Origin of the sequence: Pseudomonas sp. NGC7 (genome assembly GCF_047159675.1) — a bacterium.
Classification (GTDB): domain Bacteria; phylum Pseudomonadota; class Gammaproteobacteria; order Pseudomonadales; family Pseudomonadaceae; genus Aquipseudomonas; species Aquipseudomonas kermanshahensis.
In genome coordinates, this window is the sequence record NZ_BAAFZY010000001.1 from 3,869,563 (window position 1) to 3,983,663 (window position 114,101).

The 114,101-nt window shown below is 63.5% G+C and carries 101 protein-coding genes and 2 pseudogenes (1 of these 103 running past the window's edge); 50 read left to right on the plus strand and 53 right to left on the minus strand.

From position 1 onward, the window contains the following. From mnxG to mdcA, 10 genes are all read right to left on the minus strand, one after another. Positions 1-2,012: the 5' portion of a manganese-oxidizing multicopper oxidase MnxG gene (mnxG, locus tag ACMCNM_RS17280; protein WP_412765025.1), read on the minus strand. Its footprint begins 3,856 nt before the window's first position; only the first 2,012 of its 5,868 coding nucleotides appear in the window; it begins with the start codon at positions 2,010-2,012; the stop codon falls past the left edge of the window. 271 nt (positions 2,013-2,283) lie between these two features. Then, positions 2,284-3,048: a malonate transporter subunit MadM gene (gene madM / locus ACMCNM_RS17285; protein WP_412765026.1), complete on the minus strand. Its 765-nt coding sequence runs from the start codon at positions 3,046-3,048 to the stop codon at positions 2,284-2,286. Between the two features lie 2 nt (positions 3,049-3,050). After that, positions 3,051-3,473 (minus strand): malonate transporter subunit MadL, encoded by a 423-nt coding sequence (madL, locus tag ACMCNM_RS17290; RefSeq protein ID WP_186678009.1) that lies wholly within the window; start codon positions 3,471-3,473, stop codon positions 3,051-3,053. Positions 3,474-3,535: 62 nt separating this feature from the next. Continuing rightward, entirely contained in the window at positions 3,536-4,456 is a 921-nt protein-coding gene (gene mdcH / locus ACMCNM_RS17295) for a malonate decarboxylase subunit epsilon (protein WP_186703796.1), read from the minus strand. Continuing rightward, positions 4,453-5,067, minus strand: a complete 615-nt coding sequence (locus tag ACMCNM_RS17300) for a malonate decarboxylase holo-ACP synthase (protein WP_412765027.1) — start codon at positions 5,065-5,067, stop codon at positions 4,453-4,455. Before ACMCNM_RS17300 ends, mdcH begins: the two co-directional genes overlap by 4 nt. Position 5,068: 1 nt before the next feature. After that, positions 5,069-5,860, minus strand: a complete 792-nt coding sequence (gene mdcE / locus ACMCNM_RS17305; RefSeq protein WP_027593482.1) for a biotin-independent malonate decarboxylase subunit gamma — start codon at positions 5,858-5,860, stop codon at positions 5,069-5,071. Next, positions 5,857-6,705 (minus strand): biotin-independent malonate decarboxylase subunit beta, encoded by an 849-nt coding sequence (locus ACMCNM_RS17310; protein WP_412765028.1) that lies wholly within the window; start codon positions 6,703-6,705, stop codon positions 5,857-5,859. The genes mdcE and ACMCNM_RS17310 overlap by 4 nt, the downstream gene beginning before the upstream one ends. After that, on the minus strand, positions 6,698-6,997 hold the full coding sequence (locus ACMCNM_RS17315; RefSeq protein ID WP_085272968.1) for a malonate decarboxylase subunit delta: 300 nt from the start codon (positions 6,995-6,997) through the stop codon (positions 6,698-6,700). The genes ACMCNM_RS17310 and ACMCNM_RS17315 overlap by 8 nt, the downstream gene beginning before the upstream one ends. A 1-nt stretch (position 6,998) precedes the next feature. Then, complete coding sequence (locus ACMCNM_RS17320) at positions 6,999-7,955, minus strand: triphosphoribosyl-dephospho-CoA synthase (RefSeq protein WP_412765029.1); 957 nt, start codon at positions 7,953-7,955, stop codon at positions 6,999-7,001. Next, on the minus strand, positions 7,955-9,616 hold the full coding sequence (gene mdcA, locus ACMCNM_RS17325) for a malonate decarboxylase subunit alpha (RefSeq protein WP_027593486.1): 1,662 nt from the start codon (positions 9,614-9,616) through the stop codon (positions 7,955-7,957). Before mdcA ends, ACMCNM_RS17320 begins: the two co-directional genes overlap by 1 nt. 344 nt (positions 9,617-9,960) lie before the next feature. Between mdcA and ACMCNM_RS17330 the strand changes: the two genes are divergently transcribed. Beyond that, a complete protein-coding gene (locus tag ACMCNM_RS17330; RefSeq protein ID WP_412765030.1) occupies positions 9,961-11,031 on the plus strand; it encodes an enoyl-CoA hydratase/isomerase family protein in 1,071 nt (356 codons plus the stop codon). 16 nt (positions 11,032-11,047) lie between these two features. Beyond that, positions 11,048-12,199 (plus strand): acyl-CoA dehydrogenase family protein, encoded by a 1,152-nt coding sequence (locus tag ACMCNM_RS17335; RefSeq protein WP_099429168.1) that lies wholly within the window; start codon positions 11,048-11,050, stop codon positions 12,197-12,199. Positions 12,200-12,263: 64 nt separating this feature from the next. Here ACMCNM_RS17335 and ACMCNM_RS17340 read toward each other — a convergent pair whose 3' ends face one another. After that, positions 12,264-13,196, minus strand: a complete 933-nt coding sequence (locus ACMCNM_RS17340; protein WP_027593489.1) for a LysR family transcriptional regulator — start codon at positions 13,194-13,196, stop codon at positions 12,264-12,266. A 125-nt stretch (positions 13,197-13,321) separates the two neighbouring features. Between ACMCNM_RS17340 and ACMCNM_RS17345 the strand changes: the two genes are divergently transcribed. Next, positions 13,322-13,585 carry a DUF2790 domain-containing protein gene (locus tag ACMCNM_RS17345; RefSeq protein ID WP_186680092.1) on the plus strand — a complete coding sequence of 88 codons (264 nt, stop codon included), beginning with the start codon at positions 13,322-13,324 and terminating at the stop codon, positions 13,583-13,585. 1 nt (position 13,586) lies between these two features. Here the strand turns inward: ACMCNM_RS17345 and ACMCNM_RS17350 are convergent, their stop codons facing one another. From ACMCNM_RS17350 to mqo, 3 genes are all read right to left on the minus strand, one after another. Further along, entirely contained in the window at positions 13,587-14,282 is a 696-nt protein-coding gene (locus tag ACMCNM_RS17350) for a tRNA (adenine(22)-N(1))-methyltransferase (protein ID WP_412765031.1), read from the minus strand. A gap of 100 nt (positions 14,283-14,382) precedes the next feature. Beyond that, the gene (locus tag ACMCNM_RS17355; protein WP_027593492.1) at positions 14,383-15,429 is read right to left on the minus strand and encodes a class I SAM-dependent methyltransferase; all 1,047 of its coding nucleotides are present in this window, start codon (positions 15,427-15,429) and stop codon (positions 14,383-14,385) included. Between the two features lie 276 nt (positions 15,430-15,705). Next, a complete protein-coding gene (mqo, locus tag ACMCNM_RS17360) occupies positions 15,706-17,286 on the minus strand; it encodes a malate dehydrogenase (quinone) (protein ID WP_412765032.1) in 1,581 nt (526 codons plus the stop codon). 156 nt (positions 17,287-17,442) lie between these two features. Between mqo and ACMCNM_RS17365 the strand changes: the two genes are divergently transcribed. Next, positions 17,443-18,663, plus strand: coding sequence for a putative DNA modification/repair radical SAM protein (locus tag ACMCNM_RS17365; protein ID WP_412765033.1), 1,221 nt, complete (start codon positions 17,443-17,445; stop codon positions 18,661-18,663). Then, on the plus strand, positions 18,654-19,520 hold the full coding sequence (locus ACMCNM_RS17370; RefSeq protein ID WP_412765034.1) for a TIGR03915 family putative DNA repair protein: 867 nt from the start codon (positions 18,654-18,656) through the stop codon (positions 19,518-19,520). The genes ACMCNM_RS17365 and ACMCNM_RS17370 overlap by 10 nt, the downstream gene beginning before the upstream one ends. A 27-nt stretch (positions 19,521-19,547) precedes the next feature. Here ACMCNM_RS17370 and ACMCNM_RS17375 read toward each other — a convergent pair whose 3' ends face one another. From ACMCNM_RS17375 to ACMCNM_RS17385, 3 genes are all read right to left on the minus strand, one after another. Continuing rightward, complete coding sequence (locus ACMCNM_RS17375) at positions 19,548-20,519, minus strand: biotin-dependent carboxyltransferase family protein (protein ID WP_412765035.1); 972 nt, start codon at positions 20,517-20,519, stop codon at positions 19,548-19,550. After that, entirely contained in the window at positions 20,516-21,403 is an 888-nt protein-coding gene (locus tag ACMCNM_RS17380; protein ID WP_027593497.1) for a 5-oxoprolinase subunit B family protein, read from the minus strand. Before ACMCNM_RS17380 ends, ACMCNM_RS17375 begins: the two co-directional genes overlap by 4 nt. Positions 21,404-21,496: 93 nt before the next feature. Beyond that, a complete protein-coding gene (locus tag ACMCNM_RS17385; protein WP_412765934.1) occupies positions 21,497-22,255 on the minus strand; it encodes a 5-oxoprolinase subunit PxpA in 759 nt (252 codons plus the stop codon). 120 nt (positions 22,256-22,375) lie between these two features. Between ACMCNM_RS17385 and ACMCNM_RS17390 the strand changes: the two genes are divergently transcribed. From ACMCNM_RS17390 to ACMCNM_RS17405, 4 genes are all read left to right on the plus strand, one after another. Next, positions 22,376-23,293: a LysR family transcriptional regulator gene (locus tag ACMCNM_RS17390; RefSeq protein ID WP_027593499.1), complete on the plus strand. Its 918-nt coding sequence runs from the start codon at positions 22,376-22,378 to the stop codon at positions 23,291-23,293. A gap of 395 nt (positions 23,294-23,688) precedes the next feature. Continuing rightward, positions 23,689-25,755, plus strand: coding sequence for a maltose alpha-D-glucosyltransferase (gene treS, locus ACMCNM_RS17395; protein ID WP_412765036.1), 2,067 nt, complete (start codon positions 23,689-23,691; stop codon positions 25,753-25,755). Positions 25,756-25,838: 83 nt separating this feature from the next. Continuing rightward, positions 25,839-26,468 (plus strand): riboflavin synthase subunit alpha, encoded by a 630-nt coding sequence (locus tag ACMCNM_RS17400; protein WP_186680111.1) that lies wholly within the window; start codon positions 25,839-25,841, stop codon positions 26,466-26,468. 2 nt (positions 26,469-26,470) lie between these two features. Then, the gene (locus tag ACMCNM_RS17405) at positions 26,471-27,172 is read left to right on the plus strand and encodes a YoaK family protein (RefSeq protein ID WP_186680112.1); all 702 of its coding nucleotides are present in this window, start codon (positions 26,471-26,473) and stop codon (positions 27,170-27,172) included. Positions 27,173-27,214: 42 nt separating this feature from the next. On the opposite strand, the gene proP is transcribed toward ACMCNM_RS17405, so the two are convergent. The 6 genes from proP to glaH all read right to left on the minus strand — a co-directional run bounded on the left by proP (position 27,215) and on the right by glaH (position 34,865). Continuing rightward, complete coding sequence (proP, locus tag ACMCNM_RS17410; protein ID WP_027593503.1) at positions 27,215-28,717, minus strand: glycine betaine/L-proline transporter ProP; 1,503 nt, start codon at positions 28,715-28,717, stop codon at positions 27,215-27,217. Between the two features lie 142 nt (positions 28,718-28,859). Continuing rightward, complete coding sequence (hemB, locus tag ACMCNM_RS17415; RefSeq protein WP_027593504.1) at positions 28,860-29,834, minus strand: porphobilinogen synthase; 975 nt, start codon at positions 29,832-29,834, stop codon at positions 28,860-28,862. Between the two features lie 217 nt (positions 29,835-30,051). After that, positions 30,052-30,945: a PA4780 family RIO1-like protein kinase gene (locus ACMCNM_RS17420; protein WP_027593505.1), complete on the minus strand. Its 894-nt coding sequence runs from the start codon at positions 30,943-30,945 to the stop codon at positions 30,052-30,054. 119 nt (positions 30,946-31,064) lie between these two features. Then, positions 31,065-32,456 carry a GABA permease gene (gene gabP, locus ACMCNM_RS17425; protein WP_027593506.1) on the minus strand — a complete coding sequence of 464 codons (1,392 nt, stop codon included), beginning with the start codon at positions 32,454-32,456 and terminating at the stop codon, positions 31,065-31,067. Positions 32,457-32,614: 158 nt separating this feature from the next. After that, a complete protein-coding gene (gene lhgO / locus ACMCNM_RS17430; protein ID WP_099429153.1) occupies positions 32,615-33,865 on the minus strand; it encodes an L-2-hydroxyglutarate oxidase in 1,251 nt (416 codons plus the stop codon). Between the two features lie 22 nt (positions 33,866-33,887). Next, positions 33,888-34,865 (minus strand): glutarate dioxygenase GlaH, encoded by a 978-nt coding sequence (glaH, locus tag ACMCNM_RS17435; RefSeq protein WP_050580735.1) that lies wholly within the window; start codon positions 34,863-34,865, stop codon positions 33,888-33,890. 196 nt (positions 34,866-35,061) lie between these two features. On the opposite strand from glaH, the gene csiR reads away from it, so the two are divergent. Beyond that, on the plus strand, positions 35,062-35,760 hold the full coding sequence (gene csiR, locus ACMCNM_RS17440; protein WP_027593509.1) for a DNA-binding transcriptional regulator CsiR: 699 nt from the start codon (positions 35,062-35,064) through the stop codon (positions 35,758-35,760). A gap of 4 nt (positions 35,761-35,764) precedes the next feature. On the opposite strand, the gene ACMCNM_RS17445 is transcribed toward csiR, so the two are convergent. Next, positions 35,765-36,196: a multidrug/biocide efflux PACE transporter gene (locus tag ACMCNM_RS17445; RefSeq protein ID WP_027593510.1), complete on the minus strand. Its 432-nt coding sequence runs from the start codon at positions 36,194-36,196 to the stop codon at positions 35,765-35,767. Positions 36,197-36,289: 93 nt separating this feature from the next. On the opposite strand from ACMCNM_RS17445, the gene ACMCNM_RS17450 reads away from it, so the two are divergent. The 4 genes from ACMCNM_RS17450 (at position 36,290) to ACMCNM_RS17465 (ending at position 42,400) form a co-directional block, all read left to right on the plus strand. Continuing rightward, positions 36,290-37,144 (plus strand): LysR family transcriptional regulator, encoded by an 855-nt coding sequence (locus tag ACMCNM_RS17450; RefSeq protein WP_412765037.1) that lies wholly within the window; start codon positions 36,290-36,292, stop codon positions 37,142-37,144. Between the two features lie 306 nt (positions 37,145-37,450). After that, positions 37,451-39,196: a hydantoinase B/oxoprolinase family protein gene (locus tag ACMCNM_RS17455; RefSeq protein ID WP_412765038.1), complete on the plus strand. Its 1,746-nt coding sequence runs from the start codon at positions 37,451-37,453 to the stop codon at positions 39,194-39,196. Positions 39,197-39,209: 13 nt separating this feature from the next. Continuing rightward, positions 39,210-41,294, plus strand: coding sequence for a hydantoinase/oxoprolinase family protein (locus ACMCNM_RS17460; RefSeq protein ID WP_412765039.1), 2,085 nt, complete (start codon positions 39,210-39,212; stop codon positions 41,292-41,294). Positions 41,295-41,443: 149 nt separating this feature from the next. Then, on the plus strand, positions 41,444-42,400 hold the full coding sequence (locus ACMCNM_RS17465; RefSeq protein WP_099454359.1) for a helix-turn-helix domain-containing protein: 957 nt from the start codon (positions 41,444-41,446) through the stop codon (positions 42,398-42,400). A 27-nt stretch (positions 42,401-42,427) separates the two neighbouring features. Here ACMCNM_RS17465 and ACMCNM_RS17470 read toward each other — a convergent pair whose 3' ends face one another. Both ACMCNM_RS17470 and ACMCNM_RS17475 read right to left on the minus strand, forming a co-directional pair. After that, positions 42,428-43,321 (minus strand): DUF2950 domain-containing protein, encoded by an 894-nt coding sequence (locus ACMCNM_RS17470; protein ID WP_186680124.1) that lies wholly within the window; start codon positions 43,319-43,321, stop codon positions 42,428-42,430. Continuing rightward, entirely contained in the window at positions 43,318-44,784 is a 1,467-nt protein-coding gene (locus tag ACMCNM_RS17475) for a DUF3300 domain-containing protein (RefSeq protein ID WP_412765040.1), read from the minus strand. The genes ACMCNM_RS17470 and ACMCNM_RS17475 overlap by 4 nt, the downstream gene beginning before the upstream one ends. 204 nt (positions 44,785-44,988) lie before the next feature. On the opposite strand from ACMCNM_RS17475, the gene ACMCNM_RS17480 reads away from it, so the two are divergent. Continuing rightward, a complete protein-coding gene (locus ACMCNM_RS17480; RefSeq protein WP_412765041.1) occupies positions 44,989-45,240 on the plus strand; it encodes a hypothetical protein in 252 nt (83 codons plus the stop codon). Positions 45,241-45,321: 81 nt separating this feature from the next. After that, positions 45,322-46,041 carry a TorF family putative porin gene (locus ACMCNM_RS17485; RefSeq protein WP_238213421.1) on the plus strand — a complete coding sequence of 240 codons (720 nt, stop codon included), beginning with the start codon at positions 45,322-45,324 and terminating at the stop codon, positions 46,039-46,041. Here ACMCNM_RS17485 and ACMCNM_RS17490 read toward each other — a convergent pair. Both ACMCNM_RS17490 and ACMCNM_RS17495 read right to left on the minus strand, forming a co-directional pair. After that, positions 46,038-46,910 carry a DMT family transporter gene (locus ACMCNM_RS17490; RefSeq protein WP_339549629.1) on the minus strand — a complete coding sequence of 291 codons (873 nt, stop codon included), beginning with the start codon at positions 46,908-46,910 and terminating at the stop codon, positions 46,038-46,040. The genes ACMCNM_RS17485 and ACMCNM_RS17490 overlap by 4 nt on opposite strands. 100 nt (positions 46,911-47,010) lie before the next feature. After that, positions 47,011-47,421, minus strand: a complete 411-nt coding sequence (locus tag ACMCNM_RS17495) for a RidA family protein (RefSeq protein ID WP_412765042.1) — start codon at positions 47,419-47,421, stop codon at positions 47,011-47,013. 189 nt (positions 47,422-47,610) lie between these two features. Here ACMCNM_RS17495 and ACMCNM_RS17500 point away from each other — a divergent pair, with 189 nt between their 5' ends. Beyond that, entirely contained in the window at positions 47,611-47,928 is a 318-nt protein-coding gene (locus ACMCNM_RS17500; protein ID WP_412765043.1) for a hypothetical protein, read from the plus strand. A 50-nt stretch (positions 47,929-47,978) separates the two neighbouring features. Here the strand turns inward: ACMCNM_RS17500 and ACMCNM_RS17505 are convergent, their stop codons facing one another. Beyond that, positions 47,979-48,191 carry a PLDc N-terminal domain-containing protein gene (locus ACMCNM_RS17505; protein ID WP_027593522.1) on the minus strand — a complete coding sequence of 71 codons (213 nt, stop codon included), beginning with the start codon at positions 48,189-48,191 and terminating at the stop codon, positions 47,979-47,981. 98 nt (positions 48,192-48,289) lie between these two features. Then, complete coding sequence (locus tag ACMCNM_RS17510) at positions 48,290-48,760, minus strand: FAD/FMN-containing dehydrogenase (RefSeq protein WP_099454365.1); 471 nt, start codon at positions 48,758-48,760, stop codon at positions 48,290-48,292. A gap of 138 nt (positions 48,761-48,898) precedes the next feature. Between ACMCNM_RS17510 and ACMCNM_RS17515 the strand changes: the two genes are divergently transcribed. Further along, entirely contained in the window at positions 48,899-49,906 is a 1,008-nt protein-coding gene (locus tag ACMCNM_RS17515; RefSeq protein WP_027593523.1) for a GlxA family transcriptional regulator, read from the plus strand. 6 nt (positions 49,907-49,912) lie between these two features. On the opposite strand, the gene ACMCNM_RS17520 is transcribed toward ACMCNM_RS17515, so the two are convergent. After that, positions 49,913-50,584 carry a TetR/AcrR family transcriptional regulator gene (locus tag ACMCNM_RS17520; protein ID WP_027593524.1) on the minus strand — a complete coding sequence of 224 codons (672 nt, stop codon included), beginning with the start codon at positions 50,582-50,584 and terminating at the stop codon, positions 49,913-49,915. A gap of 180 nt (positions 50,585-50,764) precedes the next feature. On the opposite strand from ACMCNM_RS17520, the gene ACMCNM_RS17525 reads away from it, so the two are divergent. Next, a complete protein-coding gene (locus tag ACMCNM_RS17525) occupies positions 50,765-51,649 on the plus strand; it encodes a DMT family transporter (RefSeq protein ID WP_412765044.1) in 885 nt (294 codons plus the stop codon). Between the two features lie 8 nt (positions 51,650-51,657). On the opposite strand, the gene ACMCNM_RS17530 is transcribed toward ACMCNM_RS17525, so the two are convergent. After that, a complete protein-coding gene (locus ACMCNM_RS17530) occupies positions 51,658-52,542 on the minus strand; it encodes a hypothetical protein (protein ID WP_412765045.1) in 885 nt (294 codons plus the stop codon). Between the two features lie 217 nt (positions 52,543-52,759). Here ACMCNM_RS17530 and ACMCNM_RS17535 point away from each other — a divergent pair, with 217 nt between their 5' ends. The 5 genes from ACMCNM_RS17535 (at position 52,760) to ACMCNM_RS17555 (ending at position 57,812) form a co-directional block, all read left to right on the plus strand. Further along, entirely contained in the window at positions 52,760-53,740 is a 981-nt protein-coding gene (locus ACMCNM_RS17535; RefSeq protein WP_186703554.1) for an aliphatic sulfonate ABC transporter substrate-binding protein, read from the plus strand. A 16-nt stretch (positions 53,741-53,756) separates the two neighbouring features. Beyond that, complete coding sequence (locus ACMCNM_RS17540) at positions 53,757-55,148, plus strand: LLM class flavin-dependent oxidoreductase (RefSeq protein ID WP_099429139.1); 1,392 nt, start codon at positions 53,757-53,759, stop codon at positions 55,146-55,148. A gap of 106 nt (positions 55,149-55,254) precedes the next feature. Beyond that, positions 55,255-56,091 carry a bifunctional allantoicase/(S)-ureidoglycine aminohydrolase gene (locus ACMCNM_RS17545; RefSeq protein ID WP_186680176.1) on the plus strand — a complete coding sequence of 279 codons (837 nt, stop codon included), beginning with the start codon at positions 55,255-55,257 and terminating at the stop codon, positions 56,089-56,091. Positions 56,092-56,192: 101 nt separating this feature from the next. Then, positions 56,193-56,798, plus strand: coding sequence for an START domain-containing protein (locus ACMCNM_RS17550; protein WP_412765046.1), 606 nt, complete (start codon positions 56,193-56,195; stop codon positions 56,796-56,798). A gap of 90 nt (positions 56,799-56,888) precedes the next feature. Next, positions 56,889-57,812, plus strand: a complete 924-nt coding sequence (locus ACMCNM_RS17555) for a LysR substrate-binding domain-containing protein (protein WP_186680182.1) — start codon at positions 56,889-56,891, stop codon at positions 57,810-57,812. A 48-nt stretch (positions 57,813-57,860) separates the two neighbouring features. On the opposite strand, the gene ACMCNM_RS17560 is transcribed toward ACMCNM_RS17555, so the two are convergent. Both ACMCNM_RS17560 and ACMCNM_RS17565 read right to left on the minus strand, forming a co-directional pair. After that, positions 57,861-59,279, minus strand: coding sequence for an amino acid permease (locus ACMCNM_RS17560; RefSeq protein WP_186680185.1), 1,419 nt, complete (start codon positions 59,277-59,279; stop codon positions 57,861-57,863). Between the two features lie 379 nt (positions 59,280-59,658). Then, on the minus strand, positions 59,659-60,081 hold the full coding sequence (locus tag ACMCNM_RS17565) for an Lrp/AsnC family transcriptional regulator (RefSeq protein ID WP_027593533.1): 423 nt from the start codon (positions 60,079-60,081) through the stop codon (positions 59,659-59,661). Positions 60,082-60,272: 191 nt separating this feature from the next. Here ACMCNM_RS17565 and ACMCNM_RS17570 point away from each other — a divergent pair, with 191 nt between their 5' ends. Both ACMCNM_RS17570 and ctlX read left to right on the plus strand, forming a co-directional pair. Further along, entirely contained in the window at positions 60,273-61,325 is a 1,053-nt protein-coding gene (locus ACMCNM_RS17570; RefSeq protein ID WP_186680187.1) for an ornithine cyclodeaminase, read from the plus strand. A 33-nt stretch (positions 61,326-61,358) separates the two neighbouring features. Then, positions 61,359-62,318, plus strand: coding sequence for a citrulline utilization hydrolase CtlX (gene ctlX, locus ACMCNM_RS17575; protein ID WP_412765047.1), 960 nt, complete (start codon positions 61,359-61,361; stop codon positions 62,316-62,318). Between the two features lie 111 nt (positions 62,319-62,429). Here the strand turns inward: ctlX and sodC are convergent, their stop codons facing one another. The 6 genes from sodC to pobA all read right to left on the minus strand — a co-directional run bounded on the left by sodC (position 62,430) and on the right by pobA (position 68,803). Then, on the minus strand, positions 62,430-62,945 hold the full coding sequence (sodC, locus tag ACMCNM_RS17580; protein WP_412765048.1) for a superoxide dismutase [Cu-Zn] SodC: 516 nt from the start codon (positions 62,943-62,945) through the stop codon (positions 62,430-62,432). A gap of 120 nt (positions 62,946-63,065) precedes the next feature. Further along, positions 63,066-64,013: a FecR domain-containing protein gene (locus ACMCNM_RS17585; RefSeq protein WP_412765049.1), complete on the minus strand. Its 948-nt coding sequence runs from the start codon at positions 64,011-64,013 to the stop codon at positions 63,066-63,068. Beyond that, positions 64,010-64,525 carry a sigma-70 family RNA polymerase sigma factor gene (locus tag ACMCNM_RS17590; protein WP_186680196.1) on the minus strand — a complete coding sequence of 172 codons (516 nt, stop codon included), beginning with the start codon at positions 64,523-64,525 and terminating at the stop codon, positions 64,010-64,012. Before ACMCNM_RS17590 ends, ACMCNM_RS17585 begins: the two co-directional genes overlap by 4 nt. 53 nt (positions 64,526-64,578) lie before the next feature. After that, entirely contained in the window at positions 64,579-65,460 is an 882-nt protein-coding gene (locus ACMCNM_RS17595) for a LysR substrate-binding domain-containing protein (RefSeq protein WP_085274280.1), read from the minus strand. Positions 65,461-65,530: 70 nt separating this feature from the next. Beyond that, positions 65,531-67,336 (minus strand): gamma-glutamyltransferase, encoded by a 1,806-nt coding sequence (gene ggt / locus ACMCNM_RS17600; protein ID WP_412765050.1) that lies wholly within the window; start codon positions 67,334-67,336, stop codon positions 65,531-65,533. A 279-nt stretch (positions 67,337-67,615) separates the two neighbouring features. Beyond that, complete coding sequence (pobA, locus tag ACMCNM_RS17605) at positions 67,616-68,803, minus strand: 4-hydroxybenzoate 3-monooxygenase (RefSeq protein WP_186680200.1); 1,188 nt, start codon at positions 68,801-68,803, stop codon at positions 67,616-67,618. Between the two features lie 172 nt (positions 68,804-68,975). Here pobA and ACMCNM_RS17610 point away from each other — a divergent pair, with 172 nt between their 5' ends. From ACMCNM_RS17610 to ACMCNM_RS17620, 3 genes are all read left to right on the plus strand, one after another. Further along, a complete protein-coding gene (locus ACMCNM_RS17610) occupies positions 68,976-69,854 on the plus strand; it encodes a helix-turn-helix domain-containing protein (RefSeq protein ID WP_027593542.1) in 879 nt (292 codons plus the stop codon). Positions 69,855-69,921: 67 nt separating this feature from the next. Next, positions 69,922-70,320 (plus strand): MerR family transcriptional regulator, encoded by a 399-nt coding sequence (locus ACMCNM_RS17615; protein ID WP_027593543.1) that lies wholly within the window; start codon positions 69,922-69,924, stop codon positions 70,318-70,320. Between the two features lie 20 nt (positions 70,321-70,340). Further along, entirely contained in the window at positions 70,341-71,240 is a 900-nt protein-coding gene (locus ACMCNM_RS17620) for a hydroxymethylglutaryl-CoA lyase (protein WP_412765051.1), read from the plus strand. A gap of 529 nt (positions 71,241-71,769) precedes the next feature. Here the strand turns inward: ACMCNM_RS17620 and ACMCNM_RS17625 are convergent. Then, the gene (locus ACMCNM_RS17625; RefSeq protein ID WP_186703560.1) at positions 71,770-72,300 is read right to left on the minus strand and encodes an MgtC/SapB family protein; all 531 of its coding nucleotides are present in this window, start codon (positions 72,298-72,300) and stop codon (positions 71,770-71,772) included. Positions 72,301-72,454: 154 nt separating this feature from the next. On the opposite strand from ACMCNM_RS17625, the gene ACMCNM_RS17630 reads away from it, so the two are divergent. The 6 genes from ACMCNM_RS17630 (at position 72,455) to ACMCNM_RS17655 (ending at position 81,281) form a co-directional block, all read left to right on the plus strand. After that, positions 72,455-72,694: a DUF3203 family protein gene (locus tag ACMCNM_RS17630; protein ID WP_027593546.1), complete on the plus strand. Its 240-nt coding sequence runs from the start codon at positions 72,455-72,457 to the stop codon at positions 72,692-72,694. 121 nt (positions 72,695-72,815) lie between these two features. Then, complete coding sequence (ccoG, locus tag ACMCNM_RS17635) at positions 72,816-74,219, plus strand: cytochrome c oxidase accessory protein CcoG (RefSeq protein WP_186703561.1); 1,404 nt, start codon at positions 72,816-72,818, stop codon at positions 74,217-74,219. Positions 74,220-74,271: 52 nt separating this feature from the next. Then, positions 74,272-75,681, plus strand: coding sequence for a GntR family transcriptional regulator MpaR (mapR, locus tag ACMCNM_RS17640; RefSeq protein WP_027593548.1), 1,410 nt, complete (start codon positions 74,272-74,274; stop codon positions 75,679-75,681). A gap of 57 nt (positions 75,682-75,738) precedes the next feature. After that, positions 75,739-77,394, plus strand: coding sequence for an ATP-binding protein (locus ACMCNM_RS17645; RefSeq protein ID WP_412765052.1), 1,656 nt, complete (start codon positions 75,739-75,741; stop codon positions 77,392-77,394). 64 nt (positions 77,395-77,458) lie between these two features. Further along, positions 77,459-79,528: a PAS domain-containing protein gene (locus tag ACMCNM_RS17650; RefSeq protein ID WP_412765053.1), complete on the plus strand. Its 2,070-nt coding sequence runs from the start codon at positions 77,459-77,461 to the stop codon at positions 79,526-79,528. A 46-nt stretch (positions 79,529-79,574) separates the two neighbouring features. Then, entirely contained in the window at positions 79,575-81,281 is a 1,707-nt protein-coding gene (locus ACMCNM_RS17655) for an ATP-binding protein (protein WP_412765054.1), read from the plus strand. A 6-nt stretch (positions 81,282-81,287) separates the two neighbouring features. Here ACMCNM_RS17655 and ACMCNM_RS17660 read toward each other — a convergent pair whose 3' ends face one another. The 6 genes from ACMCNM_RS17660 to ACMCNM_RS17685 all read right to left on the minus strand — a co-directional run bounded on the left by ACMCNM_RS17660 (position 81,288) and on the right by ACMCNM_RS17685 (position 87,765). Next, positions 81,288-82,034, minus strand: coding sequence for an SDR family oxidoreductase (locus tag ACMCNM_RS17660; RefSeq protein ID WP_027593552.1), 747 nt, complete (start codon positions 82,032-82,034; stop codon positions 81,288-81,290). A 343-nt stretch (positions 82,035-82,377) separates the two neighbouring features. Then, positions 82,378-83,913, minus strand: a complete 1,536-nt coding sequence (locus tag ACMCNM_RS17665; protein WP_085274261.1) for a DHA2 family efflux MFS transporter permease subunit — start codon at positions 83,911-83,913, stop codon at positions 82,378-82,380. Beyond that, a complete protein-coding gene (locus tag ACMCNM_RS17670; protein ID WP_099429126.1) occupies positions 83,910-85,103 on the minus strand; it encodes an HlyD family efflux transporter periplasmic adaptor subunit in 1,194 nt (397 codons plus the stop codon). Before ACMCNM_RS17670 ends, ACMCNM_RS17665 begins: the two co-directional genes overlap by 4 nt. A gap of 30 nt (positions 85,104-85,133) precedes the next feature. Further along, complete coding sequence (locus ACMCNM_RS17675; RefSeq protein WP_099429125.1) at positions 85,134-85,607, minus strand: MarR family winged helix-turn-helix transcriptional regulator; 474 nt, start codon at positions 85,605-85,607, stop codon at positions 85,134-85,136. A gap of 121 nt (positions 85,608-85,728) precedes the next feature. Beyond that, entirely contained in the window at positions 85,729-86,346 is a 618-nt protein-coding gene (locus ACMCNM_RS17680) for a response regulator transcription factor (RefSeq protein WP_099454384.1), read from the minus strand. A gap of 12 nt (positions 86,347-86,358) precedes the next feature. Continuing rightward, positions 86,359-87,765, minus strand: a complete 1,407-nt coding sequence (locus tag ACMCNM_RS17685) for a sensor histidine kinase (RefSeq protein WP_339549656.1) — start codon at positions 87,763-87,765, stop codon at positions 86,359-86,361. Positions 87,766-87,960: 195 nt separating this feature from the next. Here ACMCNM_RS17685 and ACMCNM_RS17690 point away from each other — a divergent pair, with 195 nt between their 5' ends. The 3 genes from ACMCNM_RS17690 (at position 87,961) to ACMCNM_RS17700 (ending at position 92,672) form a co-directional block, all read left to right on the plus strand. Beyond that, complete coding sequence (locus tag ACMCNM_RS17690; RefSeq protein WP_085274263.1) at positions 87,961-89,583, plus strand: acyl-CoA synthetase; 1,623 nt, start codon at positions 87,961-87,963, stop codon at positions 89,581-89,583. Between the two features lie 141 nt (positions 89,584-89,724). After that, positions 89,725-91,494, plus strand: coding sequence for an acyl-CoA dehydrogenase C-terminal domain-containing protein (locus ACMCNM_RS17695; RefSeq protein ID WP_412765055.1), 1,770 nt, complete (start codon positions 89,725-89,727; stop codon positions 91,492-91,494). 170 nt (positions 91,495-91,664) lie between these two features. Then, positions 91,665-92,672: a FecR family protein gene (locus ACMCNM_RS17700; RefSeq protein ID WP_412765056.1), complete on the plus strand. Its 1,008-nt coding sequence runs from the start codon at positions 91,665-91,667 to the stop codon at positions 92,670-92,672. Between the two features lie 13 nt (positions 92,673-92,685). On the opposite strand, the gene ACMCNM_RS17705 is transcribed toward ACMCNM_RS17700, so the two are convergent. Then, the gene (locus ACMCNM_RS17705) at positions 92,686-94,005 is read right to left on the minus strand and encodes a Na+/H+ antiporter family protein (RefSeq protein ID WP_027593561.1); all 1,320 of its coding nucleotides are present in this window, start codon (positions 94,003-94,005) and stop codon (positions 92,686-92,688) included. A gap of 508 nt (positions 94,006-94,513) precedes the next feature. Between ACMCNM_RS17705 and ACMCNM_RS17710 the strand changes: the two are divergent. After that, positions 94,514-95,479, plus strand: a pseudogene (locus ACMCNM_RS17710) (HAMP domain-containing protein); the annotation flags it as partial. Between the two features lie 102 nt (positions 95,480-95,581). Then, positions 95,582-96,337 carry a methyl-accepting chemotaxis protein gene (locus tag ACMCNM_RS17715; protein ID WP_371097434.1) on the plus strand — a complete coding sequence of 252 codons (756 nt, stop codon included), beginning with the start codon at positions 95,582-95,584 and terminating at the stop codon, positions 96,335-96,337. A 32-nt stretch (positions 96,338-96,369) separates the two neighbouring features. On the opposite strand, the gene ACMCNM_RS17720 is transcribed toward ACMCNM_RS17715, so the two are convergent. Beyond that, entirely contained in the window at positions 96,370-98,073 is a 1,704-nt protein-coding gene (locus tag ACMCNM_RS17720; RefSeq protein ID WP_412765057.1) for a S8 family serine peptidase, read from the minus strand. A gap of 387 nt (positions 98,074-98,460) precedes the next feature. Here ACMCNM_RS17720 and ACMCNM_RS17725 point away from each other — a divergent pair, with 387 nt between their 5' ends. The 6 genes and pseudogenes from ACMCNM_RS17725 to ACMCNM_RS17750 form a co-directional block, all read left to right on the plus strand. Further along, positions 98,461-99,477, plus strand: coding sequence for an ABC transporter substrate-binding protein (locus ACMCNM_RS17725; protein WP_412765058.1), 1,017 nt, complete (start codon positions 98,461-98,463; stop codon positions 99,475-99,477). Continuing rightward, positions 99,474-100,322, plus strand: a complete 849-nt coding sequence (locus ACMCNM_RS17730; protein ID WP_412765059.1) for an ABC transporter permease — start codon at positions 99,474-99,476, stop codon at positions 100,320-100,322. The genes ACMCNM_RS17725 and ACMCNM_RS17730 overlap by 4 nt, the downstream gene beginning before the upstream one ends. Before the next feature lie 81 nt (positions 100,323-100,403). Next, a complete protein-coding gene (locus tag ACMCNM_RS17735; RefSeq protein WP_085274271.1) occupies positions 100,404-101,267 on the plus strand; it encodes a LysR family transcriptional regulator in 864 nt (287 codons plus the stop codon). Positions 101,268-101,376: 109 nt separating this feature from the next. Further along, positions 101,377-102,294: an AEC family transporter gene (locus tag ACMCNM_RS17740; RefSeq protein WP_085274272.1), complete on the plus strand. Its 918-nt coding sequence runs from the start codon at positions 101,377-101,379 to the stop codon at positions 102,292-102,294. A gap of 34 nt (positions 102,295-102,328) precedes the next feature. After that, entirely contained in the window at positions 102,329-102,940 is a 612-nt protein-coding gene (locus ACMCNM_RS17745) for a cell wall hydrolase (protein ID WP_099429114.1), read from the plus strand. A gap of 153 nt (positions 102,941-103,093) precedes the next feature. Beyond that, positions 103,094-103,513: pseudogene (locus ACMCNM_RS17750) on the plus strand (ABC transporter permease); the annotation flags it as partial. Positions 103,514-103,676: 163 nt separating this feature from the next. Here the strand turns inward: ACMCNM_RS17750 and ACMCNM_RS17755 are convergent. After that, positions 103,677-105,842: a TonB-dependent receptor gene (locus ACMCNM_RS17755; protein WP_238213284.1), complete on the minus strand. Its 2,166-nt coding sequence runs from the start codon at positions 105,840-105,842 to the stop codon at positions 103,677-103,679. A gap of 269 nt (positions 105,843-106,111) precedes the next feature. Between ACMCNM_RS17755 and ACMCNM_RS17760 the strand changes: the two genes are divergently transcribed. Beyond that, positions 106,112-106,963 carry a CAP domain-containing protein gene (locus ACMCNM_RS17760; protein WP_412765060.1) on the plus strand — a complete coding sequence of 284 codons (852 nt, stop codon included), beginning with the start codon at positions 106,112-106,114 and terminating at the stop codon, positions 106,961-106,963. Between the two features lie 34 nt (positions 106,964-106,997). Here ACMCNM_RS17760 and ACMCNM_RS17765 read toward each other — a convergent pair whose 3' ends face one another. Continuing rightward, positions 106,998-107,972, minus strand: coding sequence for a GlxA family transcriptional regulator (locus ACMCNM_RS17765; RefSeq protein ID WP_412765061.1), 975 nt, complete (start codon positions 107,970-107,972; stop codon positions 106,998-107,000). A 102-nt stretch (positions 107,973-108,074) separates the two neighbouring features. Between ACMCNM_RS17765 and ACMCNM_RS17770 the strand changes: the two genes are divergently transcribed. Next, complete coding sequence (locus tag ACMCNM_RS17770) at positions 108,075-108,686, plus strand: LysE family translocator (RefSeq protein WP_085274275.1); 612 nt, start codon at positions 108,075-108,077, stop codon at positions 108,684-108,686. Between the two features lie 6 nt (positions 108,687-108,692). Here the strand turns inward: ACMCNM_RS17770 and ACMCNM_RS17775 are convergent, their stop codons facing one another. Both ACMCNM_RS17775 and ACMCNM_RS17780 read right to left on the minus strand, forming a co-directional pair. Further along, on the minus strand, positions 108,693-109,892 hold the full coding sequence (locus tag ACMCNM_RS17775; protein ID WP_412765062.1) for an MFS transporter: 1,200 nt from the start codon (positions 109,890-109,892) through the stop codon (positions 108,693-108,695). 113 nt (positions 109,893-110,005) lie between these two features. After that, complete coding sequence (locus ACMCNM_RS17780) at positions 110,006-110,905, minus strand: LysR family transcriptional regulator (RefSeq protein WP_027593574.1); 900 nt, start codon at positions 110,903-110,905, stop codon at positions 110,006-110,008. A gap of 117 nt (positions 110,906-111,022) precedes the next feature. Between ACMCNM_RS17780 and ACMCNM_RS17785 the strand changes: the two genes are divergently transcribed. Next, positions 111,023-111,373, plus strand: coding sequence for a cupin domain-containing protein (locus ACMCNM_RS17785; protein ID WP_027593575.1), 351 nt, complete (start codon positions 111,023-111,025; stop codon positions 111,371-111,373). Between the two features lie 268 nt (positions 111,374-111,641). After that, on the plus strand, positions 111,642-114,059 hold the full coding sequence (locus ACMCNM_RS17790) for a glucose/quinate/shikimate family membrane-bound PQQ-dependent dehydrogenase (RefSeq protein ID WP_412765063.1): 2,418 nt from the start codon (positions 111,642-111,644) through the stop codon (positions 114,057-114,059). The last annotated feature ends 42 nt before the right edge of the window (positions 114,060-114,101 follow it).

Here is a 114,101-nt window from a genome sequence, read left to right on the forward strand (position 1 = left end):
TCGACCAGGGCCAAGGAGCCGACAGCCTTGGGCGCAGCTGCCCCGTGGCCATGGTCATCGTCGCCCTCTTCTTCCTCTTCATCATCGTCCTGCTCGTTTGTGGCCACCCACTGCTCTGCAAGCTTAGGCACCACGACCACTTTGCCCGGCATCGGCGCCATGGCTTTGCCCGGCAGCGGGACGATGGCGGGGATCGGCGTACCGGCAATGATTTCACCGTCCGGCAATGCCCGTGCGCCGACGGCTGGCTTGCCACTGCGCAGGGCAAACGGCGTGCCGTGGAAGCCGTTTGCATCCTGGCCACTGACCTCCAGCCGGGTACCTTCCTCGAACACGTCGTGCACCCGCCACATGGCCCACATGCCTTGGGCGAAGTGCGGGTAGAAATGGCAGTGATAGATGGCATCGCCGGCTACGCGGTTACGGTTGCCAGAGCCGCCGTTGGCGATCTCGTAGGTGTATCCGATGCCCGGGCCGATGCCTTGGGCGTCCACATAGTCGGAGTTGTCGTCGTTGGGGTTGAATAGCCACTGGTGGCCGTGCAAGTGGAAGATGTGCTGCTCATGTCCATTGTGCGTATTACGGAACTTGGTGAAGTCGCCAATGTAGCTGTGGTGGACGTTGGCCGGCTCCGACGGGTACAGGGCCATGCTGGCCTTGACGCCCACGGCATTAGCCGGTGGGGTTTCGCCGGGGCGGATGTTCTCCAGGCCTACGTTGGCTGGCACGTCCACCAGCGTGCCGATATCGCCCACGGTGTGCGCACTGAGGAAGAACTCCTCGTAGGCGCATGACAGGCAGTCATGCATCGGGCCCACGCCCAGGCGGTTGGCCACCACCTCGGCGCCCATGCCGCCCGAGCCGTAGTTGATCATGAATGAATCGCGCGTCGGCTCCAGCACGTGGCCCATGATCGGGTCGGCCCAGTAGCCGGGGAAGGCCTGGGTGCCGGCCACTTCGTCGGCGAACTGCGAGGCGAAATCACGGAACGCATCCAGCCGGTTGGGCAGCGCCGGGTTGCGCTTGTTGACGCTCTCCAGTGGGTAGGTCGAGCGGGGGAAGCTGCCGTCTGGGTTGGGGCCCATGACGATGGCATCGGTCTCGCTGTTGAGAATCTCGTTGCCATCGACCATAGCGATGATCGGCTTGCCGGCCTTGCCTTCGGTGATCCACGGCTCTGCCTGCGGGTAACGGGCCTGGTAATCGATGACAGGTTGGCCTGTGGGGGTGTGGCCGGTGGTGGCCAGGCGCATTTCTTCTTCGGTCAGGGTGTTGCGGAAGGTGCGCCCGCCTTTGGGCACCACCACCACCTGGCCGAACAAGCCGTTGGCAACGTTACCGGCACCGCCCTGGCCGCCGAAGGTCGCACCTTGGCTGGTTGCGGCGAAGGCCCCTTCGCGTTCGGCATACAGGGTGTAACTGCGGGTGTTGCCCGGCGACACCAGGAAGTTGCCGTTGCGGCCGGTGTTGGCGGCGATGTCGCCAATGCTGTTGACGGCTTGCATGCCGTTGACCTGGAAACCTACGTGGCGGTCGCTGACTTGTTCATCCGCAACGAAGTGCTCACCGCCTTCATTCTCGAACTCGGTTTCCGGCCCTTCTTCTTCCTCACCTTCGGCCTCGTTCTCTTCGTGGTCGATACCGTGCTTGTTGGGGTTGGCCTGGTAGGCCAGCAGGTTGGTCAGGTTGACGGTCAGGCAGTCACCGGCAGCGACCCGCAAGACGATTGGCCGTGGGCGTTTGTCCGGGCGCAAGGTGACTTTGCCAGGCACTGCGGCTCCGCCTTTGCCAAGCGGGACCTGATGCTCGTCCACGACATCTTCGCGCAGGGCGAACATCATGCCATTGGCGTTTTGCGCGCCAAGGCGGTTGAACATCAGCGGCTGGTCCAGTGCGACCACATTGGCAACCAGGGTGCGCTGGCACTGCACAGCTGCCTCGCTGGTCGCTTCCCAGCCGAGCAGGGCCAGGACAAGGGATGACAGGACGGGGCCTTTGAGCGGGGTCGACATGCTGCACCTCCGGAACACAGGGTCTCTGCGTGGAGGTTGAGCAAGGTATATGCCAGATGAGAATTGTTATATTTTTTGGTGAGTTACAGGGCTAACCGAAACAGATTGGGGAGGATTCCCCAGCGCTTTTCCCCGATTCGGGGGATGGGGCTGCAGATAGCAGCAGCCTTGTGCTGCGAAGAGGCCGGTGACAACAGCGTTGATATTCGCCGCTAGTACGGGCCTCTTCGCAGCGCAAGGCTGCTCCTACACAGAGGGGGTGAAGGGTGGGTCAGCCGATCAAGCCGCGCACGCAGAAATACAGGATCGAAGGGCCCATCAAGCAGCCCAAGCCGGTATGGAAGGTCGCGGTCAGCGCGCCGTACGGCACCAGCCGCCGGTCCGTGGCCGCCAAGCCTGCGGTCACCCCCGACACCGTCCCTGCCAAGCCACCGAACACCATGGCCGAACGCGGGTTGTCCAGGCCCAGCAGGCGGGCCGACACCGGGGTGAACACCATCACCAGGATGGCCTTGATCAACCCGGTGGCTATCGACAAGGCCATCACGTCCGAGCTCGCACCCAGCGCCGCCCCAGTCACCGGCCCGACGATATAGGTCACCGCGCCCGCGCCAATGGTGGTCATGCTTACGGCATCGCGATAGCCGAAGGCATAGGCCACCGCCGCACCGACGATAAACGGCAGCACCGTGCCCAGCAGCAACGCAACGGCGCCAATCATCCCGGCCTTGCGCGCCTCGGTGGCCTGCACTTCGAAGGCCGTGGCGACGATGGCGAAGTCGCGCAGCATCGCCCCACCCATCAGGCCGATGCCAGAGAACAGTGCCATGTCCGCCAGGCCCTTTTGCCCGCCGGTCACGGTACCGCCAACCCAGGCCAGCACCAGCCCAATGACGATGGCAATCGCCGAGCCGTGCACCCGGCCGAACGTCAGGTATTTGGACATCAGTACCGACAACCACATGATCGCCCCGACAACCGCGAACGCGGTGATCAGGCCGTTGTGTTCCAAGGCATTGTCAACGATCGGCCACATGATCAGCGCCCTCCTGCAGGGGCAACCTGCCCAGGTGTTTCGGGTGTGGGCTCCAGTGCGGGCAAGGGTTCACCGCGGTGGCTGCGGCTGATCAGCGCGATGGTCGCGCCACACACCAGTACCGCGCCGACGGCCGCCAGCAGCGCCACCGGCCCGCCGTGCAGGGCCGTGACCACGTTCTGCTGGGCCGCCATGGCCACCACCACCGGAATGTACATCGCGCCCCAGAAGCCGACGCCGAATTCGCACTCCTTGCTCATGCCGCCGTGGCGGTGCATGTACAGCCGCGCACAGATCAGCAGGATCATGGCGATACCGACCCCGCCCACGTTGGATTTGACGCCCAGCAGCACGCCCAGGAAGTCGCCGACGATAACGCCGGCAAGCGTGCACACTGCCAGCAGAGCCACACCATAAATAATCATTGTTGTTGTCCTCAGGTGTTGTCGAAGTTGCTTGTTGTTGTCCTTCGCGTTGCACAGCACGGTCATCGGTTGCCGGCCACCTCCTGACGCATTAAGGCGTCGACGCTGTCCAGCCGAGTGGACTCGATGGCTACCACGCGGCCATTGGCGAACACCTGGCGGGCCAGGCCGCTGAGCACACTGCCCGGTGGTATTTCCAAGTGCAGGCGCACCCCGCGTTCATAGGCGTTGCGCAACGTGGCACGCCAGTCCACCACCCGCGCCATGTTGCCGGCCAGGTCGTCGCGCAAGCGTTGCGGGTCGTGGATCGGCCGTGCACTGCTGCCGCTCAGGTAGGTGATGATGGGCCTTCGCAGTTCGACCGCAGCAAAGGCCTCGGCCAGTTCCGCAGCCGGGGCGTCGAGCAGTGGGCAATGGGACGGCACGCTGACCGCCAGGCGCCGCGCGACGCCCTGGCCCAGGCTGCGCGCGCGTTGGGCCACCGCAGCCATGGCCGCCTCGCTGCCGGCAATGACGATCTGGTTTTCGCTGTTGAGGTTGGCGATGTAGACCTCACCGCCCGCCTCCACCAGCAAGCGCTCGACACTGGCCAGGTCCAGGCCACTCAGCGCGGTCATGCCATACCCCTGCGGATAGGCGCGCTGCATCAACTCACCGCGCAGGGCAACCAGGCGCACGGCATCGGCGAACGCCAGCGCACCGGCCGTGACAGCAGCGGGATACGCCCCTATCGACAGCCCTGCCACATAGTCGGGGGCGGGACTTTGCTGCAGCAGTCGGCGCGCCCAGGCCACCCCGGTCAGCAACAGGCACAGCTGCACGGCCCGGGTGCTCTGCAATGCCTGCTCGCTGTCCAGGCCCAGCACCTGATGGCCCAGCGTATCGCTGGCCTCCTCCAACAGTGGGCCGGCCCCCTCGGGCAAGCGGTGCAACATGCCTACCTGCTGGGCACCCTGGCCGGGGAACGCGAACAAGCTGCTCATGCCGCACACCCCCAGGCAGCCCAGGGGTCAGCCACCAAGCGCGCGCCATGGGGCGACTTGAGTAGTACGCGGCGGGCAACACCGGCCCACTCACGCAGGGCCACGGCACCTGCCGGTGTTTCCAATTGCACATCGATACGGCATGGCGCGCAGTCCAGTATGTCCAGCAGTTCCCGTGCTTTTGTGCGTGCCAGGGGGTGTGGCGTGCGCACGACCACGTCCAGATCACTGGCCAGGTGCAACACGCCAGTCTCGGTGGCGAGTTGGTACCCCACCCCACCTGTCGGCCCCCAGGCCAGCCCGGTGGTATCGAGCACCGGGGCCACCGAGGCCAACGCCTGCAATGCAGGCCACGGGCTCGGTGTTTGCCAGCGCAGGGCCTCAGGGCTTTGCAGGCGTTGGATATCGGCCAGGCGCATCTGTGTGCCCAGCCGCTGATCCCGGCTCAGGCCGCGCAGGCCCACCGCCACCCAGCCGTCAGCGCAGGCGGCGCGGCGCACCACCACCGGCTGACCGCTTGCCACCACCTGATGCGCCCACTGCGGGGCATCTTCAGGCAGCGCGCAAAGGGGCAACCCCCACAGCAGGTCGTGCGCGCGTGGGCTATTCATCTCAGGCCCCCTGCCACTGACGGCGCAAGTGTTCGCGCACCTCGCGGGAGGCACGCCGGTTTTCGCCCGCCAGCCGAGATGACAGGTCGGTCGAGTTGCCGATATCGCGCACCGCTTCGGCCAGGCAGGTACGTACCTTGGCCAGGTCGGCCGCACTTGGCGTCTCGGCGTTGTCCACGCCAAGACGTCGCCACAGCAAGCCCAGCGAGGCATAGCTGTCGAGGTCATAGGCCATCGGCGGTACTTCGGCGGCCAGGGCCTCCAGTGCTTCGACGCTGCGCAATGTAATGCGCGCGGCAGCGGCCTTGCCCATGGCGTGCACCATCACCCCAGCGTCGTCCAACGCGATCAGGCGCTGGGCTTGATAGCCATGCGCGAGGAAGGCGCCAGACATCGCCTTGCCGACCAGCAGCCCAATCACCGGGTGCCCGGCCAAGCGCGCCTCGGCATACGCCTGCACCGCACCGGCCAGCGCCTGGTGAATGCCCAGCGCCTCTTCGCGGCGGCCATAGGCCTGGCTGGGCACATCGATGACGGCGACGATGGCCCGCTTCTCGCCGTCGCGGTCTGCCGCGACCGCTTCGCTCACCGCCTTGGCCAGCCCCCAGCCTTCCAGCAAGCCGACCTCGCCCGCACGCGCCCGGGGGAACGGGTTGTGCGCATCGGGCACCACGGCAATGAAGCGTGCCAGGCGGTTGTCCAGTTCGCCGTCGATCACCTGCAGCGACGCGGGGTAACCCGGCAGCACTTGCCCGCCGGCCAGGCCCGGCAGCCAGTTCATGGCTCGGTTCATTTGGCTTCTCCTTGGTAGAGGCTGCATACGGCGGCGGCATTCAGTTGCGGGCAGTCATCGCCGAGGCGCGACAGCCGCTCGAGGTACCAGGCGTGGCGGCGAGCACGGTCTGCGGCGGGGGTGTCGAGCAGGTGCACAAGCTGCTGGCGTATTGCATCTGCATCATCGGCCACGTAGCCGTCGACCAGCCCACTGGCATGGCGCTGCTCGCCACCGGTCAGGCTCCAGATAAAGGGGCGGTCCTTGGCGTCGTATTCGGCGATGCCCGCTTCCTGCTCGATGACCTGCGGGCCATTGAGGCCCAGGCGCGCCTCACGGGTGACCAGCAGGTGGCTGCACAGGCCGGCAGCGATGGACATACCGCCGAAGCAGCCGACCGAGCCTGCGATCAGGCCGATCACCGGCTGGTAGCTGCGCAGCTCGACGATCGCGGCCTGGATCTCGGCGATTGCCGCCAGGCCCAGGTTGGCTTCCTGCAGGCGCACGCCACCGGTTTCCAGCAGCAGCACGGCGCAGGTCGGGGTGCCGTTACGGTTGTCTTCGATGGCCAGTTCCAGTGCACCGGCGATCTTCGCCCCGCCCACCTCCCCCATGCTGCCGCCCTGGAAGCCACCCTCGATAGCGGCGACCACCGTGTTGCGGCCATTCAGCCGGCCTTTGGCGATGACCACGCCATCATCGGCCTGGGGCACGATGCCCTGGCGCGGCAGCCAAGGTGACATGAGCCGGTCGAAGGGGCCCAGCAGCTCGCGGAACGTGCCCGGGTCAAGCAGTGCCCGGGCGCGCTGGCGGGCGCCCATTTCGACGAGGCTGCGGCTGTGCAGCAAACGCTCGGTGTCAGTCATGGGCGATCTCCTCGAAACCTTGCTCCAGGCGCAGGCGCACCACGCCTGGGGTGGCGCCAAAATCATGGATGTCGATGTTCACCGCTGGCCATTGGCGGCCTTCGAACAGGCGCTGGAACAGTTGCGTCCAGCGCGCGCCGCTGCCGTTGACCGACGTCACGACCTGGATCTGCAGGCTGCCGGCGATGCCGGGTTCGATCAGCACTTCCAGGTCGCCGGAGCTGACGCAGCCGACCACGGTGCGCCCGCGCCCCGGTTCGGCGGCGGGAAATTGAAAGGTCAGGGTTTCCATGTCACAGGCTCCCGGCTTTGTCGAGGAACAGGCAGGCCGCCAACAGATCGGCAGCGCCACCCGGAGAGGCATTCAGTTGCAGCAAGTGTTCATCCAAAAGGCGCAGTTGCCGCCGCCCGTCCAGCGTGGCGCTGCCACCGGCGTCGAGGACGGCGCGGGCACCCTGCTGGACCGTGGCCAGCCCTTGTGGCCCGGCGCGCCAAAGCACACAGGTGTCGGCCAGCGCCGCCATGATCGCCAGCAAGGCATCGAGCCGCGCGTGGGTTTCGCTGGCACCTAAGGCACGGCTGCGCTGGAGCTGTGGCAGGCCATGCGCGATAACCGCTGGGAAACCCAATTGCGCCTGTTCACGGGCTCCGCCGCTGCCATAACGGCGCCTTACGTGGGCACCATGGCTGTCTTCCGATGCTGCGCCCGGGTCGTCGATCAGCGCGATGCGCCCGGCGCGGGCCGCCACTGCGCACGGGTCAGCGTGGGGACCCAGGGCACAGGCCGCCACCAGCAGCCCCAGAGCCCAGATCGCGCCTCGGTGGGTATTCACCCCGCCGGTGGTCGCCAGCATCGCGGCCTCGCCTTCGCGGCCAATGCGGCCTAGCGCAGTGCGCAAGGGCTGGCCGACGCCGCCAATGGCCTCGGCCGCTTCGGCCATCTGCCGCAGGCACGGCCACAGGGCCAGCGCAGACGCATGCATCAACGCTAGCGTCATGTCGGTGTGCGCACCGTTGCTGCGGCGGTCTACCAGGCCCGGTTTGGGCGACAGATCGACTTCGTCGATCAGGGCTTCTACTGCCAAATCCGCCAGGTGATCGGCCAGAGGGATTTCGGTTGTCTGTTCAGCCCTCTTCGCGGGCAAGCCCGCTCCCACAGAGCCCCCACTGGCTTTAAGGCCCGTTACATACCGGTAGGAGCGAGCTTGCTCGCGAAGCAGCCCATGCGATTGCAGGTCGAGTACTTTCATCACCAGCTCCTGAACCGTGCGGGTGGGTTGTACAGGCCACCGGACCATTCCACCAGGTCGGCGATGCTGCGCGCAGCCAGCAGCTCACGGCTGGCATCGGTACGGCGAATGCCCAAGTCCTCGGGCAACGCCACCAGGCCCTGCTGGCGCAGGCGCTGGGTGTCTTTGGGGTCATGCCGCAGGCCAATGGCGGTGACACCGGCCACGGCTGCAATCATCTGCTGGCGCTCCTCAAGGCTGCGCGCCTTGTACAGGTAAGCAATGCCTTCTTCGGTGAGTAAGTGGGTAACGTCGTCGCCGTAGATCATCACCGGTGCCAGCGGCATGCCGGCTTTTTTCGCCACTTCGACCGCATCGAGGGTTTCGACGAAGGTGGGCTTGCCGCCCTCCTGGTAGGTCTCGACCATCTGCACCACCAGCTTGCGGCCGCGCTCGAGCATCGTTTCGGGCACGGTCATGTCGAGCCAGGCCGGTGTCGCGTGGCGGCGCCCACGGGGGTCGTGGCCCATGTTCGGCGCACCGCCAAAGCCCGCCAGTCGGCCGCGGGTCACGGTCGAAGAATGGCCGTCGCCATCCACCTGCAACGTGGCACCAATAAACAGGTCGACGGCGTACTGCCCCGCCAACTGGCACATCATGCGGTTGGAGCGCAGCGAGCCGTCGCGGCCGGTGAAAAACACGTCCGGGCGCTGGGCGATGTAGTCTTCCATGCCCAGTTCAGTACCAAAACAATGCACGCTCTCGACCCAACCCGTTTCGATAGCGGGAATCAGCGTGGGGTGAGGGTTGAGCGTCCAGTTGCGGCAAATTTTGCCTTTTAGGCCAAGGGATTCGCCATAGGTCGGCAAGATCAGCTCGATGGCTGCGGTATTGAACCCAATGCCGTGGTTCAGCGACTGCACCTGGTGTTTTTCATAGATGCCACGGATCGCCATCATCGCCATCAGCACATGCACGGGCTTGATGTGGCGTGGGTCGCGGGTGAACAGCGGCTCGATGTAGAACGGCTGGTCGGCGACCACCACGAAGTCGACCCAGGACGCGGGGATATCGACGCGCGGCAGGTCGTCGACCCGCTCCACCAATTGGTTGACCTGGGCAATGACGATGCCGTCACTGAAGGCGGCGGGTTCGACCAGGGCCGGTGTGTCTTCGGTGCTGGGGCCGGTATAGAGGTTGCCATCCCGGTCGGCCATGAAGCCCGCGACCAGGGTCACGTTGGGGATGAGGTCGACCAGCAGCCGGGAGTACAGCTCGATGTAGGTATGGATGGCGCCGACTTCGAGCAGGCCATCTTCCAGCAGTTGCCCGATACGCAGGCTCTGTGGCCCGGCGAACGAGAAGTCGAGCTTGCGGGCGATGCCCCGCTCGAACAGGTCGAGGTGCTCGGCACGGCTGACGCTGGGCATGATCATGTGCAAATCGTGCAGCCGCGCCGGGTCGACCTTGGCCAGTGAGCGGGAGAGAAAATCGGCCTGCTTCTGGTTGTTGCCTTCCAGCACCACCCGGTCGCCGGGGGCGAGTAACAGTTCCAGTGCCTCGACGATATGCGCGGTGGGCAGCACCACGCCGTCGGCAAGGTGGCGGACCCGGTCGAGGCGGCGCTGCTTCTCGGCGCGCCGCCGCGACCATTGCGGCGGTGGATTCTTGGTTGTTGTCATGGTGACTCCACGGGTTCGCTGTCGTGGAGCCACCTTAGGGCGAGGCGTGAGGGTGCATCAATCAAGCTGGTTGGGTGATCGTTACGCTCAGGTTAATGAATTGAGGGTGGAGTGGGCTTGGGGTGTATGGCGTGATATTAGTGGGGGGCGCAGTTCGAGCGCCGCGCGGGCGGCGCTCGATCTCCCAGGCGCTGCAAGGCTTAACCTGAACACAAGGCAAAAATGCAGAACACCCCTGCAGATTTGCCGATTGTGCACGACAAATTCGCATGACAGGATCCAGTGATCCTCCAGCGAACTCCAGACTTCACTTGGAAAATCAATAACAAAGCAGGGAGAACGCGATGACCGCGCATGCTTACACTTCGGCAACGGATCATGTCTTGGCTGAAGTCCGCAACCAGATTGGCCACCTGACCCTGAACCGCCCCGCCGGCCTCAATGCCTTGACCCTGGATATGGTGCGCAGCCTGCGCCAGCACTTCGACCAATGGGCAGACGACCCGCAGGTGCGCGCAGTGGTACTGCGTGGTGCGGGCCCTAAAGGGTTTTGCGCCGGTGGCGACATCCGCTCGCTGCACGACAGCTACAAAAACGCAGAACGCCTGCATGAAGACTTTTTCGTCGAGGAATACGCGCTCGACCTGTGCATCCATCATTACCGCAAACCGGTGATGGTGCTGATGGACGGCTTCACCCTGGGCGGCGGCATGGGCCTGGCCCAAGGCTGTGACCTGCGGGTGGTGACCGAGCGCAGCCGGCTGGGCATGCCGGAAGTCGGCATCGGCTATTTCCCGGATGTGGGCGGCAGCTATTTCCTCTCACGCCTCCCTGGCGAGCTGGGCACTTACCTCGGTGTCACTGGCACCCAGATCCAGGCCGCCGACGCCCTGTATTGCGGGCTCGCCGACTGGCATGTGCCCTGCGATAAACTCACCGCACTCGACCAGGGCCTGGACCGCCTGACCTTTGGCGACCACCCGCTCAAGGACCTGCAAGGCCTGCTGGCCAAGCTCGGCACTCAGGTGCTGGATGACGCGCCGCTGGAGAAGCTGCGCCCGGTCATCGACCATTTCTTTGCCCTCCCCGACTTGCCAGCGATCATCGAGCAACTGCGCACCGTCAGCATCGGCGACAGCCACCCATGGGCCCTGGCCACCGCCGACCAGCTGGAAAGCCGCTCGCCACTGGCCATGGCGGTTACGCTGGAAATGCTGCGCCGCGGTCGCCACCTGGCACTTGAGGCGTGCTTTGCCATGGAGCTGCACCTGGACCGCCAGTGGTTCCAGTACGGCGACATCATCGAGGGCGTGCGTGCCCTGATCATCGACAAGGACAAGCAGCCACGCTGGAACCCGCCCACCCTGGCCGAGCTCGAGCGCCAGCGGGTCGACCAATTCTTCGAAGGCCTGTGAGCCCGGGAGTACACAGATGCAAGACCTGGAACTGAGCGAAGAGCAGATCATGATCCGCGACATGGCCCGGGACTTTTCCCGTGGCGAAATCGCGCCCCATGCCCAGGCCTGGGAAAAAGCCGGCTGGATCGATGATGGCGTGGTCCGCAAGATGGGCGAGCTGGGGCTGCTCGGCATGGTGGTGCCTGAAGCCTTCGGCGGCAGCTACACCGATTACGTCGCCTACGCTCTGGCCGTGGAAGAAATCGCCGCTGGCTGCGGCGCCACCGGGGCGATGATGAGCATCCACAACTCGGTGGGCTGCGGCCCGTTGCTGGCTTATGGCACAGCCGAACAGCAACAGGCTTGGTTGCCACGCCTGGCCACGGGCGAGGTAATTGGCTGCTTCTGCCTGACCGAACCCCAGGCCGGCTCCGAGGCGCACAACCTGCGCACCCGTGCCGAACGCGTGGAGGGCGAATGGGTAATCAACGGGTCCAAGCAGTTCGTCAGCAATGCCCGCCGAGCAGGCCTGGCGATCGTCTTCGCGGTGACCGACCCGGAACTGGGCAAGAAAGGCCTGTCGGCCTTCCTGGTACCCACTGACAACCCTGGCTTCAAGGTTGACCGCAGCGAGCACAAGATGGGCATCCGCGCCTCTGATACCTGCGCGGTGACCTTCGACAACTGCCGCATCCCGGCTGCCAATATGCTCGGTGAGCGCGGCAAGGGCCTGGCCATCGCCTTGTCCAACCTCGAAGGTGGGCGTATCGGCATCGCCGCGCAGGCATTGGGTATCGCCCGCGCCGCGTTCGAAGCCGCGCTGGTCTACTCCCGTGATCGGGTGCAGTTCGGCAAGCCGATCAACGAACACCAGAGCATCGCCAACCTGCTGGCTGACATGCAGGTACAGGTGAATGCCGCACGCCTGCTGATCCTGCATGCAGCCCGCTTGCGCAGTGCCGGTAAGCCGTGCCTGTCGGAGGCTTCGCAGGCCAAGCTGTTCGCGTCGGAAATGGCCGAGCGGGTATGTTCCATGGCCATCCAGGTGCATGGTGGCTATGGCTACCTGGAGGATTACCCGGTGGAACGCTATTACCGCGACGCACGAATCACGCAGATCTACGAAGGCTCGAGCGAGATCCAGCGGATGCTGATTGCACGGGAGCTCAAGCACTATCCGCTGTAGCGAGTCGCCAAACCTGTGGGCGCCGGCAAGCCAGCCCCACAGGTTCCAGCTAAATCAGCCCGTTTCAGCGCCAATACCGCTCATCATCCACTATCCGCGCATGGGCCTCGAACAGCGCGGGTAGCTGTTCCTTGAGGTAGTCGATCCAGGTGCGCACCTTGGCATCCAAGTAGTGCCGCGACGGGTAGATCGCGTACAACGCACACTCGCGCAGGCGATACGGGGCCAGCAGCCGGCGCAAACGCCCCTGCTCGATGGCCTGGCTGGCGGTGTAGAACGGCAACAGCCCGATGCCCATGCCCAACTCGCTGGCCAGCAGCATGGCGTCGGCTACGTTGGTCAGGAAGCTGTCTCGCGGCGCGATCACGCACTGATCGACGCCTTGCGGGAATACCCAGTCGCCTTCATACATCGGATACGCCATGCGCAGGCAACGATGATCATGCAGGTCTTCCGGCCGCTCAGGCACCCCAAAGGTCTCCAGGTAGCTGGGCGCGGCACAGGGGATGCTGAAGATGTCGCCCAAGGGCACTGCGATCAATTGCGAGTCCGGCAAGGCCCCGTCCACGGTGATCACCACGTCATGCCCTTCAGCCAGCGGGTCGGGGTTGCGTTGGGACAGGGTCAATTCGACCACCACCTCAGGGCACAGCGCGTTGTAGCCCGCCACCAGCGGCATCAGCAGCAGGCCCAGGCCATGCGGGCAATGCAGGCGCAAGCGGCCACGGGGCGTGAGGTGCGCGCCGCGCGCTTCGCCCACGGCTTCTTCGGTCAATAACATGATTTGCCGGGCGCGCTCAAGAAAACGCTCGCCCGCCTCGCTCATGCGCAAACGGCGCGTAGTGCGGTGCAACAGACGGGTCTGTAGCTGATTCTCAAGCTCGGCAACGATGCGCGACACCTGCGCCGCTGAAATATCCAGGGCATTGGCAGCCGCCGCAAAGCTGCCGCACTCCACCACCCGGGTGAAGGTACGCATGGCATGCAGCATGTCCATGAGGGATGGGCTCCTTGTTCAATCTTATTCTTACGTTCAAGGCAGGAATCTATCACGGGTTAGCCCATTTATTGTGGATCACCAATGAATACATCATTGGTAAAACATTGAAAAAGGAACCTGCCATGAAACGTTCGATCGCTGTGCTTGCCGTTACCGCTGCCCTCGCCTCGTTCGGCGCCTTGGCTGACGCGGGCACTGACCAGCCTGTTGCCAGCAGCAACTACGAATACGGCATGCCGCTGGATGTGGCCAAAGTCATCTCCATCACCCCAGCCAGCAATGCAGCCGATTGCCAGGTTGGCACCGCGCACATGGTCTATGTCGACCATCAAGGCCACACCCGCGAAATCAACTACCGGGAAATGGGCAACTGCTCGCAGCAGTAAGTCAGGCCAATACCTGGTTGATCCAGGTGATTTGCCGGGCGAAATCGTCGCGCTTTTCCTGTGGGATTGCATCCCGGGCGCGTTCGAAGTTGGCCAACGTCTGCTGCTTCTGACGCAACATGCGCTGCCATTTGGTCATGAACGCTGGGCTTTTCTCGCGCATCAACAGTGGGCCGAAGTACAGTTCTTCGGCGGTATACGCCACTGCCTCACACGGTTCGGCGACGATGATTTCGTAGTCGAAGCGGTTCTCCCGCAGCAACTCTTCGCTGACGATGCGATAGCCATTGGTCATTAGCCAGCCCCGCAGCGCGCACTCGCCGCCATTGGGTTGCAGGATCAGGCGCTCGGTGCGGTTCAAGCGATGCTTGCCGCGTTCCAGAATTTCGCACAGGGTGTCGCCGCCCATGCCGCAGAGGCTGACGGCAGAGATCCGGTCATTTATTTCGATCGCCTCTAGCCCATCGGCCAAGCGAATGGTGATGCGTGCTTCCAAGCCATTGCGGCGCACATTGCGCTGAGCGGAGGCAAAGGGCGTCTGCGCCACTTCACCGGCCACGCCCGCTTCGATAGTGCCGCGCAGCATCAACGCTACCGGCAAGTAACCGTGGTCCGAGCCGATATCGGCCAGGCGCGCGCCGTGTGGCACATGCGCCGCCACGCGCTCCAGGCGCATGGAGAGTGTCTGTTCGTTCAACGTAAGCCCCTTGCTCGACAACCGGGCGCGATTCTGACGATCAGGGCGCGGCATTACAATGCGTAAAAGCCGAATGGCCCGGTTGCGGCAAGGGCAGCGGCTATTTACGCGCCTCCAGGATCAGGTTGAACGGTGTCTGCGTCGCACGCCGGAACCGGGTGAACCCCGCCTCTTCGAACACCGCCCGCAGCCGCGCCTCCCCGGCCTGGGCACCCAACCCCAACCCCACCTCCTGAGACAGCGAGTTCGGCGTGCAGATAAACGTCGACGCTGCGTAGAACAAGCGCCCTACCGGCGTCAGGTTGCCCTCCAGCGAGTCTTCGGCGTACGGTTCCACCAGCATCACCGTGCCGTCAGCCTTCAAGGCACGGTAGGCATGACGCGCCGCGCCCACCGGGTCACCCATGTCGTGCAGGCAATCGAAGAAACACACCAGGTCATGGTCGTGGCCGGGGTAGTCCTTAGCGGTGGCCTGCTGGAAATGCACCCGCGCGCCCAACCCCGCCTCTTCGGCGCGCTGGTTGGCGGTGGCGATGGATGGCCCGTGATAGTCGTAGCCAACAAAGGTCGATGCAGGAAACGCCTGGGCCATGACTAACGTCGAGGCGCCATGGCCACAGCCCACATCGGCCACCTTGGCGCCCGCTTGCAGTTTCGCCACTACCCCGTCCAGCGCCGGCAGCCACTCGGCCACCAGGAACGTCCGATAACCCGGCCGGAAGAACCGCTCGGTGCCGCTGAACATGCACGGGTGATGGTCGCCCCACGCCAGCCCGCCGTCGCCACGCATGGCCGCGACCAGCTTGTCTTTGTCGTGAAACAGCGCCGCCACCACTGCGGCGCCACCGGCCATGTAGGCCGGCGAGTCCTCCAGCGCCAGGGCCATGGCCTGTTCTTCGGGCAGCACGAAACTGCCCTTGTCATGCACCATGTAGCCCGACGCCGCCTGGGCATTGAGCCATTCGCGCACCAGGCGCGGGTGGCAACCGGTCTTGGCCGCGAGCGCGTCGGGGGTGGTCGGCAGGCTGTCGGCCATCGCCCGGTACAGCCCGAGCTCGTCGCCCAGAATGACATTGGCCAGGGTCGCCGCAGCGCCCATGTCACCCACCAGCTTGCCCATGAATTCGTGAAGCCGTGCCTCGTCCATGACCTGCCCTCCTCTGCAAGAAGGCCACCGTCGACGAGGGAAGTCCGGGTCCGAGGGGGCGGTGGTCCGGTGATTAATTCGCTCACCACGACATTCGCCGTGATGTGCTGTGTAAGTGTAGATGGACAACATTCAGCCAAGCGCAGCCTGCAGAGTGCGCGCGTTTTTGTAGGAGCAGCCTTGTGCTGCGAAGAGGCCTGTGCGGCAACAACATCCTCAATAGCCAGACCGGCCCTTTCGCAGCACAAGGCTGCTCCTACAGCGCATTCGGCCTGTTTACGGTACTGACGGTGGATTCAGCTGCAGCACCTCATTGGTATACGTCCACTCCTGCTGCACCCTGTCCGGGTGCTCGTTCAGGCGAATGCCGTAAGACGGCACGATCTGCTTGATCTTCGCTTGCCACTGCGGCGAGGCCACCTTGTCCTTGAACACCTTGTTCAACACATCGAGCATGATCGGCGGCGCGGTCGAGGCACCCGGTGAGGCCCCAAGCAGGCCGGCGATGCTGCCGTCCTTGGACGTGACCACTTCGGTACCCAGCTTGAGCACCCCACCCTGGGCCTCGTCCTTCTTGATGATCTGCACCCGCTGGCCGGCTTGCCACAGGCGCCAGTCTTCTTTCTTGGCCTCGGGGAAGTAGGTGCGCAGCGCTTCGAAGCGGTCATCGTCCGACTGCAAGACCTGTCCGACCAGGTACTGCACCAGATCGAACTCACGTACCCCTACCCTCACCATCGGCCAGGCGTTGTGAACACTGGCGCTGGCGAACAGGTCGAGCAACGAGCCCTGCTTGAGGAACTTGGTCGAGAAGGTAGCAAACGGCCCGAACAGGATCATGCGCTTGCCATCGAGGACACGGGTGTCCAGGTGCGGTACCGACATCGGCGGCGCGCCGGTTGCCGCAATGCCATAGGCCTTGGCCATGTGGCGCTGGGCAATGGCCGGGTTATCGGTGACCAGGAACGAACCACCGACCGGGAAGCCGGCATAGTCCTTGGCTTCATCGATGCCCGACTTCTGCAACAGGGGCAGCGCCGCGCCGCCGGCGCCGATGAACAGGAACTTGGCATCGGTGGCCGCCTGGCTGCCATCTTTCAGGTTCTTGTACTCGACATGCCATGAGCCGTCGTCGTTGCGGGTGATGTCCTGTACCTCGCTCGACAGCTTGAGGCCGAAGTTAGGCCGAGTCTGCAGGTAACCCACATACTGCCGAGTGATCTCGCCAAAGTTGACGTCGGTACCGATCGGCGTCCAGGTCACGGCCAGTTTCTGATTGGGGTCGCGGCCCTCCATCATCAAGGGCACCCATTTGCGGATCTGTTCGTGGTCTTCGGAATACTGCATGGGCTTGAACAGCGGGCTGGCTTGCAACGCCTCATAACGCTTCTTCAGGAAGCGAATGTTGTCGTCGCCCCAGACGAAGCTCATGTGCGGTGTGGTGTTGATAAAGGAATGGGGGTTCTTCAACACGCCCTGCTTGACCTGCCAAGCAAGGAATTGGCGGGTGATCTGGAATGACTCGTTGATCTCCACGGCCTTGCTGATGTCGATCTTGCCATCTTTTTCTGGCGTGTAGTTCAGCTCGGCCAAGGCCGAGTGGCCGGTACCGGCGTTGTTCCAGCCGTTGGAGCTTTCTTCGGCCACCTTGTCCAGGCGCTCGACCATCTCCATCGACCAGCCGGGCTCCAGCTCGTTGAGCCAGATAGCCAGGGTCGAACTCATGATGCCGCCGCCCACCAGCAGTACATCGACCTTTTTGGTTTCAGCGGCCTGGGCGTTGAGCATGACTGCGCCCAACCCCATGGCCAGCGCCAGGCCGGCCAGCGCCCGCTTCGCTTCGATCGTGATTGTCATGTCCTCTCCCGCGCGCCTCGTTGCTGTCCGTAAGTCCAGCACAAGCTTAGCTGACGGATTTACTCGGGCATTGATCCACCGCCTTCATCGATTGGGCTTGCAATCAGGGTATTCTCAAAATACTGTATGAATATTCAGTATTTCGAGTCAGCCGCCATGCAACTCATCGCCAAACTCGGCATTCTTGCCGACGCCGCCAAGTACGATGCTTCTTGCGCCAGCAGCGGTGCGCCCAAGCGTAGTTCGCGCGGCAGCGAAGGCCTGGGTGCCACCGATGGCATGGGCATTTGCCACAGCTATACCCCGGACGGGCGCTGCGTATCGCTGCTCAAGGTGTTGCTGACCAACTTCTGCCTCTACGATTGCCAGTACTGCGTCAACCGGCGCTCCAGCAACGTGCCGCGGGCGCGCTTTACCCCAGAAGAGGTGGTGCGCCTGACCCTCGACTTCTACCGGCGCAACTGCATCAGCGGCCTGTTTCTCAGTTCGGGCATCATCCGCTCGGCCGACTACACCATGGAGCAATTGATCCGCGTGGCACGCCTGCTGCGCGAGGAGCACAACTTCCGCGGCTACATCCACCTCAAGACCATCCCCGATGCCGACCCGCTGCTGATCGAAGAAGCCGGGCGCCTGGCAGACCGCCTGAGCGTCAACATCGAGTTACCGACCGACGCCAGCCTCAAGCGTCTGGCCCCTGAGAAACACGCGCACACCATCCGCCAGGCCATGGCGGTCATCCACCACGGCCAGCAAGCCGTGGCCAACGAACCCAAGGCGCCGCGCTTTACCCCGGCCGGGCAAAGCACCCAGGTCATCGTCGGCGCAGACGCCACCGACGACAGCACCCTGCTGCGCAATGCCGAGTCCTTGTACCAGGGCTACGGCCTCAAGCGCGTGTACTACTCGGCTTTCAGCCCGATCCCCGACAGCCCCGACAGTGTGCCCCTGGCAGCGCCGCCGCTGCTGCGGGAACACCGCCTGTACCAAGCCGACTTCCTGCTGCGTGGCTATGGCTACAAGGCCGGCGAACTGCTGGCGCAAAGCGGCAACCTGGCACTGGACATCGACCCGAAGCTTGCGTGGGCGCTGGCCAACCGTGAGGTCTTCCCGCTGGATGTGAACCGCGCCGAGCCAGCCCTGCTGGCACGCATCCCGGGCATCGGCCTGCGCAGCGTGCAGCGTTTGGTAGCGCTGCGACGAGAGCGGCGCGTCCGCTACGACGACCTGATTCAACTGCGCTGCGTGCTGGACAAAGCGCGCCCATTCATCGTCACCAGTGACTACCGCCCGGCCCAGGCCGAGCTGCGCAGCGGCCTGCTGCGCGAACGCCTGCGCGAACCCCAGGCACCGGTGCAAATGGGGTTATGGGGATGATCGCGCTCGACTGCGATGACAGCTTCGCCACCTGGCGTGACCAAGCCCGAACGCTGCTCGGCCATGGCATTGACCCAGCCGACGTCACCTGGTCACAAGGCCCGATCGATGATCTGCTGGCCATCCCTGCACCGCTGCCCCAAGGCCCCGGCCCGTTTCGCGGCAAAGTGCCGGCAGCGCTACTGAGCCAGCTGGAGCAGGCAGCCTGCTACCGCGGCGAGCAACGCTGGAACCTGCTGTACGAAGTGCTCTGGCGCGTGGCCCATGGTGACCGCACCGCGATGCTGGCCGGCGATCGCCTGGGCAGCGAATTGCACCGGCGCATCAAACAGGTCAGCCGTGAAGCCCATCACCTGCATGCCTTTGTACGCTTCGTGCCGCTACCCGAAGCGTTGGCGCAGCAGCTGCAACTGGACCTGGTCGCCTACTACGAACCCGCCCACGACATCCTGCACAGTGCCAGTGCGCATTTCGCCGACCGCCTGGGCCGGCAACGCTGGTTGATCGCCACCCCCGCCGACGCTATCCGCTTCGACGGCCAGGCCTTCGACTACCGGCGCACCTGCCCTGACGAGTGGCGGCAATGGGCACGCAATGCCGACGACCCCGGCGCCGAGCTGTGGCGCACCTACTATCGCCACACCTTCAACCCCGCCCGCCTCAACCCGGACGCGCTGCGCCTGCACATGCCGGGGCGGTTCTGGCGGCATTTGCCGGAAGGGATGCTGATACCCCAGCTCGAAGGCCTGGCACGCCAGGGTAAGCAGCGGGATGGGCAGGCGCTGGAGGTGGCTGCGCAGCGGGGAAAGCAAATAAACGAGAACGGCCAGAGAATACCGAAATCCTCTGACCGATAACGGGAAAGCAAGATCCGGCCCCAGCACTCAGCCAAACAGCCTGGCAACACACCCCAGCTTCTTCTTGTACGACCGCCGTGCCTCCAACGCCTGCTCCAGGCTCACCGGCAAAAACCGCGCCTGCTGATTAGGCTGCATCTGTCCGACCAGATCCAGGTCGGCACTGATCACGGTGCCGATCATGGCGTACCCGCCTCCGGACACCGCATCGCGGTGCAGAATGATCGGCTCCAGCCCCGCCGGCACCTGGATCGAGCCGATCGGGTAGCAGCTGTCGACGATGTTCGAGGGGTCCGAGCCGGCGCCAAACGGCTGCTCACGCTGCTGGAAACTCAATGGGCTACCGCCTTTGTAGCGGTAGCCGATTCGGTCTGCCTCGGAGCCGACGGTCCATGCCTCGGTAAAGAAGCGCTGCGCCGCTGCATCGGTCAGGCGATGGAAATACAAGCCTGGGACCACCCGCAACACCACCTCGCCACCCAGCGACTGTCGCAACGCCATCGGCAGGCTAGCGCCGGCGCGGGTCTTGCCGCTGGGCACACCGACCGGCAGCACATCGCCTGCCAGCAACTTTCGCCCATGGTGCCCACCCAAGGCCCCCAGCGCGTAAGTCGATCGGCTGCCGAGCACCTCGGGCACATCGATACCTCCGGCGACAGCCAGGTACGCCCGGGCACCTGCTGTGGGGAACCCGAAGCGCAACACCTGCCCTGCCCTGACCGCGAACGCGGTGTCAGGGCGCTGCTCACGGCCGTCGAGCAATGCCGGCATCTGCGCGCCGCACACCGCCACCAGCGCATCCTGCTGGAACTCAAGTTCTGGGCCCACCAGCGCGCATTCAAGCCCCGCAGCGCCTGCCGGGTTGCCGACCAGATGGTTGGCTGCGCTCAAAGCGTACTGGTCAAGCGCCCCGGAAGGCGGAATGCCCAGGTGGTAATAGCCCTCGCGACCGAGGTCCTGTACCGAGGTGGCCAGGCCGGGTTTGAGTACCTTGATCATGCCAGCACCTCCTGCAGCGTCTTGGGGTAGCCGACCGGGTCGGCGAGGAAGGCATCCAGGGAGAACGCCACCGGACGAATGCGCAGGTTGAAGCAACCGTCTTCCACATCCGCCACCGCCTGGTCATAGGCGCGGCGGTCGATCGGCTTGAACTGCACGATGTCACCCGGGCGGAAGAACACCATGTGCGCCTTGAGGTAGGCCAGTGTCTGCTGCGGGTCGTAGATCGGTGCCGGGGTGACGCCAAACATCTGGTAGCCTCCCGCCCCGCGCACCGAGTAGATGCAACCGAAGCACCCGCCATGGCCAAGGGTCAGCTTGGGCGTGTCGGTACGTGGGCGCAGGTACTTGGGCACCTGCAGTTGCCGCTCGCGCTCGACCATCTGGAACATGAACGGCAGGCCGGCGACGAAGCCAACCATCGACACGAACCAGGGTGCGCCGCTGTGGGCGGCGATGAACGCCTCGACATCGGCCAGGCCGTTGACGCGCGCCGCATACTCAAGGTCGGTGCTGCTCGGGTCCTGGTGGCGATCGCGAAAACGCATCAGGGTTTCGTGGGTCCAGGGGTCGTTGTACAGCACCGGGATTTCGATGATGCGGGTGTGCAGCGAGCGCTCGGCCACCGCCTCTGCCTCGGCGCCGCGTACGGCTTCGAGCAGGGCCTCGGGGGCAATACGGTCAGGGTCGAAGCGGATCTGGAACGACGCGTTGGCCAGGCACACGTCGAGGACGCCCTCCAGGCCAAGCCGCTCCACCGCGCGGGTGACGGCCATGCCTTTGAAAAAGGCCTCCAGCGACATGCTGTCACTGACTTCGGCAAACAGGTGCTCGTCGGCACCGAAGCTGTAGCGGATCGGGGTAGAAGCAACCGGCTCGGCCATGACTGTTCCTTTTCTTGGAATCTTTATAGAAAGGCAGGCGAAATCAAATCGATGCAGCGGCCCCGGCCTAGGTGCGCCAGGTGCCGGTAAAACTCAGCGTGGTGCACGCACCTCGATACCGGCCTGATCCAGCGCCTTGCGCGTTGCCTCGACCAGGTCGAGTGCGCCGGGGGTATCGCTGTGCAGGCAGATGGAATCGAACTTGATGGCCAGGTCCTGCCCCTCGACCGTGCGCACCAGGCCTTGCTGGCAAGCGCGCAGCACGCGCTCGGCGACGGCCTCGGGTTGGTAGCCGCGCACGTTGCGGGTGAACACGATGGAGCCGCTCATATCGTACTCGCGGTCGGCATAGAACTCGCGCACCACCGGCTGGCCCAGTTCTTCGGCAATACGGCAGATCACCGAGCCTGGCATGCAGTACAACAACAATTGCGGCTCGACCACGCGCAGGTTCTGCACCAGCAGCCGGGCCGCCACCTCATCGCGCGCCAGGTGCATGTACAACGCGCCGTGGGGCTTGATGTGCTGCAAGGTCACACCTTGCGCACGGGCGATTTCACGCAGCGCACCCAGTTGATACAGGATGTCGTCGACCAGCTCCTGGGCGGTGGCATTAATGTGCCGGCGGCCGAAACCGACCAGGTCACGAAAGCCTGGGTGTGCACCGACGCCCACGCCCAGCGCCTTAGCCCGCTCGACAGTGCGGCGCATGGTGCCGGGGTCGCCGGCATGGAAGCCGGTGGCGATGTTGGCCGAGCTGATAAAAGCCATCAGCTCGTTGTCGACGCCATCACCGATGGTCCACGGGCCGAAGCCCTCACCCATGTCCGAATTGAAATCCACCACCTGCATGAACGTATCTCCTGGCACTTGTGACTGCATGCAAGCCACGTTAGATTTTCCACACCCCCTTGGGAAGATCTATAAACAGATAGGGTGTCTTCTGAAAATCAGATACACCGGGAGCCAACCGTGTCATTGACCCTGCGCCAGGTCCGCTACTTCGTCGCCACTGCCGAGATCGGCCAGATTTCGCAGGCGGCGATCCACCTGAACATTTCCCAGTCGGCGGTGACCACCGCAATCAAGGAACTCGAAGCGATGCTCGGCGTGCTGCTGTTCCAGCGCTCGGCCCAGGGCATGAGCCTGACCGAGGCGGGCCGGCACTTTCTGAACCGCGCCTACGTGATTTTGCGCAGCGTCGACGATGCGCTGAACAGCCCGCTGCCAGACGTGCGCGCCAGCGGCCTGCTGCGCCTGGCGGCGAGCTATACGGTGATTGGCTACTTCTTGCCACACCACCTGCAACGCCTCGAACACTGGCACCCGGACGTGACCCTGGAAGTGCATGAGCAGGAGCGCAGCGCGATCGAGCAAGGGCTGCTGGAGGGGCGCTTCGACATGGCCGTGGTGCTCACCGCCAACCTCACCCACCCGGATATCGTCTCGGAAACCCTGTTCAACTCCGAGCGCCGGCTGTGGCTGCCCGGCCACCACCCGCTGTGCGAGCGCTCGGCGGTGAGCCTGGCCGATGTGGCCAGCGAACCGTTCATTCTGCTGACCGTGGACGAAGCCGAACAAAGTGCCATGCGTTACTGGGAGCAGGCCGGGCAGCGGCCCAGCGTGCGCGTGCGGACCAGCTCGGTGGAGGCCGTGCGCAGCATGGTTGCCAATGGCAGCGGCGTGGCGATCCTCTCCGACCTGGTGCACAGGCCATGGTCGCTGGAAGGCAAGCGGATCGAGACGGTGACCATCAGCGACCCGGTCACGCCGATGAGCGTGGGCCTGGCCTGGCATCGCGAGCGGGCGTTCAGCCCGGCGATGCAGGCGTTGCGCAACTACTTTCATGGTGCATTTCTGGCACCGCAGCAGTTGTCGGCGCGGCGTTGAACCGCTGGGTTGCCGACCTCACGGAATGCGCATCCCTGGGGCTGCTTCGCAGCCCTTTCGCGACGCAAGGCCGCTCCTACACACAAAACGCGCAGGAGGCGAAAACTTGATCCAAACGGCCGGTGCCGACACGCAGCGCGGCGGTGAACCGCTGGGTTGCCGACCTCACGGAATACGCGTCCCCTGTAGGAGCGGCCTTGCGTCGCGAAAGGGCCGCAACGCGGCCCCAACAATATGTGCGGCGACGCCAAAGTCGGGGGCTGCTTCGCAACCCTTTCGCGACGCAAGGCCGCTCCTACACACAAAACGTGCAGGAGACGTAGACCTGATCCGAACGTTCCGCCTGCAACGTCGTCATAACTGTGGCCGGTGCCGACACGCAGAGAGGACGCGAGATGACCCAACCCGACCCGTCATACATCAAGTGGCTCGAGGACCGTTCCATGCTCAAGGCCTCCCAGGAACGGGCTCGCCTGTATTCGGGGCAATCGCGCCTGTGGCAGAACCCCTACGCCGAAGCCCAGCCCCGCCGCGCCACTGAAATCGCCTCGGTGTGGCTCACGGTCTACCCCGACGCCATCATTGCCCCGGAGGGCGGCTCGGTGCTGGCGGCCTTGGCCCACGAGGCGCTGTGGAAGCGTTTGTCGGAAATTGGCATACAAGGCGTGCACACTGGCCCGATCAAACAGTCCGGCGGCGTGCGTGGCCGCGAGTTCACCCCCAGCGTGGACGGTAACTTCGACCGCATCAGCTTCGACATCGACCCGCTCTACGGCAGCGAGCAGGACTTGATCCAGATGAGCCGCATGGCCGCTGCGCACAACGCTGTGACCATCGATGACCTGATCCCTTCGCACACCGGCAAAGGTGCCGACTTCCGCCTGGCTGAGCTGGCACACGGGGCCTACCCTGGGCTCTACCACATGGTCGAAGTGCGCGAGGAAGACTGGCCGCTGCTGCCCGAGGTGCCGGCAGGCCGTGATGCGGTCAACCTGTTGCCGGCTGTGTGCGACGAGCTCAAGGCCCGCCACTACATCGTCGGCCAGTTGCAGCGGGTGATCTTCTTCGAGCCTGGGGTCAAGGAGACCGACTGGAGCGTCACCCCGCCCATCACCGGCGTCGATGGCAAGACCCGGCGCTGGGTGTACCTGCACTACTTCAAGGAAGGGCAGCCGTCGCTCAACTGGCTCGACCCAACCTTCGCCGCCCAACAGATGATCATCGGGGATGCCCTGCATGCGCTGGACTGCCTGGGCGCGCGTGGCCTGCGCCTGGATGCCAATGGTTTTCTCGGGGTGGAAACGCGGCTCCAGGGCACCGCTTGGTCCGAAAGCCACCCGCTGTCGATCGTCGGCAACCAGTTGATTGGCGGCATGATTCGCAAGGCGGGCGGGTTCAGCTTTCAGGAGCTTAACCTGACAATCGACGACATTGCCCAGATGTCCACGGGCGGCGCCGATCTGTCCTATGACTTCATCACCCGCCCCGCCTACCAGCATGCACTGCTGACCGGCGACACCGAGTTCCTGCGCCTGATGCTCAAGGAAATGCACGCGTTTGGGATCGACCCGGCGTCCTTGATCCACGCCCTGCAAAACCATGACGAGCTGACCGTCGAACTGGTGCACTTCTGGACCCTGCATGCCCACGACATGTACCTGTTCAAGGGCCAAACCTTGCCTGGCAATATCTTGCGCGAGCACATTCGCGAAGAAATCTATGAGCGTTTGTCTGGCGAACATGCCCCCTACAACTTGCGCTTCGTCACCAATGGCATCAGTTGCACCACCGCCAGCCTGATCACCGCCGCGCTGGGTATCCGCGACCTTGCGCAGATCGACGCAGCGGATATCGAGCGAATCCAGAAAATCCACCTGCTGCTGGTGATGTACAACGCCATGCAGCCCGGTGTGGTCGCACTGTCCGGCTGGGACCTGGTCGGCGCCCTGCCCTTGCCTGCCGAGGCGGTGGCCGAACGGATGCTCGATGGCGACACCCGCTGGATCCACCGTGGCGGCTACGACCTGGCCGGGCTCGCCCCCGACGCCGAGGCGTCGGTGCGCGGCATGCCCCGGGCGCGGGCGCTCTACGGCAGCCTCGACAGCCAGCTCGAGAACAGCGACTCGTTCGCCAGCAAGGTGAAAAAACTACTGGCCGTGCGCCAGGCCTACGGCATCGCCACCAGCCGCCAGGTGCTGGTGCCCGAGGTCAGTAGCCCTGGGTTGCTGGTGATGGTGCACGAGCTGCCAGCGGGGCGCGGCATCCAGATCAGCGCACTGAACTTTGGCCAGACGGTCATTGCCGAGGAGCTGCTCTTGACCGGTTTCACACCGGGAACGGTGGTGGACATGATCAACGAGACGGTCGAGGGGGATTTGACCGAAGATGGGCGCTTGATGGTCAACTTGGAGCCGTACGAGGCGCTGTGCCTGCGCATCGTGAGCAGCAGCGGGCATGTGTGAGGGGCGGCGGCCGCCTTGCTTTTACCGCTTCAGAGGCATAGCTTCCGGGGGACTTCATTTTCCCGTGCCCAGGAGCAATTTCCATGTACACCGGCATCGTCCAGGCCGTTCGCCCGCTGCTTGCTGTGACCCCTTACCCAGGCCACCGGCAGTTCACCGTCGACCTCACCCCTGAACTGCTCGACGACCTCAAGATCGGCGCCAGCGTCAGTGTCGAGGGCACGTGCCTGTCCGTCACCGAGATCGACGGCACCCAGGTGAAGTTCGACGCCATGAATGCCACCCTCGAACGCACCAACCTGCGCTGCCTGACGGCCGGCCAAAGCGTGAACATCGAGCGCTCGGCGAAGATGAACGCGGAGGTTGGCGGCCACCTGATGGCTGGGCACATCGCCACCACCGCCGAGATCGTCGAACAGGTGATCGAAGAGACCGGTGCGTTCATCCGTTTCCGCATGCCAGCGCAATGGGCCAAGTACGTATTCCCCCGCGGCTTCCTGGGGGTCAACGGTTGCAGCCTGACCGTCGCCGATGTCGATGACAATGTCATCACCATCAACCTGATCCCCGAGACCTTGCGCCAGACCACGTTCGCCCACTACAAGGCTGGCGAGCTGCTCAACATCGAAGTGGACCACCAGACCATGGTGCTGGTCGATGTGGTCGAGCGAACGCTCAAGGGCACGCTGGCCCGCGAAACACTGCTGCGCTGAGCATGCTGCCCAACGCACTGCCCGCCCGCAACGCACGACGGCTGAAGCTGCAGGCCCTGCGCGGTCGCGTGGGCCTGGGGCTGGTAGCCGCGCTGTCGGTACTGGCCGGCATGACCGATGCCATCGGCCTGCTGGCGCTGGGTGATTTCGTGTCGTTCATGAGTGGCAACACTACCCGTCTGGCAGTGGCCATCAGCGAGGCGGACCTGGCCATGGTGCTGCGCCTGAGTGGTGCGGTGCTCGGCTTTGTAGCAGGCAATGCGCTGGGCGTGATACTGGCCCGGGCCTGCCGACGCCGCGCCTGGCCGGTGCTGCTGGTGGTCGCCGTACTGCTTGGCATGGCGGCGGCCTGGCCCCTGCAAGCCACCTTTCCGGCGCTGCTGGCAGCGACGCTGGCGATGGGCATGATCAATGCCGTGGTCGAACAGGTGAATGGCCTGCCGATCGGCCTGACCTATGTCACCGGCGCCCTGTCCCGCTTCGGCCGCGGCTTGGGGCGCTGGTTGCTGGGCGAGCGGCGCAACGGCTGGCGGGTACAGCTGGTGCCTTGGGCTGGCATGCTGCTGGGCGCCGCACTGGGCGCCTGGCTTGAGCACCAACTGGGCCTGCAGGCGCTGGCAGGCAGTTGCGCGCTGGCGTGCCTGCTGGCCCTGGTGACTCGGTTCATTCCGCGCTCATGGCAACGCGGCTACATGCCGCGTTAATCAAACGCTGCGGGTAGCGCCGAAGAACCCTCGGCCCGTCCCTTAATCGATGCGCGGGTGTTGCTGCACCAGCAGTTTGCGCTTGGCCTCAAGCTCGGCGATCTGCGTGTCGATGTCCTCGATCTTCTGCTCGATATTGTCGTGGTGCTCCTGCAGCAGCTCGCGCGCTTCATCGATGTCCGATGCGGCAGGTGCTGCGCCGCGCAGCGGCTTGTTGGCGGTCTCTTTCATGGTCAGGCCAGTGATCAGGCCGATGGCCGCGATCACCATCAGGTAATACGCCGGCATGTACAGGTTGCCCGTGCTTTCCACCAGCCAGGCCGCCAAGGTCGGGGTAAGCCCCGCGATCAGCACCGAGATATTGAAGGCACTGGCCAACGCGCTGTAGCGGATATGCGTGGGGAACATCGCCGGCAACGTCGACGCCATCACGCCGATAAAGAAGTTCAGCAGCACGGCAATGATCAACAGCCCGGCAAAGATCAGCCCGAGCGCACCGCTGTTGATCAGCATGAAGGCCGGAATGGCCAGCGCGAACAGCCCGACACTGCCGACCATGATGAAAGGCCGGCGGCCGAACTTGTCGCTGAGCAGGCCGATGATCGGTTGCACGAACAGCATGCCGACCATGATCGCAATGATGATCAGCACCCCGTGGTCTTCGCTGTAATGCAGGTTGTGCGACAGGTAGCTGGGCATGTAGGTGAGCAGCATGTAGTAGGTGACGTTGGTGGCGATCACCACGCCAATGCAAGTCACCAGGCTGCGCCAGTGTTGGGTGGCGACTTCCTTGAACGACACCTTGGGGCCGGAGGCCAGGCCTTCGCGGTCGCCCTGCTCAAGCTTCTCGACGTGTTGCTGGAACGCAGGTGTTTCTTCCAGCGCATGGCGCAGGTACAGACCAATGATGCCCAGCGGCAGGGCCAGGAAGAACGGCAGGCGCCAGCCCCACTCAAGGAACTTCTCCTCGCCCAGCACGGTGGAAATCAACACCACCACACCTGCGCCGAGTACAAAGCCTGCGATCGAGCCGAAATCCAGCCAGCTGCCGAGGAAGCCGCGTTTGCGGTCGGGTGCGTACTCGGCGACGAAAATCGACGCCCCGGTGTATTCACCGCCCACCGAAAAGCCCTGGGCCATCTTGGCCAGCAACAGCAGGATGGGCGCCCAGATGCCGATGGTGGCGTAAGACGGTATCAGGCCGATGGCAAAGGTGCTCAACGACATGATCACGATGGTCGCGGCGAGAATCTTCTGCCGGCCGAACTTGTCGCCCAGGGCGCCGAAGAACAACCCGCCCAGCGGGCGAATCAGAAACGGTACCGAGAACGTCGCCAGGGCGGCGATCATTTGCACACTGGGATCGGCGTTGGGGAAGAACACCTTGCCGAGCGCGTAGGCAACGAAGCCATAAACGCCGAAGTCGAACCACTCCATGGCGTTGCCCAGTGCGGCAGCGGTGATCGCTTTGCGCATCTTGGCGTCGTCGACGATGGTGATATCTTTCAAGCCAATTGGCTTGACGCTTTTCTTGCGAGATTTCATGCCCATTTCCTTGTCACTGAATGCTCTATGGCATCAGAGACAAAGGGACACAAAATAATTCAGCGCTTAGTAAATTTTTTGTGGCTAGAGGCCATCTTCGGGTAATCGCGGCCCTTGGAGGGCCGCGAATACCTTCTACTGATCAGATGCCTTCGCGGGCCAGGTCCATGGCGAAGTAGGTCAGGATCAGGTCGGCGCCGGCGCGCTTGATGGCACCGATGCTCTCACGCACCACGCGCCCTTCGTCGATGGCACCGGCGAGGCCGCCGAACTTGATCATCGCGTACTCGCCACTGACCTGATACGCCGCCAGCGGCAGGCGCGAGGCCGCGCGGATGTCGGCGATCACGTCCAGGTAGGCACCGGCCGGCTTGACCATCAGCACATCGGCCCCTTCCTGCTCGTCGAGCAACGATTCGCGCACGGCTTCGCGGCGGTTCATCGGGTTCATCTGGTAGCTCTTGCGGTCGCCTTTGAGCGCAGTGCCGCCCGCTTCGCGGAAGGGGCCATAGAGCGACGAGGCGAACTTGGTCGAGTAAGCCATGATGGCAGTGTCATGGAAGCCTGCGGCATCCAGGGCGCCGCGAATTGCCTGGACCTGACCGTCCATCGCCGCCGATGGCGCGATGAAGTCGGCACCGGCTGCGGCCGCGACCACGGCCTGCTTGCCCAGGTTGGCCAGGGTGGCGTCGTTGTCCACGCCGTGGTCGTGCACCACGCCGCAATGGCCATGGCTGGTGTATTCGCAGAAGCAGGTGTCGGACATCACGATCATTTCCGGCACGGTGTCCTTGCAGATCCGCGCCATGCGCGCCACCAGGCCGTTTTCGTTCCAGGTGTCACTGCCAACCTCATCCAGATGGTGCGAGACACCAAAGGTCATCACCGACTTGATGCCGGCGCGGGCGTAGCGCTCGATTTCCTGCGCCAGCAGCTTTTCAGGGATGCGGTTGACGCCGGGCATGCTGGTGATCGGCACGAAATCGTCAATGCCTTCTTCGACGAAGATCGGCAGGATCAGGTCTTCAAGGCGAAACTCGGTTTCCTGGAAGATCGAGCGCAGGGATTCGTTCTGGCGCAGACGGCGCGGACGAACGGAGGGGAAACGGTTGGACATGACAGCTCCAGGGAATATGGACGGCGTACACCATATGCCTGTTGAGCTTCAGTGAAAAGGCTGAATGACGAGATTGTGTCTTGCGGTGGGAGTAATAGCGGAGATTTGCAGCGCATGTGCCGGCCCCTTCGCGGGTACACCCGCTCCCACAGGGGTGGGGGCGCCCATCAGGTACAACGCTTTGGGTAAAAGCGGCGCTGTACCTGTGGGTGACTGTTTACTGCAACCAGGGCGGTGGCGGTTCTTCGCCCTTGACCGGGCCGCGCTCGGCATCGGCCAGCGCCGCTCGGCGGCGGGCGTCGTCGAGCCGTGCGGCGTCGATTTCGCGCAGCACGCCATCCACGTCGGCAGCCTCGTCATCCTCCTCGTACTCGCCGGTCAGCGGGCTGTCCGGTTTCAGCTCGCCGGCCTCGTACAACGCCCACATTTCCTGCGCGTAACGGGTGCTCTTGAGCTCGGGGGCGAAGCGGCCGAAGTACAGCGCCATGTTGCCCACATCACGTTGCAACATGCTGAACGCATGGTTGTTACCGGCCGCATCCACCGCCTGCGGCAAGTCGATGATCACCGGGCCTTCAGGGCCAAGCAACACGTTGAACTCGGACAAGTCACCATGCACCAGCCCCGCGCACAGCATCAACACGATCTGGCGGACGACGAATGCATGGAACTCGCGGGCCTCGTCGGCTTCCAGGTGCACGTCGTTAAGGCGTGGCGCGGCATCGCCATCGGCGTCCGTCACCAGCTCCATCAACAGTACGCCATCCTGGAAATCATAAGGCTTGGGCACCCGGACACCGGCACTGGCCAGGCGGAACAGAGCCGCCACTTCGGCGTTCTGCCAGGCGTCCTCGGCCTCTTTGCGGCCGTATTTGGAGCCTTTGGCCATGGCCCGGGCCTGGCGGCTGTTGCGGACCTTGCGGCCTTCCTGGTACTCGGCGGCCTGGCGAAAGCTACGTTTGTTGGCTTCTTTGTAGACCTTGGCGCAGCGCACTTGGGTACCGCAACGCACCACGTAGACGGCTGCTTCCTTGCCGCTCATCAAAGGTCGCAGTACTTCGTCGACCAGGCCGTCTTCGATCAGGGGTTCGATTCTTTTTGGAGTCTTCATCAGGCTTGAGTTCTGGGGTCCTGTGGCCGAGCCGTGGAGGTGGCGGTCATCCTCTCACAGCCTGATGGATCTTGCTCGTCTGTGATGCAACGTTCGTCTGTTCAGGGTGTTTCGGGCGCCTAGGCGCCCTGCCCCACAGCACTGCCTTGCGCCACCCGCGCCCGTCGGCGGGTGATCAACAACCCCGAGCACACCACGAACACCGCCAGCACCATTGTCGAAACCACTTCAAGGCGATGATCCGGGCGGAACAGCATCAGCACCAGCACGCTGCTGATGAACAGGATCACGCCCCAGGTCAGCCACGGGAACAGCCACATGCGGTAGCTCAGCGTCTTGCCCTGGGCGGTCAGGCGCTTGCGCAGGCGCAGCTGGGAAATGGCGATAACCAGATAAACCAGCAAGGCAATGGCGCCGGAGCTGGCCATCAGGAAGCCGAACACCTTGGCCGGCACCAGGTAGTTGGCGATCACCGCCAGGAACGCCGCCCCGGTAGACAACAGCACCGCGACAATCGGCGTACCGCTGCGGCTGGTCACCTGGGCACAGGCCGGCGCGTCACCCCGGCGGCTCAACGAATAGACCATGCGTGAGGCGGTGTACAACGACGAGTTCAGGCAGCTGGTCACCGAAGTCAGCACGACGAAGTCGATGATGGCCTTGGCATGCGGCACGCCGAGCGTATCCAGCACCGTGACATACGAGCCTTCAGTGGCCAGCCGTGGGTCGGTCCAGGGCACCAGCGCGATGACGATGAAGATCGACAGGATGTAGAACAGCGTGATCCGCCAGATCACCGAGTTGGTGGCCTTGGAGATGTGCTTGCCCGCCTCGTCGGACTCTGCAGCGGCAATGGTCACCACCTCGGCCCCAAGGAACGAGAACATGGTGATCAGCATGGCGCTGAGCACCGCGCCGAAGCCGTTGGGCATGAACCCACCGGTATCCCACAGGCGCGAAACACCGCTGACACCGGAGCTGGGCAGCAGGCCGAAAATGGCACAGGCACCCAGAATGATGAAGGCGACAATGGCAATGACCTTCACCAGCGCCAGCCAGAACTCGAATTCACCGTAGTTTTTCACGCTGAACAGGTTGGTGGCGGTCAGCAGCAGCGTGATCACCAACGACAATACCCAGATCTCCATCTGCGGCACGTAGGTGTTGATGATGGTGGCGGCAATGTTGGCTTCGATGGGGATGATCAGCACCCAGAACCACCAGTACAGCCAACCGATGGTGTAGCCGGCCCACTTGCCGATGGCAAGGTCGGCATAGGTGGAGAACGAGCCGGTGTCGGGCGAGGCGACTGCCATTTCCGCCAGCATGCGCATCACCAGCACCACCAACCCGCCGGCCAGGATATAGGCCAGGATGGTTGCAGGCCCGGCTTCGGCGATGGCCCGCCCAGAGCCAACGAACAGGCCGGCGCCGATCACCCCGGCAATGGACAGCATGGTGACATGCCGCGATTTCAATCCATGACTCAAATTGTTTTTGTCTGTTTGCATGGTCTTACCTTCTTATTCTTGTCATGCCCGCGCTAGGCCGTCAGCACGCATGTCTAGCGAACGCGGGCGCGAAAAAGCCCGCCCTGCCCTAAATGGTGAGTAGGGCAAGGACGGGTTGAGTAAAACGAAACGCAGATCCGCCGGGGTTAGCTGCCACCTCAGCCGGCAGCGCGCTGCTTGCCCGCCAAGTCAGGCTTGAGCGAGCCGCCCCCTTGGCGGCTGACTTGTTCGCAGACCTTCTCGACGATGTAGGCGCCGATCGGAATGGCAGAGGTGGCGGCAGGCGACGGCGCATTGCACACGTTCACGCTGCGCGCGGAGTTGACGAAGAGGAAGTCGTCGATGAGCTTGCCATCGCGTGACACCGCCTGTGCCCGCACACCCGCCGGGTATGGCGTGAGGTCGTCCTTGGTGATGCTCGGGCAGTACTTCTGCACCTGCTTGAGGTAGCCGCCCTTGAACAGCGAGTTTTTCATCTCGATCAGGCCCGGCCGCAGGTTCTTGGCGAGCACCTTGAGGATGCCGGGTGTAGTCAGGGTCTGGAACATGTCGCCAAGGCTGACGTCGGACTTGCGATAACCTTCGCGCTTCATCGCCAGTACCGCGTTTGGCCCGACGGTCACGGTACCGTCGATCATCCGAGTCAGGTGCACGCCCAGAAACGGCATGGACGGGTCCGGAATCGGGTAGATCAGGTGGTTGACGATCTGGTTGTGCTGCTTGGGCAGCAAGTAGTACTCACCGCGGAACGGGCAAATCACGAAATTGGTCTGGATGCCCAGCATGCTCACCACGCGGTCAGCCATCAGCCCCGAGCAGGTGACCAGGAAGCGGCTGTGGAACTCGTCGCTGCGGGTACGCACGATCACCTCACTGGCGCGCTCTTCCAGGCCAATCACCTCGGCGCTGTAGCGGATCTCGCCACCGGCACGCTGGAACTGACGGCCCATGGCCGCCGTGACCTCGGCGTAATTGACGATGCCGCTGGAGGGGACAAAGATCCCGCCCAGGCCGACGATGTTGGGCTCGCGCTCATGCAACTCGGCAGCAGACAGCCATTCACGCTCCAGGCCATTGGCCGCAGTGCGCTCCCACAACGCCTTCATGCGTTGCATTTCCAGGTCGTTGGTGGCCACCAGCAGCTTGCCACACTCATCGAAGGCGATGCCGTGCTCGGTGCAAAAGGCCTTGGTCGCCTTGTTGCCTTCCAGGCAGAAGCGCGCCTTGAGGCTGCCAGGGGTGTAGTACACCCCGGCATGGATCACGCCGCTGTTGTGCCCGGTCTGGTGGCGGGCCGGGCCGGACTCTTTCTCCAACAGGAGAATCTTGGCGTCCGGGTACACCTTGATCAGGTGCATGGCAGTGGACATGCCCACAATGCCACCGCCGATGATGATGAAGTCGTACACAGTGTTACCTCCCGCGCCGTGTTTACTGGCCGCGCTGGTACAGCGGCTTGGGGAAGGCGACATAGCCGCGTTGGCGCATCAGCTCGCGGCGCAAGCCGTCGTGCGGGGTAAAGCGGTCGCGGCCGTGGAGCCAGAACAGATTATTGATCAAGACGAAGCTGCCCACCGCCACCGGAACGGAAAGTTTCTTGTCGCTGCCCTCCAGCGACTCGGACAAGGCGTTCAGCCAGATACCTTCCTCGAAGTTTTCCGGCTGCACGAACTGGTCGATGTAGCGCATGGTCGGCCGGCCTTCGGTATCGGTATCGAACACCGAATGGAACACATCCTCGGCCACTTTCTTGCTCGGTGGCGCGGTCCAGCGCATCTCACGGCGCGCCATCGGGTGGCGGAAGAATGCGTCGCAGTCCTCCCAGTCGTCCAGGTGCAGCAGCAGCGAGTTACCACCTTCCATGTTCTTTTCGTCGATCTTCAGCATCAGCACGTAGTCGGTGATCTGGTTCACGAAGGTGCCGTCGTTGTGCAGCTCCATGACGCGGTGTGGCTGGCGCAGGTAGCTGTCGGAGTTGTCGCTGTTCACGACCACGAAGCGGGCGTAGTACTGGCCGCTCATGGCGTCGTAGTTGGAGCGACCGATCAGGTGGGCGCAGGCGGTGGTGAACTTGACCATGTCCTCGGCCTGGCTCACGTCATCCAGCCCGACCGGGGTGATCAGCATGCCGCCGCTGGCGCGGTCGAGGATGGTGTTGAGCAATACCGGGCGCAGCGTGCCTTCGCACAGATCATCAAGGATTTCGCCCACCCGGAAACGCAGGAACGACTTGTACTCCAACGCCTGCACCGGCCACTCGGCCACGGCCTTGACGAACGCCTCCACGGTCTCGCGGGCAAAGGTCAGTTCAAGCAGGCGCGGCGACTGCTTCGAAGGGGCGATGGTGTAACCCCGCGGTTCGAGTGGCAACGGCATGACAAGTTCGTCGATCTGCGTAAAAGCGTTCATGGCTAGGTCCTGGCAGAAAAAGTGAGTGGCGCCGCCCAGTGTGTGATCTGGATCAGTGCAGGCGAAGCAAAAATATCGCCACTCAACAAAAATGTCTACATTTTTATAAAACGAAGACAAACATCGAGTATGTCCATTGTTTTTCGTCCGCCAGTGGTTTCGGTATGATCGGCAAAACGTTTTGAGGAACAGGACCTTGGAAGCGCTCGCGCCCCGACAAAATTCAGCATTCAGCGGGTATGAGAGGCTCAAGAAAGACATCATCCGTGGCGTGTTCAAGCCGGGGGAAAAGCTCTTGATGAGCACCCTCAAAGACCGCTATGAACTGGGTGTAGGGCCTCTGCGCGAGGCGCTCTCGCAGTTGGTGGCCGAGCACCTGGTGAATGCCATCAGCCAGAAGGGCTACCGTGTCGCCCCCATGTCACTGGCGGAGATGAACGACATCTACGATGCCCGTGCCAACCTGGAAGCCATGATCATCAGCCTGGCCATCGAACGCGGCGACGACGCCTGGGAGGCCTCGGTGCTGGCCTGTTCGCATACCTTGGCCAAAGTGGTGGAAGTGAAAACCCGCGAGCAGCGCCTGGACGTTTGGGACGAGCGGCACAAGGCGTTTCACACCGCCATCGCCTCCGGCTGCGGCTCCAAGCACTTACTGCAGGCACGCACCTACCTGTTCGACCAGGCCGAGCGTTATCGGCATCTGTGGCTGACGCAGACGGTGTTTTCCGAGCAGGCCCTTGAACTCAAGCGCCAGGAGCACGCGGCGTTGGTGGAGGCGATTCTGGCCCGCGACGCCAAGCGCGCCAGCGCCATGATGCACTCGCACCTGATGACCCCCGTGCCAATCATCGCGCAGATCATGCATGCCGAGGGCATCGGGCGCGGGGAGTAGGCCGTCAGGCGGCGGCCTGGCGCTGGACCACATAGTGCCGGGCTTTGTCGAACGCCCAGTTGTACACCACGGTGTAGGGCAGGATGATCACGAAGAAGCCCAACTCGACCATGAACGCCTGAAGCAGCGAAATATCCAGCATCCAGGCCGCCACGGGCAGGCACCACACCACCAGGCCTGCCTCGAAGCCCAGGCCATGGGCGACACGCGCCCAAGGCTTCCAGGCAACCCGTTCGGTCTGCACGACGCGGTCGATCAGTGCGTTATAGGCCACGTTCCAGGCCATGGCGATCACTGACAGGGTCACCGCCAGCCCCCCGGCCGTTGCCAACGACTTGCCCAGCACCCAGGACAACAGCGGTGCGCACAACAGCACAGCGAATACTTCATAACCTACGGCATGGACCATGCGTTCGGTGAAAGAGACCTTTTTCATCTTGAATTCCATCATTTGCTTGAGACGTGCTTCCTATTTTCTTTGATGGAACAGATACTCGCGATATAGCTCCTATCGGTTTTATCAATACCTATGCGCTACTCACCTGAAGCTTTGCTTGCCTTTGTCGAAGCCGCCGCGCTGGGCTCGTTCTCTGCGGCGGCCCGCAAACTGAAGAAAAGCCAGTCCACCGTGAGCATTGCGATAGCCAATTTCGAGGCGGATATCGGCTGCCCCCTGTTCGACCGCGGCGGGCGCCACCCTACGCTCAATGCTGCCGGGCGCCAGGTATTGCCCCATGTCGAAGCGATCCTCGACGCCAGTGCCGGGCTCGACGCCCTGTCACTGAGGCTGGCTGAGCACGTTGAAGCGTTGGTCTCGGTGGTGATGTCGGACAGCTATAGCGTTACCTTCCAAACGGCGGTCATGACCGGCTTCGCACACAGCTACCCGCATACCGAGCTGCGCTGTGGGCCCTCGGAAGACGCTGACGTGATCGAGTTGGTGCAGCAGGACATGGCCCAGATTGGCATTCTTGCCGCGCAGCGCCAGTACCCCGCCGATGTCGCCGTGGCGCGCCTGCCTGAGCAGGCGGAGTTTTGTGTGTACGTGAGCGCCGAGCACCCGCTGGCAGCGCTGCGCACGGTGCAGCGCCAGCACCTGGAGACCGTACGCCAGCTGTACATCAAGACCTACGCCCCCAGCCTGCACCACGACCGCGGCCAGGCCTGGTCGGCGCCCGACTATTTGACCTTGCTGGAGTTCGCCGCCCGTGGCTTTGGCTGGGCAGAACTGCCCAAGGCCCTGGTCACGCGCTTTGGCAGCGGCCTGGTGGAATTGCAGGTGGCCGGTTATCCGCGCCGCGTCGACATGGACATCGCCTGGTCCCGCCGCCGAGCCCTCGGCCCAGCCGGGCAATGGCTGGTGCAGCGGTTGCTGGGCGTATAGGAAATCGACCAGACAACAGTGAACATTGTGGGAGCGGGCTTGCCCCGCGAATGGGGCTACGCGGTGCATGGCACCGGCTTCGCCGGTGTTCGCGGGGCAAGCCCGCTCCCACGTCAATTTTTAGAAGTGGCGCAAGACAGTTGCTCCCACAGGATGATGGGCTAAAGCCGCCCAAACAGTGCACCCAAGCGCAACAAGCAGTACACCCACCGACAAGTCAGCCACCCCGCTCGCCCCGTAGCCTGTCACCACGCGCCGATCACTGCGGCACGCACCCAAAAGCACAAGAACAAACGTTGGTGACCTATGAAAACAGTAGATCCGATCACCCTTGCGGTGGTCCGGGGTGCGCTGGAAACAGCGCAGCGCGAAATGACCTTGACGTTGGAAAAGACCGGCCGCTCCAGTGTGTTCAACCTGGCCCATGATTACTCGAACTCGTTATTCGACCACCTCCCCGAAATGATCCTGCAAGGCCAGGACATCCCCATCCACCTGGGTTCACTGATCCCCGCCATGAAGTGCGTGGCCGAGTTTTTCGGTGACGATATCGCCGAAGGTGACGTGATCTACCACAACGACCCGGCGTACAAGGGCAGCCATATCCTCGACTGCTGCATGTACAAGCCCGTGTACTACCAGGGCGAGCTGGTGTTCTGGACTGTATGCAAAGGCCACCTCACCGACATCGGCGGCCCGGTACCGGCCGGCTACAACCCGGACGCCAAGGAAATCTACGCCGAAGGCCTGCGCATCCCGCCCGTGAAGCTGTGGGAAAAGGGCAAACGCCGCGAAGACGTGATCAACTTCATGCTCACCAACATGCGCGCCCGCCCCTATCAGGAGGGCGACCTCAACGCCCAGTACGGCGCCTGCAAAGTCGGTGAGCGGCACCTGCTCGACCTGCTCGACAAGTACGGCGTGGAGCAGGTGCGTGCCTGCATCGCCGAGCTGAAGAACATGGCCGACCGCCACATGCGCGCCTTGCTGCATGACGTACCAGACGGCCACTACAGCGGCACCGCCGTGCTCGAAGACGCCGGCCACGGCCTGGGTGAACTGGCCATCACCGCGCATGTCGAGATACGCGGCGAGCAAGCCCATGTGCGTATCGAAAGCCCGCCGCAGGTGCCCTACTTCATCAACTCCTACGAGGGCAACTCGGTGTCGGGTGTGTACCTTGGCCTGATGATGTTCGCCCAGGTCGCACCGCCCTACAACGAAGGCCTGTATCGCTGCGTCACAGTCGATGTCGGCGCCAAGGGCACGCTGTGCAACGCCCAGGAACCGGCGCCCCACGTCAACTGCACCACGACTCCGATGGAAACCTTGGCCGATGCCGTGCGCACGGCACTGGAGCAAGCCTCGCCGCAGCGGGTCACGGCCTCCTGGGGCCATACCAGCGGCATCAACATCGCCGGCCACGACCCACGTAACGGCAACAGCGAGTACGTGACCATGGTCCTGGCCTCGATCATTGCCGGCGCGGGGGCCAACAAAGTCATGGATGGCTGGCATGCCTGTGGGCCGCTGTGCTGCTTCGGCGCCTTGATGAGCGGTGACATCGAGCTGCTGGAGCACGCCTACCCGATACTCATCCACCGCTACAGCCTGATGGCCGACAGTGGCGGCGCCGGTGAATTTCGCGGCGGCTCCGGCACCCGCCTGGAGATCGAGCCCCTGCAACACGCGATGACCGTGGTCGGCTTCGGCGAAGGCCGCCAACTGCCCACCGCCGGCGCCGCCGGGGCCCGCAATGCCCTGCTGGAGCCCAAACTCGGCCGCCTGATCCACCGGCACGCCGATGGCTCGGAAGACCACTACACCCAGAACCCCATGCTCACCCTCCAGCCCGGCGAGCGGATCATCAACATCAACCCAGGGGGCGGCGGGTATGGCGACCCCCTGCGCCGCCCGGTAGCCGCCGTGCTGCAAGACCTGCGCAACGGACTGGTCTCGCCCCAGGGCGCCGCGCTGGAATACGGCGTGGTCGTCGATGCTGGCGGCCACCTCGACGAAACCGCCACCCGCCTTGCCCGCGACCTGCACTGACCGGAGACCCATCATGCGCAATCAATATCGCCTGGGCATCGACGCCGGCGGCACCTTCACCGATTTCATCCTGGCTGACCGCGATGGCGGCGTGCAGCTGTTCAAAGCCCCTTCCACGCCGCAGGACGGCACCCTGGCCATCCGCGCTGGCCTGGCGCAAATCGCCGACGCCACCGGCCGCACGCCGGCCGAGATCATCGCCAACTGCGACCTGTGCATCAACGGCACCACGGTCGCCCTCAACGCCCTGATCGAACGCACCGGGGTCAAGGTCGGCCTGCTGTGCACCGAGGGCCACGAGGACAGCCTGGAAATCCGCCTGGGCCACAAGGAAGAGGGCCACCGCTATGACGCCCACTACCCGCCCGCGCACATGCTCGCCCCGCGTCACCTGCGGCGCCCGATCGGCGGCCGCATCCTCGGCGATGGCCGCGAGCACAGCCCGCTGGACGAGCGCGCGGTGCATGAGGCTATCGACTACTTCCGCGCCGAAGGCGTGGAAGCGGTGGCCATTTCCTTCCTCTGGTCGGTGCGCAACCCCAGCCATGAGCAGCGTGCCGCCGAACTGGTCAGGGCAGCGCTGCCCGGGGTGTTCGTTTGCACAGGCGTTGAAGTGTTCCCGCAAATCCGCGAATACACCCGCACCTCTACCACCGTGGTCAACGCCTACCTGAGCCCGGTGATGGCGCGCTACGTGGCGCGTATCGACAGCCTGTTCGAGGAGCTCGGCGCCCAGCAACCGGTGCGCTACTTCCAGTCCAACGGTGGCCTGGCGCCCGGCCACCTGATGCGTGAGCGCGCGGTCAATGCCATCAACTCCGGCCCGGCTTCGGCGCCCCAGGCGGGGCTTTCGGTCGCCCGCCCGTTTGGCATCGACAACGTCATCACCGTGGACATGGGAGGCACCTCGTTCGACATCACCCTGACCAATGCCGGGCGCACCAACTTCAGCAAGGATGTGGACTTCCTGCGCCAGCGCATCGGCGTGCCGATGATCCAGGTGGAGACACTGGGTGCCGGCGGTGGCTCCATCGCGCACCTCGACGAGTTCGGCATGCTGCAGGTCGGGCCCCGTAGTGCGGGCGCCAAGCCTGGCCCGGTTTGCTACGGCAAAGGCGGCAGTGAACCCACCGTGACCGACGCCAACCTGGCCCTGGGCTACCTGCCAGACCGTGCGTTGCTGGGCGGCAGTATTACGCTCAATCGCCAGGCTGCGCTGGAGGCCATCCGCAGCAAGATCGCCGAACCGCTGGGCATCAGTGTTGAGCGCGCCGCGTTTGGCGTTACCACCCTGGTCAACCTGAACATGGTCAACGGCATCCGCCGTGTCTCCATCGAACGCGGCCACGACCCGCGCGACTTCGCCCTGATTGGCGCGGGTGGCGCAGCGGGTATGCACGTGGTGCGCCTGGCCGAAGAAATTGGCATGCACACCGTGTTGATCCCCAAGGTGGCCTCTGGCTTGTGCGCCTTCGGCCAGATCCTTTCGGATGTGCGCTACGACCAGCTCACCAGCCTGTCGATGCGACTGGACGCCGAACACGCCGACCTCGCGCAGCTCAACCAGGCCCTGGCCGAACTGCGCCAGCAAGGCTTGGCGAACCTACGCGAAGACGGCTTCGGCGACCAGGCCAGCAGCTGCCACTACACCCTGGAAATGCGCTACAGCGGGCAGATCCATGAGTGCAGCGTGGAACTGGAGCGCCACAGCCTGGACAGTGACGGGCTGGCAGCGTTGATCGAGTCCTTCCACGCTCGCCACCAGACGCTGTACTCGTACAGCGAACCCGACAGCCCGGTAGAACTGGTCAACCTGGAGTGCTCGGTGATCGGTCACCTGCCGCGCCCACCGCAGCCAGAACTGCAGGGGTCGGCCCAGCCACCTGCTGCAGTCCCGGTGGGCGAGCGCCCGATGCTGTTCAGTGCCGACGGCGAGTGGCAGCACACCCCGGTGTTCAACGGTAACCACCTGCTGCCCGGGCAAACGGTGCAAGGCCCCTGTGTGGTCGAGGAGGACACCACCAACATCGTCGTGCCGCCAGGCTGGCAGGCCTGCCTGGAACCTTCGGCCACGTACCGGGTGACACGCGGGGCTTGATCAAAGGGTCGGCACGCGCCGATCATGGGCGTGACACCCGCCCGGCAGCGTTGCGCTGCCGGGCGTTTTTGCACAATAACAAGAGCTGCTTGAGTAGCTTGCCTGCAGTTCCTTTTTTCAATGCTGCCCTCTTTGAAAAAGGACAACCCATGCCCACAGAACTGTCGACCCATGGCTGGCCGCAACCCGAACGCCAGGCGCGCTGGGCCGAAGCCATCAGCGACACCTACTTCCCCTTGAGCTTGGAATTTGCCGCCGAGCAACCCTTCAATGGCCACCTGCAGCGCTGGAGCACCCCCAGCACGCCGCTGAGCCTGTCACGCCTGCGCTCCAGCCAGCTTGGCTATTCCCGCAGCAAGGCGCACATCGGCCAGGACACTGACGCGTTCTACCTGGTCACCGTGCCCAGCCGCAGCGAGGTGCACTTCGAACAGGATGGCCACCCCTTGAGCTGCCGCCCGGGCGGTTTCATCGTCGAGCGCGGCGACGCGCCTTACCGTTTCCATTACCGGGCCGAAAACGACCTGTGGGTGCTGAAACTGCCTGAACGCGCGCTCAAGGCCAACTTGCTCGGGCACAAGCGCTACACCCGCCACTGCTTCGACGCCAGCCAAGGCCTTGGGCGCATCTTTGTCGAGCAACTGGACCTCTGCGCGCGCCACTTCGACGCCAGCCCCGCAGCCGCCCGCCACCTGCTGCTGGAGCAGGCCAGTGCGACCCTGCTGCTGGCCTTGCAGCAGGACGAACGGGTGCTGGGCAGTGAAGGCTCCAACCTCAGCACGTTGCACCTGACCCGTGTCGAGCACTACGTGCTGCAAAACCTCGGCGACCCCGACCTGTCACCGCAAGCCGTCGCCACGGCCTGCGGCCTGTCATTGCGCTACCTGCACAAGCTCTTCTCGATCACGCCCTATACCCTCGGCGAATGGGTGCGCCAACAGCGCCTGGAGGCAGTGCATCGACAGCTGTGCGACCCGCACTGCCATCTGTCTATCGGCCAACTGGCGTTTCGCTGGGGTTTTGCCGACCAGGCGCAGTTCACCCGGGCCTTTCGCCAGCGCTATGGGTGTACCGCCCGCGAGGTGCGCGCGGCGCGCGCGCACTGAAGGCGGCGGCGCAGGGATGCGCCGTGCTCACTCGATCGCCGTGGTATCGACCTCTTTCCAGCTGTCATCCGGGTCGAAGCGTTTCATCTCCTTGGCCAGCCTGTCCCCGTGTGGCCCGAGGTCTTTCTCGAAGACCTGGCCGTCATGGCTGATCATGAAGCTCATCACCCCTGTGTCGTCATACTTCGCTGGCCAGGCGATCAGGGCAAAGCCGCGGCTCATCTGGTTGCCAATCAGGTAGCTGTAAGCGCCACCGGGAGCCGACGGGCCTTGCGCATCGAGGATGCGGAAGTGATAGCCATACCAGTCGTCACCCACCACATCCTGGCCGAACAGCGGCCCCAGCGGGCTGACCTGCCCATCACCTTCATCGTCCCAGTACAGGCCGTCATGCTTGCCAGGCTCGCTGAAAATCTTCTGCGCGTATTCCAGCGCACCATTGCCGTTGCGGTCTTGTGAGGCGTAGTCCATCTGCGCGTCGTGGTACGCCAGCATCGACTGCAGGGCGCCCAGTTCGTTGCGGCCAATGCGCCGGGCGCGGATTTCGGCACTGCCGGCCTTGAGGTCGAAACGCCAGCCCTGGCTGCTTTTGCTCAGGGGTATAGGCAACGTCCAGTGATCACTGCCCACCGCCAGTATGGCCTTGCCCTGGGCCGTCATGTCGATGCTGTGCTGCGCGCGATACTGCTCCAGGAAGGTGTCCACATCGCTGCGTTGCACACCCCCACGCGGGATGTAGGTACGCCAGTCATCGCCCAGCAGTTGGGCCAGGCGGGCTTCATCCGCCTTCTCTTGGCCCAGCGCCGCGACGAAGGCCTCCACGGCCTTCTCCGGTGTCGGAAAAGCGTCTTGCGCTGCGGCCAGGGATGACCAGGCCAGGCCTGCAGTGAGCAGCAATGCCCCGAGTAATGGACGGTTCATCGACGGCCACCTCCCCCGCGGCGTGCAGGCGCACTGGGCCGGGAGATCGGGTGCCCGGCGGCACGCGATGCGTTCGGCCGCTGGGCGAACGACTGGCTGGTGCGGCCGCGGCTGGCCTGCGCGCTGGTGCGCGACGGCGAGCGCACGCCATCAAAGGCATTGTTACGCGCCCGGCCTGCGGTATTGGCGGGGCGGTTCTGCGCCCCTGGCCGCGCCTGGCCTTCACCTTGTCTGCGTGAGTTCACCTGGTTGTTCTGCTGCCGGCCTTGGGTATTACGTGTGTCCTGTCGGCGGTCGGCTGGCCGTGCCGCGTCGTTACGCGATTGCATGCGATTGCCGACCGAATTGCCCGCCTGCGCCTCGCGCACCTGCTGGCGGGCCTGGCGGTTGCTGGTGGCCGGCCGCTCGATGCCAGCCCGGTCCATTGAAGCCCTGGCGTTGTTGCGTGCCTGGGCACGCTGGGCGTCGTCGCCACGGAACGCGGTACGCTGGGTAGCACCGTCCAGCTGGCGACCATATTGCTGGCGGCTGCGGGCATCGCGGTAAGGCACACCCTCGCGGTTCGCGGCGTTGTGCTGCCATTTGTTCTGGTTGTTGGTGATGCGGTTGTTGCCGTTGATGTTGTTGTAGCGGTTGACGTCGATGTCGATGTCATTATTGCCCCAGTCACAGTCGCCCCACAGCGAACTGACAATCGCCACGCCCGTACCGAAGGCCAGGCCCGCCACCAGCGCAGAACCGGCGTAGTACATCGGCGGTGGCGGGTAGTACACCGGCGGCGAGGCCGGGTAAGCCCAGGTGCCGTAGGTGGTGGTGGGGTTGTAGCTGGGCACGTACACCACTTGCGGGTCGGCCGGCTCGATAATGATGGTGGTGGGCGGGCTGCTGGCCGGGGCCGCCTGCTTGCTGCTACCACCGCTGGAAGCCGGCGCTGCCGCCGGAGCCGCCTGCACGGTCACATTCTGGTACTGGTTGCTCTGCAGGTTGCCGGCCGCCTGCGCTTGATGACGCAAGCGCTGCACGCCGGCCATGACATCGTCGGGTTGCGCGAGGAAGGCGTCGCCCAGGCGTTGTACCCACACGGGGTCCTGGCCCAGGGTCGCCAGCAACTGCGGGAAGGCCACCAGCGCCTGCACGCTCGGGTCCCACGGCTGTTTCGCCACCTGCTTGACCGCATCGTCGCCAGAGGCCTTGGGGTTGGCCTTGGACCAGGTCACGGCTTCACTCACCTGCCCCGGGTAGGTGGCGGCCATCAGCACCTGGGCCAGCAACGCGTCGGGGTACAGCGCGATGGGTGCGAGCATCTGGTCCAGTTGCTCCTGGGTGAACACCGCCTCCTTGGCCGCGAGCGTGTCGGCTTGTGGGGCCGGGTCCGGCGCGGGTACATCTTGTGCCAGCACCCGGCCAGGTGCAGCGCTCAGGCACAGCACCGCCGAAAGGACGGCAATCAATGGCATGCGCATCGCTAATCCCTATGAGGTCAGACCGCGTGGGTTAAGGGTAGCAATGGCAATCCGTTTGACCAGCAGAGAGGGCGCTAACTTTTCGCACTGATGGTTGTATCGATAGTGACTATCGAACGAGGCAATTTCTACTGATCGGCCCGGCCCAATAACCTAGCGCCATTGATTCGAACTTGGCGAATCCCCGCACCCCGGAGCTACCCGATGAATACCCTGGCCCGCCTCTCGCTCACTGCCCTGGCCGCTACCGCCATCGCCCTGTTGGCCGGCTGTGCCAGCCACCCCGAACTGCGCCCGTACAGCGCCGAAGAAACCCGCCAACTGCAACTGGAAGCCTTGCAACGCCGTGGCCTGTCGCTGGACGACTACGAGCTGCAACGGCGGGTGATCCAGCGTGCCAACGACCTGCCTGTAGTCACTGAAGCCGCCGACGCTGCCCCTTCGACCAAAGGCTGAAGGCCATAGCCAACGGTTCCCTCCTCCCGCCTGCGCAGGTATCCTTTACCGCTCAACCGCAAGCCTTCCAGGACGGAGACCATGACCAGGCCCCTTCTGTTGCTGAGTGCTGCACTGCTCTTCAGCCCCCTGCTGCTGGCCCAGCAAATGAAACGCGAACTGGGCGACATCGACTTCACGCTAGGCACCACACCCTCCCGCAGCATGGCCCAAGGGCTGATTTCGCCCAGCGCCATCGGCGCATTCCATGGTGGCCTCGACCTCAGCCACCGCAGTGGCTGGTACCTGGGCCAATACGCCCCGAGCATGGGCGTCACCCCAAACTCCACCCTGCGGTTGGACAGCTACCTGGGCTACAAGCACCACTTCGACAGCAGCCTCGGTTACGAGGTGGGTTTGATTCATTACAGCCAGCCCACTGTCGCAGGCCCCGACAGTTACGCGCTGTACGGCGGCGTGTCGGTGCTGGGCAGCCGCTTTGGCGGGGCGCTGCGCGACAACCCCGACAACCGCACCGGCACCCTCTTTGCCGACTTCGGCCAATTGCCGCTGTTCGACGTCGACCTCACCGTCAAACTCGCCCATCACCGCTTGGGCACGCCGTTCACCATTGGCGATGGCAGCCAGGTGAATGCCTTTTCCGACTGGTCGCTGGAACTGTCGCGGCCTTGGCTGGGCATCGACCTGAACCTGATCTACAGCAACTCCAACCTCAGTGGCGGCGGTTGTGATGCGTATTCGGGGATCAACACGTATTGCGAAAGCGTCGTCACGCTCAAGGCGCAGCGCAGCTTCTTTTAACGGCGCGGTGCCAGGGCCAGCGCGATACCGCCCAGCACTACGACACACGCCACTAGCAAACGCAACGACAGCGGCTCACCAATCAGGCAAACCCCGCCCACTGCGGCAATCACCGGCACACTGAGCTGCATCGTTGCCGCCTGTTGTGCGCTGACCTGCCTGACCACGCCATACCACACGGCATAACCCGCCCCCGAGGCCAGCACGCCCGAGGCAAGCGCATACAGTAAACCGGGGGCGGTCAACTGCGTGCCGCCACCGACCCACAGCACGGGTGCCAGCAGCACCAGGCATGGCAGGCTGCGGGCAAAATTGCCGGCGGTATCCGCCAACGGCCTGGGTGAGCCTTTGCCTAACAGCGAATAGACGCCCCACGCCACGCCCGAGGCGGCCATCAGCAAGGCGCTGGTCAAGGGTGGCGCCTCTGCACCGGGCAACAACAGCACCAGCAGGCCAGCAAAGGCGATCAGCATGCCCAGCAGCATCCGCGGGGTGATGCGCTCGCCTTTGTACGCGGCAAAACCAAACATGGTGATCTGCACGGCGCCGAACAACAGCAACGCACCTGCGCCAGCGCCCAGTTGCAGGTACGCCGCAGAAAACAGAAATGCATAAAGGAACAGCGCCAGGCCGCCTCTCCAACTGCCGCCCTGGGGGACTGCGGGCTTGCGTAGCCGTATCAGCAGCAAGAGGAACAGCGCACCACTGGCCAGCCGCACCACCGTGAACGATGCGGGGTCGATAGCCCCGTCCCGCAGTGCCAACCGGCAAAACACCGAATTGGCGGCGAAGGCCACCAGGCTGAACAGTGCGGGCCAGAGCCAGGCCCTGGCCTTGCGGTCGGTAAGCGTGGTGGTGCCGGTGCTCATGGTGGGGTCACCTCTGAGAGGGTTATTGTTGTTATATCGGCCCTGCAGCTACCGATATACAACAGAGTGTTTCCCTGGCGCCACCCCCGAGTGGCAGCCGCTACAGCGCTGCCACCGCGTCGATCTCCACCAGCATGCCGCCCAGCGCTAGCCGAGGCACGGGTATCAGTGTGCAGGTCGGTTTCATGAGCGGGCCCCAGGCCCTGTCAGCCTCGGCCACCCATTGCTGCAGACGCGCCTCGCTGTGATCGACGATCAGCAAGGTCAGCTTGAACACCTGTGCCAGGCTGGCGCCTTTGGAGGCCAGGGCCGTTTCGAGGTTGGCCAGGGCCTGTCGGGCCTGGTCGGCGAATGCCGGCGACAGATGCCCGTTGGCGTCCTCGCCGCCCTGGCCGGCGATATACAGCAAACGGCTGCCAGCAGGCACTTCTGCGACATGGGAATAGGCATTGCCACTGGGGTTATACAGCCCTGCAGGGTTGGACAGCTGGAAAGGTGCTGAACGGGACACGGTGAATACTCGCACGGAGAAAAGTGCCGCCGAGTATCAGACCTCGAGTTAGCTTGAGGTCAAGCGCTGTAGGACTTTTCACATGACGCGGTCAGCGTGTTGAACCACGTGTGTGTTTTCAGCGGCGTCTGCCTGCCGCTAGAGTGCAAAACCCGGCACGGAGGCCTGCCCGCAACAAGGAAAGCGACAATGACCAAGCACCACTTTCAACTTGCCTACACCATTAACCCACGGCATGACGGCGATGACGACGAGGCCGCCCGCGCCCGGCTGCACTTGCGCAACATCGGCTGGGACACCGTGGACCACATCGAAACCACCCTGCTAGGCGTGGTCCAGCTTTACCAAGGCACCACGGCAGCCCGTGTCGATGAAGCCGAAAAGCAGATTCGCGACCGCATACACGAAGAGCTCAAAAGCCTGCGTGTGGTGTCGCGGGTGAAGTTTCACGGCAGCCTGATGGTCGACGGCCTGGGCCAGGCCATTTACTTCAGCATCGTGCCCTGAGCCGCGAGCAGTGACCGCACCAGGCGCCCCCGCGCCTGGTGCCATGGCCATCACTTTTCTTGCAGCACTGCCCTGCCCTTCACCGCTCGCGGCCCGCGCCACGCCCAGAACAAAAGGCCGGGGAACGGCGCATAGACCACGAAGACGACCCACAGCATCTTGCGTTCTGCGCGGCGGTCACTGCCGATGATGTGCCAGATGGCCCAGATTTCCAGCAGGATCACAAAGGCCGCGATGATGATCCAGATCGTTCCGATTTCCATGAGCACTCTCCCATTTGGCATGTAATGGGTTGGGTTGCAGTGAATGCTGAGGGTTCAGATTGATTTACCTGGTGTCAGGGCGCTATATCCGGTCAACCTCAGTGACGCGCTGCCTGCTCCAGCGCTGCCTTCAACGCCACCGCATCGGCGAACGCCCGCTGGCTCACCAACGCACCGTGCTCCAGTTGCAACCACTGCACCTGGCCCTCCTGCCCCGGATAGCGACTGGCCACCCTTCCTTCACGGTCGAGCAGCACCCGATAGTTGTAATCGCGCATGGCGGGGATAGCGAACAGCTTGCTGATCAGCGCCGGCATGCGCTGGATGTCGGCAACGAAGACCGCATCGCGGGCTTCCAAATAGCCCTTAGGCTGCTCGGCCAGTGCCGCCTTCACCAACTTGGCACCGTCCATGTCCCGCGCTACCAGCAGAATATGCGTGCCGGCATCGAGGCTGTACGCTTGGTCGTGCTGGTCGAGCAGCGTCCACGGGGCAAGCTTTTCGCCCGGTTCCAAGGCATTGGCCAGCAACGGCAACAGGCTGAGCAACAGGGTAACGGCATATTTCATCAACGGCATCCTCAATCGTAGAGTCACCTGGCAGATTGCCTTAACACGACCTGAAATACGACAGGCCCACCCGAGAGATTGTCTTTCCCCCGGCCACCCGCCACACTCCGCCTGGCCAGCCAGGAAGCGGAGTCCAGAGTGCCCACCCCACGCCAGTTCAGCAAGAAGACCAGCACCAGCAACATGCTGAGGCTAAAGTCCACCACCGGAAATGCCCAAGCGCCCTATCGGGTCGACTTCGTATTGCTCGAACACTTCTCCATGGCCAGCTTCACCGTGGCCATGGATGTGCTGGTCACGGCCAACCTGCTGCGCGCCGACAGCTTCCAGTTCACCCCACTGTCGCTGGACGGCGACCGGGTGCTGAGCGACCTGGGGCTGGAGCTGGTCGCCAGCGAACTGTCCGCCGAAGCGCTCAAGGAACTCGACCTGCTGATCATCTGCGGTGGCCTGCGCACCCCGCTCAAGTACCCTGAGCTCGACCGCATGCTGGACGACTGCGCCGCCCATGGCATGGCCCTGGGCGGCCTGTGGAACGGCGCCTGGTTCCTGGGCCGCGCAGGCGTGCTGGACGACTACGGTTGCAGCATCCACCCCGAGCAACGCGCCAGCCTCTCTGAACGCAGCCCGCAAACCCGCATCACCCCGGCCAGCTTCACCCTCGACCGCGACCGCCTCAGCGCCGCCAGCCCCAATGGCGCGATGGAGCTGATGCTCGGCCTGGTCCGCAGGCTGTACGGCGATGGCCTGGCCGAAGGCGTCGAAGAAATATTGTCGTTCTCCGGCGCGCGCTATCGCCAGGTCGGGCCCGGGGCGAAAAAGTCCATGAGCCTGCACATGCGCACCATCGTCGAGCTGATGGAAAACAACCTCGAAGAAACCCTCAGCCTTGATCAACTGGCCGCCTACAGCGGGCGCTCACGCCGGCAGATCGACCGCCTGTTCCAGGCCCAGCTGGGCACCTCGCCGCGGCGCTACTACATGGAATTGCGCATCACCAAAAGCCGCCGGCTGCTGCAGTATTCCGACCTGTCGGTGATGGAAGTGGCAGTGGCCTGCGGATTCGTGTCGGTGTCGCACTTCAGCAAGTGCTATGCGGCGTACTTCGGCTACCCGCCGTCACGCGAACAACGGCTGGGCGAGTGACCCCGCTCAGGCGCGGATATAGCGGATGACTGCGTCACAGATCATGTTCTTGTGGCGCTGCTTGATCTCGTCGTCGGCGAGGTCTATCTGGAAGATCTCGCCGAAGGTGTGGCGGTTCGACACCCGGTAGAAGCAGAACGAACTCATCAGCATGTGCAGGTCGATGACCTCGATTCCGGAACGGAAAACACCTTCCTGCTCGCCCCGACGCAGGGTGCTGCCGAGCGCTTCGAGCACCAGGCTGCTCATTTCGCGGATGACCGGCGACTGCTTGACGTACTCGCCATAGTGAATGTTTTCGGTGCAGATGATGCGCACGAAATCGACATTGCGGTCGTGGTGATCGAAGGTGAACTCCACCAGGCGACGGATCGCCTGCTCGGCCGGCAGCGACTCCAGGTCCAGGCTTTGTTCGGTCTTGCGGATATCACCGTAGAGCTTGACCAGGCACTCGACGTACAACTGCTCCTTGCTGCCGAAGTAGTAGTAGATCATGCGTTTGGAGGTGGCGGTGCGCTCGGCGATGGCATCGACGCGCGCGCCGGCCAGGCCCTGCTGGACGAACTCGTTGATGGCGGCCTGAAGGATGTCCTCGCGCGTTTTCTCGGGGTTGTTCTTGCGCGACTTGCGCACCCCTTCGATCTCAGGCTGGCCGAGGCTGACTACGGAATCACTCATACCCACTCACAGGCTGTTTATTGGAATGAGGGGATTATCCGTGAGCGCGGCCATGCAGGGAAGCACGCTGTTGGTCGGGTAGCCATCAAAGGGCATTACAGGCAAACCACTGGCGGCGCTTGTAGTCACGCCCTTCAACCCGCTAGCCTGCGTTTCTCTGCCTCGGACGGACCCTGCCCCATGCAACCGCGTGACCTTGCCGCTTACCTGTTTCTGGCCATTGCCTGGGGCTTTTCCTTTCTGGTGGTGCTCAAGACGGTGCACGCCTTTGGCTGGGTCGGCGCGGTCAGCCTGCGCTCGCTGATTGCCGGTAGTACCTTGGCCATTCTGGGCGCGGTGTGCGGCCGTGCCTTGCGCCTGCGACCGTTGCTGAAACCGCTGCTGGTGATCGGCGCCACTACCGTGGCCGGGCAGTTGATCGGGATGTCTTACGCCACGCCACGGATCGGTACCGCCATGGCGGCGATCTTCGTGGCCACCATCCCGCTGTTCTCGATGATCATCGGCCGTGTCTGGGGGCTGGAGAAGATCACCCTGCAAGGCCTCATCGGCCTGCTGCTGGGCTTTGTCGGCATCGCCATGCTGGTGGGCTTTCCGGCCCAACCGGTCAACGACGTCTTCATCCACGGCTGTATCGCGTCGCTGTTCGGAGCCTTGAGCGCCGCGTTCGGTAGCAACTACGCCAGCCTACACGTGCGTGGCCAGGACCCGTGGACGGTGACCGGCGGCGCATTCCTGGCCGGCGGCCTGATGACCTTGCCGCTGTTGCTGGTGGTGCCCGTGCCTAGCGTGCCCCAGGCCAGAGACTGGCTTTACCTGCTGATCAGCGGCGGGGTCATGAGCGCTACCACGTATGTGCTGTTTTTCGGCCTGGTCGCCCGTATCGGTGCCACCCGCGCCATCAGCGTAGAGTTCGTGGTCACCCTGGTGGCGGTGCTGGTGGGGGCGCTGTTCCTCGATGAAACCTTGAGCCTGCTGCAGGTCGCCGGCGGCGGGGTGATCCTGCTCGGCTGCATGCTGGTGCTGGGCTTGCTGCCCGGGCGCAAGCAACGCCTGCCGAGCTGATCGATCGGTCAGTCACGCTGCGCGGTGCTGCGCTCCATCGGTGGAGTCAGGTGCAGCACGCGGTTGCGCCCGCCCTCAGCCAGCAGGTAGCCGCCCTTGCCATCGGCGACGATAGACTGGGGCGCCTTGAGGAACGACAGCACAGTCTGGCGCGAGCCATCGGCGTCGATACGCAGCAGGCGGGCGCGGTGCGTGTTGTCTTCGCTGATCCACAAACCGCGCTGGTCGCAGAACAGGAAGGTTGGGTTACGCAGGCCATCGACCACCACCGGGTCTTGGCCGTCTTCGGACAAGGCGCGGACCTTGCCGTTGGCTTTCTCGGTATACAGCAGGCGGCCATCGCTGCAGCGGGTCAGGCCTTCGGTTTCGGTAAGCCCGGAACGCAGCACGTCAAGCTGGCCAGTGCGCCAGTCATAGCGCATCAAGCGGCCATTGCCCTTGCGGTCCTCGATGGCATAGAGGAAATCGCCATCATTCCACAACCCTTGCACGCTCTCGCCGTCGAACAGCCGGGTCACCTGGCCATCGCGCGACAGGCTGACCGGCGCGAAGCCCCCTTCCTGGCTGAACACCCAGCCGCCGTCGACGGCGACCATGCCATCAGGTTTGGACAGGTTGTCGACCACCACGACCCGGTCGCCCTGGGCGGTGATCTTGAGGATGCTGCCTTTGCCGTCGTCCAGTTCGCGGCTGACCAGCAGGCTGCCGTCAGCTTGTGGCAGCAACGAGGCTGCTTTGGCCACGTCGCGGTGCAACACGTCGACGTCCCAGCCGCTGGCAGCCTGGACGGGGTAGAAACTCTGCCAGGCAAAGAAGCCAAGCGTGGCCGCGAGTAGGCTGGCAGTAGCGGTCAGGGCGATGCGGGTGCTGCGCTTGCGCAGGATGTGCGGCATGAAAAGGCTCCTCAAACGTGATCGGGATCCTAACAAAGCGATGTGAAAAAAAAGTGATGGCACAGTGCCCTTCTGTGCAATCGCACGCCGCTAAACTACAAAAAGGATATAAAAATAACTAAACATTCTAACCAAATGGAATTAAAAAATTGAAAGCCAAACGCCACCTCCTTAGTCTGGGCGCACGGATTACCACCCCCTTCCAGGAGCCCCCCTCATGCCCACCCGTGCCTTTTCCCCCTTGCGCCGCCTGTTGATCGGCGGCCTGTTGGCCAGTGTCGCCAGCGCCTTGCTGCCCTGGTCCAACGCCCTCGCCGAAGACGCCAAAACCCTGCGGATCGGCTATCAGAAATTCAACAGCATCAACATTCTCAAAGGCAGTGGTGCCCTGGAGAAGGCCCTCGCCCCGCAGGGGGTGACCGTCAGCTGGCACGAGTTCGCCGCGGGCCCGCAACTGCTCGAAGCGCTGAGCACCGGCGCCATTGACCTCGGCCACGCCGCCGACGCCCCCTCGGTCTTTGCCCAGGCCGCCGGCAAGCCAGTGGTTTACCTGGCCGCCGAGCAACCCTACCCGCGCGGTATCGGCCTGGTGGTACGCGAACAGGACCACCTCACAGGCGTGCAGGACCTCAAAGGCAAGCGGGTGGCTACCGGCCGTGGCTGGAACGCGCAATACCTGTTGGCCGTCGCACTGGAGCAAGCCGGCCTGAGCTACCAGGACATCACCCCCGCCTACGTCAATAACGCAGCTGATGCCGTGGCCGCCCTGCAATCGGGCAGCGTCCAGGCCGTGACCCTGTGGGACCCGTTCCTCGCCGCGGCAGAAAGCCAGCCGGGCTTGAAGAACCTGCGTGACGGCAGTGGCTTGTCCAATAACCGCACCTTCTACCTGTCCACCGCGGCATTCGCCGACCAGCACCGCGCCCTGCTCAAGACCTTCTTCGCCGAACTGGGCAAGGTCAGCCAATGGGCCAACGCCAAGCCCGCCGAAGTCGCCGCGCTGCTGGCGCCGCAGCTGGGGATCAAGGCCGATGTGCTGGAAGTGGCCAGCGAGCGCCGTAACTACAACGCCGTCGCCATCACCCCGCAGATCGTCGCCGAACAGCAAAAGCTGGCCGACACCTTCCAGGGCCTGGGCCTGATCCCGCGTAAGTTGCAGGTAGCCGATGCGGTCTACCCGGCTTCCGTGCTGCCGTGACCGGAGAATGACCGCCATGCCCCGCCCGATCCGCTTCAACGCGTTCAGCATGAACGCCGCCAGCCACCAGTCCCCCGGCCTGTGGCGCCACCCGCGTAACACCAGTGTGGCCTTCAACCGCCTGGGCTACTGGACCGACCTGGCCCGCCTGCTGGAGCGCGGCCTGTTCGACGCGCTGTTCATTGCCGACGTACTGGGCATCTACGACGTCTACCAGGGCGGCCCTGAAGCGGCCTTGCGCGGGGGTGTGCAGGTGCCGGTCAACGACCCGCTGCTGCTGGTCCCGGCCATGGCCGGCGTAACCGAGCACCTGGGCTTTGGTGTGACTTTTTCACTGACCTACGAACACCCCTACCCCTTTGCCCGGCGCATGTCCACGCTCGACCACCTGAGCAATGGCCGTGTCGGCTGGAACATCGTCACCGGTTACCTGGACAGCGCCGCGCGTAATTTGGGCCTGGCCCGCCAACTGGGCCACGATCAGCGTTACGACCTGGCCGAGGAATACCTGCAGGTGCTGTACAAACTGTGGGAGAAAAGCTGGGACGACGACGCGGTGGTGCTGGAGCGTGACAGCGGCCGTTATATCGACCCTTCCCGGGTCCACCCGATCGGCCACGTCGGCGAGCACTTCCAGGTGCCCGGCACACACCTGTGCCAGCCCTCGCCGCAACGCACGCCGGTGTTGTTCCAGGCTGGCGCCTCGGCACGCGGCCAGCAGTTTGCCGCGCAGCATGCCGAGTGCGTGTTCATCAGCGGGCCGACGACCACGGTACTGCGCCGCTATGCCGATGGCATTCGCCAGGCCAGCGAAGTGGCCGGGCGTGGTCGCGACGAGGTGTTGATCTACGCCCAGGCACTGTTGATCGTCGCCCCCACGCGTGAAGAGGCCGAAGCCCGCTTTGCCGAGTACCGGGGCTATGTCGACCTGGACGCCGCGCTGGCCCTGCTGTCGGGCTGGACCGGCATCGACTTCGCCGGCCTCGACCCCGACGCACCGATCGAGTATGTCGAGAACGATGCCGGCCGCGCCGCCCTGGCCGCCTTCACCGCCGCCGACCCCAACCGCCGCTGGACCGTGCGCGAAGCGGCCGAATTCGTCGGCCTGGGGGGCCGTGGCCCGGTCCTGGTCGGCGCTGCCAGTGACATCGCCGACCAGTTGGAAACGTGGCTGGACGAGACCGGTATCGACGGTTTCAACCTCACGTACGCGGTGCAACCGGACGACCTGGCCAACGTCGTCGAGCTGCTGGTGCCCGAGCTGCAACGCCGCGGCCGCTACCCCTTGCACTACCAGGATGGCACCCTGCGTCACAAGCTGTTCGGCCAGGGCGACCGCTTGCCAGAGCAGCATGCAGGGCGCCAGGTTAGCATTCAGCAAGCAAATACCGGGTATTCCAACATTTAATTTGTAGATGGCACGCGCTCGACCCTATTCTGTCGGCACATCCCCTGCGCCGCACCGGCCGGTGCGGTTCACGGCACGGGGAGAGAACAACAAGTCGAGATCGTCCATGTCGAATCATTCCTACTTCGCCCCCCACGGTGGGCACCCAGCTCAAACCGAGCTGCTGACTGACCGTGCCATGTTCACCGAAGCCTATGCCGTCATCCCCAAGGGCGTGATGCGTGACATCGTCACCAGCCACCTGCCGTTCTGGGACAAGATGCGCATGTGGGTCATCGCCCGCCCATTGACCGGCTTTGCCGAGACCTTCTCGCAGTACATCGTCGAAGTGGCCCCGGAAGGCGGCAGCGAGCGCCCAGAGTTGGACGTAAACGCTGAAGCCGTGGTGTTCGTGGTCGAGGGTGAGCTCGACATCACCCTGGAAGGCAAGCCCCACACCCTGAAGCAAGGCGGCTACGCCTTCATCGCCCCAGGCGCCGAATGGAGCCTGCGCAACCACAGCAAGGCCAACGTCACCTTCCACTGGCTGCGCAAGCACTACCAGAAGGTTGAAGGCCTGGACCTGCCAGAGTCCTTCGTCACCCACCGTGACAACGCCACCGTCATCGAAATGCCGGGCACCGAAGGCCGCTGGAAAACCACCCGCTTCGTCGACATGGCCGACATGCGCCACGACATGCACGTCAATATCGTGACCTTCCAGCCGGGCGGCGTGATTCCGTTCGCTGAAACCCACGTCATGGAACATGGCCTGTACGTGCTGGAAGGCAAGGCTGTGTACCGCCTGAACCAGGACTGGGTCGAAGTCGAAGCCGGTGACTTCATGTGGCTGCGCGCCTTCTGCCCGCAAGCCTGCTACGCCGGTGGCCCAGGCAACTTTAGCTACCTGCTGTACAAGGACGTCAACCGCCACGTGCACCTGACGCTCAACCCACAGCGCTAAGCGTTTAGTTAAGCCCAGCCTGTTGGACCGAAGCCCGCCTCCCTGGCGGGCTTTCTGTTTGCCGCTCATACTGAACAATCCTGCCCTGCGCGGTGCTCACCATGAACCGCTACCGCCCGCTTGCCGCCTTGTTGCTGGCGCTGTCCAGTACCGTTCAGGCGACCGACGACTGGAACCTGGCCTACGACAGGGAAGGCATTCGTGTCTACCTCAGCGGCGCCGGCGATTCCCCCTACCAGCAGTTTCGCGGTGTCAGCACCATGAAGGCCAGCGTACGCACGTTGACAGACCTGCAGGAAAACCTGCGCGTGGCCTGCAAATGGCTGTATGCCTGCGCCGAAATGCGCTTGTTGGAGGTCGACGGCGACAGTACCTGGGTCTACCTGACCACCAACTTGCCGTGGCCGACCCTGCCGCGGGACATCGTGGTCAAGGTGACCACTGAAAAGCGCGACGACGGCACCCTGCTGCGCCACCTGAGCGCCGACCCTGGCAAGATCCCCGAAGTGGAGGGGCTGATCCGCGTGCAGCGCCTTAGTGGTCAGTGGGTGATGAAACCGCTGGGTGACAAGCAGACCGAAGTCACGTACCAGCTCAAGGCAGACCCGGCCGGGGATGTGCCGGGGTGGCTGGCCAACCGCTTTGTGGTGGATGCACCGGTGGTGACATTACGCACGCTGCGGGCAGTGGCCGAGCGCCAGCACTGAAGGCCTGCTGGCGACTACCGCCCTGGCGGTTTTTCTGCCACTGTCTGGGCGCGACGCGGACCAGCGCGTCGCGCCTTGCCAGGACGTCGCATGAAAACACAAGAATACGGCAACAAGCACAAAGGCTACCGGCGCATCATCCCGTCGATGACGGCACTGCTCGAATTCGAGGCCGTGGCCCGGCACAACAGCTTCACCCTGGCCGCGCAGGAGTTGGGCGTGACCCAGGCAGCGGTGAGCAAACAGGTCAAGCAGCTCGAAGAAACCCTCGGCAGCCAGCTGTTCCAGCGCCTGCACCGGGGCGTGCGCCTGACCAGCGAGGGCCAGGCCCTGTATGCGGTCATTTCCGATTCGCTGCAAAAGATCGCCTCGGTCTTCGACCGCCTCAGCGAGGGTGGCAATGAGCAAGAACTGGTGCTGAGCTGCACCGCGACGTTTTCCCAGCTGCGGGTCATGCCGCGCCTGGGCACCTTGCGCACCGCCCTGCCCCACGTGCGCCTGCGCCTGGCCACACAGATGTTCATGGGCGACCTGCGCAATCACGATGTCGATCTGCTGGTGCGCTATGGCAACGGGCGCTGGGAAGACGGCACCGCGGTGCAGCTGTTCGAGGAAGAAATATTTCCGGTGTGTTCACCCGACTGGCTCACCCGCAACAGCCTGCCGGAGTCACTAGAAGGGTTGTACGGCGCCGACTTGCTCGATGCCGATGCCACGACCGAGGGCTGGATGACCTGGCCTACCTGGTTCCGCGAAGCGGGTGGGCACCCGCCCAAACTTCGCTACAGCCTGCGTTGCCACTTGTACGCCGACACCGTCCAGGCGGCGCTGCATGGGCATGGTGTGGCGCTGGGGTGGGGTCGAATGGTCGATCACCTGTTGGCGTCCGGTGAACTGGTGCGCCTGACCGACCTGGTGGTCAAACCCCGCGAGGCCTACTACTTGGTAGTGCCCCATGGCCGCAGCACTACCCCGACCATTCTGGGCTTGGTGGACTGGCTGCGCGACAGCTGAAAGCGACAGTGGCCGTGGGCGTTACCCCAGGGCCAACTGCACTGCGCTTCAGGAAGCCGTAGCCGCTACTTGCCGAGCGCACACCTTAACCCGGCGCCGGTAGGCGAGCAGCAAGCCGATGTACCACAGCGGCATCACATACAGCGCGGTGCGTGTGTCAGGCTCGAGCGCCAACAGGCACAACACGAAGATCAGGAACAGCTGCGCCGATGCCGCCGTCACTTTGCCACCTGGCAGCTTGAACCTGGACTGCTCATGCGCCTTGGGGTTTTGCCGACGGTAGGCAAAGTAGGACATCAGGATCAGCGACCAGGTGACGATGATCATCACCGCCGAAATGGTCGACACCAACGTGAAGACCGTCATGACCTCCGGGATCACGAACAACAGCGTCAGCGCAATCGCCATGCACACCCCCGAAAACACCAGCGCCCTGACCGGCGTACCCGACCCGGACAGCCGCCCGAACGCGGTCGGCGCCTGTTGCTGGTGGGACAGGCCGTAAAGCATCCGCGACCCCGAATACACACCGCTGTTGGCCGACGAGGCGGCAGACGTCAGCACCACGAAATTGATAATACCGGCCGCAGCCGGCAGGCCGCCCAGCAGGAACAGCTCGACGAACGGGCTGCGGTTTGCCGGCACATTTGCCCACGAGACCACGCTGATGATGCACACCAGCGAGCAGATGTAGAACAACAGGATGCGCACGGGAATGGTGTTGATCGCTTTGGGCAGGGTCTTTTCCGGGTCCTTGGCCTCTGCGGCCGCGGTACCGATCAGTTCGGTGCCCACAAACGAGAAGATCGCGATCTGGAAGCCGGCGAGGAAGCCGAGAATGCCATGGGGCATGACCACACCGGGTGCCACCAGATGGCTGAAGGACGCCGTGACCCCGGCTGGCGACGTGTAGGACGTGGCCACCATCACCAGCCCCGTGACCACCAGCAGCACGATCGCCACGATCTTGATCAGCCCGAACCAGAACTCAACCTCGCCAAACGCCTTTACCGCCAGCATGTTCAGGCCCAGCAGCAGGAACATGGTGGCAAATGCCGGTAGCCAGGTGGGCACCTCGGGGTACCAGTACTGGAAGAAGCCTGCCACCACGACCACATCACCCACCGCCGCGACCACCCAACTGAGCCAGTAGGACCAGCTGAGGATGAAACCGGCGCGTGGCCCCAGGTAGTTGTGTACCAGGTCTGCGAACGACTCCATGTGCAGGTTGGCCAGCAGCATCTCGCCCATCGCACGCATGATGCAGAACACGAAAAAGCCGATGATGGCGTACACCAAAATGATCGAAGTGCCGGAAAGCGCAATGATCTTGCCCGAGCCCATGAACAGCCCGGTGCCGATCGCACCACTGATCGAAATGAGCTGAATGTGCCTGTTTTCCAGCCGTCGCTTCAGCGTACGGCCAGGCTGCCCGGTCGCGTCTTGCGAGTTGCACGTTTGCTGCATAGTTGACCTCTTATTCTTTTTCTGTGAAACCACATCCCTTCACTGCGCACTTTAATTGGTACGCACGTGCACACGTGTTGTAATAACAAGCGCAGCAGGCATGGGTATTAACGCAGACGGAAATACACGCCCCGATGAAACTTCTCATCAGGCTTAATTAATTATGAAAGCCCATCACACGTGCACGCCGATTAATCTGGTCATGCCCGGCAAGACATTTAAACGTGAAACACAGGGTGCTGACGCTGTTTCATTTTGCCAGCCGTTGTGGGCAATCGGAACGCTACAGACTGCACACACGAAATGGGATTTGTTGCACTGTGAAAGGCCGGGGTGACAGTTTGCGCCAGGCGCCTGCCCATTCCGGCTATCGCAGTGATCACATCTTGAAGGTGGAGAGCAAAATGCTGGTCTCGGTGTTCTCGATGTGCTGTATCGAGCGAATGGTGTTCAACGCCCGGTCGAAGGCCTCGAGGGTGTCGGCCCGCAGCTCGGCCATCAGGTCCCAGCGGCCATTGGTGGTGTGGATGGCCACCACGTTGGGGTGCCCGCGCAGCGCGTGCTTGACCTCCGCAGCATGGTGGCCGCTGATGCCGATGCTGGTAATTGCCCGTACGCCTTGCTCCAGGGCATCTGACCTGAGGCGAATCGTGTAGCCCATGATCACCCCTTGTTCCTCAAGCTTGGTGATGCGGTTCTGCACCGTTGCCCTGGCAACCTTGAGTTTCTTGGCAAGGGTGAGGATCGGCGTGCGTGCATTATCACGCAACAGCGCGATCAGTTCCCGGTCTACAGTGTCCATGGTGCCTGCCCATTAATCAGATTGTTATTCTAGGGTCGCAGATTGTCTAGAAAGATGACGAAACTGGCAACCTGCTCTCTTCAATTTGACGCAACCTTTCATCAAACTCTTCGTGCTGGCAACCCCTCAACAATCTTAAGCGTTCACCCTGCAGGCCTTAAGGTGAGAGCGCGCATAAAAGGTGCAAGAGCATGACGTATTTCATTGATGTTCCAACCATGTCCGATTTGGTCCATGACATTGGCGTAGCGCCCTTCATTGGTGAACTCGCCGCCGCCCTGCGCGAAGACTTTAAACGTTGGCAGGACTTTGATAAGTCCGCCCGTGTTGCCAGCCATTCGGAAGTGGGTGTGATCGAGTTGATGCCGGTCGCCGACACGCATCGCTATGCGTTCAAATACGTCAACGGGCACCCTGCCAATACAGCAAAAGACCTTCATACCGTCATGGCCTTTGGCGTGTTGGCCGACGTGGCGACCGGTTACCCGGTACTGTTGTCTGAACTGACCATCGCCACCGCCCTGCGCACTGCCGCCACATCCTTGATGGCCGCCCAGGCACTGGCCCGGCCGAACGCGAAAAAAATGGCGCTGATCGGCAACGGCGCGCAAAGCGAATTCCAGGCACTGGCCTTCCACAAACACCTGGGTATCGAGGAAATCGTCGCCTTCGACACCGACCCGCTGGCCACCGCCAAGCTGATCGCCAACCTCAAGGAGTACAGCGGCCTTACCATTCGCAAGGCCCGCTCTGTTGCCGAGGCGGTCAAAGGCGTCGACATCATCACCACGGTGACCGCCGACAAGGCCTACGCGACCATCATCACCCCCGACATGCTCGAACCCGGCATGCACTTGAACGCAGTGGGCGGCGACTGCCCAGGCAAGACCGAACTGCATGCCGATGTATTGCGCAGCGCACGCGTGTTCGTCGAGTACGAACCGCAGACCCGTATCGAAGGTGACATCCAGCAATTGCCTGGCGACTTCCCGGTGGTCGACCTCTGGCGTGTACTGCGGGGTGAAACCGAAGGCCGCCAAAGCGACAGCCAGGTAACCGTATTCGACTCGGTGGGCTTCGCGCTCGAAGACTACACCGTACTACGGTATGTACTACAGGAAGCCGAAAAGCGCGGCCTGGGTTCAAAAATCGACCTGGTGCCCTGGGTGGACGAAGACCCGAAAGACCTGTTCAGCCACACCCGCGGCCGCGCTGCCAAAAGCCGCATCCGACGCGTTGCATAACCCTACGGTCAGCTCTTAATTTCGGTATTCCAGATGGCATTTCCAACGCGTTCGATTCAAGCACCTGCGGCAGTGGTCATGGTCAGGCCGCACGCCTTCACCCCCAACCCGGAAACAGCGGCAGACAATTCGTTTCAGAGCACCCACCCTGACGTCGCCGCGCAGGCCTTGGCCGATGTGGCGCGCGACGAAGTCACCCAGACCGCGGGGCGGCTTGAAGCCGAGGGTGTGCGGGTGCACCTGTTCGACGACTTTGGCGAGCAGAACACGCCGGACTCGGTGTTCCCTAACAACTGGTTTTCCACCCACCCGGGCGGCCACATCGCGATCTACTCGATGTATTCGCGCAACCGCCGCCGCGAACGGCGGGCAGATGTCATCGAGATGCTCAAGCATGAGTACCGGGTGCAGGATGTGATCGACTATTCCGGGCTGGAACAGGACGAGCTGTTTCTCGAAGGGACCGGGGCAATGGTGTTCGACCATTTGTCCAGGGTCGCCTACACCGCCCGCTCCAACCGCGCCGACCCGATCGCCCTCGAGCGTTTCAGCACGCACTTCAACTTCGAGCCCATGGTGTTCGACACGGCCGACGAACAAGGCACGCCGATCTACCACACCAACGTCCTGATGTGCGTGGCAACGGAGTTTGCACTGGTGGGGTTTGACACGTTCACCAACCCGAGCCGTGCGCAGGAGGTGCGCATGCGCCTGATCGAGTCAGGCCGTGATGTGATCGACCTGAGCAACCAGCAGATCAGCCAGTTTGCCGGCAACGCCATCGAGCTTTCAGGGCGCGATGGTCGAATCCTTGCGCTTTCGCGCAAAGCGTTCGACAGCCTTACGGGCCAGCAGCGTCAACGCATCGAGCGTTCGGCGCGGCTGGTGCCTTTGGATGTGCCGACCATCGAGATGGCCGGGGGCTCGGTGCGTTGCATGATCGCCGGGATTCACCTGTCACCGAGAAGCTCACGCCCGCTTTCGATCAATTAATTGAAAGCCACCTGTAGGAGCAGCCTTGTGCTGCGAAGAGGCCGGTACAGCTGTTGCAGATGATGTGGCTGCAATGGCCTCTTCGCAGCGCAAGGCTGCTCCTACCCGCCGTTACTGCACAACCCCGCATGCCATCCGCGCACCACCACCGCCCAGTTTTTCCGGGTGGTCACTGTGGTTGTCGCCACCGGCATGCACCATCAACGCATGACCTTTGAAGTCCGCAGCCTTGAGGCGTGGTGCGAGCACCGGATAGCTGGCCTTGCCATCGGCCCCCACGTACAGCGCCGGCAAGTCACCCCGGTGGCCGCTGTCATCGTAGGGCCCTTTATGCGCCTGGGTCGAATGCGGGTCCCAGTGGCCACCCGCCCCGCCAGCAGGCACCGGCTTGCCGTTCTCCTCCGTGGGAGCACACGACGCATTCTGATGCAGGTGGAAGCCATGCACGCCGGGTGGCAGGTCGTTGAGATCAGGGGTCAGAAGGGTGCCGTATTGGTTTTGCTCAATGCTGATGGTCCCGATCGACTTGCCTGGGCCGTCGGGGCCTGCCAGCTTGAGTTCCACCGTCTGGGCGGCCTGCGCAAGGCCGGTGCTGGCCAGCAATGCAACGAAAAGCGCTGCTTTCATGTTGGTTCTCCATGGCGTGGGATGACGGGTGTCGTACCCAGGTAACAGTTGGGACTGCACAGCCTGCCAGGTATTCCATTTGGCCACAGACTGAAACACTTCCCCCTGTGCGGTATGCACTTAGGCAGGTTGCTTGCGCGGTGTCAGCGACACCCAGTAGCGGGTCCGGTAATGCACCTGCAGCGGCAGGCTGGCAGCCAACAAGGCAAGGATGCGGTCGTTGTCGTCGAGCTGGAAGGTGGCGGTCACGCTCAGGCGCTCCAGGGCTGGGTCCCAACGCAGCAGCCCGGGGCGATAGCGGTCGAGTTCGCGCAATACATCGCCCAAGGGTTGGTTGTCGACCATCAACAGGCCTTGCTGCCAACCCGGTAACTGCGCGTCGAACGCCTCTATAGGCCCTGCCCCGCTTGCAGCAAGGGTTACCCTCTGCCCAGCCTGCAATGATAGCGCGCCGCCCTGGGCCGTTTGCAGGCGCACGGCGCCATCGCTGACCGACACGCGGTAGTGCTGCCCTTGCTGACGCACACAAAAACTCGCCCGGGTAGCAAAGACAGTGCCTTGGGCGGTCTGCACCTGCAACGGGCCGACGCAGACCACGGCAATCTCACCCCGTACCAGTTGCACAACGTGCTGGCCGCCCTGCACAGACAGGTTCACCGCACTGGCAGTGTTCAAATGCACGCGCCCTCCCCCTGCCAGCACGTGGCCACGCCGTTCGCCGGTGGCGGTGTGCAGGTCGGCGCGCCAGCTGTCCACGGGTAGCTGACGGTAGCCATACCAAGCTAGCGGCGCCAGCGTGCCGATCGCCAGGGCCTGGCCCAGCAACCGGCGGCGGTCAGGGTCCGGACGGTCCAGGCAGGCCACGGCAAGCGACGATGGCACGGCGGAAAACTGCGTGCGCAGGGCCTCGGCTTTTTGCCACAGCGCTTCATGGGCAGCGCTGCGTGCACGCCAGCTAAGCAGCGCGGCAACCTGCCCATCATCCAGCGGGCCAGCGTCCTGCAAGGCCAACCAATGCGCGGCCTCGCGGGCCAGCTGCCGAGCGCGGGCGTCGACGGGCGCGCTCACAACGCCACCAACAGGCAATGCGCGTACGCCTTGACCATGTAGCGTTTGACCGTACGCTCAGAGACCTGCAAACGCTCGGCAATGGTTGCGTAGTCGACCCCTTCCAACTGCGCCCATAGAAAAGCTTGGCGCACGGCGCGTGGCAGGCCGTCGAGCAGTTCGTCCAAGGCCTGCAAGGCTTCAAGCAGTATCCAGCGTTGCTCCGGCGAGGGTGCCAGCGCTTCGGGCAGGTTGGCCAGGGCTTCCAGGTAAGCGCGCTCCAGGCTGCGTCGCTTGTAGTGGTTGATCAGCAGCCGCTTGCCCACGGTCAGTAGATAGGCCCTGGGCTCACGCAGGCTGGGTAGCGTCTGCCCGGGGTGCGCGGCGAGCACCCGCAAGAAGGTGTCCTGGGCCAAGTCGGCGGCCTCCCAGGCATCGCCCAGGCGGCGCGAGAGCCAGCCTTCCAGCCAACTGCGATGGTCGCGGTAAAGCGTGCCGAAGGAGGTTTCGTCTGCCGGGGTGGAGTCGGTCATTCAAGGGCACGCTAGCGGGCTAAAGGTATTAATGCGACTGATTCTAATTGCTTTTAGATCCCACCTCCAGCCAACAATTGCGTCATCACCTCGGCCAGTGCCTTGACCATCACGTCTGCCGTGGGTCGATGGACGATGACGATTTCGTAGCTGTCGACCTCGGGCAGCCCCTGCTCGCCCCCCAGCACCCGGTGCTCGCGCGTTGCCGCCCGCGGCGGTAGCAGGCTGATGCCCATGCCATCGGCGACTGCAGCCTGGATGCCGCTGAGGCTGGAACTGGTAAAGCTGATACGCCAGCGCCGGCCCATGCCTTCGATGGCGGTGATCATGTCATCGCGGTACAGCCCGCGTGGCGGAAAGGTCACCAACGGGATCGGGTCGAGTTCAAAAGCCGGCGTGCGCGCACTGTCTATCCACTGCAGGCGCTCTGGCCAGCAGGCCACCCCTTCGCGGCTGTTGCGCCGCTGCTTCAGCAGCACCAAGTCGAGCTCGCCATTGTCGTAGGCTTGGCTGAGGTCACGGCACAGCCCGCTGGTCACTTCCAGTTTGACCTGCGGGTGCAGCCGGCTGAACGCCGACAGGGCGTTGGTGGTGCGCCCACCGACGAAATCCTCGGGCACGCCAAGGCGCACGGTGACACCGACCATCGCCCCTGCCAGCGCTTCGAGCATCTGGTCGTTCAAGGCCAGCATATGGCGGGCATAGCCGAGCAAGGTCTGCCCAGCGTCGGTGGGCAGCACGTCACGGTTGCCGCGCACCAGCAAACGGTGGCCGACCATTTCTTCGAGTCGCCGCACCTTCTGGCTGATGGTGGACTGGGTCGAGTGCAGGCGTGCGGCGGCGGTGGTGAAACTGCCGCAATCGGCCACCACGACGATCGCGCGCAGCAAGTCGAGGTCGAACAGTGCTCTATTCGATTTCACGCTGATAGACATCTGGGTATTCAACTTCTGAATGGCAAGGTAGCGTTCTATCACGCCACCTCATACCCCGCAACGCGCTTGCTCAATCGCCGAGTGCCGCGCCTTCGCGTCGCGGGTCAGCCCCCCCGGACCAGCCAGCGCCAGTGCGCTGGATGATCTGCATGCCGCTGGTCATGGTCATGGGCGTGACCTCGTGCCCCCAGGCCGCCAGTTGCCGGATCAGCGCCGGGCTGGTCAGCCCCGCTTCCACCTCGGTACCGGCATTACGGCTGCCAAAATTGGGCAGGTTGCTGGCTTGTTGCGGGCTCAGTTGCCAGTCCAGCAGGCCGACCAGCGCTTTGTTCACGTAGCCGATGATCTGCGAGCCGCCGGGGGAACCGAGGCTGGCCACCAGTTCACCCGATGACCGCGAAAACACCAAGGTCGGCGCCATGGCCGACAAGGGGCGCTTGCCCGGCTCGACCCGGTTCGCCACGGGCTTACCTTGCTCCTGTGGTAGAAACGAGAAATCGGTCAGGTGGTTGTTCAGCAAAAAACCTTTGACCATCAAATGTGCCCCGAACGCCGCCTCCACTGACGTGGTCATGGCCAAAGCCTGGCCACTGTCGTCCACGGCAGAGAGGTGCGACGTGGAAATACGCAGCGGCGAACGGTCGGGGGCCATGGCCAGGTCGGCGCCCTGCGGGGTACCGGGGCCGGCGCGCTTCATGCTGTAGGTGCCGATCTGGGCGGCACGCCCAGCGAGGTAGGCAGGGTCGATGAGGGCTTTGACCGGCACCGGCACGTAGTCGCTGTCGGCCAGGTATTGGGCGCGGTCGGCATAGGCCAGGCGTTCGGCCTCGGCGATCACATGGACCGCCAGCGGCGTGGGCTCTAGGCCGGCGGGCGATGACGTTGCGCGTGGCGCAAGTTTCGCCAGGTCATAGTGCGGCGAAGCGCGCTGTAGCGCTTCAAGGATGCCCAGTGTCTGCAGTACAGCGACCCCGCCCGAAGAAGGCGGCGGCATGCCACAGATACGCCACAGTTTGTACGGGCCACAGACCGGCTCCCGCTCGCGCGCCCGGTACTGGCTCAGGTCCTGCAATGACAGTTGCCCGGCATTGGCATGCCCACGCACCTGGGCAACGATCGCTTCGGCCACCTCACCGGTGTAGAACGCATCAGGCCCCTGCGCGGCGATGCGCGCCAGGGTCTGCGCAAGCTCGGGGTTGCGCAGCATCGTGCCGACCGGCAGTGGCTTGCCGTTTTCGCCAAGGAAGTAGCGGGCCATGCTGGGTGAGCGTGCGACATAAGGGTCAGCTGCCAGCAAGGTGTGTAGACGCTCAGAGACTGGAAAGCCCTTTTGCGCCAGCGCTATCGCAGGCGCGAACAAATCCTGCCACGCCAGCTTGCCATGCTGTTCATGGGCCAGTTTAAGCGCCCGTAGCACGCCAGGAACGCCGACCGCACGCCCACCGATTTGCGCCGCCCTGAATGGCATCGGCGATCCGTCGGCTTGCAGGAAGAGTGATTCCGTGGCCGTTGCAGGCGCCGCCTCACGGCCGTCGAACGCCTGCACACGCTTGCCATCCCAATAGAGGATGAAGGCCCCGCCACCTATGCCACTGGATTGCGGCTCGACCAGGGTGAGCACCATCTGCATGGCGATCGCCGCATCGATGGCACTGCCACCGGCGCGCAGCATCGCACGCCCCGCCTCGCTGGCCAGCGGGTTGGCAGCTGCGGCCATGTGCCGGCTGGCGTGGACGGGTTGCAAGGCGCTGCGGTAGCCGGACTGCAATTCTGGGGGTGGAGGTAGTACCTGGTCGGCCCAGGCCGGGCCAGCGGTGGTGGCCAGGCTTAGGGCGGCAATCAGTTGCCGGGGGAGTGATGAGAGGCTTGAGTGCATGGCGATGGATTGATTTCGCTTTTGAGATCGAGCGCCGCCCGCGCGGCGCATCGCGAGCAACGCTCGCTCCTACGTTTGTTTCGGGCCAATTATGCCTGTGATGGCGGCGCGCGACCGCCTTGTTTTTCCAACTCGATATCGAGGCGGGCACCAAGGGGCGCGCGCGCCCATGCCATAGGACTCACTGGCCCGAAACAAACGTAGGAGCGAGCGTTGCTCGCGATGCGCCGCGCCGGCGGCGCTCGATTTTGCAGGCGCTGAAATTCTCCAGCCCTACCCCTACGCCACCTCTTCGAACGGCAAGCCCACATAGTTCTCGGCAATGTTCACCAACCCCGCCGGCGACGACAGGAAGTACTCGCGGTCAGCCTCCTGCATCTTCTGGTCCCAAGCGTCCTTGTGCGTACCAAAGTCATGCAGCAACTGGGTCATGAACCAGCTGAAACGCTCGCCCTTCCAGACCCGGCGCAAGGCCAGCGGCGAGTACTGCTGCAACAGGTCGGTGCGCCCTTCGTGGTAGACCTTGACCAGAATCCGGTACAGGTAATTGACGTCCGATGCCGCCAGGTTTAGGCCCTTGGCACCGGTAGGCGGGACGATGTGGGCGGCATCGCCGACCAGGAACAGGTGCCCGTACTGCATCGGTTCGACCACCAGGCTGCGCAGCGGGGCGATGCTTTTTTCCAGCGCAGGGCCGGTCACCAGGCTCGCTGCCACGTCCTCGGGCAAGCGGGCCTTGAGCTCCTCCCAGAAACGCTCGTCGGACCAGGCTTCGACCTGATCGTCCAACGGCACTTGCAGGTAGTAGCGGCTGCGCGTCTGCGAGCGTTGGCTGCACAGCGCGAAGCCCCGCTCGTGATGGGCATAGATCAGCTCGTGATTGACCGGCGGGGTATCCGACAACAAGCCCAGCCAGCCAAACGGATACACCCGCTCGTACTGCTTGAGCACACCCTCGGGGATGCTCTGCCGAGAAATGCCATGGAAGCCATCGCACCCGGCGATGTAGTCACAGTCCAGGCGGTGAACCTGCCCGTCCTTCTCGAACGTGAGGTACGGACGCTCGCCTTTGAGCTCATGCGGCTGCACATTGCTCGCCGCGTAGATGATCGGTGCACCACTGGCTTCACGGGCTTGCATCAAGTCACGGGTGACCTCGGTCTGGCCGTAGACCATCACCGTCTTGCCACCGGTCAGGGCCTTGAGGTCGAGGCGCTGGCGACGCCCGCCGACCAGCAACTCGACGCCTTCATGCACCAGCCCTTCGCGGTCCATGCGTGCAGCCACGCCGGCCTCACGCAACAGGTCGACCGTGCCCTGCTCCAGCACGCCGGCACGGATGCGGCCGAGCACGTATTCGGGGGTCTGGCGTTCGACGATGACCGTCTCGATGCCGGCCTTGTGCAGCAACTGGCCGAGCAGCAGGCCGGAGGGACCTGCACCGATGATTGCAACCTGAGTTTTCATTGTTGTTGTCTCTAGTCGGGCGATGCCGGCCCTGGACTGGCAGTGGCATGGCATCTGCTGTTAGGGTTTACACCTGCATTTTTACTGGCAAAGGCTGCCGGTTAAGTGTGCTATTCCATGCAAAACCTGCACTTTTACAAATAACGTTCGATTAACGGACAGGCAAAACCGCATGAAATCCACCCTCCCCGGCATTCCGTTGTTCCAGCTGTACGGCGAAAACCAGGCGTGGCCTGGCACCGACCTGTTGCACTGCGAGTCAATCCCGGCACGCAGCCGCTTGCACCACTGGGAGATCAAGCCGCACCAGCATGCCGAGCTGTTCCAGTTGCTGTATGTGCAGCGTGGCCAGGCCGAGGTGGAGATCGAAGGTGTCCGCAGCTCGATCAGCCAGGCCGCCATCCAGGTGGTACCGCCACTGACCGTGCACGGCTTTCGCTTCAGTGCCGACATCCAGGGGCATGTACTGACCTTCGGCACCGCGCTGGTGGCCGAACTGGAACAGCAACTGGGCGCGCCCGTGGGCATGCTGGCCACGCCGGCGTGCTATGCGTTGGGCAAGGACCGCCAGCGTTTACGCAGCCTGATCGACACACTGCAGCAGGAATACCAGGGCAATGCCCCGGCACGGGCGACGATGCTGCAGGCGCTGGTGACCGCATTGATGGTCTGGATCAGCCGCCGGCAGCAACTGGGCCAGGCGCCCCGTAACCGTGACGAACGGGACCGGCAGTTGCTCGGGCAATACCTGCGCCTGGTCGAGGCGCATTACCGCGAGCATTTGTCCGTGGAGGACTTCGCCGCGCGCCTGAACGTCTCGAGCCTGCAGCTCAACCAGCTGTGCAGGGCACTGAGCGGGCAAACGGCTTTGCAGGTGGTGCATCAGCGGCTGCTGCTGGAGGCGCGGCGCAACCTTCTTTATACGCGCATGAGCATTGGGCAATTGTCGGATAGTCTCGGGTTTACAGACCCCACCTACTTCGCGCGGTTTTTCAAGCGGCTGAGCGGGCAGACGCCCAATGGCTATCGCCGGGTGGGGGTGCCTGAATAGCGCCCCTGCTTGACGTAAACGTCAACCTGCATTCAGGATAGCCCCATACCCCACGCCGAGCCCCCGCATGAGCCTGCAGACCTACAGCATCTCCGACCTGTCCCGCGAGCTGGACATCACCACCCGTGCCATCCGCTTCTACGAGGAACAGGGCTTGCTGAGCCCCGAGCGACGTGGCCTGGAACGCATCTACTCGGCGCGTGACAAAGTCAGCCTGAAGCTCATCCTGCGCGGCAAGCGCATTGGTTTTTCCCTCGCCGAATGCCGTGAACTGATCGAGCTGTACGACCCCACCAGCGGCAACCTGAAACAGCTCAACAGCATGCTGGTGAAAATCGCCGAACGGCGTGCCCAGCTGGAGCAGCAGATGCTCGACATCCACCAGATGCAACTGGAGCTCGACACCGCCCAGGAGCGCTGCGAGCAGGCCCTTGCCGCGACCTTGAACAATAAAGACAACCGTTGACCCGCCACAGGAAACCCGCCATGTCCTTGCCTAAAGAAGTCCGTCTGGTCGAAGTAGGCCCCCGCGACGGTCTGCAGAACGAAGCCCAGCCCATCAGCGTCGCCGACAAGGTGCGCCTGGTTGACGACCTCACCGAAGCGGGCCTTGCCTACATCGAAGTCGGCAGCTTTGTCTCGCCCAAGTGGGTACCGCAGATGGCCGGTTCCGCAGAGGTGTTCGCAGGCATCGTGCAGCGCCCAGGTGTTACCTATGCCGCCTTGGCGCCGAACCTGCGCGGCTTCGAAGATGCGCTGGCTGCCGGGGTGAAAGAGGTGGCGGTGTTTGCCGCAGCGTCCGAGGCGTTCTCGCAGCGCAACATCAACTGCTCGATCAGCGACAGCCTCAAGCGCTTCGAGCCGATCATGGAGGCTGCGCGCAGCCACGGCGTGCGCGTGCGTGGCTATGTGTCGTGCGTCTTGGGCTGCCCTTATGAAGGCAAGGTCAGCGCCGAACAGGTCGCCCCGGTCGCCCGCGCCCTGCATGACATGGGCTGCTACGAGGTATCGCTGGGCGACACCATCGGTACCGGCACTGCGGGCGATACCCGCCGGCTGTTCGACGTGGTCTCGGCCCAGGTGCCGCGCCAGCAGTTGGCCGGGCACTTCCACGACACCTATGGCCAGGCCTTGGCCAACGTCTATGCCAGCCTGCTTGAAGGTATCAATGTGTTCGACAGCTCGGTGGCCGGGCTGGGGGGCTGCCCCTATGCCAAGGGCGCCACCGGCAATATCGCAACCGAAGACGTGGTGTACCTGCTACAGGGGCTGGGCATCGAGACGGGCATCGACCTGGACCGCCTGATCGCCGCAGGGCAACGCATCAGCACGGTGCTGGGCCGCGCCAATGGGTCGCGAGTGGCGCGCGCACGCAGCGCGCACTAGTCACACGGGTGTCACATGAATGTGGGTGGAGTGTTACCTCCCCCACGTTTCGCAGCAAAAAATCGGGTAACAGGGAAACAAATCGACAAAATTTCAGGTCGAGCGTTTTCCACCAAAACACCTAAGTGCTTGATTTTAAAGGATTTGAAAAAGTTGGCACGGGCCATGCTATATCTTTGGTACAAGAACAATAAAAATGTGACACCCAATAAAAACAACAGGTAACGGCTCTGACATAACAAGAACAACACGGCAGAGGCGTAGCAAGCAGATTTTTTTGGAGTAGACACGCTTTTCAGGGGTACGCCCCGCGGTCTGACACAGAACAATAAAACTACCTCAAGGTAGCGGCAGTCAGCATCGGATCAGTCATGATGAAAGCAGGTCAGCGCTCAAAAAAATACGTTTGTTCTTGACCCCGCATGGGGGTCGCCCGCGACACAAAGACTGGCTGACAAAAACAACAAAAGGCCGTCTTCAATAATAAAAAGAGCAGGCAACAACGCTTTGGGGGGAGCTTCGGCTCCCCTCAGTGCTTCCTGCCCTCCTCCTCGCTCTGTTTCTCCTCATCCTGTTTCTCGACCTTGTCCACCAACATAGGCATCGTGCCCAGCACCAACAGTGCCAGCACCGTGCTGATCAATGCCGTGGCTTCGCGCCCCATGCCGGCGGCCGTACCGATCGCGGCAGTCATCCACAGCCCTGCTGCGGTAGTCAGCCCTTTCACATGGCTGGCGTCCTGGCCGTTACCCTTGAGAATGGTACCCGCCCCCAGAAAACCGATCCCGGCGACAATGCCCTGGATCACCCGGCTTAGCGCCTGCTCGTCGGCCCCGGCCATGCTTGGCGCCAACACGAACAGCGCAGCGCCCAGTGAGACCAGCATGTGGGTGCGCACGCCGGCAGACTTGCCTTTGTGCTCACGCTCGAAACCCAGCACCGCACCCAGCACGGCCGCCATCAGCAGGCGCACCAGCACCCGCGTGACTTCGCGCTCGTCGCCGAGGTCGGCGAACTCGGCCTGAATGGTTTGCCAAATCGGATGCCACCAAGGGTTCATCGTGACGCTCCTGATCAAAATGCGCTGGGGCTGCCTCTGTGAGAGTTGACTCGCGCAGCGCCAGCAAGTGCGATACATCCCGCCCAGCGGATCGATGCAGCAACCACCTCTGCACAGTGGTCACAGCTGTAACCGCCACCAAGAGGACATTCCCATGCCGGTTGAAATCGACGAAAGCACCCGCCGTTGCACGCTCATCGGCGACCATGTGCACCTCGAAGGCGATGGCCCTGCCATTGAAATCATCACCGATGAACAGCTGCGCATGTCGGTGGCGGTGCTGGCGGGGGAACGGGTGCCTATCACCGAAGCAGAAGCTGATGCCCTCACCGTAGCGGGTGCGGTGGATAGCCGCAGGCATCTGAAGACCAGCGTGCCAGGCTCGGTAATCTAAGGCCTGGCGTGGTTTTGCTGATCATCTGATACGGTTTTTATCGCCAAACCTGAGCCTGTGCTGATAACAGCTCGGGGGCCATAGTGCTCATGCCTGATCGAGGCCTGATGAGCACCGAGCCATGAACGATAGAATCCCCTTTACCGAGATCGCCGCGCCCGCAAGTTCAGCCGCCAAACGCCACGTTGACAGCGGCCTTCACACCCGCAGTTTCACCGGGCTGTACCGCAACCTGCGGATCGGTTTCGCGGGGGCCTTGTTCGCACTGTTCTTTGGCACTGCCTGGCTTACCTGGAACGGCCGCCAGGCAGTGCTCTGGGACTTGGGCAGCAGCAAGTTCCACATCTTCGGCGCAACGTTCTGGCCGCAGGATTTCATCCTGCTGTCTGCGCTGTTGATCATCTGCGCCTTTGGCCTGTTCGCCATCACGGTCTACGCCGGCCGCGTGTGGTGCGGGTACAGTTGCCCACAAAGTACCTGGACCTGGTTGTTCATGTGGTGCGAAAAGGTCAGCGAGGGTGACCGCAACCAGCGCATCAAGCTTGCCGCTGCCCCCTGGAGCCTGGAAAAACTGGCCCGCCGGGCGCTCAAGCACAGCCTGTGGCTGGCCATCGGCTTGCTCACCGGGCTGACCTTCGTCGGCTACTTCACCCCGATACGGCCCCTGGCGGCAGAACTGTTGACCTTGCAGTTGGGTGGCGTCGCGCTGTTCTGGGTGTTGTTCTTCACTGCCGCCACTTACATCAATGCCGGCTTGCTGCGCGAGGCAGTGTGCCTGCACATGTGCCCCTATGCCCGCTTCCAAAGCGTGATGTTCGACAAGGATACCCTGGCGGTGGCCTACGACCCGCGCCGCGGCGAAACCCGTGGCCCACGCAAGAAAGGCAGCGACGCCCACGCCCAAGGCCTGGGCGACTGCATCGACTGCACGATGTGCGTGCAGGTCTGCCCCACCGGCATCGACATCCGCGATGGCCTGCAAATGGCCTGCATTGGCTGCGCGGCCTGCATCGACGCCTGTGACGGGGTCATGGACAAGATGGGGTATGCCCGCGGCCTGATCGGTTACAAGTCTGAACACAGCCTGCAGGGCGGCACCACCCACTGGCTGCGCCCGCGCCTGTTGGGCTACGCCGCGGCACTGGTGGTGATGATCGGCGCGTTGGTAGTTGCCTTGCAACAGCGCCCGATGGTGTCGCTGGACGTGATCAAGGACCGCGGCCTGTTCCGCGAGAACGCCCAAGGCCAAATCGAGAACATCTACCTGCTCAAGGTCATCAACAAGACTGAAAGCACCCAACGTTATCACCTGCGCCTGCTGGACGCTGACGGCTTCACCCTGCAGGGCAAAACCGAGTTCATCATCCCGGCTGGCGAAATGAGCGAACTGCCGGTCTCGGTGGCGATGCTTGCAGAACGCCCGACCAGCAGTTCGCAAACCTTGAGTTTCGAAGTGCAGGACAGTGACGAACCTGCCGTGCGCAGCGTGGCACAAAGCCGCTTCGTCGCACCGATGAACCGCTGATCCCTTACACTGTTTTTCCACCTTGCCTGCCAGGCTTCGACAGAAGGCCAGAATGAAACGCTACGAACGATTCGCCGATGACATTGCCGAACTGATCCGCTCGGGTGTGCTAGGCCCTGGCCAGCGGGTGCCCTCGGTGCGCTATGCCAGCCAGACCCACGGGGTCAGCCCATCCACGGTGTTCCAAGCCTATTACCTGCTGGAACGGCGCGGGTTGATCCGCGCGCGCCCGCGTTCGGGGTACTTCGTCAACGCCCATGCACCGCGCCAGTTCTGCGAGCCGCAGGCCTTGCAGCCGGTCAGCGAGTCCACCGATGTCGACGTCAGCGCGCTGGTGTTCTCCATCCTCGACTCGATAAAGGACCCCAACACCGTGCCGTTCGGTTCGGCCTTCCCAAGCCCCGAACTGTTCCCGCTGCAGCGTTTGTCGCGCTCGCTGGCCAGTGCCAGCCGTGCGATGGACCCGCGCATGGTGGTCACCGACCTGTCGCCCGGCAACCCTCAATTGCGCCGGCAGATTGCCCTGCGCTACATGGTCGGCGGGCTGATGCTGCCGATGGAAGAGCTGCTGATCACCAATGGCGCGCTGGAAGCCCTGAACCTGTGCCTGCAAGCCGTGACCGAACCCGGCGACCTGGTGGCGATCGAAGCGCCGGCCTTCTATGCCTGCCTGCAAGTGTTGGAGCGGCTCAAACTCAAAGCTGTGGAAATTCCCGTTCACCCCCGCGAAGGCATGGACCTGAGCGTGCTGGCGCAGACCCTGGAGAAGCACCCGGTCAAGGCCGTATGGTGCATGACCAACTTCCAGAACCCGGTAGGCGCCAGCATGCCGGAGGCCAAGAAGCAGGCGCTGGTGGAGTTGCTGGCACGCCATCAGGTGCCGCTGATCGAAGACGACGTCTACGCCGAACTGTATTACGCGCAACAGGCACCCAAACCCGCCAAGGCCTTCGACACCCAAGGCCTGGTGATGCACTGCGGTTCGTTCGCCAAGAGCCTGGCGCCCGGCTACCGCATCGGCTGGGTGGCCGCCGGGCGTTTCGCGCAGAAGATCGAACGCCTCAAGTTGATGACTTCGCTCTGCGCATCGATGCCGGCACAGGCGGCCATCGCCGACTACCTGCAACACGGCGGCTATGACCGCCACTTGCGCAAGCTGCGCTACGCGCTGGAAGGCCAGCAAGCCAACATGCTCGCCGCCATCTCCCGCCACTTCCCGGCGCAGACGCGGGTCAGCCAACCGTCTGGGGGCTACTTCCTGTGGCTTGAACTGCCAGAGCAGATGGATGCGCTCAAGCTGTTCCACATGGCCTTGGCCCAGGGCATCAGCATCGCGCCCGGCCCCATCTTTTCACCGACCCGTCGCTTTGGTAATTGCATCCGCCTGAACTACGGCAGCCCCTGGCATGACGGCGCCGAAAAGGCCATGGAAACCCTGGGGCGAATCATTCGTTCATTTTGATAGCTGTCAGCCTGCGCCGCGTCTATAGTTGCCCGATCCGCTCACCGGTTCGCCACCATGCAGCCAGTCACGCAAGCTTCCTACGAGCAACTGCAGGCACGTGTCGCAGAGCTTGAAACCCTGCTGGCCCAGCGCGGTGACATTGCGCAGGCAAACAACAATCTGCTCGGCGAACTGGTCGATAACAGCTTGGCCAACGTATTTGCAGCCGACCGCAAAATGCGCCTGTTGGCGATCAATCGCACAGCCCGCGAAACCTTCCAGCGGTGGCGCGGTTTTGTGCCGCAGATCGGCGATTACATCCCGCAGTTTCTGGCCAACCAACCGGACATCATGGGCCGCTTGGCCCCGGTGTGGCCGCGCCTGCTGGCCGGCGAAGCGTTCATCGACACCATCGCCCTCGGGCCACCTGACGCCCTGCGCCACTATGAAATCCGCTACCACCCGCTGCTCGACGCGCAGCAGCGCATCCAGGGCGGCTATATGTTCGCCTACGACATTACCGAGCGCATTGCCGAGCAGGAACGCCTGCACCAAACCGAAGAGGCGCTGCGCCAATCACAGAAAATGGAAGCGGTCGGCCAATTGACCGGTGGCATTGCCCATGACTTCAACAACCTGCTTGGCAGCATCCTCGGCGCACTGGAGCTGGCCGAGCAACGCCTGAGTCAGCATCGTGTGTCCGACACCGCCAGGCTGCTCGAAGTCGGCAAGAACAGCGCGCTGCGTGCAGCCTCGCTGGTGCAGCGCCTGTTGGCTTTTTCCCGCCAGCAGACACTGCTGCCGCAACCCGTCGATGTACAGCGGTTGGTGGCCGGCATGCACGACCTGATCCGCAGTTCGATCGATGCGCACATCGACTTGCAGGACCGGACACTGGCCGGTCAGTGGTCGATCCGCATCGACCCCCAACAGTTAGAAAACGCCCTGCTGAACCTGTGCATCAACGCCCGCGATGCCATGCCCCTGGGCGGCACCCTGCGCATTGGCTGTGAGAATGCCGAGCTCGACGACGAGCAGGCCCGCCGCCTGGACGTGCCGCCAGGGCAATTTTTGCACATACGGGTGGACGACACTGGCATGGGCATGAGCAAGGACGTGATGCAGCGTGCCCTCGACCCGTTCTTCACAACCAAACCCATGGGCCAGGGTACTGGCCTGGGGCTGTCGATGGTCTATGGCTTCGTGCGCCAGTCTGGCGGGCAATTACGCATTGACAGCACGCCTGGGCAAGGCACCAGCGTCCACCTGTATCTGCCCCGGAACGAAAGCACCACCCCCGAGCATCCTTGCGCTGCGCCTGAAAATACTGACGCCAGGCCGCTTCACAGGCCACACCGGATCATGCTGGTAGAAGACCAAGCGACCCTGCGCCTGGTACTCGGCGAAGTGCTAAAAGAGCTGGGCCACGAGGTCCAGGTTTTCGAGGACGGCCGCAGCGCACTCCAGGCGTTGCAGCACAGCCCATTGCCTGACTTGTTGATCACCGATGTTGGCCTGCCCGGCGGCATCGACGGCAACCAGCTCGCAGAGGCCTATCGGGGCCTTGCCAACGAAGCACCGGTGATACTGATCACCGGCTACGACATTGCCAGCAGCATGGCCCTAGGCTGGCCTGCAGAGCGCACCGAGGTGCTGTCCAAGCCCTTCGAGCTCAAGGCACTGGGTGAGCGGATCGATCGCTTGCTGGGCGTGGATGCGCATTTGCGTTAAGGGTGTTCTCGCCCTTGGGGTGAACACGTTAGAGTTTGGGCCTTTAATTTCGTCGGACGTCGGCATGCCTTCCCGCGACCTGCTTTCCCTGCGCCAACATGTCGAAGACCTGGAGCGCCGTAACGCGCTGCTGGAGTCGCAGTTGGCGAGCCACCAGGAGCACGATCAGATCCTCTATCGTTCGTTGTTTGACACCATGGACGAAGGGTTCTGCATCATTGAATTCTTCGATGGGCCACATGGCCCATTGAGTGACTACGTGCATGTCGTGGCCAATGCGGCGTATGCGAAACATGCCGGCATCCCCAATGTGGTCGGGCAAAAACTGCGCGAGATGGTCCCCGGTGAGGCCGACGATTGGGTAGCCCGCTACGGTGAAGTGCTGCGCACCGGCGAGCCGCTGCACTTCGAACAGGAGCTGGTTGCCACTGGCCATGTCCTGTCCGTCACGACCTTTCGCGTCGAACCCGCCGAGCGGCGCCAGGTGGCGGTGCTGTTCAAGGATGTCACCGCACGGCGTCGTGCAGAGCTGGCCTTGCAGCGCATGAACGAAGAGCTCGAAGAACGGGTCAATGCGGCGCTGGCAGAGCGCCGGTTGTTTGCCGAAGTGGTCGAGCACAGCCTGGCTAACGTGCACATGATCGATAGCAACATGCGCTGGCTGGCGATCAACCGGCAGGCCAAGCTGGAATTTCATTACCTGTACGGCGCCACCCCGGAAGTGGGCGACTCTGTGACCACGCTGATGGGCGACAACCTCACCGACCTGAACGTGATCATGCCGATGTGGCAACGTGCGCTGGGGGGCGAGCAGTTCACAATAACTCAGCGTTTCGGCAAGGGGGCTACACAACGGCATTACGAGCTGCGCTTCAACTGCCTGCGCGACCCTGATGGTGCGATTCTTGGTGCCTACTTATTCGCGTATGACATCAGCGAACGCGTCGCCGCCCAGCAGCGCCTGCTCAGCGCTGAAGAGGCACTGCGGCATGCGCAGAAAATGGAGGCCGTGGGGCACTTGAGTGGTGGCATCGCCCATGACTTCAACAACCTGCTGGGTAGCATTCTGGCGGCCCAGGAATTGATGCAGCAACGCTTGCAACAGGCGCGTCACGACCAACTCGGCAGCCTGCTGGACGTTGCCAGTGGCGCGGCGCAGCGTGCCGCCGCCGTCGTGCATCGCCTGCTGGCGTTCTCGCGCCAGCAGACGCTGCAACCCCAGCCCACCGATGTCACCCAATTGGTCAATGACATGGAGCAGCTGGTCCGTGGCAGCATCGGCCCGTCCATCCAGTTGCGCAGCCACTTCCCGCAGCACCTGTGGCCAACGTTCATCGACCCGCCACAGCTGGAAAACGCCCTGCTCAACTTGTGCATCAACGCCCGAGACGCACTGCCAGAAGGTGGCGCGATTACCCTCAGCGGCGACAACCTGACCCTTGACCTGCAGCGTGCCCAAGGGCTCGACCTGGCTGCAGGTGATTACCTGCGCCTTGGGGTCAAGGACAACGGGCGAGGCATGTCGGCAGAGGTCGCGGCGCGCGCCGTGGATCCGTTCTTCACCACCAAGCCGATGGGCCAGGGCACTGGCCTTGGGCTTTCCATGGTTTACGGCTTCGTGCGCCAGTCAGGGGGGCAGATGCGTATCCTGTCCAAGCCCGATGAAGGCACGCTGGTCGAACTGTATCTGCCCCGCCACCTTGCGTGGCAAGCGATGAACAGCTTCCAAACCCCGGCTCAGCGCCCGGCGAGTTGCAACACCGTGCAGGCTGGGCAAATCGTGCTGGTAGAAGACCAGGAGCCCCTGCGCTTGGTCATCCACGAAGTACTCGAAGAGCTCGGCCATGACGTCCAGCCATTCGCCGACGGCCCTAGCGCGCTGGCGTACCTCGAGCGCTGCCCGCCGCCGCACCTGCTGATCAGCGATATCGGCCTGCCCGGGGGCCTGAACGGTCGGCAGGTCGCCGACCGATGCCGCGTACGGCACCCGCACATAAAAGTGCTGTTCATCACCGGTTACGATGAAAGCGCTGTACTCAGCCACGGCCAAACCCTGGAAGCATCCAGTGTATTGACCAAACCCTTTGACCTGGCGGCACTCGTGGAAAGGGTCGCACAGCTGCTGATGCATTAGCGGCCTGTGGTTAATCGATGGAGCGAAATGAATGCCCGGTGAATGCTTGAATACAACCGATGAGCTGGAGGGTCTACGCCAGCGAATCGATCAGCTCGAACAGCAAAACAGCCAGTTGAACAGCGAACTGTTGCGCTTGAACGCACGCGCGCAGGCGTCGGAAGGCTACCGCTTTCTGTTCGAGAACATGGAAGAAGGCTTCTGCATCATCCAGTTCATCGATGGACCGCTTGGGCCGTTGAGCGATTATGTACACCTGATGGCCAACCCGGCTTACTGCAGGCATGCCGGGCTGCCCAATGTCGTGGGCCGGACCCTGCGGGAAGTGATACCCGACGAGGCCCATGTCTGGCTGGACTACTTCGGCACCGTGGAGCGGACTGGCAATCCGCTGTACTTCGAGCATGAGTTGCTTGCCACCGGCCGCTGCCTTGGCCTAGCGGCAATCCGTATCGAACCGGCCCACAACCATCAGGTGGCGGTGATCTTTCGTGATGTGACAGCGCGCAAGCGCGCTGAGAGTGCCCTTCAAGACCTCAACGCAGAGCTTGAGCAGCGTGTCGAACAAGCCGTGGCGCAGAGCCAGAAGGCCGAAGAGGCTTTGCGCCAAGCGCAGAAAGTCGAGGCTGTAGGTCAGCTGACAGGGGGCGTTGCGCACGACTTCAACAACCTGCTCGGCGGCATACTCGGCGCACTGGAGCTGGCCAGGGACAGGGTGGACATCGACCAGCCCAAGGCAACCATCACCCCCTTGCTGGAAAGCGCCCATAGCGCGGCACAACGGGCTGCGGCGCTTGTTCATCGATTACTCGCGTTCTCCCGTCAACAGACCTTGCAGCCACGCGCCACCGACGTCGCGGTGCTGGTCACCGGCATGCTAGACCTGATCAGCCGCAGCACCGGCCCCCACATCGAACTCGACTACCAGTGCAGCGACGCTTGCTGGACGGTGCATATCGACCCTCCTCAACTTGAGAGCAGCCTGCTCAACTTGTGCATCAACGCACGCGATGCCCTGCCCGACGGGGGCAGGGTCCGTATCGCCCTGTGCAATGTCTCGTTGACCAGCGAGCAAGCTGCGCAGCTTGAGCTGACGCCTGGCGACTACCTCTGCCTCAGCGTCGAAGACAACGGCAGTGGCATGACGGATGAGACCCTGACCCGCGCCGTCGACCCGTTCTTCACCACCAAACCGCTTGGCCGCGGCACGGGCCTGGGGTTGTCGATGGTCTTCGGTTTTGTGCGCCAGTCCGGTGGGCAACTGCACATCGCATCGTCCCTGGGCCAGGGCACCACGGTGCGCTTGCTGCTGCCGAGACACCACGCGCAGCCTGCGCCTGCCGTACTCAAACCCGTTGCACCGGCACCGCGCTCCAATACAAGCGCGACAAAGCGAATCGCCGTGGTCGAAGATGTCAGCGCCATGCGCCTGGTGATTGCTGAAGTGCTGCATGACCTGGGCCACGACGTGATGATGTTCGAAGATGGCCCCCAAGCGCTTGCAGGCTTGGCAGAGCAACCCGCGCCCGACCTGCTGATCAGCGACGTGGGCTTGCCGGGCGGGATCAACGGGCGCCAGTTGGCCGACACGTTGCGCGGGCGTTACACCGGGCTCAAGGTGCTCTTCGTCACGGGCTACGACGAAAGTGCAGCGCTGGCTAACGGCAACCTGGAAACCGACATGCGCGTGCTGACCAAGCCCTTCAGCCTCGAGGCACTGGCCGAGCAGGTCGGCCAGTTACTGGAAGGATAAGGCGCCTCAGCGCCCGCCGCCCAAATCGACGAAGCTGCCAGTGGAATACGAGGCCTTGTCCGAGAGCAACCAGACAATGGCCTCGGCAACTTCTTCTGGCCGACCGCCGCGGCCCATGGGCAACCCGGGTTCGAGCTTGGCGACCCGGTCCGGGTCACCGGAAAGCGCATGGAAGCCCGTGTGTATATAGCCTGGGCGCACGCCATTGACCCGCACGCCCTCGCCTGCCACTTCCTTGGCCAAACCAAGGGTAAAGGTATCCAACGCGCCCTTGGAGGCCGCGTAGTCGACGTATTCGTTGGGCGAGCCCAGGCGCGCAGCCACTGAAGAGACGTTGACGATCGCCCCGCCCTGCCCGCCATGCCGACGCGCCATGCGCAACAGCGCATGTTTGGCGCAAAGCATGGGCCCAACGACATTGGTCTTCATCATCTTGAGCAAGCGAAACTCGGACATCTCCTCGACACGGCTTTGCTGGCCGATGGTGCCCGCGTTGTTGACCAGCGCAGTCACCGGGCCAAGCGCCTCATCGACACGCTGGAACAGCTGAATGATTTCATCCTCGACACTGACATCGGCCCGCACCGCAATCGCTTCGGCGCCAAGCGCGCGAACCTGCCCAAGGACGCGCTCGGCAGCCTGGTCATCCGCGTGGTAATTGATGCAGATACGATACCCCTGCCGAGCGGCCAGCAGGGCTGTCGCCGCGCCGATACCTCGGCTGGCGCCAGTAATGACGATGACATTCTCCATGGGCCTGCCAATGCTGTTGAAAGTGGGCTTTCGACAATAGGACAAATGCCAACGCATGGGAATGCCACCCCTTCCCCAAAGCGCACAATCGCAGGCGACGTTGACCCAGCTCTTGATCTTGATCTGGCTTTTGACCTTCAGCGACTCAGGAGGCCGGAGCGAGGGGACCCCGAAGCGCAGCGTAGGGGCCGTATGATGGAGCGCAGCCCTTTTTGGTTACTTTTTGGGGCGTTTGCCAAAAAGTGACCCGCCGTAAGGGCGGAAAGGTGAATAAGCGTCGCCCCGGCAACTGGCCCCTGCCTATCTCTCAATACCAGCGAAGGCCCCATCACTAGCCAAAGAATCAATGCCCCGCAGAAGCCGGCCCAGCCTTAGCCGTAAACGGCGGCCGCGCAAACCAAACCAACAAAATCAACCCCGCAAACACCCAGGTCATCATCATGAAATAGTCCACCGTAGACATCATGTAAGCCTGCGCATTCACGATCTGCTCCAACCGCGCATAGTTCTGCACACTGGCCCCCCCAAGCTGCTCCAGCGTATGCCGCGTCGCCGGATCAAACTGGCTGATATTCTCACTCAGATACGCATGATGCTGATCCGCCCGCCGTATCCAGATCCACGTCGTCAGCGACGCCGCAAAACTCCCCCCCAGCGTACGCAGAAAGGTCGCCAGCCCCGAGCCATCGGCAATCTGATGCGGCGGCAAGTCCGACAGCAAAATGCTCAACGTCGGCATGAAGAACAGCGCCACGCCAATCCCCATGAACAATTGCACCAACGCCACATGCTGGAAGTCCACCTCACTGGTAAACCCAGCCCGCATGAAGCAGCTCGTGCCAATCGCCAGAAACGCCAACCCCGCCAGCAGCCGCAAGTCGAACCGATGCGCGTACTTGCCGACAAAGGGCGACATGATCACCGGCAACAGCCCGATCGGCGCAACCGCCAACCCCGCCCAAGTCGCCGTATAACCCATCTGCGTCTGCAACCACTGCGGCAGGATCAGGTTGATACCGAAGAACCCCGCATAGCCCCCGACCAACACGATGGTGCCGACCCGGAAGTTGCGGTGCACGAACAGCCGCAGGTTGACCACCGGATGCCGATCGGTCAGCTCCCAGATCACGAACACCGCCAGGAACACCACTGAGATCAAGCTGCCCATGATGATGAACGACGACTCGAACCAGTCCAGGTCATTGCCCTTGTCGAGCACCACCTGCAACGCCCCCACCCCCACGATCAGCGTCAAAAGCCCGATATAGTCCATCGGCTGGCGGCTGGTTACCACCGGCCGCGAGCGCATCTGTTGGCGTACAACAGCAGCGGCGAACAGGCCGATCGGCACGTTGATGAAGAAGATCCACGGCCAGCTGTAACTGTCGGTGATCCAGCCCCCCAGTATCGGCCCGGCGATCGGCGCCACCACCGTGACCATCGCCAACAACGCCAGGGCCATCCCCCGTTTCGCCGGCGGGTACACTGCTATCAGCAAGGTCTGGGTCATCGGGTACAACGGCCCTGCCACCACGCCCTGCAACACACGAAAGCCCACCAGCTCCGGCATCGACTGGGCGATGCCACACAAGAACGATGCCAGCACGAACAGCAACGTGGCCCAGATGAACAACTTCACCTCGCCAAAGCGCCGGCTCAGCCAGCCTGTCAGCGGCAAGGCGATGGCGTTGCTCACGGCGAACGAGGTGATCACCCAGGTGCCCTGCTCATAGCTCACCCCCAGGTTGCCGGAAATAGTCGGCAAGGCCACGTTGGCGATGGTGGTGTCGAGCACCTGCATGAACGTTGCCAGCGACAGACCGATGGTGGTCAGCAACAGGCTCGGCGGCGTGAACTGGGCGGCAGCCTGGTTGCTCATCGCTGCGCCGTCTTGCCGGATGCGCTGTTCTCGTGAATCAGCCGGGCGATCAGGTTATCGGCATCGACCAGTTGGCGGTCGTACACCTGGGTGGTGTAGCTGGCCTGCTGTGGGGGTTGCTGGGCCAGGGTCGGGCCGCTCTGGTCGTGCAAGTCGACCTCCACCAGCGTCGACAGGCCGATACGCAGCGGATGGTCCTTGAGCTGGTCCGGGCTTAGGTGAATACGCACCGGCACCCGCTGCACGATCTTGATCCAGTTGCCGGTGGCATTTTGCGCCGGCAGCAGAGCGAACGCGCTGCCAGTGCCTGCACCGAGGCTGTCGACCGTGCCGCTGTACTTGACCGCGCTGCCGTACAGGTCGGCGCTGATTTCAACCGGCTGGCCGATACGCATGTCGCGCAGCTGGGTTTCTTTGAAGTTGGCATCGATCCACACCTGGTCCAGGGGGATCACCGCCATGGTCGCAGTGCCCGGCTGCAGGCGCTGGCCCAGTTGCACGGTGCGCTTGGCGACATACCCGGTCACCGGCGCTACCAAGGTGGTGCGGGCGTTGTCGAGGTAAGCCTGGCGCAGGTCGGCAGCGGCTGCCATCACTTCAGGGTGCGAGGAGACCACGGTGTCGTCGACCAGCGCGGTGCTGGTGTTGAGCTGCTGACGGGCACTGGCCAGGGCGCTCTGGGCCACACTCAGGTCGTCACGGGCGTGGGAGATTTCTTCTGCCGCAATCGCACCGCTGTCGGCCAGCACCTTGCGCCGGTTGTAGTTGTCCTGGGCCTTTTGCAATTCGGCCTGGCGCGTCTGCAACTGGGCCTTGAGCCCATCGACATTACTGTACAAGCCGCGCACCTGGCGCACCGTGCGCGCCAGCTTGGCTTCGGCGGACTGCAGCGCCACCTCGCTGTCGGACGGGTCGAACTGCAGCAGCACTTGGCCGGCGTGAACCAAGTCGCCGTCATCGGCACCAATGCTGGTGACGGTGCCGGTCACCAGCGGGGTGATCTCCACCACGTTGCCATTGACGTAGGCGTCATCGGTGCTTTCGTGCCAGCGCCCGACCAGGGAATACCAGGCCCAGGCGCCGACACCGCCGAGGATCAGCAGCAGAAGCAGGCCGAGCAGCCAGGCCTTGCGTTTGCGCGACGGCGCAGGCGCGTCAGCTGGGGTTGGGGTGTCTGTGGAAGTGGCCATGACAATACCTTGGATAATGCGTAACAGGGGTCAACGATCGCCAAAGCGGCGGATCGTCAAAGGGTCGCCAGCGCTGAGCAGCACCTTGGCCAACAAGCGCTCGAGCGTCTTGAGCTCTTCAGGTTGCAGTGCGCCGCACAATTCGTTCATCGCTGCAGCTCCGATTTCTGGCAGCCGATCCGCCAGGCGCTGGCCATCGGCGGTCAAGGCCAGGCGCACCTGGCGTCGGTCGTCGGCGCAGCGGTTGCGCAGTATCAGGCCCTTCTGCTCGAGGCGGTCGAGCATGCGGGTCATCGAACCGCTGTCCAGGCCCAGGTAGCGGCACAGCTCGGCCGGGGTGTCCACCTGGTACTGGGTGACGATGATCAACACCTTGAACTGCGCGGCGGTGACGCCCTCTGATTCGAGGTGCCAGTCGAGAATGCGGTCCTTGAGGATCGCCGCGCGGCCCAGCAGCATGCCGATGGCACAGGTCTGGAAGTTTTCTGGAGAGAAATGCGCCATGGAGTCTGCCCGGTTAATTGTTTAAAAATATTACTGCCTAGGCAGTGAATGTCAAAGCTTTGATTAGGGTGCTATGCAAAATTTCATGAATTTGCATAGCACGGACCTTTGTGGGCCGCGCCTACATCAATGCTGGCACCGCGCCGCAGGCGATCGCCATGCCTACCAGTTCCGCCAGGCTTCCTGCTTGCAGCCGTTTCATCACCCGCCCCCGGTACAGGTCAACGGTCTTCACGCTAACCCCGAGGCGCTCGGCGATCTCGCGGTTGTTCAAGCCTTGGGCCAACGGCACGAACACATCGCGCTCACGCGGCGTCAGGCCATCGACCCGCGCCTGAACCTGGGCCAACGCCTGGTCGCCCTGACGCGCGCGCCCTGCCCGCTCCAATGCCGCCTGCACACTGTCGAGCAGCAACTGGTCGCTGTAGGGTTTCTCGATGAAATCGCAGGCACCCGCCTTGAACGCCCTAACCACGATCGGCACGTCGGCATGGCCACTGACAAAGATCACCGGCAGGTCCAGGCCCCGTTCTTTCATCAACTGCTGCACCGCCAGCCCGCCCAGCCCAGGCATGCGCACATCCAACAGCACACAGGCCGGGCCGTCATCGATGCACGCGTCCAGAAACGCCTGCCCACCGGCAAACGACAGGGCCTCGAGCCCCACCGACTGCAGCAGCCAGACCGTGGAATCACGCATGCCCTGGTCGTCGTCGACCACATACACCTTCGCTTGCACCCTGACCTCCCGTTATTCCCTGCTCACTGCCAAGCGGCAGCACAACACCAACCCACCGTTCGCGCCCGCACGCGCCCATAAGCTGCCACCAAAGCCTTCGATGAGGCTGCGGCTCATGCTCAGGCCCAGCCCCAGGCCATCGGCCTTGCTGGTGGTGAACGGGGTAAAGATTTCATCCAGGCGCTCGGCCGCCACGCCCGGCCCTTGGTCCGTCACTTCGACCAACACGCCGTCGCCTTCGCGCACGGCGCCCAGCAGGATACGTGAGGGCCGTTCGCCCTGCTGCTCGCGATTGGCATCGATGGCATTGCGCAGCAGGTTCAGCAGCACCTGCTCCAGCAACACCCGGTCGGCATACACCGCCGGCAATTGCGCGCTCATACGCAGTTCGATGCTGACCTGGTCACGCGCCGCCTCCCAGGCACACAGGCGCATGGCTTCATTGGCCACATCGAGCATGTCGAGCGCTTGCAGCCGGCGGGGCCCTTTACGCAGGAACACACGTAGCCGGCGGATCACCTGCGCGGCGTGGGTAGCCTGCTCGGTGATGCGCTGCAGCCCCTGCCCGACCCGCTCACGCGCCTGCGGGTCGCGCTCCAGGCCTTGCAGGTAACGCTGGCTGGCGTTGGCATAGTTGACCACCGCCGCCAACGGCTGATTGATCTCGTGGGCGATACCGGACGCCAACTCGCCCAAGGTAGCCAGCCGCGCGCTGTGGGCCAGGCTCTCCTGGGCTTCGATGCGCAAGGTGATATCACGGGAAACACTGACGATTTCCACCACTGCCCCGGTGTAGGTCTCGCGGATGGCGCGGCTGGCAATCTCGAACCAGCGGTAGCCGCCCGCCGCCTGGCGCACCCGGCAGGTCATGGTGTGGTAGCCGTCCTGGTCCAGGGCAGCAGCAGCCTGGGCCAGCACCTGGCGGCGTTCACGCGGGTGCAGCAAGGTCCGCACGGCCATGCCCCGCAGTTGCTCGGGCCATCGGCCCAACAGGCGGAAGGCCGCCGGCGAGGCGTCGAGGAAGCGCCCGTCAGGGCTGTGCCGGGAGATCAGGTCCGTGGTGTTCTCGATGATCAAACGGTACAGGCGCCGGGCGCGGCTGGCTTCGCGTGCACCCTGGCGTTCGGTGCTGGCGTCACGGCAGCGGCCAAGTACCTGCTGGCCCTGGTCGTCAGGGATGAAGGACCACAGCACGATGCGCTCGCCAACCTGTACTTCCACGTCGGCAATTGCCCGGTGCTGCCGCAGGCAGGCCCGCACCAGCGCGGCGCAGTTGGCCGGTAGCCAGGCCGCCAGCGGCGGGCCTTCCTGCAGCAAGGCCTGCAAGGCCGGGTTGGTGGCCAGCGGCCTGGCATCGGCGGCCAGCAACAGGCTGGGCTGCGGGTCTTTGGCGAGCAAGGGAGACAGGGTCTTGTCCACGGCGTGCAACTCGTTGTTATAGTAGTTTTACTATATTGCTATAGTCGATATTCCATCTACCATAGCGACTCGCGTAAAACTGCGACAGGGGAAAGCGGCCAACCGTACGCTTTTCCACACCCTGAACAGAGCTAACAATCAGCCACCGGGGGTCACGCGCACAGGCTGCGCTTGCCTCCCCTACAGGATTACCGCATGTCGATCTATGCCCAGGGCCTGATGCCCGCTGCCGTCAACCATGTCGCCCTCACCCCACTGAGCTTCATCGAACGCACCGCTGCGGTGTATGGCAACTACCCGGCTGTCATCCATGGCGCCATCCGCCGTAACTGGCAGGAAACCTACCAACGCTGCCGGCGCCTGGCCAGCGCCCTGGTGGGGCGCGGCATCGGCCGTGGCGACACGGTCGCGGTGATGCTGCCAAACACCCCGGCCATGCTCGAAGCGCACTTCGGCGTGCCCATGACCGGTGCAGTGCTCAACACCCTCAACGTTCGCCTGGACGCCGAAGCCATCGCCTTCATGCTGCAGCACGGCGAGGCCAAGGTGCTGATCACCGATCGCGAGTTCCACACGGTCATCGAAGCCGCCCTGGCCTTGCTCGAACACCCGCCCCTGGTGGTCGACGTCGATGACCCGGAGTACGGCGAAGGCCGCGCGGTCAGCGCGCTTGACTACGAAGCCTTGCTGGCCGAGGGCGACCCGGAATTTGCCTGGGAATGGCCCGATGACGAATGGCAGGCCATCTCGCTCAACTACACCTCCGGCACCACCGGCAACCCCAAGGGCGTGGTCTACCACCATCGCGGTGCCTACCTCAACGCGCTGGGCAACCAGATGACTTGGGCCATGGGCCACCGCCCGGTGTACCTGTGGACCCTGCCCATGTTCCACTGCAACGGCTGGTGCTACCCCTGGACCATCACCGCCTTGGCCGGGACCCACGTGTTCCTGCGCCGGGTCGACCCGCAAAAGATCCTCACCCTGATCCGCGAACACCGGGTCACCCATCTGTGCGGCGCGCCCATCGTGCTCAACGCCCTGGTCAACATGCCTGAGGCCGCCAAGGCTGCCATCGAGCACCCGGTGCAGGCCATGGTCGCAGGCGCCGCACCACCCGCCAAGGTGATTGGCGCGGTGGAAGAAATGGGCATCCAGGTGACCCACACCTACGGCCTGACCGAGGTGTACGGCCCGGTGACAGTCTGCGCCTGGCATGAGGAATGGGACGCGCTGCCGCTGGAAGCGCGCGCGCGCATCAAGTCCCGCCAGGGCGTGCGCTACCCGACGCTCGACGGCCTGATGGTCGCCGACCCGCAAACCCTCGCCCCGGTGCCGCGCGACGGCAACACCCTGGGCGAGATCTTCATGCGCGGCAACACGGTGATGAAGGGTTACCTGAAAAACCCTGAGGCCACGGCCGAAGCCTTCCGCGGCGGCTGGTTCCACACTGGCGACCTGGCAGTCTGGCATGCCGATGGCTATGTCGAAATCAAGGACCGACTCAAGGACATCATCATTTCCGGTGGCGAAAACATCTCCACCATCGAAGTCGAAGACGCCCTCTACAAACACCCAGCGGTGCTGGAAGCCGCCGTGGTGGCGCGCCCCGACGACAAATGGGGCGAGACGCCCTGCGCCTTCGTGGCACTCAAGCCTGGCCGGGAAGACACCCGCGAAGCCGACATCACCAACTGGTGCCGTGAGCACCTGGCTGGGTTCAAAGTGCCGAAGACCGTGATTTTTGGCGAGCTGCCCAAGACCTCCACCGGCAAGATCCAGAAGTACGTCCTGCGCGACCGCGCCAAAGCCCTTTAAGGCTGTACCTGCCTCTTCGCGGGTAAACCCGCGCCCACAAGAACAGCGCCGTTCTTGGGAACTGCATTAAACCGGTGGGAGCGGGTTTACCCGCGAAGAGGCCCGGCCAGACAACCTATTACTCACTTCCTCGAGCCGACGATGCCCCACTACACCGCCCCACTGCGCGACATGCGCTTCATCCTCCACGATGTGTTGCAGGGCCCTGCCCTGTGGGCACGCCTCCCTGCCCTGGCCGAGCGCATCGACGCCGACACCGCCGATGCCATCCTCGAAGAAGCGGCCAAGGTCACCAGCCAGCTGATCGCCCCGCTCAGCCGCAACGGTGACGAGCAGGGTGTGCACTTCGAAGCCGGCCAGGTCACCACCCCGGATGGCTTTCGCGACGCCTGGCGCACCTACCGGGAAGGTGGCTGGGTTGGCCTGGGCGGCAACCCCGAGCATGGCGGCATGGGCATGCCGAAGATGCTGGGCGTGCTGTTCGAAGAAATGCTCTACGCCGCCGACTGCAGTTTCAGCCTGTATTCAGCCTTGAGTGCCGGCAGTTGCCTGGCAATCGACGCCCACGCGAGCGAAACACTCAAGGCCACCTACCTGCCGCCGCTCTATGAAGGCCGTTGGGCCGGCACCATGTGCCTGACCGAACCCCACGCCGGCACTGACCTGGGGTTGATCCGCACCCGCGCAGAACCCCAGGCCGATGGCAGCTACCGCATCAGTGGCAGCAAGATCTTCATCACCGGCGGCGAGCAGGACCTGACCGAAAACATCGTCCACCTGGTGTTGGCCAAGTTACCGGACGCACCGGCGGGGGCTAAAGGCATCTCGCTCTTCCTGGTGCCTAAGTACCACGTCAATGCCGATGGCAGCCTGGGCGAACGCAACGCCGTGCAGTGCGGGTCGATCGAGCACAAGATGGGCATCAAAGCCTCGGCCACCTGCGTGATGAACTTCGATGGCGCCATCGGCCACCTGGTCGGCGATGCGAACAAGGGCCTGGCGGCCATGTTCACTATGATGAACTACGAGCGGCTGTCCATTGGCATCCAAGGCATCGGCTGCGCCGAAGCGTCGTACCAGAGCGCCGCACGCTACGCCAACGAACGCCTGCAAAGCCGCGCCGCCACGGGCCCGCAGGCGAAGGACAAGGTGGCCGACCCGATCATCCAGCATGGCGATGTGCGGCGCATGCTGCTGACCATGCGCACGCTTACCGAGGGTGGCCGGGCCTTTGCGGCCTACGTGGGGCAACAGCTGGACCTGGCCCGCTATGCCGAAGACGCCGGAGAACGCGAACATGCCCAGCGTCTGGTGGCACTGCTGACGCCCGTGGCCAAGGCGTTTTTCACCGACAATGGCCTGGAAAGCTGCGTGCTCGGCCAGCAGGTGTATGGCGGCCATGGCTACATCCGCGAATGGGGCCAGGAACAACGCGTGCGCGACGTGCGTATCGCACAGATCTATGAGGGCACCAACGGCATCCAGGCCCTCGACCTGCTCGGGCGCAAGGTGCTGGCAGACGGTGGCCAGGCGCTGGCCAGTTTCACCGCCGAAGTGCGCGCCTTCAGCGTTGCCGCGCCACTGTACCGCGAAGCCCTGCAAGCCAGTGTTGCGCGCCTGGAAGCCACCAGCGCCTGGCTGCGGGCACGCGCAAGCCAGGACGCCAACCTGGTCAGCAGCGTGGCCGTGGAGTATTTGCACCTGTTCGGCCTCACCGCCTACGCCTACATGTGGGCGCGCATGGCCGCCGTGGCGCAGGCCAAGCGCGAACAAGACCCGGCCTTCCATGAGGCGAAACTGGCGTGTGCAGCGTTCTTCTTCCAGCGCGTGTTACCACGCAGCCTGGGGCTGGAAGCCAGTATCCAGGCCGGCAGCGCGAGCCTGTACGGGTTGACCGCGGAACAGTTCTGATCAGCGTGGGGGCGTAAAGCGCCCCCAGGCACTGCCCGCGAAGGGTTCTCAAACGCTGAAATTCCATTGCAAATCCGACGAAAAACCGGCACAACTGATAGTCATTCGCCATTACCTCGGTTCTCGGGAACCCTCTAGCAAGGGTAGAATGCGCAAAACCCGGAGCCGCAATGAATCACGACCGCCTCAATCCCAGCCCAGACGATGCCATTACCGACGCCGCCGCGCATTGGTGCATGCGCCTGCACGCCGAAGATTGCACGGCGGCAGAGCGCGAGGCGTTCGCCCGCTGGCTAGCGGCTGACCCACGGCACGCTGAGGAATACCAGGCGATGCTGGAAATCTGGCAGACTGCCGACCTGCTGCCGCGCAACGCGACCGTGGTCGACTTCAACCCGCCGTCACGCCAGGCCGCACGCGTGCGCAACTGGCGCCCGCTGGCCTCGGCTGCGGCCATCGCCCTGGCGGTACTGCCATTGGCAGGCTGGATGGGCTGGGAACAAGGTTGGCTGCCCAACCATTACCAGCACTTCGAAGCCAGCGACCGGATGCAGACAGTAGAGCTGAGCGACGGCAGCACGGTGCAGCTCAACCTCAATACCGAGCTGACATACCTCAACTTCAAGGACCAGCGCCAGGTTACCCTCAAGCGCGGCGAGGCGTTCTTCAAGGTCCAGCACGACAGTGCGCACCCCTTCATCGTCCACGCTGGCCGCGGCCAGACCCGGGTAACCGGCACCCAGTTCAACGTCTGGAAGTACCAGGACCAGGTCAAAGTCACCTTGGTGGAAGGTTCGGTGCTGGTGTCCAGCGACGGCAGTGCCGGCGGCTACCGCCTGGGCCCTGGGATGCAGGCCAGCTATCACAAGGGCGATTTCGAGCCGCAACTGGCGCAAAGCGACGATTACGGCAATGCCTTGGCTTGGCGCAATGGCAAGCTGGTGCTCGATAACCTGAGCCTGGAACAGGCGTTGCCAGTGATCAACCGCTACCTCGACGCCCCGCTGCTGCTGGCCGATGCCAGCACCGGGCGGATCCGCATCAGCGGCATCTATAACACCCGCGAAGTCGGGCGCCTGGTCAACAACCTGCCCAAGGTGCTGCCGGTCTACCTGACCCGCAGCAAGGACGGCAGCACAGTCCTCAACAGGATCTCGCCGCCGCCCGACAAGGGCTGACGCCCTCCCCGCCTTACAGCGTCATCGCCGCCAACCAGCCAAACGCCAGCAGCGGCAGGTTGTAATGGATGAAGGTCGGCACCACCGTGTCCCAGATATGGTGGTGCTGGCCGTCCACGTTCAGGCCCGAGGTCGGGCCCAAGGTCGAGTCCGACGCGGGCGAACCTGCATCCCCCAATGCCCCGGCGGTACCCACGATGCACACCGTGGCCACGGGGTCGAAGCCCAGTTGCACGCACAGCGGTACAAAGATCGCGGCCAGAATCGGCACGGTGGAGAACGACGAGCCGATGCCCATGGTCACCAGCAATCCCACCAGCAGCATGAGCAAGGCGCCAACGCCCTTGCTGTGGTCGATCCACTGCGCCGATGTCTCGACCAGGCTTTTGACCTCGCCGGTGGCCTTCATCACGTCGGCAAAGCCCGACGCGGCAATCATGATGAAGCCGATCATGGCCATCATCTTCATGCCTTCGGTGAACAGGTCGTCAGTGTCTTTCCAGCGCACGATGCCCGACAGCGAGAAGATCAGGAACCCGACCATGGCGCCAATGATCATCGAGTCCAGCAACAGCTGGACGATAAACGCCGCCGCGATCGCCAGGCCAGCGACCATCAGGGTCAACGGGTTGTATTGCACGCTGACCTGCTCGACCTGCTCGATACGCGCCAGGTCGTAGTCGCGCTTCTTGCGGTAGCTGAAGAACACCGCCAGCAACAGGCCGGCGAGCATGCCCGCCGCCGGAATGGCCATGGCATGGGTGACATTGACGCCGCTCACATCGACCCCGGCGCGGGCGACGTTGGCCAACAGGATTTCGTTGAGGAAGATATTGCCAAAGCCCACCGGCAGAAACATGTACGGGGTGATCAGGCCAAAGGTGATCACGCAGGCGATCAGCCGACGGTCGATGCGCAGACGCGTCAACACATACAGCAGCGGCGGCACCAGCAGCGGGATGAAGGCGATGTGAATGGGCAGGATGTTCTGCGACGACACCGCCACCACCAGCATCAGGCCGATCATCATCCACTTCACCTTGCCGCCATTGGCATGGCCCTGGCGGTCGATCATGGCCAAGGCGCGATCGGCCAGGGCGTGCGCCAGCCCTGACTTGGCGATGGCCACGGCAAAGGCGCCCAGCAGCGCATACGACAATGCCACGGTGGCGCCGCCACCCAGCCCGCCATTGAAGGCCTTCAGCGTGCCCTCGATGCCCAAGCCGCCGACCAGGCCGCCGACCAAGGCACCAATGATCAGGGCGATGACCACGTGTACCCGCGACAGGCTGAGTATCAGCATGATGCCGACCGCGGCGATCACTGCATTCATGGTTGGCTTACCTCATAAGGACAGAAAAAAAGCGCGCACTCTGAAGCAGTGGGCGGCAGATGTCAAAAGCGCCATGGTGCGGCGCATTACTCAGCCCTGCCTTAATTTAAATTGAACGTTTGAATAAAGAAAAAAGCGCGATGGCCGACACAGTCGACAGCCAGAACTATTACAAGGGATTCGCCCCATGCCTTTGCGACAACTTTCCATCCAGTGGAAGATCACCCTGCTCGCCGGTCTGTGCCTGGCCGGCATCGTCACCCTGCTCGTCGGCCTTTCGCTGTACCGCATGGACCACAGCTCGGACCTGGTCAAGGCGAGCAGCATGCAGATGCTCACCGATGCGGCCCAGGGGCGCATCGAGTCGCAAGGTGAAGTGCAGGCCTTGAACATTCGCCGTCAATTCATGGACGCCTATCAGTACGGCGCCGGCTTCGCCCGCCAAGTGCTGTTCCTGCGCGAGCAGGCTGAAAAGCGCTTTCTCGACGCTTACGACCTGCGCGAGGACATGACCCGCCAAGTGCGCGCCGCGTTGCAAGCCAACCCCGACCTGCTCGGCATGTCGCTGGTGTTCGAGCCCAACGCCCTGGACCACAAGGACAACCTGTTCACCGCCAAGCCAGCGCTGGGCAGCAACGAAACCGGGCGTTTCGCGCTGTACTGGTCGCAACCACGTGCCGGTCAGCTGACCGCCATGGCCCTGCCCGAGCATGACATGGCCAACACCGAGATCGGCCCCAGCGGCCAGCCCGCGAACACGTGGTGGGTGTGCCCACGCAGCAGCGGCAAGGTCTGCGTGGTGGAGCCCTACTTCTATGACATCGATGGCCAGCGGGTGCTGATGACCAGCATCGTCTTCCCCCTGGCCGTCAACGGCAAGGTGATCGCCACCCTGTCGATCGACATCAACCTCAACAGCCTGCAGGCCTTGACCCAGAACGCCAGCCGCAGCCTGTACGAAGGCCGCACCACCGTGGGCATTCTCAGCCCGGCGGGCCTGTTGGCCGGTTACAGCGCCGATGCCGGCAAGCTGGCTCAGCGCTTCGACCAGGTCGACACGGCCAAGGGCGCCGAACTGGTGCGCAAGCTGGCCGAGGGCAAGCTGAGCATCCTGCACGACCAGCAACGCCTCAAGGTGCTGGCGGCCTTCGAGCCGATCCCCGGCGCCCAGCCCTGGGGCGTGCTTCTGGACGTGCCGGAAAACGCCCTGACCGGGCCCGCCGAAACGTTGAAACAGGAACTCGATACACTGAACACCAGTGGCACCTTGCTGGAGCTGGGCCTGGGCCTGGCCGCTGCAATCGCCGGCCTGCTGCTGGTGTGGCTGATGGCACGTGGTGTGACCCGGCCGATTCTGGGCGTGGCGGCGATGCTCAAGGACATCGCCAGTGGCGAAGGTGACCTGACCCGCCGCCTGGCCTACCAGAAGCAGGACGAACTGGGCGAGTTGGCCGGTTGGTTCAACCGCTTCCTCGACAAGCTGCAGCCCACCATTGCCGAGGTCAAACGTTCGGTGCAGGCCGCCCGTGGCACGGCTGACCAGTCCTCGGCGATCGCTAGCGAGACCAGCGCTGGCATGGAGCAGCAGTACCGTCAGGTTGACCAGGTGGCGACCGCCTCGCACGAAATGAGCGCCACCGCCCAGGACGTTGCCCGCAGCGCTGCCCAGGCTGCGCAGGCAGCCCGCGAGGCCGACCAGGCCACCCGCGAGGGCCTGGCCGTGATCGACCGCACCACCCACAGCATCGATGCCTTGGCCGCCGACATGAACAACGCCATGGCCGAAGTCGAGGGCCTGGCGCAGAACAGCGAGAAGATCGGCTCGGTGCTGGAAGTGATCCGCTCGATTGCAGAGCAGACCAACCTGTTGGCACTCAACGCCGCCATCGAAGCCGCCCGCGCCGGTGAGGCCGGCCGTGGCTTTGCCGTGGTCGCCGATGAAGTGCGCAACCTCGCCCGGCGCACCCAGGAGTCGGTGGAAGAAACCCGCCAGGTGATCGAGGCCTTGCAGGCCGGTACCCGCGAAGTGGTCGGTGCCATGGACAACAGCCATCGCCAGGCCCAGGGTGGCGTGGAGCAGGTCGGCCAGGCCGTTACTGCACTGCAGCGCATCGGCCAGGCAGTGACGGTGATCACCGACATGAACCTGCAGATTGCTTCGGCCGCCGAAGAACAAAGCGCGGTGGCCGAAGAGATCAACAGCAATGTCGCAACCATTCGCGACGTCACCGAATCGCTGTCAGGGCAAGCCAACGAGTCGGCGCGGGTCAGCCAGTCGCTAAACAGCCTGGCCAATCAACAACAGGCGCTGATGGATCAGTTCCGCGTCTGAAGCGTTAGAGGCCGGCGCTTGCCGGCCTCACCTCAAGGTTCAAAGCGGCCGTTGCCGAGTATGCGATCAAGCATCACCAGCGCACCGTGCACGTTGGGCCTGGCCCCCATCGGCAGGACATCGGTACCCGGCACGGTGGCGTCTTCGTATCCGGACGCCATGACCAGCAGGTGCATCTGGTCGGCATTCAGGTAGACGTGATGGTGCTCCATGGCATACGACTGGATCAGGCTAAGTGCGCCCGTCACCATGGGAGTTGCACTGGAGGTGCCGGCGTAGTTCTCGGAGTAGTCCCTGTTTTCACCGGGCAGGTCCTGCAAGTCGCCTCTGGACAACGTCACGACGCTATCGCCCCAGGCGTTGAGCATGCGATGGCGGTAGCGATAGTTGGAGTACGCGTGGGGCTTGCCGCTGTACGATTGACAAGCACCAATCAAAATGACCCCAGCATCGCCGTAATCGTTGAAGTAGGGCCAATTGGCAAGATCGACGCCCTGGCTAGCCTGGGTCCCTTTTTGCGCCAAGGTCTTACTGCTGCCATTGGCAGCCGCATTGATCACCACGGCGCCTCGCTGCGTCAGTTGCTGCATCACTGTCCACCAGGCCTTGTCGTGCACGGACGGCAACATCGTACTCAGCACGGACGGGTTCGCGGTCTGACGGTTGATAGCGACGATATCCCCTGGCTCAACATTGCGCAGCAGGTCTTTGAGCACCTGATAGCTACCGTGAGTGTCCATCAAGCGGTTGTGGTAGAGGTACAATTCGCTGTCATGGCTGACACCCGTAGCCCCGAGGCCATTGCGCGCCGCCAGAATGACCCCCACAGACGCAGTTCCGTGCTTGGGGTCATCGTTTGGCTTTAGCGAGACTATCTTCAGGTCAGGATTGTCCCGCAGGTCTTCATGGTCAGGAAACAACCCACCGTCACTGAAATGGATCCGCGAGCCTCGCCCAGTTACCCCCCCGGCCCAGGCCTTGCGCACGTTCAATCCTTTCCATCTTGGCCCTGGTGCGTCGAGGTAATGCTGGCGATGCTCGAAGTCGGGCGTGGGCTGGGCATTTTCGTGGGCTCGATTGCCCGCCACCACGGCGGTGCCGGTCAACAGCGTGGCTACCACCGCCGCCGCGCCAAGCAAGATCAAATTTGGCTCAGCGCTGGCTTGCAGAAAGTGCATGGACTGCACGTACTCCAGCGCGGCCAGGGTCTTGAGCAGTGCGAGGTAAGTGTCGTTGAGCATGCTCGCCGGCTGCTCCAGGTAGCAGAACGTGCGTAATGCCTGAAGCCGATTGTCATGCTGCTCCTGCTCATCCAGAACAGGCCGGGGGGTAAGCACGGTAATCAGATTCGGCCAATAACGAACCAGTACCGAGCCTGAATCGGGTCGCAGATCATCAAGCAGCCGTTGGTAGCCACCCGCTTCGAACGCGATAACCAGCGTGGGGTACGCGGCACCTGGCGCCACTGCCGCAAGGCTTTGCGCGGGCTGCTCACGAGGTTCGTATTCGCGGCTGCTCTGGTCCACCTCACGCTTGCCTCGCCCGCCCGCGGCCGGCAGCGGTATTTTTTCGAGCACGCTTCGGTTCAACTCCTCGGCCTTGATTTCGAGCACCAAAGGCGGCAAGTCAATGATCCCGGCAGCCCCGGTAGGCCGGTTCGCAGCCCGGGCATATTCATCTAGCAGGACGACCCTTGGCCGGATGCTGTAGACACCTACCGCTTCTTCGGCGATCAACGTGGCTGGGCATCCGTGGTCATTCAAGCGACCACTGTGCGCCTGGGACTGTACCGAAACGCCTCTGAACGAAACCGCACCCTCAGGCCCGGCCCGCTCCAGCTCGTAGCGAATGCTTCTGATTTTGTGCAGGTCTGCACCCATGCACCGAACGTGAAATTTTCCGTCGAAACAGAAGTTGCGGTAATAGACAAAACTCAAATCAAGGGTCATCAGGAATGCCTCGCGCCGTGGGCCAAATGGGCTGCCGAAATGGCAGCGCACACTCTTGCAACCGCGCGCCACGGAGCACAGAGAGAGCGCCTTCCCTGCCCCCGCCAGGCAAAGCAGACAAAGAGGTCGTCTACACTTGCCGGCACTGACTCAGCAGCTACCGAGGAGGCCCCGATGAAGAGAATTCCAACGCTGCTGGCCGGCCTGCTGCTGGCTGCTGGCTTGGCCAGCACCGACAGCGCCGCCTCAGCGGAACGCAACGCGCCGATTCACTTTGGCGCAATTGGTTGGGAAAGCGGTGCACTCACCACCGAGATCCTGCGCCTGATCGTCGAACGGGGTTACGGCTACCCCACCGACACACTGCCCGGCAGCACCGTGAGCATGGAAGTGGCCTTGGCCCGCAACGACCTGCAGGTGATCGCCGAGGAATGGGCCGGGCGTAGCCCCGCGTGGATCAAGGCCGAGCAGGCCGGCCAGGTGTTCGCCCTAGGCGACACGGTCAAGCACGCTGAAGAAGGCTGGTGGGTGCCGGCCTACGTGATCCAGGGCGACCCATCGCGCAACCTCAAGCCCTTGGCACCTGACCTGCACAGTGTCGACGACCTCAAGCGTTACCCCAAGGTGTTCAGGGACCCTGAAATAGCGGACAAAGGGCGCTTCCTCAACAGCCCCAGTGGCTGGACTTCCGAGACGGTCAACAGCCAGAAACTCAAGGCCTATGGGCTGGATGCGCTGTACAACAACTTCCGCAGTGGCTCTGGCGCAGCGCTGGATGCCGAGATCAGCTCGTCCATCCGCCGCGGCCAGCCAGTGCTGTTCTATTACTGGAACCCAACCCCGCTCATGGGGCGCTACAAGCTGATCCGCTTGCAAGAGCCACCCTTCAATGAAAAGGCCTGGGCCACCCTGACAGATGCCAGCAACCCCAACCCGCAAGGTAGCCAGTCACTGCCAGCCAAATTGTCGATTGGCGTTTCCAAGGCGTTCAAAGAAGGCTACCCGGACCTGGTGGCGGTGTTCGAAAAAGTCGACCTACCGATCGATCGGCTCAACAGCGCCCTGGCCGAGATGAGCGAAAAGCGCATCCCGCCCAACCAGGCTGCCCTCGCCTTTTTGCGCGATAACCGCGATGTGTGGAAAGCCTGGTTGCCTGCGCAGGTCGCAGCCAAGGTCGAGGGCAGCCTATGAGCGGCGGCTTTCCCGAAGCCCTGCAATTTTCCTTCGCGGGTCGCGTCAACCAGCTAGTCGACTGGCTGGTGTTGAACTACGGCGACCACTTGCGCAGCCTCTCGGATCAACTGCTGCAACTGCTGGTGGGGCTGGAAAACCTGCTGCGTCTGTTGCCCTGGTGGGCACTGTTGCTGGTGGTCGGGCTGCTCGCCTGGCACGCCAGCCGCAGCCTGTTGCGCAGCCTGATGATGGTGGCCCTGCTGGCCTTGATCGGTGTGCTCGGGCTGTGGGACAAGCTGTTGCAAACCTTGGCCTTGGTCCTGATCAGCACGGGCTTGTGCGTGATAGTCGGCGTGCCGCTGGGCATTCTGCTGGCGTCCCGCCCGCTGGCTCGACGGCTGTTGATGCCGGTGCTGGATGTGATGCAGACACTCCCGGCCTTCGTCTACCTGATCCCGGTGCTGATGCTGTTTGGCCTTGGCAAGGTGCCAGCGGTGTTCGCCACCCTGATCTACGCCTTACCGCCACTGGTGCGGCTGACCGAACTGGGCTTGCGGCAGATCGACCCGTCCTTGTTGCAGGCTGCGCACGGCCTGGGTGCCAGCCGCTGGCAGCGGCTACGTCGCATCGCCCTGCCACTGGCCCTGCCCAGCATCATGGCCGGGCTCAACCAGTCGGTGATGATGGCGTTGTCGATGGTGGTGGTGGCTTCGATGATTGGCGCCCGCGGGCTGGGTGAGGATGTGCTGGCGGGGATCCAGACCCTTAACGTCGGCCAGGGCGTCGAGGCGGGGTTGGCGATCGTGGCGCTGGCCATGGTGATTGACCGCATCAGCCAGGCGTATGGGCGCACGGGGCGTTGAAGTACGCAGATGCCGGCTTGCCGGCGACCGGCCCCGCACTGACAATGCACGCCTGCCCGCTCAGCCCTGGAGCCCCTTCGCGTGTCCCTCAAAGCCCTGCGCACCCTGGTGACCATCGCCCGCCACGGCACCTTCGCCCGTGCCGCCGACCTGCTCAGCCTCACCCCTTCGGCCGTGAGCCTGCACATCAAGACCCTCGAAGACGAACTGCAGGTCACCCTGTTCGATCGCAGCCGACGGCAAGTCGTGCTGACCGAAGCCGGGCAGTTGGCGGTCGCGCGCGCCGAGAGCATCCTCGGCGCCTATGACGAGCTGGCCGATGCCTTGGCCAGTGGCCCGAGCCTGCGTGGCCGCTTGCGCCTGGGGGCGATCCACACGGTGCTGGCCCGGCGCTTGCCCAAAGCCCTGCTGTGGATCAAGACCCACCACCCGCAGTTGCACATCAGTGTCGCGTCGGGCATGTCGGCGGAATTGGCCCGGCGCGTCGAAGACGGCGAACTCGATGCAGCGATCACCACCGAGCCGGTCAGCCCTTACCCGCAGAGCCTGGTCTTCACGCCCCTGTTCGCTGACCGCTTCTGGGCCATTGCCAGCCCCGACCTGGCTGGCCAGAGCGTGCCCGAGCTGCTGGCCAGCCAACCGTTTCTGCGCTTCGACAAACGCGCCTGGGCCGGACGGCAAATCGAACAAGAGCTGCGCCGCCAGCACCTGCAAGTCAGCGAACAAATGGAGCTGGACAGCCAGGAAGCCCTGGCCAGCATGGCGGTGATGGGCCTGGGCGTGGCCATCATCCCCATGGCCGACGCGGACCTGCAGCGCTTGCCGCCGGCGACCTGCCTGCCGTTTGGCGAGCCGCAACTGACGCGCCGGGTGGTGCTGCTGGAGCATGAGAAAAGCCAGCGGCGCCACTTGAGTGCGGTGCTAAAGACGGCCCTGGACGCCTAAATCGCAGCAACCGTGCAGTTATTCTCAACGGTCACTGAAGAAAACAACGTTTTTACAAACCAAAGCGCCCCCGTAGTCTGTAGCGGTACCCGACGACGGAACGCCGACCATGCTCCACCTGCTGCTGACCACACTGCTACCCATCATCCTGCTGATCGCCCTGGGCACCTTTCTGCGTGTGCGCGGCTTTCTGGCGGAAACCTTCTGGCCCGGTGCCGAACGCCTGAGCTATTACGTGCTGCTGCCGTCGCTGTTCCTGCATGGCCTGGCCACCGCCAACCTCGACGGGGTACCGATACTGGGCATGGTCGCAGTGCTGATGCTGTCGACCCTGCTCGGCGCCTTGCTGCTGGTGCTGTATCAAGGCGCGGTGAACCATGACGGTGCCGATTTCACCTCGGTGTTCCAGGGTGGCATTCGCTTCAACAACTACATCGGCGCAACCCTGGCGGCGGGCATCTATGGCAGTGCTGGCATTGCCTTGGCGGCCGTTGCCAACGCCGCCATCGTGCCCTTGGTCAACCTGCTGTGCGTACTGGTGTTCGCCCGTTTCAGCGCACGCCACAGCTCACCGGCCACGGTACTGCGGGCGATCTTCGCCAACCCGCTGATCGTTGGCTGCGCGGGTGGCCTGCTGCTGCGGGTCACAGGGCTGGGCTTGCCGGCAGGGCTTGAACCGACGGTCAAGGCGCTTGGCCAGGCCGCCCTGCCCTTGGGCCTGCTGTGCGTGGGCGCAGCCTTGGGCGGTGCCAGCGTCGGCCGCCAGGTGCGCCCGTTGATGGCCGCCTCGGCGTTCAAGTTCCTGGTCATGCCACTGACTACCTGGGGCCTGTGCCGTGTGCTAGGCCTGGGTGGGCAGGCGGCAGTCGTGGCCGTGCTGTTCCAGGCCTTGCCTACGGCGTCCTCGTCCTATGTGATGGCCCGGCAGATGGGCGGCAACGCACCGCTGATGGCCACCATCATCGCTCTGCAGACCGTGGTAGCCGCCGCAACCCTTCCTTTGGTGCTAATGCTTACGCTTGGCTAGACTCTGAATCAACTCAGCGATCGGAAGCTCGGCCATGCGCCTCTCGTGGATGGTAATCGGCTTGACCTCGGCCCTGCTTGCAGGCCCATTGCACGCTGCAGACACGGCCAAGGCCGCGGTCGCCGAGGACAAGGCCGAAGTCCTTGAAGAAAAAGTGGTCGAGGACGCCCCGCCGCCGAAAAAGGCCGAAACCATCACCCCAGGCGAAGTGAAAGCAGTCGACCCGGCAGGCCAATCGCCGCTGGACGACAGCATTACCTGCCTGGCCCGCACCATCTATTGGGAAGCCAAGGGGGCCAACGAAAAGGACATGACGGCGGTGGCCAGTGTCGTGCTCAACCGCCTGGGGCATGATGGCTTCCCGGACACCATTTGTGGCGTCGTCAAACAAGGCGTGGAAACCAAGGCCTGCCAGTTTTCCTGGTGGTGTGACGGGCGCTCGGACCAGGTCGAGGAAGCGCAGCGTTACGACATCGCCAAAGAAATCGCGCGCAAGGCGCTCAACCAGCAGCTCAAGGACCCTACCGACGGTGCGCTGTACTTCCACGACCGCAATGTGCACCCGGATTGGGCCAAGGCCTACCGCAAGACCGCCGAGACCACGCATTTTCTGTTCTACAAGCCTAACCAGGCGCTGGCCCGCTGACGTGTGTGGGTGTTTGGGTGTGTGGGTGTTTGGGTGTTTGGGTGTGTGGGTGTTTGGGTGTAATCGATGGACTCGCCCCCGCCGAGGCATCACAGTGCCACGGTGGCGTTCAAAGAAGCCAACGGCAGCGAGGGCGAGACCATGAAGAAGGGCATCCTGCTGTCGTCCTTGCTCGGCTGGCAGCTGGCGGGCAAGCGCATGGCGCTGCTGTGCTTCGTCACCCTGACCCTGCTGGGGCTGATCGGCGTGTGGTCGGAGTCGATGACCACCTTGGCGCTGGTGCTCACTTCGGTGTTTTTCTGCGCGGTGATCGGCATCCCGCTGGGCATTGTCTGCGCCCGCAGCAACCGCCTGGAAAGCATTATCCGCCCCGTGCTCGATGCGATGCAGACGCTGCCGGCGTTCGTCTACCTGGTGCCGGTGGTGATGCTGTTCGGCATCGGCAACGTGCCGGGCGTGCTGGTGACCATCGTGTTTGCCCTGCCGCCGCTGGTGCGCCTGACCAACCTGGGCATCCGCCAGGTGCCGGAAGACAAGATCGAAGCGGCCCGCGCCTTTGGCTGCACGCCGCGTACATAGATGCAACCGGGTTCCTAAGTTCAAAAGCAGCTAGACAGTGTGGGCGAGTCCATACATAGGAGCAGCCTTGTGCTGCGAAGAGGCCGGTGAAAGCAGCGAAGATTCACTGTGCTTTCACCGGCCTCTTCGCAGCACAAGGCTGCTCCTACAGTGAGCGTCAGAAGTCTATCGAGCCGGAGAACTTGACCAGGCGCGGGTCGCCTTGGGTCAGGTAGCCGCCGTTAGCCGAGGCCCAATAGTTCTTGTCGGTGAGGTTCTCCACGTTCACCCGCAAGGTGACCTCTTTCTGCTGCACCTTGAACCGGTAACGTGCGCCTACATCGAAGCGGTTCCAGGTTGGCAAGGTGAGCGTGTTGGCCGGGTTGGCGTACTGGCCACCGGTGCGCAGCATGCGGGCATTAAGCGCTACGCCTTGCAGGCCAGGCACGTCCCAGTCGACGCTGGCGTTGAGCTGGAAGGTCGGTACACCGACCGCATGGTTGCCATCATTGGTACCGTTCTGGGTGTTTTTCAATTCTGTGTCCATGCGGGTGCCACCGGCCATCAGGCGCAGCCCCTGCAGCGGCTCGCCGAACACGCTCAGCTCAACGCCCTTGTTTACCTGCTCGCCGTCCTGGACGAATACATTGCCCTGAACAAAGCCATCAGTGGGCCGCTCGATACGGAACAGCGCCAGGTTGGCACCGAAGGTCTGGTAGTCGAGCTTGACCCCTGCTTCGACCTGCTTGGTCTTGGCGGGTGGGAACACTTCCCCGGCGTTGATGACCTGCCCCGACGCCGTAGCGCCCTGCGCCAGGCCCTCGATGCGGTTGGCATACAGCGAGATCGACGGGTTGAGCTTGTAGACGATGCCGTACACAGGCGTGGTCACCGACTCATCGTAGAACGCGTTGCGCCCAAGGTCTGCGCCCTCGCCGTCATAGGCATACCCTTCGACCCGCAATTGCTGGCGCCTCACCCCCACCGTGACCAGCAGGCTATCGTCGAACAGGCCCAGCGTATCGGACACGGCAATGCTGCGGTTGCGCGTCTTGCCGGTCACCCCAGGGTCATCCAACTTGCCACCGGTAAAGGTTGGGGTGGTGGGCTTGGGCAACGGGTCAGTGTGATAGAGGTTGGTGGCCTGCGCGTTGTAGAAGACGAACGCATTTTCTTGCTGGGTCCAGATGCTGGCCGCACCAATGTTCAGTTGATGGCTGACAGGGCCGGTCTGCACGCGGCCGTTGATGCCCCCCATGAAGGTGGTGTTGTCTTCATTGTGGGGGATTTTCGAACCGGCGATGGTGGCGTCGCCCGTGGCGGCGTTGGTCAGGATCGGCGTGCCGTAGAAGCCGTTCTCATGGGTGTGCTTGACGCCACCGGCCAGGTAGCCGCTCCAATTGTCGTTGAAGTCGTAGTCGCCCCGGGCCATGCCGAACGTGTCTTCGGTTTCAGTCCAGGCCCAGTCTTGGCCATAGTTGTGGTCGGCATCCGGCGCCCGCGGGATATCGGTGAGGCCGGCCCCCAGGCGTACCGAGTTACGCAGGTGGTTGACGCGCTGTTTCTGATAACCGAAGTCGGTAGACAGGCGGAAGTTGTCGCCCCGGTAGTCAAGGCCGGCAATGAACAGCTTGCTGCGTTGATCCTGGTCGTCGACTGCGGTTTCGCCTTCACGTTGCGACAGGTTCAGGCGCACGCCAAAGCGGTTGTCCTCACCGAAACGCTGGCCGATGTCCAGGTGTTCGCCAACGCGGCCGTCGCTGCTGATGTCTTGGGTGTAACGACGCGTGGGTACATCGCCGGCACGCTTGGGCTGCAAATTGACGTTACCACCCAGGCCGGTTCCGGTCGGGCTGGCGCCGTTAAGGAAGGCGTTGGGCCCCTTGAATACCTCGACCCGCTCTACCGCATCGGTTGATATCATCTGCCTGGGCAACACGCCATACAGGCCATTGAACGCCACATCATCACCGCTGAGTGGCAACCCGCGGATGACGAACACCTGCGACTGGTTGCCGAAGCCAAACGACTGGCGCACGGACGGGTCGTTGAGCAGCACATCGCCGATATCCTCGGCCTGCTGGTCCTCGATCAATTGCGCGGTGTAGCTGGTCATGGTGAACGGCACGTCCATCATGTCCTGATTGCCCAGCACGCCCATCTGCCCGCCCCGCGCGACCTGCCCACCGGCAAAGGCTTGCGGGAGTTCGCCCTTGACCTTGGCAGACTCGGCGTCGATAGCAGTGGCATCCAGCTGGATCACGCCATCAGCCGCCTGTGCAGTAACCGCAACGGAACAGCAGACAGCGAGAAAGGTCGATTGATAATGACGGGGTCGTGCCATGAAAGGCTCCTGGGTATCGGATGGACGCCTTCCTGGCAACGTGGGTGGAGGGCATAAATTAATCGCGATTGCGAATTGTTTCCAGCTGAAGTTACGAATAATTACCAAGTGATCGCACTTTTTGCGCGTCCAGTGGTCTACTTCCTCTTATGCCGCCTGCAACGATTGCCGTCGTTTGTATTGCTTTGCACGGGACTGGGCCAAAAACCCTGTGCTTGTGTAGGATGAGCAGCGCTTACCACGACGCTGCCAGTCATAGGGAGATTCACATGCGCGTCCTGTCATCTGTTGCCGCCTTGTCGCTGGGCCTGGTCATCTCGACCGGGGCCTTGGCCGTCACCGGCGAGGAGGCGCAACTGATCGAATCGATCAACGTCTACCGCAGTAAGGCCCAGCCCTGTGGTGGCGAGGCGTCGCTGGAGCTGCCGCCACTCAACAGCGACACCCGTCTGGCGCTGTCGCCCGAGGGCACGCGCGATTTGCAACAGGCCATGTCCCGCGCGGCCTACCCGATGGTGAACGTGCAGGCCATCAGCCTCTCGGGCCCGCGCGATGCGCGCGCGGCCATGCATGCCATCGAGGAGAGCTTCTGCCAGGTGGTGCTCGACCCGCAGTTCGTCGACATCGGTGTCAGCCAGGAAGGCCGCGACTGGCGCATCGTCCTTGCTCGCCCCCTGCTCAGCAGCCGCCTGGGGGATTGGCAGGCTGAAGGGCAGAAAGTGCTGCAAGAAATCAACGCTGCGCGCAAGGTGCCACGCCAATGCGGCGGCCAGCCGTTTGCCGCCGCGCCCGCGCTGAGCTGGAGCCCCGTATTGGCCGGCGTTGCCGCCACCCATACGCGGGCCATGGCCAACCAGAACTTTTTCGACCATATCGACCGCGACGGCCGCACCCCTGGCGATCGGGCCGAGCTGGCCGGTTACTTGTATCAGCAGATCGGCGAGAACATCGCTGCAGGCCGCGACACCGCGCATAAGGTGGTCGACGGCTGGCTGGCCAGCCCTGGGCATTGCGCGACCCTGATGAACCCGGATTTTCGCGAGCTAGGGGCGGCCTATGCCGTCGACCCGAAGAGTGATGCGGGGATCTACTGGACGGGGATGTTTGGCACACCGCAGTAAAAGCCAGAACAGCCTGGGCGGGCGATGCGGCCGCTCAGGCAACAGCGGCACCCTCGCGCAGTTGCAGTGCCGTACAACCAAAGCGCCGCCGCACGCATTTACCCAGGTGGCTGGCATCCCCCAACCCCACTTCATCGGCAATCTGCGCCAGGCCGTGGCTGGAATTGAGCAACCGCCAGCGCGCTTGCTGCAAGCGCATTTCCAACCACCAGGCCTTGGCGCTCATCCCGTGGCTGGCCTGGAATTGACGATCAAGCTGACGCCGGCTGATGCACAGCTCTGCCGCCAGTTGCTCGACCGACAACGGTGAACCCAGGTGATGCCGCATCAACGCCAGGGCACGCTGCACCGCTCGGCCGTGCCCTCCACCCGGCTCCAACGAACGCAAGGCATGGCGGCTGTCGCGCGTCTCGTCCACTAACATGTCGGCCAAGCCCTTCAGCGCCCGAGCCCGGCCACAGGCACGCGACAGCAGTTCTACCGCCAGGTCGATTGCCGCGGTCCCTCCCGCGCAGGTAATGCGCCCACCTTGAATGTGATAGAGCTGGTCGCGCAGTACCTTCAGATGAGGGAACGTCGCTCGAAACTCGGCTTCATGCCGCCAATGGACCACTACGTCATGCCCGTCCAACAGGCCGCAAGCGGCCAAGAGGAAGGCGGCGTTGTCGACGGCCACCAGCTTCACACCCGCCTTGGCAGCCCGCTTCAGCAAAGCCTTGTAGCGCGGAGCCAGTTCAGCGGTGGCCATGGCGTTGCGGCCGCCGAACAGCACCAGGTAGTCGTAGTGGGCCATGTCGAGCTGTTCGGCAATGGCTTCCACCTGCACCACCGCACTACTGCTCGCGGGCACCGGGTCGAGGGTCAAGCCTGCCAGGGTCCAGCTGCAATAGCGCTGCTGGCTGTAGTCTTCGTCATCGGCGCTGAAACGCAGCTTGTCGAGAAATGCACCGAACGGCAGCAGGGCAAACGCCGGCAGGGGCAGGATCAGCAGGCGGATATCAGGGGGCATGAGAGCACGTCCAGATCAGACCATCGAATGTCTAGATCATACCTTCGAAAAAACGCGTTGTGCCCTAGACTGGCGCTCTCCAACCCTATCAGGCACTCCCCCATGGCACTCGACACCTGGCTTATCTACCTGCTGGCCAGCATCGGCCTGTCGCTGACTCCAGGCCCCAACAGCTTGCTCGCGTTGACCCACGGCGCGCTGTATGGCGCACGCCGTACGCTGTTCACCATCGTTGGCGGGGTAGTTGGCTTCAGTGCCTTGATCGCCCTGGCAATGTTCGGCCTCAGTGCCCTGCTGCAAACCTCTGCAGCAGTGCTTGGCATACTCAAATGGGTGGGCGGCGCTTACCTGGTCTGGCTGGGTATCCAGCTGTGGCGCAGCCCGGCGCTGCACCTTGAAGTGACGCAGCGGGCCCGCAGCCTGGGCAATGCGGGCCTGTTTCGTCAGGGCCTGCTGTCGGCCATGGCCAACCCCAAGGTGTTGCTGTTCTACGGTGCGTTTCTGCCGCAGTTCCTCGACCCTCAGCGTGGGCTGTTGATGCAGTTCGTGGTGATGGCGGCGACCTTTGCCAGCGTGGAATTCCTGGTCGAATACTGGCTCGCGCGTTTGGCGTTTCGCATCCGGCCCTGGCTGGCCAAGGGTGGCAAAGGGTTCAACCGCTGCTGTGGCAGCTTGTTCGCAGTGATCGGCGTCGCGTTGCCACTGGGGCGCTGATTCAGCTCAGCCGCGGCGCCCTTGCAGGAGGAACACCAACAGCGCCAAACCCGGCAGCCCGGCACCCACCAGCGCAACCCCCTGCCAACCATACTGGGCAAACACGGCACTGGCCACCGACGAACCCAGCGCCCCGCCCAGGAAGATACTGGTCATGTACACCGCGTTCAGGCGCCCGCGGCTTGCCGGGTCCAGCGTATAGACTTCGCGCTGGCCAATCACCATGTTCATCTGCACCGCGAAGTCCAGCAACACACCGGTCAGCCCAAGGCCGATCACACTGAAGCCCGGTGCCGTCAGCCCGACCAGTAGCGCCACAGGCGCCAGTACCAACGCCGCCAGGGAACCTGCACGGGCATGCCCGGCATCGGCCAGGCGGCCGGCGATGGGCGCGGCCACGGCCCCTACCGCCCCTACCAGGGCGAACAGCGCGATCTGGCTCTGCGACAGGCCATGCGCCCCCGCCAACGCGAGAGGTACAGCCGTCCAGTACAGGCTGAACGCAGCGAACATCAACGCCTGGTACAGCGACCGTTGACGCAGCACCGGGTAACGGCGCAGCAACGCCACCAGCGACAGCATCAGCCCGGCATAGCTGGCTTTGTGCTCCGGCACCCGGCGTGGCAGGGTCAACGCCAACAACAGGATGATCGCCAGCATCACGCCCGCCGCGCCGATGAACACGGTGCGCCAGCCGAAGTGATCGGCCACCAGGCTCGACACCGGCCGCGCCAGCAGAATGCCCAACAGCAGACCACCCATGATGTTGCCGACCACACGGCCACGCTGTTGCTCAGGGGCCAGGTGCGCTGCCAGGGGGATCAGCATCTGCACCGCGACCGAACTGAACCCGATCAACAGTGCATAGCCCAGAAACAGCTGCCCTTGGCCACTGCTACTGGTACCAGCCAACAGCAGGCTGACGCAGGCCAGCACCGCGGTAGCGATCATCAGGCGGCGGTTTTCCAGCAGGTCGGCCAGCGGAACCAGTAACAGCAGGCCTAAGGCATAGCCCAGTTGGGTCAGGGAAACGATCAGGCTCGCCCGTTCAGTGGACAGGCCCAGGTCGGGGGCGATCAGCCCAACGATGGGCTGGGCATAGTAGATATTGGCAACGATGGCGCCGCAGCAGAACGCCAACAGGGTCACCAAGGCCCGGCTCAGGCCAGTGGCCGATGGCTGCTCTGCGGCTAGGGAGGGGTTCATGCGATGTTCCTCGACAAGGGACGGAATATGCCACACACCTTACCCAGACGTGCCGCGGCCGAGAATCCGGCGGGCGCGCAACAGGGCTTTGCACCCTGCGCAACGCTGACGGCTCAGTGCGCCAACAGGCCTTCGCAAAAGGTGATGAAGGCGTTCACGCGGCGCGACCCGCGATGGTTGGGCAAGTACAGCGCGTTGATCCTGTCGTTGGCAGTACCGGGGCTGACCTGCCAGTCGCCGAACACGCGCTGCAGCGTGCCATCGGCCACGTCCTCACGCACCAGCCAGTCGGCCAGCAGGGCAATGCCGCTGCCAGCCAACGCGGTTTCGCGCAACAGGTCGGCATTGGCGCTGCGCAACGGCCCGCTCACGTCCAGTTCCAGCACCTCCTGGCCCCGCGTCATGCACCAGGGGCGCGCCTTCTGCCCATAGCGAAAACGCAAGCAGGCGTGCTCCAGCAATTGCTGCGGGTGCTCCAGTGCTGCGCGACCGGCCAGGTAGCCCGGGCTGGCCACCAGCCAACGCTCGAACCGGCCCAGTGGGCGGCACACCAGTTCGTCATTGGGCGCAGGGTCGCCCAGCCGGATAGACAGGTCGTAACGGCCATCGAGCAAGTCGTCCAGGCGGTCGCTCAGATCGATGTCCAGTTCAAGCGCCGGGTGCTTGGCCAGAAAGGGCCCCAGGTGCGGCGCAATCACCCGCCGGCCGAATTCCACCGGCAGGCACAGCCGCAGCACACCGACCGGCTCCTCGCCCCGGTCAGCGACACTGGCATCGGCTTCATCCAGCGCTTCGAAAATGCCCCGGGCCCGCGCGTAGTAACGGGCACCCGCCTCGGTCAGGCTGACCTGGCGCGTCGAGCGGTTCAACAAGGTGGCCCCCAGCTCGGCCTCCAATGCATCGACCAGGCGGGTCACCGACGAGGTCGCCACGCCAAGCTTGCGCGCGGCCGCGGAAAACCCCTGGGCATCGACCGTCGCCGCGAACATCTTCATGGCCAGCAGCTTGTCCATGTGTCTTCCGTCTTTTAAAGCTCGGAACAGTCCTACAAACCGCAGGGATGGTCAAGAAGCGCACGCCCCCGCAATCACGTCCATAGTGGAAGCACCTCCCTTTGAACGAGATTTCAGATGGCCCCCTTCAACATGCTGAATACCTTGCCTCCCTGCGACCCGACCGCTGCCGAGCGCGTCGACGAACTGCTCAGCCGCCCCGGTGTGCGCATCGAGCGCATTGTTTCCAGCGGCCAATCCAGCCCGCCCGGGTACTGGTACGACCAGGCCGAAGGTGAGTGGATCGTGCTGCTCAGCGGTGCCGCGGGCCTACGCTTCGAGCATGAAAACCATACGCGGCTCCTTCAGCCCGGCGACTGCGTCGATATACCAGCGCATTATCGCCACCGCGTGGAATGGACCGCGCCGGGTATCGCGACAGTATGGCTGGCCGTGTTCTACAGCAGCGCTAGCCCTTGGCCGGAATAGGTGTCGAACCGTCCAATCGGGGCCTGCTGGCGCAGCGTGGCCCCTGCACACATTGCTTTTCGACGACTCGACCAAAGTATGAGTACTGATTCCATATCTGTCATGAACGCTTTGTTTACTGCATTTTTCGCTGCCTGATCTAGACTTTTGCCAACACCTTGGCAAGTTCAACCCTGCGACAATCAGCCTCACAAAACTTTGTACTAACTTGTTAATTAGCTTGCTAAGGGCTTAAACTGCGCCCATTCCACCTGCTGAGATCCCTGGCATGAAAGAAACACCGCGCGCCTCTGGCGCCACAAACCTCATTCTGGTCGGCCTAGGCGTTATCGTCGCCCTGCTCGGCCTGCTCCTGGCCGCCGGCGGTATCAAGCTGGCCGGCCTCGGCGGCTCCTGGTACTTCCTGATCGGCGGCCTGGCCATGGCCATCGCCGGTATCCTCATCGCACGCCGCAAGGTCGCCGGTGCCTGGCTGTATGCCCTGTTCCTGATCGGTACCGCAATCTGGGCCGTGATCGACACCGGCCTGGTGTTCTGGCCGCTGTTCTCGCGCGTGTTCATGTTCGGCGCAATCGGCATGGTCGTGGCGCTGGTCTACCCCCTGCTGGTACGTGCCAACGGCGGCACCGCTGGCCGTGGCGCGTACGGCCTCGCAGGTGTGATGGCGGTGGCACTGGTCATTGCCGCAGGCAACATGTTCGTTGCTCACCCAAGCGTCGCTCCGACCGGCAAAGGCCCTGGCATGACCCCGGTCGAAGCCGGCAAAGAGCAGAAAGACTGGGCCCACTACGGCAACACCGAAGGTGGCAGCCGCTTCGCCGCGCTGGACCAGATCAACCGCGACAACGTCAACAAGCTCAAGGTGGCCTGGACCTACCACACCGGTGACGTCGCCATCAGCGACGGCAACGGTGCCGAGGACCAACTCACCCCACTGCAGGTTGGCAACAAGGTGTTCATCTGCACCCCGCACAACAACCTGATCGCCCTCGATGCCGACACCGGCAAAGAGCTGTGGAAAAATGAGATCAACGCCCAGTCCAAGGTCTGGCAGCGTTGCCGCGGCATGGCCTACTTCGACGCCACCGCGCCGTTGGCCCAGCCAACCCAGCCGAACAGTTCGCCTATCGCCATGGCCACTGTCCCGGCCGGTGCCAACTGCCAGCGCCGCCTGCTGACCAACACCATCGACGGCCGCCTGATCGCCGTCGACGCCGACACCGGTGAGTTCTGCCAAGGCTTCGGCAACAACGGCCAGGTCAACCTCATGGCTGGCCTGGGCGATGTGCCGGACTCCTTCTACCAACTGTCGTCCGCGCCACTGATGGCCGGTACCACCGTGGTGGTTGGCGGTCGCGTTGCCGATAACGTTCAGACCGACATGCCAGGTGGCGTCATCCGTGGCTTCGACGTCATCACCGGCGCCATGCGCTGGGCCTTCGACCCAGGCAACCCGGAAGACCGCAACGCCCCGGCCGACGGCAGCACCTACGTGCGCAGCACCCCGAACAGCTGGGCCCCGATGTCGTACGACCCGGCAATGAACACCGTGTTCCTGCCGATGGGTTCGTCGTCCACCGACATCTATGGCGTAGAGCGCAACAAGCTGGACCACACCTACGGTGCTTCGGTCCTGGCACTGGACGCCACCACCGGCAACCAGAAGTGGGTGTACCAGACCGTTCACAACGACCTCTGGGACTTCGACCTGCCAATGCAGCCAAGCCTGATCGACTTCACCAAGGATGACGGCAAGACCGTGCCTGCGGTGGTGATCGGCACCAAGGCCGGGCAGATTTACGTGCTTGACCGTGCAACCGGCAAGCCGCTGACCCAGGTCGACGAAGTTCCGGTCAAACCGGGCAACATCCCGAACGAGCCGTACTCCCCGACCCAACCAAGATCGGTGGGCATGCCACAGATCGGCGCGCAGACCCTGACCGAGTCGGACATGTGGGGCGCCACCCCGTATGACCAGCTGCTGTGCCGCATCGACTTCAAGAAAATGCGCTACGACGGCCTGTACACCGCGCCGGGCACCGACCTGTCGCTGAGTTTCCCAGGCTCGCTGGGCGGCATGAACTGGGGCAGCATTTCCACCGACCCGGTGCATGGCTTCATCTTCGTCAACGACATGCGTCTGGGCCTATGGATCCAGATGATCCCTTCGCAGAACAAAGGCAACGCGGCCTCCGGTGGCGAAGCCTTGAACACTGGCATGGGCGCCGTACCGCTCAAGGGCACGCCGTATGCAGTGAACAAGAACCGCTTCCTGTCGGTTGCCGGTATCCCTTGCCAGGCTCCGCCGTTCGGCACCCTGACCGCGGTTGACATGAAGACCCGCCAAATCGCCTGGCAGGTCCCGGTCGGCACCGTCGAGGACACCGGCCCGCTGGGTATCCGCATGCACCTGCCGATCAAGGTCGGCCTGCCAACCCTGGGCGGCACACTGTCCACCCAAGGTGGCCTGGTGTTCATCGCCGGCACCCAGGACTTCTACTTGCGCGCCTACGACAGCAGCAACGGTAATGAAATCTGGAAGGCCCGTCTGCCGGTTGGCAGCCAGGGCGGCCCGATGACCTACGTTTCGCCGAAAACCGGCAAACAGTATGTGGTTATCACCGCCGGTGGCGCGCGTCAGTCGACTGACCGTGGCGACTATGTGATTTCTTACGCCCTGCCGTAAGACTGCGTCGCCTGCTTCGCGGGTGAACCCGCTCCCACAGGA

What these genes read in the sequence shown, in the direction of transcription:
- ACMCNM_RS17355 (WP_027593492.1), bottom strand. Translation starts at nt 15,429, where the DNA reads ATGGACGAGGCACGGCTTCACGAATTCATGGGCAAGCTGGTGGGTGAC.
- mapR (WP_027593548.1), top strand. Translation starts at nt 74,272, where the DNA reads ATGAAACGCTACGAACGATTCGCCGATGACATTGCCGAACTGATCCGC.
- ACMCNM_RS17740 (WP_085274272.1), top strand. Translation starts at nt 101,377, where the DNA reads ATGCTCCACCTGCTGCTGACCACACTGCTACCCATCATCCTGCTGATC.
- ACMCNM_RS17745 (WP_099429114.1), top strand. Translation starts at nt 102,329, where the DNA reads ATGCGCCTCTCGTGGATGGTAATCGGCTTGACCTCGGCCCTGCTTGCA.
- ACMCNM_RS17760 (WP_412765060.1), top strand. Translation starts at nt 106,112, where the DNA reads ATGCGCGTCCTGTCATCTGTTGCCGCCTTGTCGCTGGGCCTGGTCATC.
- ACMCNM_RS17650 (WP_412765053.1), top strand. Translation starts at nt 77,459, where the DNA reads ATGCCTTCCCGCGACCTGCTTTCCCTGCGCCAACATGTCGAAGACCTG.
- ACMCNM_RS17770 (WP_085274275.1), top strand. Translation starts at nt 108,075, where the DNA reads ATGGCACTCGACACCTGGCTTATCTACCTGCTGGCCAGCATCGGCCTG.
- ccoG (WP_186703561.1), top strand. Translation starts at nt 72,816, where the DNA reads ATGAACGATAGAATCCCCTTTACCGAGATCGCCGCGCCCGCAAGTTCA.
- ACMCNM_RS17330 (WP_412765030.1), top strand. Translation starts at nt 9,961, where the DNA reads ATGACCGCGCATGCTTACACTTCGGCAACGGATCATGTCTTGGCTGAA.
- ACMCNM_RS17400 (WP_186680111.1), top strand. Translation starts at nt 25,839, where the DNA reads ATGTACACCGGCATCGTCCAGGCCGTTCGCCCGCTGCTTGCTGTGACC.
- ACMCNM_RS17465 (WP_099454359.1), top strand. Translation starts at nt 41,444, where the DNA reads ATGCCCACAGAACTGTCGACCCATGGCTGGCCGCAACCCGAACGCCAG.
- sodC (WP_412765048.1), bottom strand. Translation starts at nt 62,945, where the DNA reads ATGAAAGCAGCGCTTTTCGTTGCATTGCTGGCCAGCACCGGCCTTGCG.
- ACMCNM_RS17730 (WP_412765059.1), top strand. Translation starts at nt 99,474, where the DNA reads ATGAGCGGCGGCTTTCCCGAAGCCCTGCAATTTTCCTTCGCGGGTCGC.
- mdcH (WP_186703796.1), bottom strand. Translation starts at nt 4,456, where the DNA reads ATGAGCAGCTTGTTCGCGTTCCCCGGCCAGGGTGCCCAGCAGGTAGGC.
- ctlX (WP_412765047.1), top strand. Translation starts at nt 61,359, where the DNA reads ATGGCATTTCCAACGCGTTCGATTCAAGCACCTGCGGCAGTGGTCATG.
- ACMCNM_RS17535 (WP_186703554.1), top strand. Translation starts at nt 52,760, where the DNA reads ATGCCCACCCGTGCCTTTTCCCCCTTGCGCCGCCTGTTGATCGGCGGC.
- ACMCNM_RS17560 (WP_186680185.1), bottom strand. Translation starts at nt 59,279, where the DNA reads ATGCAGCAAACGTGCAACTCGCAAGACGCGACCGGGCAGCCTGGCCGT.
- ACMCNM_RS17345 (WP_186680092.1), top strand. Translation starts at nt 13,322, where the DNA reads ATGAAACGTTCGATCGCTGTGCTTGCCGTTACCGCTGCCCTCGCCTCG.
- ACMCNM_RS17475 (WP_412765040.1), bottom strand. Translation starts at nt 44,784, where the DNA reads ATGCGCATGCCATTGATTGCCGTCCTTTCGGCGGTGCTGTGCCTGAGC.
- ACMCNM_RS17595 (WP_085274280.1), bottom strand. Translation starts at nt 65,460, where the DNA reads ATGTCTATCAGCGTGAAATCGAATAGAGCACTGTTCGACCTCGACTTG.
- hemB (WP_027593504.1), bottom strand. Translation starts at nt 29,834, where the DNA reads ATGTCCAACCGTTTCCCCTCCGTTCGTCCGCGCCGTCTGCGCCAGAAC.
- ACMCNM_RS17445 (WP_027593510.1), bottom strand. Translation starts at nt 36,196, where the DNA reads ATGAAAAAGGTCTCTTTCACCGAACGCATGGTCCATGCCGTAGGTTAT.
- ACMCNM_RS17665 (WP_085274261.1), bottom strand. Translation starts at nt 83,913, where the DNA reads ATGAGCAACCAGGCTGCCGCCCAGTTCACGCCGCCGAGCCTGTTGCTG.
- ACMCNM_RS17320 (WP_412765029.1), bottom strand. Translation starts at nt 7,955, where the DNA reads ATGAAAGTACTCGACCTGCAATCGCATGGGCTGCTTCGCGAGCAAGCT.
- madL (WP_186678009.1), bottom strand. Translation starts at nt 3,473, where the DNA reads ATGATTATTTATGGTGTGGCTCTGCTGGCAGTGTGCACGCTTGCCGGC.
- ACMCNM_RS17520 (WP_027593524.1), bottom strand. Translation starts at nt 50,584, where the DNA reads ATGAGTGATTCCGTAGTCAGCCTCGGCCAGCCTGAGATCGAAGGGGTG.
- ACMCNM_RS17310 (WP_412765028.1), bottom strand. Translation starts at nt 6,705, where the DNA reads ATGACTGACACCGAGCGTTTGCTGCACAGCCGCAGCCTCGTCGAAATG.
- ACMCNM_RS17645 (WP_412765052.1), top strand. Translation starts at nt 75,739, where the DNA reads ATGCAGCCAGTCACGCAAGCTTCCTACGAGCAACTGCAGGCACGTGTC.
- ACMCNM_RS17705 (WP_027593561.1), bottom strand. Translation starts at nt 94,005, where the DNA reads ATGAATGCAGTGATCGCCGCGGTCGGCATCATGCTGATACTCAGCCTG.
- ACMCNM_RS17610 (WP_027593542.1), top strand. Translation starts at nt 68,976, where the DNA reads ATGAAATCCACCCTCCCCGGCATTCCGTTGTTCCAGCTGTACGGCGAA.
- ACMCNM_RS17530 (WP_412765045.1), bottom strand. Translation starts at nt 52,542, where the DNA reads ATGCCGCACATCCTGCGCAAGCGCAGCACCCGCATCGCCCTGACCGCT.
- gabP (WP_027593506.1), bottom strand. Translation starts at nt 32,456, where the DNA reads ATGCAAACAGACAAAAACAATTTGAGTCATGGATTGAAATCGCGGCAT.
- ACMCNM_RS17725 (WP_412765058.1), top strand. Translation starts at nt 98,461, where the DNA reads ATGAAGAGAATTCCAACGCTGCTGGCCGGCCTGCTGCTGGCTGCTGGC.
- ACMCNM_RS17470 (WP_186680124.1), bottom strand. Translation starts at nt 43,321, where the DNA reads ATGAACCGTCCATTACTCGGGGCATTGCTGCTCACTGCAGGCCTGGCC.
- ACMCNM_RS17590 (WP_186680196.1), bottom strand. Translation starts at nt 64,525, where the DNA reads ATGACCGACTCCACCCCGGCAGACGAAACCTCCTTCGGCACGCTTTAC.
- ACMCNM_RS17620 (WP_412765051.1), top strand. Translation starts at nt 70,341, where the DNA reads ATGTCCTTGCCTAAAGAAGTCCGTCTGGTCGAAGTAGGCCCCCGCGAC.
- ACMCNM_RS17615 (WP_027593543.1), top strand. Translation starts at nt 69,922, where the DNA reads ATGAGCCTGCAGACCTACAGCATCTCCGACCTGTCCCGCGAGCTGGAC.
- ACMCNM_RS17455 (WP_412765038.1), top strand. Translation starts at nt 37,451, where the DNA reads ATGAAAACAGTAGATCCGATCACCCTTGCGGTGGTCCGGGGTGCGCTG.
- ACMCNM_RS17420 (WP_027593505.1), bottom strand. Translation starts at nt 30,945, where the DNA reads ATGAAGACTCCAAAAAGAATCGAACCCCTGATCGAAGACGGCCTGGTC.
- ACMCNM_RS17380 (WP_027593497.1), bottom strand. Translation starts at nt 21,403, where the DNA reads ATGGCCGAGCCGGTTGCTTCTACCCCGATCCGCTACAGCTTCGGTGCC.
- ACMCNM_RS17755 (WP_238213284.1), bottom strand. Translation starts at nt 105,842, where the DNA reads ATGGCACGACCCCGTCATTATCAATCGACCTTTCTCGCTGTCTGCTGT.
- mqo (WP_412765032.1), bottom strand. Translation starts at nt 17,286, where the DNA reads ATGACAATCACGATCGAAGCGAAGCGGGCGCTGGCCGGCCTGGCGCTG.
- ACMCNM_RS17490 (WP_339549629.1), bottom strand. Translation starts at nt 46,910, where the DNA reads ATGAGCACCGGCACCACCACGCTTACCGACCGCAAGGCCAGGGCCTGG.
- mdcE (WP_027593482.1), bottom strand. Translation starts at nt 5,860, where the DNA reads ATGAACCGAGCCATGAACTGGCTGCCGGGCCTGGCCGGCGGGCAAGTG.
- ACMCNM_RS17405 (WP_186680112.1), top strand. Translation starts at nt 26,471, where the DNA reads ATGCTGCCCAACGCACTGCCCGCCCGCAACGCACGACGGCTGAAGCTG.
- ACMCNM_RS17690 (WP_085274263.1), top strand. Translation starts at nt 87,961, where the DNA reads ATGTCGATCTATGCCCAGGGCCTGATGCCCGCTGCCGTCAACCATGTC.
- ACMCNM_RS17315 (WP_085272968.1), bottom strand. Translation starts at nt 6,997, where the DNA reads ATGGAAACCCTGACCTTTCAATTTCCCGCCGCCGAACCGGGGCGCGGG.
- ACMCNM_RS17625 (WP_186703560.1), bottom strand. Translation starts at nt 72,300, where the DNA reads ATGAACCCTTGGTGGCATCCGATTTGGCAAACCATTCAGGCCGAGTTC.
- ACMCNM_RS17510 (WP_099454365.1), bottom strand. Translation starts at nt 48,760, where the DNA reads ATGAAATATGCCGTTACCCTGTTGCTCAGCCTGTTGCCGTTGCTGGCC.
- ACMCNM_RS17550 (WP_412765046.1), top strand. Translation starts at nt 56,193, where the DNA reads ATGAACCGCTACCGCCCGCTTGCCGCCTTGTTGCTGGCGCTGTCCAGT.
- ACMCNM_RS17660 (WP_027593552.1), bottom strand. Translation starts at nt 82,034, where the DNA reads ATGGAGAATGTCATCGTCATTACTGGCGCCAGCCGAGGTATCGGCGCG.
- ACMCNM_RS17370 (WP_412765034.1), top strand. Translation starts at nt 18,654, where the DNA reads ATGGGGATGATCGCGCTCGACTGCGATGACAGCTTCGCCACCTGGCGT.
- mdcA (WP_027593486.1), bottom strand. Translation starts at nt 9,616, where the DNA reads ATGACAACAACCAAGAATCCACCGCCGCAATGGTCGCGGCGGCGCGCC.
- ACMCNM_RS17450 (WP_412765037.1), top strand. Translation starts at nt 36,290, where the DNA reads ATGCGCTACTCACCTGAAGCTTTGCTTGCCTTTGTCGAAGCCGCCGCG.
- madM (WP_412765026.1), bottom strand. Translation starts at nt 3,048, where the DNA reads ATGTGGCCGATCGTTGACAATGCCTTGGAACACAACGGCCTGATCACC.
- proP (WP_027593503.1), bottom strand. Translation starts at nt 28,717, where the DNA reads ATGAAATCTCGCAAGAAAAGCGTCAAGCCAATTGGCTTGAAAGATATC.
- ACMCNM_RS17785 (WP_027593575.1), top strand. Translation starts at nt 111,023, where the DNA reads ATGGCCCCCTTCAACATGCTGAATACCTTGCCTCCCTGCGACCCGACC.
- ACMCNM_RS17570 (WP_186680187.1), top strand. Translation starts at nt 60,273, where the DNA reads ATGACGTATTTCATTGATGTTCCAACCATGTCCGATTTGGTCCATGAC.
- ACMCNM_RS17555 (WP_186680182.1), top strand. Translation starts at nt 56,889, where the DNA reads ATGAAAACACAAGAATACGGCAACAAGCACAAAGGCTACCGGCGCATC.
- ACMCNM_RS17670 (WP_099429126.1), bottom strand. Translation starts at nt 85,103, where the DNA reads ATGGCCACTTCCACAGACACCCCAACCCCAGCTGACGCGCCTGCGCCG.
- ACMCNM_RS17525 (WP_412765044.1), top strand. Translation starts at nt 50,765, where the DNA reads ATGCAACCGCGTGACCTTGCCGCTTACCTGTTTCTGGCCATTGCCTGG.
- ACMCNM_RS17675 (WP_099429125.1), bottom strand. Translation starts at nt 85,607, where the DNA reads ATGGCGCATTTCTCTCCAGAAAACTTCCAGACCTGTGCCATCGGCATG.
- ACMCNM_RS17765 (WP_412765061.1), bottom strand. Translation starts at nt 107,972, where the DNA reads ATGCCCCCTGATATCCGCCTGCTGATCCTGCCCCTGCCGGCGTTTGCC.
- ACMCNM_RS17545 (WP_186680176.1), top strand. Translation starts at nt 55,255, where the DNA reads ATGTCGAATCATTCCTACTTCGCCCCCCACGGTGGGCACCCAGCTCAA.
- ACMCNM_RS17460 (WP_412765039.1), top strand. Translation starts at nt 39,210, where the DNA reads ATGCGCAATCAATATCGCCTGGGCATCGACGCCGGCGGCACCTTCACC.
- ACMCNM_RS17505 (WP_027593522.1), bottom strand. Translation starts at nt 48,191, where the DNA reads ATGGAAATCGGAACGATCTGGATCATCATCGCGGCCTTTGTGATCCTG.
- ACMCNM_RS17790 (WP_412765063.1), top strand. Translation starts at nt 111,642, where the DNA reads ATGAAAGAAACACCGCGCGCCTCTGGCGCCACAAACCTCATTCTGGTC.
- glaH (WP_050580735.1), bottom strand. Translation starts at nt 34,865, where the DNA reads ATGAACGCTTTTACGCAGATCGACGAACTTGTCATGCCGTTGCCACTC.
- ACMCNM_RS17630 (WP_027593546.1), top strand. Translation starts at nt 72,455, where the DNA reads ATGCCGGTTGAAATCGACGAAAGCACCCGCCGTTGCACGCTCATCGGC.
- ACMCNM_RS17480 (WP_412765041.1), top strand. Translation starts at nt 44,989, where the DNA reads ATGAATACCCTGGCCCGCCTCTCGCTCACTGCCCTGGCCGCTACCGCC.
- ACMCNM_RS17365 (WP_412765033.1), top strand. Translation starts at nt 17,443, where the DNA reads ATGCAACTCATCGCCAAACTCGGCATTCTTGCCGACGCCGCCAAGTAC.
- ACMCNM_RS17485 (WP_238213421.1), top strand. Translation starts at nt 45,322, where the DNA reads ATGACCAGGCCCCTTCTGTTGCTGAGTGCTGCACTGCTCTTCAGCCCC.
- ACMCNM_RS17500 (WP_412765043.1), top strand. Translation starts at nt 47,611, where the DNA reads ATGACCAAGCACCACTTTCAACTTGCCTACACCATTAACCCACGGCAT.
- ACMCNM_RS17375 (WP_412765035.1), bottom strand. Translation starts at nt 20,519, where the DNA reads ATGATCAAGGTACTCAAACCCGGCCTGGCCACCTCGGTACAGGACCTC.
- treS (WP_412765036.1), top strand. Translation starts at nt 23,689, where the DNA reads ATGACCCAACCCGACCCGTCATACATCAAGTGGCTCGAGGACCGTTCC.
- ACMCNM_RS17340 (WP_027593489.1), bottom strand. Translation starts at nt 13,196, where the DNA reads ATGGACATGCTGCATGCCATGCGTACCTTCACCCGGGTGGTGGAGTGC.
- ACMCNM_RS17540 (WP_099429139.1), top strand. Translation starts at nt 53,757, where the DNA reads ATGCCCCGCCCGATCCGCTTCAACGCGTTCAGCATGAACGCCGCCAGC.
- ggt (WP_412765050.1), bottom strand. Translation starts at nt 67,336, where the DNA reads ATGCACTCAAGCCTCTCATCACTCCCCCGGCAACTGATTGCCGCCCTA.
- ACMCNM_RS17385 (WP_412765934.1), bottom strand. Translation starts at nt 22,255, where the DNA reads ATGCAGGTGGTGGATTTCAATTCGGACATGGGTGAGGGCTTCGGCCCG.
- ACMCNM_RS17700 (WP_412765056.1), top strand. Translation starts at nt 91,665, where the DNA reads ATGAATCACGACCGCCTCAATCCCAGCCCAGACGATGCCATTACCGAC.
- ACMCNM_RS17335 (WP_099429168.1), top strand. Translation starts at nt 11,048, where the DNA reads ATGCAAGACCTGGAACTGAGCGAAGAGCAGATCATGATCCGCGACATG.
- ACMCNM_RS17780 (WP_027593574.1), bottom strand. Translation starts at nt 110,905, where the DNA reads ATGGACAAGCTGCTGGCCATGAAGATGTTCGCGGCGACGGTCGATGCC.
- ACMCNM_RS17565 (WP_027593533.1), bottom strand. Translation starts at nt 60,081, where the DNA reads ATGGACACTGTAGACCGGGAACTGATCGCGCTGTTGCGTGATAATGCA.
- pobA (WP_186680200.1), bottom strand. Translation starts at nt 68,803, where the DNA reads ATGAAAACTCAGGTTGCAATCATCGGTGCAGGTCCCTCCGGCCTGCTG.
- ACMCNM_RS17300 (WP_412765027.1), bottom strand. Translation starts at nt 5,067, where the DNA reads ATGAATAGCCCACGCGCGCACGACCTGCTGTGGGGGTTGCCCCTTTGC.
- ACMCNM_RS17695 (WP_412765055.1), top strand. Translation starts at nt 89,725, where the DNA reads ATGCCCCACTACACCGCCCCACTGCGCGACATGCGCTTCATCCTCCAC.
- ACMCNM_RS17715 (WP_371097434.1), top strand. Translation starts at nt 95,582, where the DNA reads ATGGAGCAGCAGTACCGTCAGGTTGACCAGGTGGCGACCGCCTCGCAC.
- ACMCNM_RS17775 (WP_412765062.1), bottom strand. Translation starts at nt 109,892, where the DNA reads ATGAACCCCTCCCTAGCCGCAGAGCAGCCATCGGCCACTGGCCTGAGC.